Origin of the sequence: Chitinophaga pendula (assembly GCF_020386615.1) — a bacterium.
GTDB classification, from domain to species: Bacteria; Bacteroidota; Bacteroidia; order Chitinophagales; family Chitinophagaceae; genus Chitinophaga; species Chitinophaga pendula.
In genome coordinates this window covers 3,229,602-3,344,944 of the sequence record NZ_CP077769.1, presented here as the reverse complement: position 1 = coordinate 3,344,944, position 115,343 = coordinate 3,229,602, and the positions used below count along the sequence as shown (strand labels likewise).

Below are 115,343 nucleotides of genomic sequence, written 5' to 3'. Positions count from 1 at the left end.
AATCCTGCTTTACAGCCTCCAGATCCAGCGTCTTAAAAGCTGCCGCATAATTAAAGTCTTCATCCATGGGGTTTGATAAGGATGAATGCTGACGCAGAATGCCTATCTTTAACTGATTAGGCCACCAATCCTCGTTCCTGGTACCCCCTCCGCCAACGTTTTGTTTCATACTGCCATTGTGGAATGGACATTTACTGATGTCATTTGGATCTTTTCCCATTGGAATAATTTTTGGGTGTTGAATGAATACTTCCTTATATCAATATTATTAAGCAGTATTCTAAAAATAGACTAATTGAACGTATAATCAAAATCAATTAATTCTATAATTCTATAGTTTTCATCTATTCATATACGGTAGTAGGTTAACATACATTAAGCTGCTTTTAAGGTCGATTTAAGGTCCAGATAATATTATCCCCTTAAATTACGGCCATCAATTTTATCGGATATGATGAGTCTTATACTGCTGTCATGTGTTAATCTTCAGGCCTGGGTGGCTATCTATTTATTTAACCTGCTGAGACCCAGGGACCGTTTCGAAAAAGTACTCAATGTCTTCCTCGTCATTCTCCTCATTCACCTCGCCATCAAATTATCCCTCTGGGTCATCTGGAAAAGCGCCTTCCTATATAATAATAACGCAACAGGATTCGGCACCGTATACGGTCCCCTGCTTTACCTCACCACCCTGATCTATCTGGACCGCAAAGTATCCGTACGGACTATCATCCTGCATATGCTGCCCGCATCCTGCTTCCTGTCCGTATTTCTGATCGACAGCGCCGGATACCTGGGTGGTCAGATCAGCTCTCATTTAGTAAGCGTAAATGCGACTGTAAACCAGGTATTTACCATATTCTCCCTCATCATATATCCCTTGCTCGCCTGGCATGCCCTGCACAAAATCGCCACTCAACCCGGTGACATAAAAAGACGACTGCTGAATACCATCATCCGCATCCTGCTGCTTGGTATACTATTGGGATTGATCGCAATGGCCCTGTATGCAGCAAAAACCAACCGCTGGGACCTTAACCTCTGGATATTACCCTACCTCTGCTTCGCCTGGCTACTGGTACTAATACTGCGATATAAAATGAAAGCCGTCGCTTTCATACCTCTTCCCCAGGCCGCCGAAGAACCTGCCCCCGTTCAACAGTACAAAAAGTCAAAACTCGACGAAGAAATGATGGAGGGGTACGAACAAAACCTTCGCCAATTTATGGGCACAAGTCGCATTTACCTCGAAACAGAACTCTCCCTGGGAGACCTCTCCGAACGTTCCGGTATCCCCAAACACCATATTACCCAATTGTTAAGTGAACGGTTTAATAAAAACTTCTACGCTTTTATTAACGAATACCGTGTTGAAGAAGCCGTCAACAAACTAAAAGACCCCTCCCTCGATATCAACCTCCTGTCACTTGCACACGACTGTGGCTTCAATTCCAAATCTTCCTTTAACAGCCATTTTAAAAAGATCACCGGCCTCACACCGTCACTATACCGGAAAAATATCCAGCAAAACATTCCCTTAACAATTCCGTAAGAATTCCGTAACCTTAGTTAGATTGGCCATGGTGGCAGTTCTATATGTGCGCCCCACCTGGCTCGTACCTCCCAATGACCTCCCCACCGGGCGTAGTCGTATTAGTTCATCCCCTTTTCCACTTTTGTGATAGTACCTATTACAATACTATCAAAACCAAAATGGAAATGAGATTATTTATGCTACGCAGTACGCTTCTCTCTCTATGGCTGGCACTTTTGCTTATCGCAGGCAATGCCTTCGCACAGGAAAGGATCATTAAAGGGAAAGTCACCGGTGCAGATGGCGCCGGTATCCCTGGCGCCACCATCCGGGAGAAAGGAAGATCTGGTGGGGCACTCACCAATGCCAACGGAGAATTCTCCTTCAAGGCCAGCAACCCGGACGCTGTCCTCGTTTTTTCAACAGTAGGTTACCTGTCCCGGGAAATAAATGCATCCGCTGATAACTTCAATATTATACTACAGGAAGATCGCAAACGCCTCGATGAAATCGTAGTCACCGCCATGGGAATACGCAAAGAGGCAAAACGACTGGGCTACTCCGTACAGGAAGTAAAAGGAGCAGACCTTATAAAAGCCCGCGACCCTAACGCCATCAACTCCCTCGCTGGTAAAGTGGCAGGCCTTACCGTCGGCGCCAACCCCGAAATGCTCGGCCGCCCCGATATCGTACTACGGGGTAGTAAAGACCTCCTATTCGTAGTAGATGGAATACCCATCAACTCCGACACCTGGAATATCAACCCCGATGATATCGAATCCTATACCGTCCTCAAAGGCGCCAACGCCGCCGCACTATATGGGTTCAGAGGTATCAATGGCGCCATCGTCATCACCACCAAAAGAGGTACCAAAGATGGTAAAGGCTGGCAGATAGATGTCAACAGCAGCACCCTCTTCGAAAAAGGGTTCCTCGCACTGCCACAGATACAGGAAGAATACGGGCGCGGTACCAACTTTAAGTACAGCTATGGCGACCAGCTATACGACAACAGCCAGCGGCTGCCGGAATGGGGACCCCGCTTCGAAGGCCAGCCCGTCAAACAATATGATAGCCCCTGGGATCCCGCCACCCGCATCAGAACAGCTACCCCCTGGACAGCCCGTGGTAAAGATAACTTCAATCGCTTTATGGAGACAGGTATCATCAATTCCAACAATATCTCCCTGTCCACCGCTACCGACCGCGCTGATATCCGGATATCCATGTCCAATATGAATCAGAAAGGCATGAACCCCAATACCAAACTGCATACCTATGCACTGGCACTCAACGCCGGCTACAATATCACCGACAAATTCAGGATCGAAGCCAGCGCCAATATCAACAAACAATATTCTCCCAATATTCCCGATGTCAACTATGGTCCCAACTCATATGTCTACATGTTCCAGGTATACGGATCAGCAGACTATAACATCGACGACCTCAAAGATATCTATAAAGGCCCCCAGGGTGTACCGGGACTGATCCCATACGCACAGGAATATGGCCGTGAGAACAGCGCCTGGTTTATCGCTAAAAAATGGCTGCGATCCCACGACAAAACCGACATCAATGGATATGTCAAAGCCAGCTACAAATTCAATGATGCTTTCAACCTGAGCCTGCGCTCACAGATCACCACCTGGAACCAGGTACGTACCGAACAAGTACCTGCCGGGACTAACCTGAACACCTATACCCCCTGGTACTACTTCGGCTGGTACGGCGACTACCGCGAAGATCGTCGCAATCTCTTCGAAAATAATACCGACTTGACCTTAACTTATAATAAGAAAGTCAGCAAATTCAATATCTCCGGACTGGCAGGCGCCAGCATGCGCTCCTTCAGCTACAATTCCCTGTGGGGTACCACCAAAGCCCTGGCACTCCCTAACGTATATGTACTGGCCAACTCCAAAGATCCATATGCGTCCTATACCTGGGCCTCAAAAATGCAGGTATATAGCGGATTCTACTCCTTCGATATCACCTACGACCGGTTCCTCACCTTATCACACACCGGCCGCGTAGACCACGTATCTACACTGGCGCCCGGATACAATACCTTCTACTATCCTTCCGTATCCTTAAGCTCTGTGATCAGCGACTACGTAGACCTGCCGAAGTTCATCTCCTTATTGAAGATAAGGGGTTCCTACGCCAATGTAAAGGGCGCACTGACTGCACCTACCGTATCTTCCGCATATACGCAGATCACCGGCAAAAGCACCAACAGCCTGCTCGGATATGGTACCGATCTGTATTCCTCATATGATGGACCTACCTATGCCAACCAAATGGCGTATGGCTTCACGTCCTATTATAATAACACACCTTCCGTTTCCTATTCCAGCGTGATCAGCAACGCAACACTAAAACCGTTCTCCGTATCTTCTTACGAAGCAGGTGCTGACATCCGATTGTTCAAAAACAGATTGGGAATAGACTTTACCTACTTCACCAGCCTCAATGGCCCGCAGATCTTCCCATTAGGTGTAGCGCCTTCCACCGGATACGATGCACATAACGTAAATGCCATCACCACCCGGAAAAAAGGATTTGAGATCGCCCTGAACACTTCCCCCCTTAGAAACCCCAAAGGCCTGAACTGGGATATCAATATCAACTACGCTACCTACAAAGAAACCTTGCAACATATCTATGGCGACGAACAATCCGTACAGCTCAATAACCATGTGTACCACCAGGGCGATAGGATAGATGCGATCTACGACGCCGGATTCGTAAGAGATGGCTCCGGCAATATCATCTACTCCGGCGGCTTACCCCTGCGTGCCCCCTCCGACATCGGCAACAGGGTACTGCTGGGATACGCCAACCCCGATTTCACCTTCGGCATAGGCAACCGCTTCTCCTACAAAAGCTTCTCCTTCAGCTTCCAGATCGATGGCCGCATCGGGGGGAAGATCTACGATGAAGTATACCACGATGGTATGAACGGTGGTACCGCCCTGGCCAGCGCCAGCGGCGATTTCGGTACCGCCAGGTTCGCAGACTGGCAGTCTACCAACAATGGTACCGTAGCACCCACCGGACACTATGTAGCGCCGGGCGTAAAGATCATCTCCGGTACACCGCAATACGCAAATGGTAAGATCACTAACATGAAAGACCTCCAGTTCGCACCAAACGACGTCGCCACCACCGTACAAAATTTCATCTCCTCCGGTATCGGCAACGTACCCGAATATTGGATGGTAGACCGCTCCTTCGCCAAACTGAGAGAAGTGACCATCAGCTACAGCCTGCCGTCCAAATTGCTGGGCCATGGCCGCTTCATCAAAGCCGCCACCTTCTCCCTCGTAGGACGCAACTTACTCTACTGGGCCAAACGTAAAGACATAGATCTCGACCAGTTCGCCGCCGGATACAACGACACCGATCGATCCCTCAACAATGGTGGCATACTACAGAGCGCAACAGCCAGAAGATTCGGTTTTAACGTCAATCTAAGTCTCTAATATTACAACTCATTCATATGAAACTATCATTCAAATATATCCTACTGGCATGGCTGATAGCAACATCCGTGATCAGTGGATGCCAGAAAGGAGACCTGCTCTCCAATCCTAACGTCGCCTCAGACAACTCTACCGTACCGGTATCCCTGATCCTCAATCACCTCACGACCAACCTCATGAGGGAAGAAGAACCCGTGATCTCCACCGTATACCGGTACAATCAGAATATCGTCTCTAACTATTCTTATTACTTCGGCAGCAACGCCTACAACTGGTCCAATACCAACCATACCTACGACATGATCCGCTACTGCTCCCAGATGGAAGCACAGGCACAAAAACAATATGGTAACACCACCAACGTATACTTCGCACTCAGCAAGTTCTTCAGAGCCTACGCATTTATCTGGTTGTCCCAAAGAGTAGGCGATATCCCAATGTCACAGGCGGGCAACATTAACAACCTCACGCCGGCATACGATAACCAGCACGATGTGTACAAAAACAGCCTCGCCCTACTGGATACCGCCAATACCCTCCTGGGTACACTAATGGTAGCCCCCGGCATAGCTGATAGCAAAGTAGATGCAGGTGGAGATATCTTTGGCCTCACCTACATGCAATGGCGTAAACTGATCAACACCTACCGCCTGCGCGTACTCATTAGCATGAGCAAACGTGCCGATGACAACGCAGACCTGAATATCAAATCACAGTTTGCCGACATTATCAACAATGCAGATAAATACCCGGTAATGACGTCTGCCAGCGATAACATGGTATATCGCTACACCACCATCACATTATATCCGCCTAACCGCTCCGGTAACGCGCCGTACAATAACTGCGCTAACATCAGCCAGACCTTCTTTAACGTCACCGCTGCCTACCACGACCCGCGCGTGTTTGCACTGACAATACCTGCACCCGCTCAACTCACCGCTGGCAAACAGGTAAGCGACTTCACCGCATACATAGGAGAAGACAATGCTAAATCACAGGGACTCATGTCCAGCTTCTCCGCAGATGGTAAATACTCCTCCCTGAGCTACAACCGCTACATGTCATCCTCCTCCGGCGCCAACGCAGAACCCTACGTATTAATAGGGTACCCCGAACTGTGCTTCAACATAGCAGAGGCAGCCTACCGTGGCTGGATCACCGCCGATGCCGCCTCCTGGTATCTCAAAGGCATAAACGCCTCCATGAAATGGTATGGCCTATCACAGGGACAAACAGTAACCATCGGCAACGTAGATGGTAGCAAAACCAACCTGGGCTCCGCAGTGATCGATATCAATGCCTTCCTCGCAGATCCCAACGTAGCCTACGATCCCGCTAAAGGCCTCACCCAGATACTGACCCAGAAATATGTAGCCTTCTTCATGAACTCTGGCTTCGAATCATACTATAACTGGCGCCGGACCGGCATCCCCGCATTTAGCCAGGGTGGCGCAGGTATCGGTACTACCAACAACATGATACCGATGCGCTGGCAATATCCCCAGGATGAGATCACCTACAACAACAATAACTATAAAACTGCCATCGGCAACCAATATGGTGGCAACGATGACGTAAACGCCAAAATGTGGCTGATCAAATAATCCTACCGCTTGCTATCTATCTCCCGGCTCATTGCCGGGAGATAGATAGTATCGTTAATATACCTCGCATGAAAAGATTCTATCATATCTCTGATAACCCGAGGATCAAAATATTCGAACCCAGAGCCCCCATGGCCAGCCAATATCGCATGCTGCCCGATGTCGTATTCGCCATTACCGGCGAACTCCTGCATAACTACCTCCTGCCAAGAGACTGCCCCAGGGTCACCTACTACATAGGCCCCCAAACCTCCGCCGCCGATCGCCAATATTTCTTCGGCCACAGCACCGCCACTTACATCGTAGCCGTAGAAGCCGCCTGGCTTAAACGTATACAACAGGCCATCATCTATTGCTACGAATTTCCCCCCGACAACTTCTACCTGCTCGATAAATGCGCCGGCTACTACATCTCTGAAAAAACAGTCGCACCCCTCCAGGTTAAACCTATCTACAACGTCATGGACGAAATGCTGAAACGTAACGTCGAACTCCGATTTATGCCTTCCATCATCAGCCTGGCCAGCGCAGTCAAAGATTCCTCCCTCAACTTCTCCCTCATCAGAATGCTATACGCCAGGTAAGGAACACGTATGGTATGTAGCGATTAAGTGATTGTAATACAGTTTTTTGAGTAATATTTATACTACTTAGTATGTTGATAATGAATGTACTAAGTGCTCATGTCCACCTCTCGTATAACATTCGTATACCATTCCTGTATCATTCCTATACTCGCCGCTCGTCAACCTCTCTAATTACCTATAATATATATATGCCGGAAAATGTTTATGCATCGGGCGTCCAACCCGCCATCCCACAACAGGCAACTCTCATCCGTCCGCAACATAAATAGCCGCTCGGTAAAGTGAAAGAGAAGACAGTCATACCGAAATGCTCCTACTAATAAATAGAGATGTATAACGTTAATGGTTATACTTATTTAATACGGTAAGGAGAAATTACCGCAGTGTACCGCTGTGATCGGGTTGGCCGTCCACCATAATAGCAGCCCCATCAAAAAAAGAAAGCTACTTATTAGAATATATATTTATTATGCAATTGATTGCAAAGCAGGAGGTGCACTCTACATGTAATGCTGGTAGCAAGTTTAAGCGGTCACGGCATTTTAAAGAATGAGTGTACATTCAACAAGTATTATCGTAAATACATACAATAAGTGTGTAAGAAACGTGTTAGGCGATCCGGGAAATACGTAGAAATCCACCGGTGAATATCTAATTAATACCAGTAGTAAGTAGCGGTTATTTAGCCTTGTAAGTTGTCATATTCCCTTTTCATATACCGCGCAAAGTGCTTGACCACTCTGCTTTGCAAAACAAAATACCGCCGTTTGTATAAAGGTATTATTGCACTGGACAGCAGTTTTATTATTACTGGAAGATTAAATCTTTTTAATGTTGTTTGGTTTTTGCAAGAAGTGTTTATCTTCGATTCGCGTTACAAACAGGATTGAACAAACATTAGAGCAAGCTAAACAGTCTGTCCTCTCTTGATGAACCATTAAATAACTCAGTGTCTGAAACCCGTTTTATAATAACCATTATAGTTAAACTCAGCGTCTAAGAAACCCGTATTTAAAAACACCACACGTTATCGGTAAATTACTCAGCGTCTACAGGAAGCTCCCTTTTGTTGTCTCTTTGCGAATGTGCCGTTTCAATTGTGTTGAATACTTGATCAATATATCGTGTTTACCTACACACGTGGTTATTGTTAGTGCCTGGAGCATTAGTAATGATCCGTGAATTGCCTGTAATTAAATGCCTTGTGTTTATGACCACAACAGAAATTTTCAGATTGCTTGTGATTAATCTGAGCGAAATCATTCCATATGCTGGAGATAAAGAAATAGATCGCAGTGATATGTTATCACCATTAGGGGCGGATTCTATAGGACGAGCCATTTTAATTGAGAAAACTTTAGAAGATCTTCATCTGAATGTGCCTAGACCTGAATTTCACAGTGCCACAAATCTTGGTGAACTCGCTGACCTTTTCTACGAAAGGTACACAGCAACCCATACTATAACTGTTACTTGATTCATGTAACTAAACGCATTTGTGCAATTTCTGCTCTGCACAATGAATAAAGTCCCGTGGCGCTTGCATCATGCCATCCCGCTGACTTTAACCGGCTATTAGTATCATTTGTCAACAACAACTATTATATCCTGTCAGCATCCTGCACCGGCCGCTGATAAAGGATTTACCGCGATGTACAGCCAGTACTGCACATCGGGATGGCTATCTTTTGCCGTCAATTGCCACTACCTATAAACAACTGTATAAAGTTGAACAACACCACCTCGCATACCACTTGCGAAGCGGTGCTGTAATTGCAAACTATTGGCGTTAGCCTTAATGAATTATGATTATGGAGCCTAAATCGAACCACACATTAAGAGAAGAAATTGCCGTTATCGGCATCTCCTGCCGCTTTCCGGGAGCGGAAAACTATCATTCATTCTGGGACAATCTTATCAACAGTCGCTTCAGCGTTACTGAAATCCCCTCCGGCAGATGGGATGCACAACAGTACTACGGCGACCCACTGAAAGAAGCTAACAAAACCAATAGCAAATGGGGCGGATTTATTTCAGACATAGATATGTTCGATCCCTTGTTCTTCGGTATCTCCCCCAAAGAAGCAAAATATATCGATCCGCAACATCGCCTCTTCCTGCAAGCAGTATGGCATACCATAGAAGATGCAGGCTATAGCACAGAGAGCCTCTCCGGTAAAAAAATAGGCATATACGCAGGCGTATCTAAAAATGACTACGCCGAGATGTTACAGGCCACCCACCAGGAAATAAGCCCCTTCGTTTCCACAGGTACCGTACACTCCATCCTCACCAACAGAGTCTCCTTCCTCCTCAATCTCTCCGGCAAAAGCGAAGTAGTGGATACCGCCTGCTCCAGCTCATTGGTAGCCCTGCACAACGCTATACGCGATATAAGATGCGGTACCTGCGAAGCCGCCATAGTAGGTGGCGTCAACGCTTTGCTGACACCTACCATGTACCTCTCTCATGGTAAATCCGGCATGCTATCCGGAGATGGCAAATGCAAAACATTCGATGAAAGCGCCAATGGATACGTTCGCGCAGAAGGAGTGGGATGCCTCTTCATCAAACCACTGCGTAAAGCAATCGCCGACAACGATAATATAATAGGTATCATCAAAGGAACAGCTGTCAACCACAACGGCCGCTCCAACTCAATGACCTCCCCCAGCGCAGTAGCCCAGGCCGATGTCATCAACGCTGCTCTTGCAGATGCCGGATTAGAGGCCTCAGAGATCAGCTATATCGAAGCCCATGGCACCGCCACACCACTGGGAGACCCCATAGAGATCAGCGGACTCAAAAAAGTGTTTGCCCCTTTCGTACAACATACCGGCGTCCGCTGTGGCCTCGGATCCGTAAAGACCAACATCGGACACCTCGAAAGCGCCGCCGGCATGGCTGGTCTTATCAAAGTATTGATGTGCCTCAAACATAAAAAGTTACCGGCCGTCCTCCACTATAATAAACTCAATCCATACATTGACCTGAAAGACACGCCCTTCTATATCGTAGACACCGCCACCGACTGGAAAGCTAATGGCCTACTCACCGCAGGCGTCAGCTCCTTCGGAATGGGGGGCGTCAACGCACATGTCATCGTGCAGGAATACCAGCAGGAGAAAACCTCGCCGGCAAATACTGACACGCCTTATCAATTCCCCTTATCCGCCAGGTCCGCCACGCAGCTAAAACGTTACGCCGCCGACGTAGCGGCATTCCTGCATAGCGAAAAAAATACATTACATCCGGCAGATATCGCATATACCTTGCAAAAAGGAAGAGATCACCTCTCACAACGTATAGCCTTTGCTGATAATACCATAACAGGGCTTATCGCACAGCTGACAAAATTTGCAGATGGTCAGTCCGAAGATTGCACAGACATGTCCCTCCGCAAATGGATAGAGGGCGGAAACCATGATTGGCAACAAACCGGTCAAAGAGTAGCCTTGCCGGGATATCCGTTCGAAAAACGCCGTTGCTGGGCAGATGCACCGACCCTCACCGTCAAACCCGCTACACAAACAACCGGATTGATCACACAGTACCTCCCCACAAACGATCCACTGCAATTTACCTGCGACATTTATCCTTCCGACTACTTTGTCCGCGATCATATCGTACAAGATACCTGCCTGCTGCCAGGGGTCGCCTATCTGGAAATAGCAAGAGGACTCCTGGAAAAACATTTCGGCCTCCGCGCAATCGTTGTAAGCGATATATTATGGATGTATCCCGTTAAAGTATACGATACACCGGTACAATTACGGATCACCTTACAACAGACAACCGCCGGATATAATTTTGAAATTGCCTCCGAAGAGGGCATACATGCTACCGGCCAGATGCAGACAACAGCCGCTACGGCTATACCAGCATCCATCAACCTGGATGATGTTAAATTGCGCTGCAAGGAACGCCCTTCAGTAACGTCCTTATACCAGCAGTTCCGCAATACCGGCTTGCAATACAAAGCGTCCTTCCAGCCCATCCGCGAAGCATACTTCAGCACCACCGAAGCGTTGTGCTTACTCTCTCCCGAACAGCGCGCCGCTGGCAATACCTGGGAACCTTCCCTGCTGGATGGCGTCTTCCAGACCGTAGTGGGCCTCTGCATATATGGCGACGTACAGGCTACCGGACAACTGCTGCCCTTTCACCTCGATACCCTACAGTGTGATGGCCCCCTCAAAGATGCCTGCTATGCCTATGTCCGCAAAGCAGCTGCCTATCGGGAAGGCCACAACTACGCATTCGATATGTACCTCTGCGATCACAATGGCCGTGTAATCCTCAGCTTCAACATGTTTGTCAAACGTAACTACCACTCCGGTAGTAACAAACCCTCCACCGATATGTTATATTATACCTCCACCTGGGCAGAACGCACGCTGGGTGTATTGGCAGCAACACCTGCCGGCATCTTGCTATTTGACTATGACAACGCTGGCTACGATACCCTGACAAAAGCCTTCCCGTCTGCCGCCAACATATTGGTAACTCTTGGTCAACAGTACCAAAAGATCAGCACACACCACTTCTGCATAGACCCAACCGATCCGGAAGCATATACCAGGCTATTGAAAGAGCTGCAACAGGTGGGCGTCCGCATCGATAACATCGTATACAGGTGTAACCGGGATACCACCGCAGCCCCCGCAGAACAACTCCGCGATATATATGCATTGCTATACCTCTCCCAGGCCCTCATAAGAGCAGGTCACCTGGAAAAGATCAGGCTGCTCTATACATACAGTCACAGCGATTCCGTAAGCGCCGCTATCAAACAAATGATGGGTGGATTCGCCCGGACGTTATACTACGAAAATCCCCGACTGGCATTCACCACAATAGGTATAAGTGAAGAGATGAACGGCAACGGATTTGATCTCCTCGCACAAGAGCTAAAACGTTATACAAATACACCGCTGCGCGAAATATTATATCGCAATAACCGCCGGGAAGAACGGGTAGTGATAAAAACTGACATCTCCGCAGCAGCAGCGCCATTGATCAGGGAGAATGGCTGCTACCTCATCACCGGCGGCACCGGTGGCTTGGGAATGGTCTTCGCACGTTACCTGGTCTCCAAATATAAAGCTACCGTCATCCTCGTCGGCCGACGTGCCTTCAGCCCAGCCATCGACCAGAAACTACAGACCCTGAACGAACTGGGTGGCAAAGCGTGCTATTTCACCGCCGACGCCTCCAATGAAGCAGATGTCGCAGACCTCATCCGCACCATACATACCCAGGTCGGTGCCCTCAATGGCGTACTACATGCCGCAGGGCTGATAGAAGATGCCTTCATCATCAATAAGAATATCGCTTCCTTCGAAAGGGTAGTAGCCCCCAAAGTCCTGGGCACGGTCTGCCTCGACGAATACACGAAAAAAGATCCGCTGGACTTCTTTATCGTCTTTTCCTCCATCGCCTCCCTCATGCCCAACCAAGGCCAGTGCGATTACGCTGCTGCCAACAACTTCCTGGACCACTACATGCAGGCGCGTAAAGGCATCGGCCATCCCGGCGTCAGCCTCGCCATCAACTGGCCCCTCTGGGAAAATGGTGGCATCGACGTTGCAGACCACGAAAGAGAACACCTATGGGAAGTATTTGGCATGAAACCCATGAGCCACACGTCCGCTATTAAAAGTTTCGAACAACTCCTGTCAGCAGGACTATCCTACTCCCAGGCAGTTGTCATAGAAGGCATACAACAAAAGATTGAACAACACCTCAATGTAATAGATGCTCCCACGCCCACTACCGGCACTGACCTCGCCAGCCTGCTCCGGGAACTGATCCGCCCGCTGATAAATAAAAACACAGCCATAGACGATAATACCAGCTTCAATACCTTGGGTGTCGACTCCCGTGGGCTCGTGCAGCTCGCCGATGGCCTGCAAACCCAAATGGGCGTACAGGTCAACCCTATCACATTGATAGAACATAATACCATCAAACGGCTGAGCGCCTTCCTGGAAAACGAGCCGCTGACAATAACGGTATCCCATACACCCAAAGCATCACTGATAGATGTAAACAGGGCACAACCGGCTGCTTTAATGTTTAACAAACGTTTCTATAACGACGAATTCTACATGCAGGACCATGTAGTCGATGGCAAATACAACGTGCCGGGTGCCTGCTACATAGAAATGGCCCGGCAGGCAGCTGCCCTCGCTGGTATGCCCGCACTCCACCTGTATAACAACTACTGGCCCGAAGTCCTCTCTTCCCCGGGCGCTCCCATCGATGCACATATACGCCTTTTCGCAAAAGACAGCGTATACGATTACGAGATCACCAGCAGAGATACCGCTGGTAATAACACCGTCCACGCAATGGGATCTATTGGAACCAATAGCATCCCCGAACTGGGTTCCATCGATCTCAGTAAGATCAAAGGTCGCATCGCCAATCGCATCTCCCGCGAACAGGTATACACGCAGATCATCGCGGAAGGATTGCATGTAGGCCCGTCCTTTATGCCGATGGAAGAGTTGTGGGCAAACAAAGAAGAGGCGTTAGGCCACCTGAAGCTGCCACTACATGTGGCAGATACAGCAGTGGAATATGTCCTGCACCCAAGCTTGCTGACCGGCGTATTCCAGACCGCGATCATCAATAACAAACCAAAAGGAGTAGAGCCCACCCGCTTCATCCCCGTAGCCATCGATGAGATCCGCTTCATTGGTCCGCTACCTACTACCTGCTACGTACACACGATCGCACATGAAGCCAACAGCCGCACCGCTGGCATCAAAAAATTCGATGCCTGGGTCGCCGACGAAACAGGTCACGTAGTAGCCCGCCTCGTTGGTTTCGCCATCCGCGAAATATCTGGTAATACATCCTCCCAACAACAGCAGGATAACACCACAACCGCCGGCAGCGCTGAAGTGGAAAAACTGCTGATGGAGCTATTGTATGATGGAATAGGTGTAGCGCTTGAAGAACTGGATGCAGAGACTTCCTTCCAGGACTATGGTATCAACTCCCGCATGATCATCGACCTCAATCAACGCCTCGCAGGTGTATTTGGTAACCTGTCGAAGACCTTGTTCTTTGAATACCAGAATATCCGCGAGCTGTCCGCTTATTTCCAGCAAAAACACGCTGCCGTCCTGCAACAACAGGTGGTAGCCCCCGTAGAAGAAACGATAATAACGCCAGTTACGCCTCCGGCTAATAATAATGCTGGCGACATCGCCGTCGTCGGAATAGGAGGGAAGTATCCGCAGGCAGATAACATAGCCGACTTCTGGAAAATATTGAAAGAAGGCCGCGACTGCGTCGTCGAAATACCGGAAGATCGATTCGATTATAAACCATACTTCAATGAGGATAGAGAGAAGGAACTGCTCTATGCCAAATGGGGGGGCTTCATCAATGACGTAGACAAATTCGACCCCTTGTTCTTCAACATCTCCCCGCGCGAAGCAGAACAGATGGACCCACAGGAAAGATTGTTCCTCGAAGTAGTATGGGCCACCCTGGAAGATGCGGGCATCACCCGGGAAAAGATGACCGCCCGATCCCGTAAAGTAGGCGTTTTCGTAGGCGCACTCTGGCAACCTTACGTCAACCTCGGCGTAGAACAGACCTCGCTGGGCAACCCCCTTGCACCGAGTGGCCTCCTGTATAGTATACCCAACCGCGTCTCTTACTTTTTCAACTGGACTGGTCCCAGCGTAGCTATTGATACCGCTTGCTCCGCTTCCCTCACCGCCCTGCACTATGCCTGCGAAAGCATACGCAATGGCGAGTGCGATAGCTGCATCGCCGGTGGCGTCAACCTGTCACTCTCCTTGAGCAAATATCTCTTCCTGAGCCAACACAACTTCCTCGCTACAGATGGACGTTGCCGCAGCTTCGGCATAGGTGATGGCTACGTACCGGGAGAGGGGATAGGGGCCGTACTACTGAAACCACTGGACGCAGCCATCGCCGATGGAGACCAGATATATGGCGTCATCAAAGGCTCCGCTGTCAACCATGGGGGGCGCACCAACGGATATACCGTACCGAGTCCTAACCAGCAGGCTGCACTCATCGCAGATGTATTACACAAAACACAGATAGACCCCCGCACCATCTCCTACGTAGAAGCACATGGTACCGGTACCAGCCTCGGCGATCCCATAGAGATCACAGGCCTCTGCAAAGCATTCCAACCCTACACGTCTGACAAGCAATATTGCGCCATCGGCTCCGTCAAGTCCAATATAGGACACCTGGAAGCCGCCGCCGGCATAGCTGGGCTTACCAAAATACTGCTGCAGTTCAAACACCAGGAACTGGCGCCTTCCTTACATGCCGCCACCCTCAATCCTAATATCACATTCGAAAATACCCCCTTCTACGTACAGCGGGAACATACATCCTGGAAACAGGCTGCAGCCGCCCATCCACGCCGGGCCATGCTGAGTTCCTTCGGTGCGGGTGGTAGCAACGCCCACATCATCGTAGAAGATTTTCATCGGGAAGTAAAAACGCGGAAGTATAACTTCCCGGCCATCGTTACACTGTCTGCCACCAACATAGACCGCCTGCAAGACCAGATACGCATCCTGCAACAACACCTGCAGCAACAACCCGACCTGGACATCCATGCCATAGCACATTCCCTGCAGTCCGGAAGAGAAGCCATGGAAGAACGATACGCCTGGGTAGCAACAGATACCCGCGATTGGCTCCGCCAGCTCTCCAACACACCGTGCCGCAGCGGTAATAAAGTAACAACCCAGCAACAACGGAAAGGAGAAGAGGCGCGTACCGCCGTACAACAGTTCATCAACACCGCCAACTGGCAAGGCCTCGCACAACACTGGATGAAAGGCCACCACGTCGATTGGTCCCTGCTGTACAACGAGCAACAACCCCAGCGCATAAGCCTGCCAGCCTATCCCTTCGCAAGAGAACGCTACTGGCTACCACTAAAGGAAAAATGCCTCACACCGGCCACCAACTCACTACATCCGCTGTTGCATACCAACACCTCTACCCTCGATGAACAGCAATACACTTCCATATTCAGCGGAACAGAAAGTTTCCTCACACACCACCGCGTATGGAAGGATAAGATACTGCCAGGCGTAGCCAGCCTGGAATGGGTACGGGCAGCAGGCTCCCTCAGCACCGGTCAACTAGTCACACAGCTGAAAAATGTAAGCTGGCTAACACCTCTCTGGGTAAAAGAGGGAGACAAACAAGCCCACATCACCCTCTATCGCAATGCACAACAGATAGGATACGAAACATACAGCGACACCGGCATACACAATACCGGCCACTTAAGCACCGCCAGCGTAGAGACACCGGCGCCGCTGGATATCCGCCAGCTGCTGCATACAATGACCGCCGAAGTAGACCACGAACAGATATACACCGGCTTCGATGCCGCCGGCCTGAACCTGGGACCCGATTTTCAACGGGTAATGAACCTGTATAAAGGAAATAATGCCGCATTAACGCGTATACGGCCGCTTACAGGCTCGGGAATGGTATATCCACCTGCCATCCTCGATAGCCTGCTACATGCCATATATGGCCTCATGATGCCCTACAAATTGATGCTGCCCTATCACGTAGGAGAAGTCACCTTCTGCGGCGAACCGGAACATGCCAAAGAATTATGGGGATACGCGGTCAGAAAACCAGATCAGGACCCCACCGTAGTAACTGCCGACTTCTACCTCCTGAACGAATCAGGAAAAGTCCTGGTATTCCTCCGGGATTTCATCTTCCTCCCCACAGACAGAACAACAACACAAAAAAAACAACATACCTCCTTTTATCAACCCGAATGGATACACACAGCAGGTACCGAAGTCCCTTCACTGGAAGAAGCAGCGCCACTACTGCTGATAGCCGGTGGAACCGTCGGCCTCTGCGACAAATTACAAGACATACTCGGACAGGAAGTGATACCGGTCATACAAGACCAGATCGTCGCTTCCTTCGTCCAGGTACTGAATCTCGTAAAAGAAAAAATTTCCCTCAGATCACGTACGCATATCACCCTCGTTTGCCAACAGGCAGACTATACGGAATATGCTTTTATAACCGGTTTGTTCAGGACAATGCAGCTGGAAAATCCACTGCTCAGTGGCAAAGTATTAGTAGTCGACAGCCTCTCGCTGAAAGATATCAGCCAGATCGTTACACTGATAGAAGCCGAGCATAATAAAGATGGAGTAGAGGTGCGGCATATACAAGGAGCGAGAGAGGAAAAAACACTGCAGCCTCTCTCCTCCGGAACACCGGCCACAATAAGAGAAGGTGGCGTATACCTCGTAACCGGCGGCGCCGGCGTACTGGGCCAACTGGCCGCCGCCTACATCAGCCGCACCGAAGATACACAGATCATCCTGACAGGCAGATCACTACAGCCACCGCACATAGACATCCCCGGCGCCGTATACTATCCCTGCGATGTCAGCAAACTGGATGCTGTAAAAGATCTCATCAAACAGATCAAAGCCAAACATGGCGCTATCAATGGCGTAATACATGCCGCAGGAGTTATCCGCGATAGCTTCATTATCAACAAAACCAACTCACAGATACAGGAGGTCTTCGATGCCAAAGTATTAGGTGCGATCAACCTGGACATGGCCACCCGCGAAGAACCGCTGGACTTCATGATCTATTACACCTCCGTAACAGGTCAGAAAGGTAACATCGGCCAGTCCGACTACGCAGCCGCCAACGCCTTCCTGGACAACTACGCCGTATACAGGAACCAGGAACGCGCCAATGGTAAACGGAATGGCAAAACCTTGAGCATCAGCTGGCCCCTCTGGGAAGAGGGGGGCATGCGCGTAAATGAAGATACCGCTCGCTACCTCGAAAAACACTTCGGTATGCATCCGCTGCCGTCCGCCGAAGGAATGATAGCCCTCGACACCCTACTCACCACCGCAGAAGGAGTGGTCATGGTCAGCTACCTATCCGGCGCGCAGGAAACGATACAGGTTCTGCCCACCGCCGGCAGCATCGCAACACCGGCCGCCACCCCGGATGCACTACAGGAAGAAGCAGCCATCGGCATACTCCGTATAATGGCAGATATCCTCAAGATGAAAGGGGCCAACATCAAACGTAACAAAGCATTCGGCGACTATGGGTTCGACTCCGTCACCATGAGCCGCTTCGCCAATACCTTGAACGCCACCTACCACCTGGAACTCCTGCCCACCGTATTCTACAACCATCCCACAGTGGAAGAACTGGCCCTGCACCTCGCCACCACTTTCCCGGCGGCTGTACACAGAGCGCAAAATATACCGCAACAGGTCGCACTACCTGCTGCCGTCAGCCCGGTAACCGATAGGACAGTAGCTAGGCCGGTACGCAACGCAGTGACACCTCCGCGCGTGGTCAACGACGATGGCGTAGCCATAGTTGGGATCAGCGCTCGATTCCCAGGATCCCCCGATGTCAACGCCTTCTGGGAAAATATCCGCGATGAAAAAGACCTCATCACCGAAATTCCTGCCGACCGCTGGGACTGGACCCACTACTACGGCGATCCGCTAAAAGAAAAAAATAAAACCAAAGCCAAATGGGGCGGCTTTATCACTGACATCGATAAGTTCGACCCCCTGTTCTTCAACATCTCCCCTCGGGAAGCAGAACTCATGGACCCCCAACAGCGCATCGCATTAGAGGCCGTCTATCACGCCCTCGAAGATGCTGGCATCGTCGCCAGCCAGCTGAAAGGTTCCAACACCGCCGTATTCATCGGCGTATCCACCTCCGACTACTCACTGCTGGTCAACAACCAGACCGACCTCACCGGTCAGGCACACTACGCCACCGGCGCCGTCCACTCCGTATTGGTCAATCGCATCTCTTACCTGCTGGACCTCTGGGGTCCCAGCGAACCGGTCGATACCGCCTGCTCCAGCTCCCTCATCGCCATACTCCGCGCAGCAGAACAGATCCGCAGCGGCCGCTCCTCCATCGCCATCGCCGGCGGTGTCAACGCACTCCTCTCCCCGGAACTCACCTTGTCATTCAGCGAAGCAGGCATGCTCAGCGAAGATGGCAGATGTAAGACCTTCGACCAAAGCGCCAACGGCTACGTAAGAAGTGAAGGGGTAGGCATGGTCATACTGAAATCGCTAAAACAGGCACAGGCAGATGGAGACCATATCTATGGCGTGATAAGAGGTGCGGCCGAAAACCATGGCGGGAAAGCAAACACATTGACTTCCCCCAACCCCAAAGCACAACAGGAACTGATCGTTACCGCCTACAAAGAAGCAGACATAGACCCGCGCGACGTAAGCTACATGGAAGCCCATGGCACCGGCACCCCCCTCGGCGATCCTATCGAAATGGATGGCCTCAGACATGCATTCGCCTCCTTGTATAAAATAAAACAGGTACCGCAACCAACAACGCCGCATTGCACCGTTGGTAGCGTTAAAGCAAACATCGGCCACCTCGAAGCGGCCGCCGGCATCGCAGGGGTGATCAAAGTCCTGCTGGCACTGAAACATCGCACATTGCCGGGCAATCCCCACCTGTCAACACCCAACGAATTCCTTAAACTGGAGGGCGCACCGTTCACATTACAACAGCGTACCGCTCCTTGGCAAATCGCCGATAACAAGACCAGGATCGCAGGTGTCAGCAGCTTCGGCTTCGGTGGCGCCAACGCACATGTGATCATCGAAGAATACATACCGGCTACTGACAACAGCTATATGGATACCAACCCCGCTGTCATCATCTTATCCGCCAGAACATCAGATCGATTGCTGGAAAAAGTGTCGCAGCTCATCACATTTATCAACACAAACCCAGATAGCCGCCTTCACGATATGGCCTACACGTTGCAGACAGGTCGAGAACACATGGATGAACGTCTGGCCATTATCGCGCAAGACCCCAGACACCTGAAATCCCAACTGGAAGACTTCCTCATAGGAGATAGCGCCGATGTCTTCACCGGCAACATCACCACCTCCGATATCGACCTCCTCCTGGAAGGAGAAGCGGGCAAAGCATACCTGCATGCCGCCGTAGCCAATAACGAACTCCGCGCCCTCGCCAAACTATGGACCAAAGGAACAGAGATCGACTGGCGCCTCCTCTATAACCATACACAACCGGCCCGCATCAGCTTACCGGGTTATCCGTTTGCCCGCAACAGATACTGGCTGCCACAAACACTTACCTCCCCGCAGACAAGCAAACTGCACCCACTGGTACATAGCAATACCTCCGATCTCAACATCCAGCAATACACCAGCACCTACACCGGCAACGAAGTATTCCTGTCCGATCACCGCGTACGGGGCCAAAAGATATTGCCGGGTGTAGCCTACCTCGAGCTCGCTAGAGCCGCCGGTACACTGGCAGCAAAACAACAGGTGATACAACTCCGCCATGTCAGCTGGTTGAAACCGTTCTTCGTCGGTAACACGCCACAAGACATTCATATCTCCCTCCACCCGGCCACACAGGGCATCAGCTACGAAGTCACCGGCGATACCGGGATACATAGCACAGGTAACATCATAACCGGTGCCGCCGCCGCCACTCCTACAGTAGACCTCCATTGGCTTAAAGCACATTGCACCTCCACACAGTCAGGGATATACGATGTCTTCCTGGCAGAAGGCCTGCAACTGGGAGAAAGTTTCCGGGGCGTAAAACAACTGAATGTAGGAGCCAGCGAAGCATTATCCGTGATACAACTCCCGGGTCTCGCCGGCTGCATGTACACCCCTGGTATCCTGGATAGCTTGTTGCACACCATCTGCGGTTTGGTACAGCCGTATCGCCTGGCGCTTCCATACTTCGTAAAAGAGGTCAACTTCTATCAACCGGTAGAAGAAGGGAAAACACTCTATGGATATGCCAGGAAAACACCGGGCACAAATAATCACCAACAGGTGGCCACCTACGACCTGGACCTGCTCAACGAACAGGGACAGGTATTACTCAGCCTCCGGGAATTTTCTGCCTTATCGCCGGATGGTACCACCACCGACCCTAAAACCGAAGCCCTCGAAGAAGCACCGCTGACAACAACGCATCACGAACTGGAAGAGGCCGTCGCAACAAAACTCAGGGAAGTGATTGCCCAACTGGCCAAAGTAACCCCGGAAGAAATAGATGATAACAGAAAATTCGGCGACTATGGCTTCGACTCCGTACTACTCACCCGGTTCGCAAACGCACTGAATGAATACTACAACATCGAACTCGTACCCACCGTATTTTATAACTACCCCACCGTCAATCGCCTGAAGACATTCCTGGCCGAATCAAATAGCATAGTAATAACTGCAAAACATGCCAGACCTGCCGCACAGAGAGTGACCGCGCCAGTGCCGGCAAAAGTGAATGGACTTCGTTTTCGAAAACTGGCCGCCCAACCCACGCCAGGTACTAATAGCCCGGTAGCTATCGTTGGCATCAGCGGCCGCTTCCCGGGTGCCCCGGATCTGAAGACCTTCTGGGAACAGCTCCGCGACAATAAAGACCTGATCACAGAAATACCTGCAGATCGCTGGGATTGGAAAAAGTACGATGGCGATCCCCTGAAAGAAAAGAACAAGACCAAGGCCAGATGGGGTGGCTTCATCACCGACATCGATAAGTTCGACTCGCTGTTCTTCAACATATCACCGCGCGAAGCCGAACTGATGGACCCCCAGCAACGCATATTGCTGGAAAGTGTCTATCACGCACTCGAAGATGCCGCCATCGCTCCCGATCAGCTGAAAGGTACCAACACTGGCGTATTCATCGGCGTATCCGGCTCCGACTATGCCTCGCTGGTAAACAGCCAGACCGACCTCGCCGGACACATGCACTTCACCACCGGATACGTACACTCCATCCTGGTCAACCGCATCTCCTACCTCCTGGACCTCTATGGCCCCAGCGAACCGATAGATACCGCCTGCTCCAGCTCCCTCATCGCCATCCATCGCGCCGTAGAAAACATCCGCAATGGTACCTGTCATGTAGCCATCGCCGGTGGCGTTAATGCGCTCATCACCCCCGAGCTGACTTTATCCTTCAGCCACGCCGGCATGCTCAGCGAAGAGGGCCGCTGTAAGACCTTCGACAAAAGCGCCAATGGCTATGTCCGCGGCGAAGGAGTAGGGGTGGTCATACTGAAATCATTGGCACAGGCCATCGCTGATGGCGACCACATATATGGCGTAATAAAAGGCACCGCAGAAAACCATGGTGGCAAAGCCAATACACTCACCTCTCCCAATCCGCTGGCACAAAGAGACCTCCTCTTACAGGCCTACAGATCCGCAGGAGTAAACCCGGCTGATGTAACTTATATCGAAGCACATGGTACCGGCACCCCCCTGGGAGATCCGATCGAAACAGAGGGCCTCAAACTGGCTTTCACCTCCCTGCTGGCAGAACAGGGCCTCCCAATACCCGCACAGCCATATTGCAGCATCGGCAGCGTTAAAACCAACATCGGCCACCTGGAAGCTGCCGCCGGCATCGCCGGTGTCATGAAAGTACTCCTGGCCATGCAACATCGTCAACTGCCTGGCAACCCACATCTCAAATCACCTAATGAATATCTCCAGCTCGATGGCAGCCCTTTCCGCCTCCAGCAGCACACCTCCCCCTGGACAACACACGATAACCAGCCAATGATAGCGGGCGTAAGCAGCTTCGGATTCGGGGGCGCCAACGCACACCTCGTGATAGAAGAATATATCCCCACCGAAACAGCGCCTTTCCATACAACACTCCCGGCAGTTATCATCCTCTCCGCAAAAGACAAACAGGCCCTGCTGCAACAGGCAGAAAACCTGCATACCTTCCTGCTGGAAAATCAACAGACAGGCATATACGACATCGCCTACACGTTACAGTACGGACGGGATACCTTCGAAGAAAGACTGGCACTGGTAACGACAGGCAATCAACACCTGCTGCAACACCTGGCTGCCTATCGCTCCGGAGACATATCCGGATGGTATACCGGCAATACAAAACACAACAAACCGATAGCAGCCATCTCAGATGATCCCGCATCGCTGGCCAACGCCTGGACAACCGGCGCCGCCATCGACTGGGATATACTCTATCCCCAGACAAGGCCGGCTAAGATCAGCCTGCCCGCCTACCCGTTCACAAAGTATCGCTACTGGGTACCAGAGGGAGAAACGCCCACCCGCCAGCAGCCCTTGCAACAAATACATCCCCTGCTGCATATCAACGAATCAGACTTACTGGAACAGCGTTTCACTAACAACTACACCGGCAACGAATCATTCCTGTACGATCATAAAGTCAGAGAGGAGAAGATACTGCCGGGGGTTGCCTACCTGGAAATAGCCCGCGTAGCAGGCGCCATCAGCTTGCGCAAACCAGTCACTCAGCTCAGACAGGTCACCTGGACACACCCGATCCGGGTAAACACGCCGGTGAATATACAGGTGAACGTACGGCAGGAAGAAAACAACACCTACTACGAAGTACGATCCTGTACATCAGAAGAAATAGTGCATAGCAGCGGCGACCTGTATACTGATACACTAACCGCACCGGCAACAGTAGATATCGCGACACTAAAAGCAGCAGCAACCATGCAACTGCCAGGGCGCGACATGTACGAAGTATTCAAAACGGCCGGCCTGCAACTGGGAGATACCTACAGAGGCGTACAGACAATGTACGCCAGCCCCGGTGCCTGCCTCTCCGAGATCGCATTGCCAACATTACCGGGATGTACCTACACACCTGGCATATTAGATAGTATGTTGCACACCGTGTACGGCATGCTGAAAGCAAGAGGACAACGTTATACCCTGATGCTGCCCTACTTTATGGAAGAGGTCAGCTTCTGCCAGCCATTAGACAAAGCAGCCTCCTTGTTCGCTTACGCCCGCAGTAATGCGGACAGCAACGCCGGTGGATACGACATAGACCTGCTCAATGAAAAAGGAGAAGTCCTGCTCGCATTCCGCAACTTCATCGCATTGCCGCTCAACAGCCCGGACAATGATACAGATCGCATCCACCTGTATCAATACGAATGGACCGCCAGCTCGCCGGTAAAGACAACAACAGCCCAAAAACAACAAGTATGGCTAGCAGGCAGCATGAGCCTGATGCAAAAAGAACTGAAGAAAGGTGGATTTGACGTAACCGTATTACCGGCCACTAACGCCGTAGACTACTTCTCCGAAGTATTGGAAAAAGTACGGTCACTACCGGAATCCGCTAACACACAGGTGAATATTATCTACCTGGCAGAAGAAGCGGTAGACTTCGGATTCATCGCTGGCTTGCTGAAATCAGCCGTGCAGGAAATGCCTGGTTTCATCGGAAAGGTCATCCGCATAGACAACCCGGATCTATCGGCAGTAAAGGCACTGCTGGAAGAAGAACAATACAACCACGATCCGGAAGTGGCCTACGAAGGAACAAAGCGCTATATCCGAAGATTACAGCCGCTAAAAGGGAAACCTGCATCCACCCTAACCGCCATCCGCGAAAAGGGTGTATACCTGATCACCGGCGGCGCCGGCGGACTGGGAAAAGTATTCGCAGAATACATCAGCCAGATCAAAGGAACCCGCCTGATCCTCACCGGCAGGAATACAGCAGCTCCTGCCTGGCTGCCCGCAAATGCCGCCTACATACCTTGCGATATCAGCGATCCCAAGGCAGTAGCTGCATTGATCAAACAAATTAAGACAGAACATCCCGCCATACATGGGATCATCCATAGCGCAGGAGCAGTAAGAGATAGCCTGATCCGGCATAAAACACCGGAACAATGGCAACAGGTAATACTACCCAAAGTAGAAGGTACCCGTTACCTCGACGAAGCAACTCGCAACGAACCGCTGGACTTCATGGTCTTGTTCTCCTCCGTAGCCAGCGTAATGGGCAACGTAGGACAAGCAGACTATGCGGCCGCCAACGCCTTCCTCGATCACTATGCACACTATCGCAATAGTATACATGCAAATGGCAAAACACTGAGCATCAACTGGCCGCTTTGGAAAGAGGGTGGCATGCAGGTAAACGCCACCGTAGAGCAATACCTCGAACAACAGTTCGGTATGCTGCCCATGCCTACCAATATCGGACTGGATCTCTTCGAACAGTTGCTGAAAACAACGGCAGAACAATGTATGGTGATATATGGAAAAGATATCACGGCCATCCGCAATAGCGAAAAACAACAAGATGCACCTGTAGACGAGACCCTGCAGCAACAGGTAAAAGAAGGCATCATAGCAATCGTCTGCCAGCTGCTGAAACTGGAGGTCGACCGGCTCGACCTGCACCAGGAATTCGGTGAATATGGCTTCGACTCCGTACTGCTTACCGCATTCGCTCAGTCATTGAATAGTGTATATGCATTGGATACCACCCCCGCACTCTTCTACACACATTCAACCATAACAACACTGGCCACATTCCTCGCAAAAGAATATCCGGCTAACTTCGGCGCTCGTAAGACAGCAGATATCGCCTTACCGGTATTCGAACTGCCGGCAAAAGTACGCACACGCAAACGAACCTCCGCAGTAACACCGGCAACAGAAAAAGAAGGAGTAGCCATCGTCGGCATCAGTGGCCGCTTCCCCGGATCACCCGACCTGGACTCCTTCTGGAATAACCTCTACGATAATAAAGACCTCATCACAGAGATCCCTGCAGATCGCTGGGACTGGAAACAATACTACGGAGATCCCACCAGGGGGGCCAAACAAACGAAGGCTAAATGGGGTGGCTTCATCGAAGATATAGACAAGTTTGATCCCTTGTTCTTCAATATCTCCCCCAAAGAAGCGGCCCTCATGGACCCGCAGCAACGCATCACATTGGAAGCCGTATACCAGGCACTCGAAGATGCTGGCATAGCCTCCGCCTCCCTCAGAGGTACCGATGCAGGCATCTTCATCGGCGTCTCCAGCGGAGATTATGCCATTTTGCTGAATAATGGCTCAGATGCCGTAAGCCAGGCACAGTTCTCCACAGGCGCCGCCCACTCCGTACTGGTCAACAGGATCTCCTACCTGCTCGACATACATGGACCGAGCGAACCCATAGATACCGCCTGCTCCAGCTCATTGATCGCCATCCATCGCGGAACAGAACATATACGCAATGGGCATGGCAAAATGGCGATCGCCGGCGGCGTCAACGCAATCCTCTCCCCCGAACTGACCTTGTCCTTCAGCCAGGCCGGTATGTTGAGCGAAGATGGTCGCTGCAAAACCTTCGATCAGCGCGCCAATGGATATGTAAGAGGAGAAGGCGTCGGCATCGTCATACTGAAAGCACTCAGCGCCGCCAGGGCCGATGGAGACCATATCTATGGCATCATCCGTGGCACCGCAGAAAACCATGGTGGCCGCGCTAACTCATTGACATCCCCCAACCCCAAAGCCCAAAGAGACTTACTGCTGAAAGCATACCGGGCCGCTGGCACAGACCCCAGGGATATCACCTATATAGAAGCTCATGGCACCGGCACCGCATTAGGCGACCCCGTAGAAATAGAAGGACTGAAGCTGGCATTTAAAGACCTCTACAACGATTGGCAACTCCAGCTACCCGATGCGCCTTACTGCTACCTGGGTAGCGTAAAAACCAATATCGGTCACCTCGAATCCGCAGCTGGCATCGCCGGCGTAATCAAAGTGTTACAGTCCATGCAACATCGCTCCCTGCCGGGAAACCCTCATCTGCAAAACCCTAACGCCTTCCTGAAAACCGACAACAGCCCATTCCGGCTGCTGACCTCGTCTATCCCCTGGTCAGTCGAACCTGGTAAAAAACGGGTAGCAGGTATCAGCAGCTTCGGATTCGGGGGCGCCAACGCCCACATCGTAATTGAAGAATACCAACCACCGGCGCCAGCAATATTTACCGCAGACAACGTAGCGATCATACCGCTCTCCGCAAAGAATAAATCACGCCTGCTGCAACTGGTCAACAACCTGGCAGCGCACCTGGAAAAAAATACCACCGCCGGTTTGCACAATATCGCCAGAACCCTCCAGCATGGTAGAGATGCCTTGCAGGAAAGAGCGGTCTTTATCGCAATGGACAAAGAAGAACTATTAGACCTCTTACATAGTTATGCCACCGAACACAAACAACGCTTGTACTCTTCCAGCCAGGTGCCACTGGCGCAAAGGATGATGGCCGAAACCTGGCTGAACGGAGAAGAGGCCGACTGGGATCTTTGTTACCCCGGCAAGAAACCGGCAAAGACCAGCCTGCCGACATACCCGTTTGCCCGTGACCGGTATTGGGTACCACAGCCGGTTATCACACCACTCGCCACCGGTAGCACCACCACCACACCACTCGCTGCGAGCCACACCGCAGCCGCGCCACTCGCTGCCAGCCATACCTTGGCCACACCGCCTGTTCGCAAATTTGAATCAGACCACCTCTATACCTGCGACTGGTCCCGTATCACCACCACGCCATATGTGCCGTCCGTAGCCGGCAAACATTTCATCATAGCAACATCCCCGGCAACATCCCTGGCACTGGCCATGAAACAGCACCTGCAGGGAACCGTAGCAGAGGCGGATGGACAAATACCACAGGATATCACCGACATCTACCTGCTGCAGGGATTAACGACTGATACCTCCATCGATGGCCTCGGATCACAAGAGCTGGCCGTCTTCCGTACCATCAAACAATTGCTGGACACATCCTACGCAACACAACCGCTTAACATCACCGTCTTTACCCATAATACACAGAAAGTAGGACCGGCAGATCGGGTGTCCGCCGCCGGTAGCGGGATCGTCGGTCTTATCGGTTCCCTGGCCAAAGAACAGCCTCTCTGGAAATGCCGCGTAATAGATGTGGATGAAATAACCCCGGCCAATATCAACCACCTGCTCAGCTGCCCCTTTAACCACGACGACGTACTCATTGCCTATAGAAAGGGTACCGCTTACCAGCGAGACCTTTGTCAGCTGGAACTGCCCGCCTGCCAGCAGAGTAAATTCCGGATGCAGGGCACCTATGTACTCCTAGGTGGAGCAGGTGGTATCGGCAAAACAACATCCGCCTACCTGGTCGAAAACTACCAGGCACAGGTGATCTGGCTCGGCCGCCGCCCTCTCGACAAAACAATAGAACAGGCACAAGATGAAATAGGACAAAAAGGAAACAGACCCATTTACATTCAATGCGATGCCAATAACAGCGACGACATCCAGAAAGCCCGCGCAATCATCAAAGAGCAATACCAGTGCTCCGTCAATGGCCTCTTCCATAGCGCCATCGTATTGAATGATAAACTCATGAAAAACATGAGCGAAGACGACTTTATACAGTCCTTCGCAGTCAAAGCATCCGCTAGCCAGCATCTTATAGAAGCCTTTAAAGAAGAAACATTAGACTTCATCTGCTTCTATTCCTCCGTACAATCACAATGGAATGCCCCCGGACAAGCCAACTACTCAGCAGGCTGTACCTACAAAGACAGCTTCGCCCATAGCCTCACCACACGCCAACAGACCCCCGTACACATCATCAACTGGGGTTACTGGGGAGATGTAGGCGTAGTCGCTTCCGCTAACTATCAACAAAGGATGGAACGGTTGGGAATCGGCAGCATATCTCCCGACACCGGAATGGATATGCTGGAACTGATTCTCGCTAATAATGAATCACAGGTAGCCGCCGTAAAATTTATTTAATATGAAATTTGTCAACAGGAAAAAGAAATTCATAAAAGTAAGTACTGTTACTACACTGAAAGCTGGTACCAATGATACCCTTTCATCCTTGATAGCTACCGCTAAAGCGGCTCAGCTGGAAGTATTGGAGATATCCGCATCGCATACGATAACAGCAAAAGAGAATGTAAACACCGGCAGCCAGGATATAGTGATCTGCACAGGAATCATAACAGACCTGTCCTCCATAAAACGTGTATTGAAGAAGGAAGGATTGCTCTGCTGGCAACATCCCGCTGCCAGTACCGACAGATATCTCCAACTACAGGAAGAAGGATTTGAGATCATAACAGACAACGATAATACCCTCATAGCAAAAAGCGATGGTCGTATAGCTATCCGACTGGAAGAGACGACAACGGCCCCCGCAGCGCCTGTAGATAACATGCAGCAGCATACGCAGCAAGAAGACTGGCTGAAAGCACGGGTGATCTCGATAGCAGCAGCTACCATATCGCTGGCAGAAAAAGATTTCGATACCACTGCCCAGTTCAGCGACTATGGGTTCGACTCCATACTGGGGACAGAGCTGATCCGGCTGCTGAATGAAAAACTGGATATCTCCCTCAAAGCAACAGACCTCTATAGCTATGCCAATATCGACCTGCTCACCGACTACATCCGGAATAACTTTACGGTCGCAATACCAGTTCAGCAAACTACCGCTCACATACCAACGCCGTTACCGGATAACTATAAAAAGGAAGATATTGCCATCATTGGCATGAGCGCCCAGTTCGGCCGTACCAACAACGCACAGGAATTCTGGCAAATACTGAAGACCGGCCAAAGCCTCATCACCCGCATTCCCAAAGAGAAATGGAACACCGGCATAGACGCCTGGAGCAGCTGCATCACAGATGCCGACAAGTTCGATCCGCTGTTCTTTAAACTCTCCGGCAGCGAAGCCGAAATGATGGACCCTAAACAGCGGCTGTTCCTCGAACATTGCTGGAAAGCCATAGAAGATGCAGGCATCAATCCCGAAAGCCTGTCCGGCAGCAGATGTGGTGTATACGCCGGCGTAGGCCCGGGCGACTACGCTGCCAGGATGGAGGGCACATTGCCTGCGGCACTATGGGGCAATTCCGCAGCAATACTCGCCTCTCGTATCGCTTATTTTCTGAACCTAAAAGGCCCGGCAGTAGCCATAGATACCGCCTGCTCCAGCTCCCTGGTAGCTATGGAAATGGCCTGCTCCAGCCTCCAGCGTGGAGATACCGATCTGGTGATCACCGGCGGCGTTAACATCATCAACGATGCCCACGCCTACATGATGGCAGACCGCGCCGGCATGTTATCCCCCGATGGTCGCTGCTATACCTTCGATAGCAGAGCCAACGGATTCGTCATGGGAGAGGGCATTGGCGTACTCATGCTAAAAAGACTGTCAGATGCCGTCAGGGATAATGACCGCATTTATGGCGTCGTAAAAGGTATACTGACCAACCAGGATGGCACAACAAATGGTATCACTGCCCCCAGCATGCTCTCCCAACAGGAACTGGAAAAAACAGTCTACAATAAATTCGGTATTAACCCCGAAACCATCACCTACGTAGAAGCACATGGCACAGGTACCAGCCTCGGTGATCCCATAGAATTTGAAGCGCTTTGCACCTCATTCCGCACCTATACCGGCAAACAACAGTTCTGCGGCCTGGGAAGCGTAAAAACCAATATAGGCCACACCCTCGAAGCAGCCGGCGCGGCCAGCGTAATAAAGGTGCTCCTGTCGCTGCAACACCGGCAACTACCGCCCACAATAAATTATAAGGATAGCAATCCCCTGATCACATTACAGGGCAGCCCATTCCGTATACAAACACAATTGACAGATTGGGAGCATCCAGCAGATCAACCGCGCAGAGCAGCGATCAGCAGCTTTGGATTCAGCGGCACCAATGTACATATGGTCATCGAAGAATACATACCAGTAGCAAAACCAACCTTTGTGGCCAGCAAACCGGCGATCATTCCGCTGTCAGCAAAAACAACCATACAACTGCAACAACAGGTCGATAACCTCCTGCATTGGCTGCAGGATAACCCGGGCAAGGCACTGGCAGATATCGCCTACACCTTACAGACAGGCCGCGCAGCCATGGAAAAAAGAGCCGTGTTCCTCGCAGATACCATAACAGAACTGACAACACTACTGCAATCTTATCCGGATCAAAACACCGGCCGCAGCTTCAACGGTACCGCCCGTAAACGAAACAAAACAGCAGACGACAATACACGATGTGCGAGCATGATCGCTACGGGTACATGGCAACAACTGGCTGAACATTGGGTGAATGGAGGCACCATAGACTGGAAATTATTGTACAATAATACATGGCCGGACAAGATCAGCCTGCCGCCTTACCCCTTCGCAAGAGAAAGCTACTGGATAGCAGCTACCGGAAAACAACCGCTCGTAACAACCGTACCACAGGCACTACATCCCCTGCTGCATACTAACGATAGTACTTTCGGCCAACAATCCTACACCACCATGCTGAGTGGAGAAGAGTTTTTCCTCACAGATCACCTGGTGAAAAACGAAAAGATATTCCCGGCAGTAGCCTACCTCGAAATGGCAAGAGCAGCAGGAGAGATGGCAACAGCCGGTCTCATCACACAGCTGAAAGATGTAAGCTGGCTCATGCCGATAAACGTAAAACAGGAGGCTGTCAAAACAACCATACAACTGCAGCAAACCTCACAGGGAATTGCATATGAAATATATACCAACGACGCCACACGATTACATGGCCAGGGATATATGACGGCCATAATGCCGCCAGCCATCGCTCGCCAGGACATAGCCTCCTTGTTGGCCAGATGCACAGCAGTGAAAGAAGGTCCGGCATGTTATGAGGTCTTTCGCTCACTGGGCCTGCAGTATGGTCCCGCTTTCCAGGGCTTGAAAAAACTCTGTCATACCAGCGACGAAGCCTTGTCAAATATTGTATTGCCCACCAACGCCGGGTTTGTGCTATCCCCGGGTATATTAGATAGCGTACTACAGACCTGTATGGGCATCAACCTCGGAAGTGCTGCCTTACAGATGATGTTGCCGTTCAGCGCAAGAGAGATCAATATTTACAATGTCCTGCCCGAAGAGGTCTGGTGCTATGCACGCCGGAGTAATACAGGCAGGCAGGTGAGCAGCTATGATATCACTGTAATGGATGCCGGCGGCCAAGTACTGCTCACCATCACAGAATTGATCCTGCTGCCGGTAGAGCAGTCAGCAACGATGCCAGCCGCACAACAACTGCATTTGTATACCGCACAATGGCAACTACAACCCATCCGGCAGCATACACATACAGCTGCCGCCCTATTATTCCTCATTAATGCCCCAGCGCTGCTGGTAGACAAACTGCAGGAAACACTGGAATGTGAAGTTATAGGATGGAACGCCGGCACTCTGGAAGCCTGCTACCTCGAACTGCAGTCCATCATAAAAAACAGGTGGAAGAACAGGCTCGCCACACATCTGCAGGTAATCTGTACACACGAAGATTATACAGAATATGGCTGCATATCCGCAATGATAGATAGCGCCTCACAGGAAAGCCACCTGATATCAGGGAGCGTAATAACAGTAGAAAACCTGTCTACAGCAGGCATAGATACATTGTCTGCACTACTGACCTCAGAATACAATAGTAAAGACTCCCTGGTACGATATGAGAACGGTGATCGTTTCGTGAAAGGACTGCAACCACTCCACGAGGCCAACAATGGGATAACCATCCGTGAAGGAGGCGTATACCTGATCACCGGTGGCGCCGGTGGCCTCGGCCTGATATTTACAGACTATATCCGGCAATATACCGGCACAAAGGTAGTACTGACTGGCAGAAGTACTTCCCCAAAACAAACATTACCGGCAGGTACCCGCTATTATGCCTGTGATGTATCCGACGAACCAGCCGTACATGCCCTCATCGCACAGATCATCGCAGAATATGGCCGCCTCGATGGTATTATCCATAGCGCCGGCGTACTCCGCGACAGCTTCCTGATCAACAAGACTGCCGCTGAAGTAGCTGCCGTATGCAGTGGCAAAATAGCAGGTGCCAGAAACCTCGACATCGCAACAAAAGAACGTTCCCTCGATTTCATGTTGTATTGCTCCTCCCTCGCTGGTGTATTCGGCAACGCCGGACAGTCCGACTATGCCATGGCAAATGCCTGGTTGGATAACTACGCCGGCTACCGCGAGTCATTACGCTCACAGGGCAAAAGACAGGGCCGCACACTTAGCATCAACTGGCCGCTCTGGAAAGAGGGTGGCATGCAGATAGATGATGCCACCGCAAGCTATATGGAACAGCACTATGGACTGTCTCCCATGCCCGTTCCGGATGGACTGCTTGCATTGACGCGCTTACTAAATAGTACCGCCGTACAAGGTACCGTTATATTCGGCAATAATGGCAAACTGCCGGGTCTCGTCATAACGCCGGTAACGCCAACACCTGTCGTAAACACCATTACCACAAGCGACGTATCGATGGCTGCTGCCACACAATTCCTGGCCAACCTGATGTCAGGCGTATTAAAGATACCGGCAAACCGGCTGGAGACAGAGGCACCATTCGAACAATTTGGCATAGACTCCACGATCATCATAAAACTCACAAATGAACTCGAAGGCGTATTCGGTAAGATACCGCGTACCTTGTTCTTTGAATGCCAGAACCTGCAGGAACTGACCGCTTATTTCCTCTCCGCTCACCGCGAACAATTACAATCACTAACAGGCACAACCCCTCGTCCGGTGATCAATCAAGAAAGGCAGATGCCAATACCGGCAGTGACCAAATCGCCAGTTCGCCAACCGGCAGGTAATATGCCGATAGCAGATGTAGCCATCATCGGCATCAGCGGTCGATATCCGGGTGCCAACAACCTCGCCGCATTCTGGGACAATCTAAAAGCGGGCAAAGATAGTATCACAGAGATCCCTGCAACACGATGGAACCTCCATGCTTACTATGATAAAGAGAAAGGAAAAACCGGAAAGACCTATAGCAAATGGGGCGGCTTTATAGATCACGCAGATCAGTTTGATCCCATGTTCTTTAATATTTCCGCCCGCGAAGCTGAACTCATGGACCCACAGGAACGCATATTCCTGCAGACCGTATGGGAAACAATCGAAGATGCCGGGTATACCCGCTCCATGTTACAGGGAGATGATAAAGAGGGCAAAGTAGGCGTATACGTAGGCGTAATGTATGAAGAATATCAGTTGTTCGGCCCCGAGGAAACAGCAAAAGGTAACCCCATCGCCTTGTTGGGAAATCCCAGCGGCATCGCCAATCGCGTATCCTACTTCCTCAACTTGCATGGACCCAGCATGGCGGTAGATACCATGTGCTCTTCCTCCCTCACCGCCATTCATCTCGCCTGTAAAGACCTGCAGACAGGCGAAACAGAACTGGCCATCGCCGGTGGTGTCAACCTTAGCCTGCATCCTAATAAATACCTCATCCTCAGCGAAGGTGGATTCGCCTCCAGCAAAGGTCGCTGTGAAAGCTTCGGAGAAGGAGGAGAGGGGTACGTGCCAGGAGAAGGAGTAGGCGCCGTGCTGCTAAAACCGCTTGCCAGGGCTCTGGCAGATGGCGATCGCATATACGGCGTCATCAAAGGAACAGCGGTCAACCATGGCGGCAAAACAAATGGATACACCGTTCCTAACCCCAAAGCACAAACAGCAGTAATAAAAGCAGCCATGCATAAAGCAGGAATAACACCTGCCGATATCAGCTATATCGAGGCGCATGGCACCGGCACAAGCCTGGGAGATCCTATCGAGATCGCCGGCCTGCAAAAAGCATTTGACACAGATAGTAAGCAATACTGCAGCATCGGTTCCGTAAAATCAAATATCGGCCATTGTGAATCAGCGGCTGGCATCTCCGGCCTTACCAAAGTAGTGCTGCAACTACAGCATAAACAGCTGGTGCCCTCCCTGCATGCTACCGTGCTAAACCCGAATATCGATTTCAGTAATACACCGTTTAAGGTACAACAACAACTGGAAGACTGGCGGGCCGATAATGGCAAGCCCAGACTGGCGGGTATCAGCAGCTTCGGCGCAGGGGGCAGCAATGCACACCTGATCGTAGCAGAATACAACCCGCCTGCAGTTAAACCCTACCACGATAATACCCCTGCCATCATCGTATTGTCCGCCCAGAATAAGGAAAGACTTCGTAAAATGGTAATCAACCTGAAACAACATCTGCAGCACAATAGCGATATAAACCTGCACGATATCGCCTACACGTTACAAACAGGCCGGGAAGAAATGGAAGAACGGCTCGCATTCCTGGCGACCTCCGCAAAAGAAATGGTAACGGCCCTGAACCGATACCTCGAAAATGATGGACAAGACCTATTCACCGGCAATACCAGAAAAGATAACCCGGACTTCCTGCTCAACGGCAAAGCCGGACAGGCATATATACAAAGCGCCCTCCGGGAACGCGAAGGTAGCTCACTGGCACAGATATGGGTCAAAGGGGTACAGATCGACTGGAACCTGCTCTACACCGCCGGCCGCCCCGCCCGTATCAGCTTGCCCGCATATCCCTTCGCAGAAGAACGCTACTGGTATCCCAAAGCAGAAGTGATGCCAACAGTTAATATCCAACTGCACCCACTCTTACATGCATTAAAACACGAAAACTCTTTTTAACCGGCAACAACAACGATCATGAAAAAACAACAATTCAGCAGCATATATACAGGCGCGGAAACATTTTTGACAGATCATGTTATCAGAGGCGAAAAAGTATTGCCGGGCGTAACCTATCTGGAACTCGCCCGCGCCGCCGGCGAATACACCACCAACGAAACAGTCACTCAACTGAGAAATATAAACTGGCTGCAACCCATACGCGTAAACGGTACACCAGTACAGGTAAATATCTCCTTAACAGATGCAGGGGCATACACCGCCTTCGAAGTATATACCGGAGAGAACACCGCTCAAGTACATGTACAGGGAGAATTATATACCAGACAGCAACAGCTGCCCGGTACCCTGGAGATCACAGCCATCCGTAACCGCCTCTTCAGACAGGTAGACGGACCTGGCTGCTATACATTGTTCCGATCCTTGGGACTGGAATATGGAACCACCTTCCAAGGAATACAACAGCTGTATTGCAGTGAAGAAGAGTCGCTATCCCTGGTTGATTTGCCCCTACAGGCAGGATATCAACTGGTCCCAGGTATACTGGACTGCGCCTTACAAACCTGCATAGGCATGCATCTCGGCAAAGAAATAGCACACCTGATGCTGCCGTTCAGCGTAAGAGAAGTAAATATCTATCGCCCCCTGAATGGGAAAGTATGGTGTTATGCGCAGCGGGACAGCCAGGGAAAAAATGCATCCAGCTACGACATCTCCTTGCTGAATGACAACGGAGAAGTATTGATCACCTTTAAAGAACTCATGTTGTTGTCCCTGAATGGCACTACCCACTCGCCGGATAAAATGGTTACACAGGTATTTGATGCCGCCTGGGAACAAACGCCACTGCTGCATCATGAACCCGCCCCGCAGACAACCAATATTGTCCTGCTGGCAGGAGCGCCGGTGCTGCTGGCAGATAAACTCCGGGAACTACTCGAATGCGAAGTAAAGAACATCACCGAAGGTACAAGAGAACAACTCTTCTGCCAGGTGCAGGAAGAAATCAATAAACACCAGGCAGATAGGTCAGCAACACATATACAACTGGTGTTTCAAAATAACCTGGATGCAGAGTACGCATTCTTACATGGACTGCTACAGACTGCCAACCAGGAAAATCCTTGTATCAGCGGCAAAATACTGAGTGTAGAACAATTAGCACTAAATGAAGTAGAAGGACTGGCGGCACTATTACTTAAAGAGCAGGCTAGCAGGGAGGCAATGGTCAGATACCAGCAGGGACAGCGGATGGTGAAGAAATGGCGCCTCTCAAATACACCGGCATCTACCACTTCCCTTATTCGCGACAATGGTATCTACCTGATCACCGGCGGCGCAGGTGGGCTGGGACTGATCCTAGCAGCGCATATCCGGCAGACACCAGGTACCCACATCATATTGGTGGGCAGAAGTAAGATGCCGGCCAACCCCTTGCCCCAAAATACTTCCTATCGCTCCTGCGATGTGAGCGATGAAACAGCCGTATCCGCCCTCATCGAAGAAATACTAACGTCCTTTGGACAGCTGAATGGCATCATTCATAGCGCCGGCGTACTACGCGACAGTCTCCTGGTCAATAAGACCAGCGCAGAAGTAACAGCCGTATTTTCAGCCAAAGTAACAGGTGCGGAAAACCTGGACAAGGCTACAAAAAATATCCCCCTCGACTTTATGTTATACTGCTCATCCGTAGCAGGGGTATTCGGCAACGCCGGACAAGCAGACTATGCCGCAGCTAATGCCTGGTTGGATAGTTTCGCCACCAATCGGGAAGCCGAACGGCAAAAAGGAAAACGCCATGGCAAAACCCTGAGTATCAACTGGCCCTTGTGGAAAGAGGGGGGGATGCAGATCGGAGCCGAGGCCGAACAATACCTGGAGAGATCATTAGGCCTCAAACCAATGCCCTCCGGCGCAGGGCTGGCCGCACTGGATCAACTGTTATCATCAGATAGTAGCCAGAGTATCGTCCTCCATGGAAAAGCAGATCGCATAGCCGGACTGTTTTCAACGGCTTCCAGTCAGCAACGCATACCTGTACAGGTAACTACCATAAGTGACGAAGCACTGCATACAGCAGGCATACGTTATTTACGTGCCGTACTGGCAAAAGCATTACGTATGTCAGAGGCCAAACTGGAAGCAGACATGCCCTTCGAACGGCTGGGCATAGATTCCATCATGATCGTACGCTTGAATAATGCATTGGAAGAAGTGTTCTCAAAAATACCGCGTACCCTCTTCTTCGAATGCCATACTTTGGAAGAATTAGCGGCTTACTTTGTCGAAGCACAGGCGGAAAAACTTCGGTACCTCACAGGCCTGACAACAGCTGCACCGGCAGTCGAAGTGATAGCTGCTCCCCCGGCGCAGGAACATATCATGACCCGCCGGCAGCCAACTCCGCCTAATAATAACGAACCGGTAGCTATTATCGGTATCAGCGGAAAATATCCGGGTGCTGATAACCTGGCCGCATTCTGGGAAAATCTGAAAGCCGGAAAAGATAGCATCACCGAGATCCCCGCCGATCGTTGGGAAGTAGAAGGATTTTATAACGAAACCAAAGGGACGCCCGGAAAAAGTTATAGTAAATGGGGCGGATTCCTGGACAATATCAACCACTTTGACCCTTATTTCTTTAATATTTCCCCCAGGGAAGCTGCGCTAATGGACCCGCAGGTACGACTGTTCCTGCAAACTGTATGGGAGGCTATTGAAGATGCAGGATATACCCGTTCACAATTGCATGGCAAAACAGACAAACAACAGCTGGGAGGAAATGTAGGCGTATATGCCGGCGTCATGTACGAAGAATACCCGCTTTTCGGTGTTGAAGAACGGTTAAAAGGAAACTTCATTAACCCGGGCGGTAGCCCCGCTACCGTGGCAAATCGCGTCTCCTACTTCCTGAACCTTCATGGCCCCAGCATGACGATCGACACCATGTGCTCATCGTCCCTCACTGCCATACACCTGGCCTGCGAATGCTTGCGCAATGGCAATTGTAATATGGCCATAGCAGGGGGCGTAAATATAAGTGTACATCCCAATAAATACCTGATGCTGAGCGATGGCATGTTCGCTTCCAGCAAAGGTCGTTGCGAAAGCTTTGGAGAGGGCGGAGAAGGCTATGTACCGGGCGAAGGAGTAGGTGCCGTATTACTGAAACCACTGAATAAAGCCATCGCAGATGGCGACCATATCTACGGCCTCATCCGGGGTACCGCCATCAACCATGGTGGTAAAACAAATGGATTCACCGTACCCAATCCTAAAGCCCAAGCTGCAGTAATAAAAGCGGCTATGGAAAATGCAGGCATACAACCGGGAGACCTGAGCTATATCGAAGCGCATGGTACCGGTACCAGCCTGGGAGATCCTATCGAAATAGCGGGCCTTAGCAAAGCATTCGGAAGTGTAGAAAGACAATCCTGTCGCATAGGTTCCGTGAAATCAAACATCGGCCACTGTGAATCCGCTGCCGGCATCTCAGGCCTGACAAAAGTACTGCTGCAAATCAAACACAAACAGCTGGTACCGTCTTTACATGCCAATACCCTGAATCCCAACATCGATTTTACAAATAGCCCCTTCCGGGTACAACAGTCCCTGGAACCGTGGAACACCGCCGGCAATAAACCCCGGATGGCTGGCATCAGCGGATTTGGCGCCGGAGGAAGCAACGCACATATCATTGTAGAAGAATATATCGCAGCGCCCAAACAATACAGCACAAAAGCACCTGCCATCATCCTGCTGTCTGCACAGCAACGGCCCCGCCTGAAAGAAATGGCTGCCAACCTCCTTGCTCACCTGCGTGACAATCCGGCTACAGCCTTACACGATGTCGCTTATACGCTACAGGTAGGGCGGGAAGCCTTGGAGGAAAGAATCGCCTTGCTGGCAACAGATACCGCTTCCCTGCTGGAACAACTGGAAGACTACCTGGCAGACAAAGTAACAGATATTTTTACAGGCAACGCCAGTAAAGCAGAAACAAACTTCCTGCTGGAAGGAAATGCCGGCAAAGCATTCATCGCAACCGCAACAAAAGACAAAGAATGGCATTCCCTCATGCAGCTATGGGTAAAAGGAATCACCATCGACTGGCAGCTACTGTATACAAATGGGCATCCCTCCCGGATCAGCCTGCCGGCATATCCGTTTGCAAAAGAAGTTTGCTGGTATCCGAAAGCAAACAACCTCACATCGTCAGACACCAACAGGACATACCTGCATCCCTTGTTACATATCAACAGCTCCAGCCTCGATGTCCAACAATTCTCTAGCTCCTTTACAGGAGAAGAACCATTTTTCAAAGACCACCAGGTAAAAGATGTTCGGATACTACCGGGAGTAGCTGCCCTGGAAATGGCCAGAGAAGCAGGAGAACGTTCGCTGAAGAAAGAAATAGTTCAGCTAAAAGATATCGCCTGGTTTGCACCACTGACAGCCACCGGAAGTGAAGGAACCGTATATGTTAATCTATATCCCGCAGAGGATGCCGCCGAATTCGAAATAGTATCCGGCACCGGCTTACATTGCAGCGGAATATTAACACACACCGCCACACCGGCGCCAGCTGCCGTTGACCTATCCGCCATCCGGTCCACTATGCCAGAATCAATAACAGGAACCGCCTGTTATGCATTTTTTGAAACAGCAGGCCTCCACTATGGAAACACCTTCAGAGGAATAGAGACGCTATATTACAGCAAAAAGACCGCGCTGTCCAGGATAACACTGCCGGCAGCAACAGGATACAACTTGTCACCGGGTATGCTGGATAGCGCCTTGCAGACATGCATAGGCATTCAGCTGGATAAGGCTGCTCCACAGTTACTACTGCCCTTCAGCATACGCTCCTTACAGCTATATAAGGCATTGCCGGATACCATATGGTGCTATGTTAAATGCAACGACCATCTACAGCAAGATAGCACCATCTTGTCCTACGACATCGATCTGCTGGACGACAACGGAATAGTATTGCTACAGATCACGGAACTGATACTGCTGCCGCAGGAAAGAAGTAACACCACTTCCGAACCAGCGCCTACAGGATTGCAAATACTCACAGCCGATTGGCAGCCCGCTCCGGTAGCCGTCGAGAACAACCATACAGCTCACAATGCCACCTTGGTATTACTCGCTGGCGCCAGCCATGATACAGCCCTCAAGTTACAGGAACATTTGTCATTACAGGTAAAGACTGTAGACACAATAGCAGAGCAGGACTTCTTTAACCTGGTGTTCGGAATGGTTAAAACGATTATGCCCCAGAAAAAAGAAGTACGCATCATGATCCTCTGTGGCACAGACGAATACCTGCAATATGGTTTCATAACAGGATTATTAAAGACGATCACCCTCGAAAATCCACGTATTACCACACAACTGGTAAGTGTAGAAAGTGCTTTGATAACGCATCTGCCTACACTAATGACGATAATCGGCGCCGAACAAACCGCTACCGACATAGAAGTGCGTTATGTGGGCAAACAACGGTACATAAAAACATGGAAAGAAATACCGCTGACACGAACGCCCTCCAATAGGATCAAAGAAGGAGGGACCTACCTGATCACCGGTGGGGCTGGCGGACTAGGACTCATCTTTGCCAGACACATCAGCAAAACACCAGGCACCAACATCATCCTCGTAGGAAGAAGCCAGCATATCACACCATCACTTCCCCCTAACGCAACCTATTATTCTTGCGATATCAGTGACCCTACTGCCACGCAGACAATGATCAATGATATCTGCAAGCAATATGGCAGGTTGAATGGTATCATACATAGCGCGGGCGTACTACGGGATAGCCTGATCGTTAACAAGACCGTAAAAGAAGCAGAAGAGGTCCTCGCCGCCAAAATACAGGGGACAAAGAACCTGGAGATGGCTACACGCAATATGGAGATTGATTTTATGATGTTATGCTCTTCATTGGCGGGTGTATTCGGTAACACCGGACAGGCAGACTACGCAGCTGCAAACGCATGGTTGGATAATTTTGCCTCGCATCACAATACCACGGGTACCCGTAGGATACTCAGCATTAGCTGGCCCCTTTGGAAGGAGGGCGGAATGCAGCTAGACGCGGCGTCAGAAAGGTACATGGAACAACATATGGGCATGTCACCTATGCCAACAGCAGAAGGCCTGGCAGCATTCGAGCAGTTGCTGTCAGGTACAATGGCCCAGGGTATAGTAATGTATAAAAAAACGACAACAACCCAAGAAGCTGCGCAGCCGGCACACAATAACACGACTACCTCAGAAGAGGCCTTGCCGCTGATAATGGATAAAGTGTCGCACATACTGGCCGCCGAATTGAGTATGCTGCCAGAAAATATAGGCGCCGATACACCTTTCGAAAGATACGGAATGGATTCCGTAATGATCGTGAGACTCACCAATCGCTTGGAAGATATCTTCGGAAGATTGCCCAGAACGTTATTTTTCGAATGTCAGACGCTATCGGAACTGTCAACATATCTGTTGGCAAACGCAAGTATCCAGTTACCCGAGCCGGGCACACCGTCTGCAACAACGTCATCCGTCGCCGTAGCACCAGTCAAACCTCCACGCAGCCGTTTCGCAACAGCTCGCTCCGTTACACAACATCCGTTGCCCCCGGCAAAAGACGAGGTAGCCATTATCGGTATCAGCGGCCGCTATCCGGGCGCTGACAACCTCGACGAGTTCTGGAAGAACCTCCAGGCAGGTAAAGATTGTATCACAGAAGTACCGGCCAACAGATGGGACGCTGCGGCCCTTTACAGCACCGAAAAAGGCATGCCGGGCAAAAGCTATAGCCGCTGGGGCGGGTTTATCAACGATGTAGACAAATTCGATCCACTGTTCTTTAACATATCTCCGCGTGAAGCAGAACTGATGGACCCCCAGGAAAGACTATTCCTACAGACGGTGTGGGAAACCATCGAAGATGCAGGCTATACCCGGCAACAACTGGGACGGAAAGTTGGCGTATACGCAGGCGTGATGTATGAAGAATACCAACTGTTTGGCGCAGAAGAGACTCTGAAGGGTAATTTTGTAAACCCTGCCGGCATCGCCAGCGGCGTAGCCAACAGGATATCCTATTTCTTCAACTTCCAGGGGCCAAGCATGGCCATCGACACCATGTGTTCGTCCTCGCTGACTGCCATTCACGTCGCGTGTAATGACCTGTTGGCGGGCGAAACAGAAATGGCAATAGCGGGCGGCGTTAACGTAAGTATCCATCCCAACAAATACCTGATGCTGAGTCATGGACGATTCGTTTCCGGAAAAGGCCGCTGCGAAAGCTTTGGCGCCGGCGGAGATGGCTACGTACCTGGTGAAGGTGTCGGCGCCGTGCTCCTGAAAAAACTCAGCGACGCTATTAGAGATGGAGACCATATCTATGGCGTAGTAAAAAGTACAGCCGTCAACCACGGTGGCCGCACTAATGGATACACCGTTCCTAATCCCAAAGCACAGGCTGCCGTGATCACAGCTGCCATCAGTAAAGCAGGTATCCGGCCGGCAGATATCAGCTATATAGAAGCCCATGGTACCGGCACCAGCCTCGGAGACCCTATCGAAATAGGTGGCCTCAACAAAGCATTCGAAGGAGCCCGGCAGCAGGCATGCCGGATCGGCTCCGTTAAATCAAATATCGGACATTGCGAATCCGCAGCTGGTATATCAGGATTGACAAAAATACTCCTCCAGATGAAATACCAGCAACTGGTACCATCACTCCATTCGGCCGTATTAAATCCCGATATTGATTTCGAAAACACCCCCTTTAAAGTACAACAACGACTCGAACATTGGCAAACCGCCGGCGACAAACCCCGTATCGCAGGTCTCAGCAGCTTCGGCGCAGGAGGAAGTAATGCCCATATCATAATACAAGAATACAAACAGGAACCTATCCCTTGCGACAATCTACCAGACAAAGCTATCGTAGTCTTGTCAGCAAAGCAGGCCGGTACCCTCAAAGGACAAGTACGGCAGCTGCAACAATTCCTGCACGATCACCCGGATGCACAACTGCATGATATCGCATACACGTTGCAACAGGGCCGTGAGCCCATGGAAGAACGGATAGCGTTCGTTACAGATAGTATAGAACAATTACAGCAACAACTGCACACATTCCTGCAGGGAGATATAAAAGAAAATGCCAACATATGGACGGGAAATGTAAAAAAAGATACCTCGTCAGAGGCCACCTCCCGGCAGTTGCCATATAAAGAAGATAAACCGGCAGACGTCGCTCAGCAGTGGATACATGGCGTAATGGTGAACTGGCAGGCGCTGTACACATCCCGGACACCTGCCCGCATCAGCCTGCCTACCTATCCGTTTATCCGGGAGCGATACTGGATACCAGTCAAAACATTGGCTATTACAGAACAGATCACCGGCAAATTACATCCGTTGGTCCATACGAATGAATCAGATCTGGAAGAACAACGGTTTTCCAGCTTTTTCACAGGCAAAGAACCATTTTTTGATAGAGCAGGAATACTGGAAGCATGGGCCCTCCTTGAAATGGCCAGGGAAGCAGGTGCAAGAAGTTTACGCCAACCCGTCACTAGTATTACCGATATTCACTGGCAAAATTCACTGATAGTAAATGCAGCTCCCCGCCAGGTACATATCAGCGTCTTCTCCCTGGATATAGCTGCCGGGTTTGAAATATATACCGTAGAGGGAGAGGAAGAACGTACTATTTGTAGCGGAAGACTGTCTGTAACACCGGTAGCCACCTCACCGCATCAGACACTCGCGGCCCCTCGTAAGCTATTGACCCGGCCAGACAATACAAGTCCGGATGCCTATGTGTTACATCCTGCCTTACTCAGTGAAGTCATGCAATTGATAGGAGAGGAAAATACTGCGCTACTACCTCTTACGACAGCTGCCGTTAACATATATGCCCCCCTGGCAACGGCTGCCGCTTGTGCAATAGCAAAAGACAATAACGGATCTCATATAGAGATACTGGATGAAAATGGGAAAGTATTGTTGAGTATCCACCAGCTCCGCTTAGCAGTAGCGGCACAGGTACCTGATGCGGATAATATGACCTATGTACCCGTTTGGGAACGTATTGCCAACCTACCAGGGCCGGTAGCAGTAACAGCAGAACAATACCTCCTTGTTGGAAAAAATACCCGGGCACTACAACAACACCTCTCGGAAAAAGGAGCAAGAGTCTCTGTTACAGAAGTGATAAATACGATACCGGCTGGCATTACCACAGTTTGTTTGATGCAGGGGTTACAACCTGCGCTTCATATCGTCGCGGAAGATCACCGGCAGAAAGAACTGGAAATATTTGCCGCTTTACAATCTCTCCTGCAGTCTGCATATAAAGAGCTGTCCCTGCGCATTATCGTATGCACCCAGCAAACCCAACGGGTGTTATCCACAGATGTAGTAAGTGCATCCGGTGCTGGTATACATGGATTAGTAGGCGCACTCGTAAAGGAACAACCTAAATGGGAAATATACAGGCTTGACCTGCAACATGCAACCGACTGGGATCTGATAACCGCCGTGCCGGCGATGAAAGCGGGTGTATTGACTGCCTGTAGAAACGGATATGCCTATCAGCAACAACTGTTTCCCATGAGTACACCGCAACAACAGACAACCGCTTTCCGGCAGGGAGGAGTATATGTGTTGCTGGGTGGCGCCGGCGGGATCGGTAAGGTAACGACCGCTTACCTGGTACAGCGCTATCAGGCACAGGTAATATGGCTGGGCAGAAGAAAACAGGATGAAGTAATCAATGCCGCACTGGATGAAATAGCCACCTTAGGAGTGAAGCCTGTGTATTACAGTTGCGATGCTACCGACCCGATACAGGTGATAGAAATATATAAAGAAATAAAACGTCATTATAAGGTAGTAAATGGACTGTTTCATTCCGCCATCGTATTGCATGATATGTTATTGCGGAATATGACAACAGCCGACTTCAGCAAAGCATTCGATGCAAAAGCCTTGTCCGCACATTACCTGGTAGATGCTTTTCATGAGGAACCGCTGGACTTTATCTGTTGCTACTCGTCCGCACAGGGATTGACAGACGCTCCGGGACAGGCAAACTACGCAGCAGGGTGTACCTATAAAGATGCATTTGCCCGGTCAATTACCGGTATACCCACTTACACCATCAATTGGGGATACTGGGGAGAAGTAGGCGTGGTCGCCTCACAGACCTATCGCGATCGTATGGAAATGGTGGGTGTAGGAAGTATAAACGCCGAAGATGGTATGCGTGCACTGGAAACTATACTGTCAGGTACACCAAAGCAGGTAGCCGTGATCCGGTTGTCTTCCGCAGCCGCAAAGGGAATGGGTATAAGAGATAACCATTTGTTTGAAACAACATCGTCACATTCTTCCCTGCAATTGCAACATCCTCATCCGGTAGCTTATCCCCTGGCTGCAAAAGAAGAAGCTGCCTTCCTGGAACTTTGTTGCAAAGGCATACTACAGGTATTCTTGCAATTGGGATTCGAAGACGCGCAGCCGCTGCTCCAACAGCGTAAAAAGATGCAGGTGCTGGATAAATATGAGCCGTTGTTCACCATTCTTATCCGCTTATTGCAACACGAAGGTTACATCAGTGATGACCTCGTAGTGCCGCCACTACAGAAACGCCTGCTGGTTGGCTTCGATCTTGGCATAGCAGTACAACAATTAACTACCTTATATCCGCAATACCAGCCGCATGGTCGCTTGCTTTCCATCTGCTTACAGGCATTCGGCGCCGTAGTGTCTGGAAAAGAACAAGCTACCACAGTCATGTTCCCTGGTGGCAGCCTGGATTACGTAAGCGGCATATATAAGGGCAATGCACAGTCCGATTATTTTAATGGGCTGCTCGCCGGTATCATAAGAGAAACCGTTGCCGCCGGTGTCAGCCAATTACAACCGGGCCAACAGTTTCGCATCCTCGAAGTAGGCGCCGGTACCGGAGGAACCAGCCAGTTCATCTTTAAAGAACTACTGCCATTCAGAGAGCAGGTAGAATATACTTACACCGACCTCTCCCGTAGCTTCCTGCTGCATGCAGAACGAACGTTTAGTACGGTAGCTCCCAATCTGAAGACGGCCATACTGGATATCGAACAGCCTCCACACCAACAAGAGGTGTCCATCGGAGCGTACGACCTGGTAATAGGTGCAAACGTAGTACATGCCACCAAACACATGGCTTCAACAGTAAATAATCTGAAAGCATTGCTGAAAAAAGATGGGTGGCTGCTGATGAATGAAATCGCACGGACAGAATTGTTCACAACATTGACCTTCGGCTTACTCGATGGCTGGTGGCTATACGAAGATGCCTCACTACGCTTACCGGGTTGCCCGGGACTGTCAGCGGATGGCTGGCACACCGTATTGTCAGAGACCGGTTATCAGGATATACAGGTATTGCCTGCTATACCTGGCCTGGGGCAACAGATCATATGTGCGAAAAGTGATGGTATCAGCTACCGCACATGGACAGACCAGCCGGTTGACACCCCTTCTGTAACACCGCCTGCTCCGGCCTATAAAAAAGTAACCGTACGCAGGGATAATGATCTGTTGACCAAACTCTCGGCTACTGCCGCCGCCTTGATTAAACTGCCGCAAAGGGACTTCGATATAGATGGACAGTTTATGGACTATGGATTTGATTCTATCCTGGGCACCGAATTCGTCAAACATGTAAATGAAACATTCGATATCTCACTGAAACCGACAGACATTTACAATTACGCTAATGTACGGCAGCTGGCGGCTCATATCGGGTCGACCTACCCAGGTCTCTTCCAGCCAGTGACAGAAGAAATAGTAGAACAGGAAACAGCGCCGGTGATGCAGGTGTCAACACCGGTCAAAAGACGTCGTAGATCAGTAGAAAATACTGTCAGCCACACGATTGACGCAATCGCTATCATAGGGATGAGCGGCCAGTTCGGTAGCGCCGGCGACCTGGATGCTTATTGGGACGTACTCAAAGAGGGGCGCAACCTCATCACCGATGCGCCGGAAGAAAGAGGGGGTGGAGATGGCCGGAAAGGGAGCTTCCTGCACGACGTCGATAAGTTCGATCCGCTATTTTTTAAGATATCAGGGAAGGAAGCGGAAATGATGGACCCACAACAACGCCTTTTCCTCGAGCATTGCTGGAAAGCATTGGAAGATGCTGCCATCAATCCCCATACCCTCCGTGGCGCCCGTTGTGGCGTATACGCGGGTGTCGCCCCGGGAGATTATAGCGTAAGGCAAAGCCTGGAACCTGCCGCCATGTGGGGCAATTCAGCAGCCATACTTTCCTCCCGCATCTCCTACCTGCTGGATTTGAAAGGTCCCGCCATCTCCATAGATACCGCCTGCTCCAGCTCACTGGTCGCCATGGATATGGGATGCACCAGCCTGCACACCGGCGCCGCAGATCTCATCATCGCCGGCGGCGTCAACATCATGACAACAGCCGATTTCTTCGGCCTCGCAGGCCGGGCCGGCATGTTATCACCGCAACATCAGTGCTTCACCTTTGACAAACGGGCCGATGGCTTCGTGCCAGGAGAAGGAGTCGGCGTAGTCGTACTTAAAAGACTGGCAGATGCAGAACGCGATGGCGATCACATATACGGGGTCATAAAAGCCAGCATGACCAACCAAGATGGAGCCTCCAATGGTATCACCGCACCGAGCGTCTCCGCACAAACAGAACTGGAGAAAGCAGTGTACACTAAATTTAATATTGACCCGGCTACCATTACCTACGTAGAAGCACATGGTACAGGTACCAGCCTGGGCGACCCAATAGAATTGGAAGCACTGACCGCCGCCTTCGGAGCATTCACAGACAAAAAGCAATATTGCGGAATAGGAAGCGTAAAAACAAATATCGGCCATACACTCGTAGCGGCCGGCATAGCAGGAGTACTAAAAATACTCCTCGCTTTCAGACATGAACTGCTACCGCCTACCTTAAACTATAACGAGTGTAATCCCCTGATAGATCTGGAAAACAGCCCGTTCAGGATACAACAACAGCTGACGGCATGGAAAGGTACCGAACAGGCGCCGCGCAGAGCAGCCATCAGCAGCTTCGGATTCAGCGGTACAAACGCTCATATGATCCTTGAAGAATACCGTAATCCTGTCACACCAACGATCGAAGGTCCCGCAGTAGTAGTATTGTCGGCAAAAAACAGCGACCGGCTTAAAGAACAAGTCGCTAACCTGCTACGACACCTGACAGCCTATCCCGATACACAACTACATGATCTAGCTTATACGTTGCAGGTAGGCCGCGAACAAATGGACGAACGTATAGCCATTGTAGCAATAGACATCCCTTCCCTGGTGTCCGGGTTAAAAGGCATAGATGGCACATCGTTTAGTGGGAATGTTAAAAAGGATAAGACCGACTTCGTACTGGAAGGTGGCGCAGGACAGGCATATATCAATTATGCCATCGAACATAAAGAGATCAGGTCCCTCGCTCAGCTCTGGGTAAAGGGTATCAGCATCAACTGGGAACTCCTCTATCCTGTAGGCAAGCCCCGGCGCATCAGCCTGCCAGCCTACCCGTTTGCCAGACATCGCTATTGGATACCTGTAGATGAACAACCCCTTTCCTCGACGACACAACAGTTGCATCCGTTACTACATGAAAATACGTCCAACCTGCAGGGCATACAGTTCACAAGTAAATATACCGGCACAGAACCATTCCTCGTTGACCATCAGATCAACGACGAGAAAATATTGCCAGGTACAGCATACCTGGAACTGGCACGGGCCGCCGGGCAAAGGGTGACATCGGCAAAAATAACCGCGCTCAGAAATGTATCCTGGCTACAACCGATACGTGTCAAAGATCAGCCGGCACAAGTGAAAATTAGCCTCCGCCAGACAGGAGACGATATCAGCTTTGAAGTATTTACAGATAAAGGAGTACATAGCCAGGGCAAAATGCATACACAAACGGGGTTGACAGCACCGTCCATACGCCTGAATGATATCCGTAACAGGCTGCCAGGTACCATGGATCACCAGCAATGTTATGGCATATTCTCCCAAATGGGCCTCCGCTATGGTACCAGTTTCCGTGGAATTGAACAGTTGTTTTACAGCGACACAGAAGCATTGTCAAGAATAAATATAAGACCGGATAAATACCTCGAACTGTCTCCGGGTTTATTGGATAGTGCATTACAGACCTGCATGGGAATAGGATACGCAAAAAAAGAACCGGCCATGTTCCTGCCCTACAGCGTAAAAGAGGTAACGTTATATCACCCGCTTGCAGGCGCCTGTTGGGCATACACCCGGAAAAGTGCATTAGGTAAAGGCCAGGTAAACAGCTATGATGTCGACATCGTGAACGACCAGGGAGAAGTATTGGTCGCTTTCCGTGAATTCCTCACCTTGTCCCCTGAAGGGGGTACTAAGACGCCCGTCAGTAAAGAAGAACCAGCCTTGCACCTGTATGCGAACGAATGGCAGGTACAGCCGGTATCCGAGATCGTAGAAAGTTGGGAGGCCATGCCTGTGATACTGTTAGGCGGAAGCTCAGCGATCATGGCAGACAAAATGAAAGAAGAGCTGGGCATGGAAGTACAACTGATCAATGGCGATACACCGGAAGTTTCACTGGCTGCCGTACTGGCTATCGTAAAAGAAAAGATCCGTGAAAATGTCAAGGTGGATTTCATCCTGTTATTTGCAAAGCACGACGTTACCGACTACGGTTTTATTGCAGGTTTGTTGAAAACAGCAGCACTGGAACATAAAAATATATCCGGCAGAACCATTTGCGTTGATAGCCTGCAATTAAAGGATATAGCCATAGTGGCAGACGTTATTCAATCGGAACAATTTACAAAGGATGCAGAAGTAAGGTATGAAGGTGGCGTTAGAAAAGTACGTGCTTTTAAAACATTACCGGCCGTTAAAGCTGCAGAACCGTTTATCAGGAAAGGGGGCGTCTACCTGATCACCGGCGGAGCCGGAGGATTGGGAAGTATATTCGCTGCCTACATCAGCCAGGTAACAGATGTTAAGATCATCGTGTTATCCGGCAGGAGAGAAGCGAGTGATAATGTAATGGCGGCGACAGCTGCCTGTCCATCGAGTGACTACATCGCCTGCGATGTAAGCAACCGGGCAGAGGTAGAACAGCTGATCCGCTCCATAAAAACAAAATACCACCGCCTCGATGGTATCATCCATAGCGCAGGTGTGATACGCGATAAAATGCTGGTGAACAAAACAACACAGGACATACAAACCGTGCTGGCCGCAAAAGTATCCGGCGTAAGGAACCTCGATGAAGCAACCAGGGATGAATCACTGGATTTTATGGTGTTTTTCTCCGGCATAGCAGGTATCATGGGAAATGTCGGTCAGGCCGACTATGCCGCCGCCAATGCCTTCCTCGATAATTATGCTCACTACAGGGAGCTGGAACGGGCCAAAGGCAAAAGACAGGGCAAAACACTTAGCATCAACTGGCCCCTTTGGAAAGAGGGCGGCATGCGCGTAAATACCGATACACTCCGCTACCTGGAAGAACATATCGGCATGCTGCCACTGCCAACCGAAGAGGGTATCCGTGCATTCGAATCCCTGCTGAATACAGATTGCGAACAGGGTGTGGTAATGTATGGACGCGAAAGCAAATTCCGCCCAATGGCACAATTCATCGAGACTACCCAACCTGTAGCAACAGATAGTAGACCACCAGTAACAGTAACGGCATCAACCGCCGTCATGGAGGTAGAACAAACCGTATTGCAGCAAGAAGTGTCGGATAGGATTCAGTCCATTACCGCAACATTATTGAAACTGCAACCGGAAGATATAGAGCTGGATGAGAAATTGAGCGAATATGGCTTCGATTCTATCCTGCTCATAAAATATGCAAACGAGCTGAATGACTACTATGATGTTGATCTTACGCCGGCAGTATTTTATAACCATGTGACCATAAATGAACTTACCGCCTTCTTACTCAAAGAACACGCGGATAAACTACAGCAAATACATGGTGATCAACTGCCGCTGGTAACAACACCGGAGCAGGTGGTTGTCCTGCCACAAAGATATCCGCTTACGGAAGGACAGAAGGGACTTTGGTTCATTCAGCAACTGGAACCGGACAACAGTAATTATAATGTACCAGTCGCGTTTGTCATCCCTGGTTCGGTAGATACCAGCCAGCTGAAACAGGCACTCGCACTCATTATGGAAGAACACCCGGTACTTCGCTCGCGCTTCATAAAAGAAGACGAAACAGGAGAGGTATTTAATCACATTCACCCGGATACTACGCCTTTCTTTGAGGAAAAGACCCTAACCGCAGAACAAAATGTCGAACAGACCTGCTGGGAACTGGTAAGAACACCTTTCGACCTCGCAAAGGACAGCCCGGTTAGACTTTACATCCGGAAGAAAGAGAACCGTAACTATATACTGTTTGTATTCCATCATATCATTTTTGATGGCATGTCCAGCAGCGTATTCTTGTCTCTGTTCCTGGAAAGAACCCGGCAACTGGCAGCAGGATCGCCCATACCGCGTATCACGCCCAATGTGGCCTGCTTCACAAATGTGGAATGTGAACAATCCTATATCCGTAGCAGCCAGGGAAGAAAAAGCCTGCAGTACTGGGAAGAAAAACTGACAGGAGTACTACCCGTGCTGGCACTACCCTACGATATGCCGGCGCAGAAGACAATCCGTACCACACGTATCGGCAAGGAAAGCATGCATTTTAGTCAGCAGGAAATGCAGGAGCTGAAAACATTATGCCGGCAAATGGGTATTAACTTGTCCGTACTGTTTATGAGCGTTTACACATTGCTGCTGCATAAACTTACCGGACAGGAAGACTTCGTCATCATTATGCCGACAGCAGGTCGTACCAGGAAAGAATTCGAAAACAGCATAGGGTATTATATCAACATGATGATCACCCGCAATCAGGTATCCGAAAAAATGTGCTTTGATGAACTGGTGAAAATAGTAAAACACGAATTACTGACCGGCATGGAAAATGCCGCCTATCCATTCCCCAAATTACTGGCAGACCTTGATCTCGATCGTTCCGGTAGCAGGGAGACACCGTTTAAAGTATCTTTTATCTATCAGAACATCTTCGATGAGTTACTCGACAATCAAAACCTGTCCGGTCCGTTCGAAGTATATGATGCCGTTTATCAGGAAACCGCACATGTCTATTCAATGGAGGTGGAAGACCTGCGCAAAACACTGGTATTGAATATTAAGTATGACCTGGAGGTATTCAATGCGTCCACTATACGCCAGCACTTAAGTTATTGCAGACAATTACTGAAAGGAGTGTCGGAAAACAGTACCAGGCAGCTGAAGGCCTACAGTATATTGAGCCCGGAAGAGATACATCATCTCCTATATGAGCGTAATGCAACAACAGTAAACTATCCGCAGCATAAAACGTTGGCAGACCTGTTCGAAGAACAGGTAACCCGCACACCGGATAAAGTGGCCGTAGTTCACAACGGAAGAAGGATCACCTACCGGCAGCTTGATGAAATGGCCAATCGCTTAGCGAACCACATCGGAAACGCTGGATTACCATTACATGCACCCGTGTGCCTCGTAGCAGATAAAAGCCTGGAGCAGGTATGGGGCGTATTGGGCATTTTGAAAGCAGGTGGACACTATATTCCGGTAAAAGGAAGCCTGCCGGAAAACAGGCTGAATGAACTGATCTTGCAGACCGCTTCTCCCATGGTGCTGGCCTTACCAGCATACCTGGATAAGATCACCGCGCATGCAGACGTACAGGTGATACCAGTGACAGAAGAGCAATTCGCTTCCGATCCGGCATCACATGAGAAAAAGAATATCGCAGATACCGAATTGGCGTATATCATCTTTACATCGGGCTCTACCGGCAAACCCAAAGGGGTCATGATCGATCACCGCGGCGCCGTTAATACACTCTACGACATGAACGCCCGGTTTAATATCACAGCGGAGGATAAGATATTCGGCATTTCAGATCTGAACTTTGACCTTTCCGTATACGACATATTCGGCATTTTTGCCTGTGGTGCCACACTCGTGCTTCCCCTCGAAGAAGAAAGATACGATCCGCAGGTTTGGATCAGGTATGTGGAAGAAGAACAGATCACCGTTTGGAATTCCGTACCGCAGATAGTGAACCTGCTGGTAGACCGGCAGGAAGAAACAGGTAGCAACCAGATTACCAGCATCCATACCTATTTTATGAGCGGCGACTGGATACCCCTAGACTTACCGGATCGCATCAAACAACTGAATGCGAATGCGAATGTATTCAGCCTGGGCGGTGCCACAGAGGGTTCTATCTGGTCTATTTATTATCCTGTCCGCAAGACAGATCCGTCATGGAAGAGCATCCCTTATGGCTATCCGCTGGGCAACCAGGAAATGTATGTATTGGACAGCAACCTCCATCCCTGCCCGTTAAATGTACCGGGAGATATCTATATCGGCGGGGTCGGCGTGGCTAAAGGCTATCATAATGATCCCGAAAAGACCGCGGCTAGTTTTATCTATCATCCGGTCATGAAAAAACAACTGTACCGTACTGGAGACCTCGGTGCCCATCATCCGGAGGGTTACATGGTATTCCTGGGAAGAAAAGATGGTCAAGTAAAAATCAATGGCTTTCGCGTAGAATTGGGAGAGATAGAAACAACGCTGCAAAACTCCGATCTGGTAAGACAATGTGTGGTAACAGCCGTAGAAGACGCCCATCGTAACAAACGCCTGGTAGCATATGTAGTGCCAGCAGCGGCTTTTGATAAACAGGCGATACAGGCACATCTGCAGGCCTACCTGCCTGATTATATGGTACCTTCCTTATTCATTCAGATCGATAAAGTGCCCCTATCGGCAAATGGTAAAGTAGATCACAAAACCCTGCCACCGGTAGAAATGAGCAGCTTTGCCGGACGCGAACATGTTCCGCCACAGGATGAAATGGAGCGCCAGCTGGCCCTCATCTGGTCACAGCTGCTGGGTGTTACAGCACCGGGTATTCACGACGACTTCTTCGAAGCTGGTGGTAATTCGCTGATTATTATTCAGCTGTCGCATAAGATCAATAACAACTTCAACAAAGAACTCCCGCTGCTGGAAATCATGAAACATCCTACAATCAGTGGACTGAAAGAGTTGCTTACAGCAGAAGAAAAACAAGAAATACAGAAGATACTGACCTTGCGCGAAGGACCCGCCGAAGATGTGGCATTCATCGTCCCGGGAGCCTTAGGATCGACAGAGGGATACCTGGCATTGGCAGAATGCCTGCCAGTAGAAGGTGCCGTCTACGGTTTACAAATGAAAGGTGTTAGCGGCGAAGCCATACCCAACAATACCATTGAATCAATGGCTGCCTATAACCTGGACCTGATCCGGCAAAGTGGCGTGAACGTGAACAGCGGTGTCACCCTTGTCGGCCACAGCTATGCGGGTATCGTGCTTTATGAAATGCTCAGGCAGGCCCCCGACCTGCAGATCAATAATGTCATCATGTTGGATTGTTTCGTCAACCCCCTTAGCGAACAGTCCGAACTGGAACGCCTGGCCACCTATTTCAGATCACTGATCAGGTTCAGTCAGCCTTCACTGGCCGACAATGTGGTGGAAGCACTGGTGCGTCATATGAAAGAATTAGCCGAACAAAAAAGAATGTCCTTCATATTTGATACAGTAGACATGTTGCCGCCCAGGAAAGTAGCGCAGATGTGGACCGTCTTCAATGCATCATTGTCCGCCGTATACCAGCCGGCCGAAAAACTAGACTACCAGGTAGACTTTATACAGGCAAACAATACACTGCTGGGTGGAAACGACTGGGGCACTAATGGCTCCTCCTTCGGTTGGGATAAACATTTTAGTCAGGTGAAAGTCATCAGCTCCGATGCTAACCATTTCACAATAGTCAATACCCCTCATTGTCACAATTGGATCGCAACAATTAAACTTGAACAAACCACACCAATCTTATGAAAATAGTAATGTTTCCCGGACAAGGATCTCAGTTTAAAGGGATGGGAAAAGACCTTTTTGCTAAATATCAGGAAGAAACCCGTTTCGCATCCCAAATATTAGGATACGATATGGAAGAACTTTGTGTAAGAGATCCTCGTAAAGAATTGGGCAAAACTGCCTTTACACAGCCTGCATTGTACGTCGTGAATGCCTTCGCCTACTACGAATGGCAGAAGAGTAATCGCGCAGATTACCTCGTCGGGCACAGCCTGGGCGAATACAATGCCTTGCTGGCCGCCGGCGCCTTTGACTTCGAAACAGGACTGAAACTGGTGCAGAAGCGAGGAGCCCTCATGGCCGCTGCCTCCGGTGGTGGCATGGCCGCAGTACTGGGACATAAAGTAGAAGACGTACGGACACTACTCCTGCAGGGTGGATATACAAACATCGATATCGCCAACTTTAATACCCCCACCCAAATAGTCGTGGCCGGTCCGCAGGAAGCTATCGATAGCTTGGTGAAAGACTTTGATGCTAGGGGAATTAAGATCATCCCGCTATTTGTAAGTGCTCCCTTTCACTCACGATATATGCAGCCGGCCGCCGACGAATTTGCTTCTTTCCTGCACCAGTTCAGTTTCACACCGCTACAAATACCCGTTATCGCCAATGTTACAGCACAACCCTATGAAGACAACAACGTCCGGCAACTGCTGGCATCACAGGTTGCTAACTCCGTGCAATGGACAGATACCATACGGATGCTCATGGGAAAAGGAGCTGAAGTATACGAAGAAATAGGTGGCGCCATATTGACCAAAATGGTAAATGAGATCAAAGACAAATGTACCCCCATCGTAGAAGAAAAACCCGTACAACAGGCTACCCCACAAAAAGCAGCAGAACATGAATCTCCCGATACCCTGTCCGCCCGCCTGGGTAGCCAGGAGTTTAAAAAAGAATATGGTGTGAGCTACACTTACGTGGCAGGCGCAATGTATCGGGGCATCGCCTCCCGGCAGCTAGTCATCCGCATGGGAAAGGCTGGCATGTTGAGCTTCCTGGGTACCGGAGGTATGTCATTGACCGAAATGGAAGAGAATATCACCGCCATACAACGTGAGCTGACAAAGGGAGAACCCTATGGCCTGAACTTCCTGCACAATCTCAACAACCCTTCCTTCGAAATGAAAGTGGCAGATCTCTTCCTGAAATACGAGGTGAAAAACATCGAAGCGTCTGCCTTTATGCAAATGACACCTGCATTAGTATACTATCGCGCAAAAGGACTGAAGAAAGGAGCAGATGGACAAATAATTTGTCAGCACCGGATACTCGCGAAGATATCCCGGCCAGAGGTAGCCGAAATATTTATGCGCCCGGCCCCCGAAAAAATAATACGACTACTGCTGGAAGAAAACCTTATCACCGCAGAGCAGGCCGCCTTGTCAAAGGAAGTCCCCATGAGCTACGATATATGCGTAGAAGCCGATTCCGGAGGACATACAGATAGAGGCATCGCAACAGTCTTGTTGCCGGCAATTCAGAGCTTGCGCCAGGAAGTAACCACCGCTTTCGCTTATGGCAAAAAGATACGTATCGGATTAGGTGGGGGAATAGGTACTCCGCAGGCCGCCACCTGTGCATATGTCATGGGCGCCGATTTTATCCTCACAGGTTCTATCAACCAATGTACCGTAGAGGCGGGCACCAGCGATACCGTAAAAGATCTCCTGCAGGATATCAACGTACAGGATACAGACTACGCACCAGCCGGCGATATGTTCGAGATCGGCGCTAAAGTACAGGTACTGAAAAAAGGAGTACTCTTCGCCGCAAGAGCTAATAAACTATACGCATTATACAATCAATATAACGCCTTGGAAGAAATACCCGAGAAAACGATCGTTCAGCTGGAGAGAAATTATTTTAATAAGACAATAGCAGAAATATGGGAAGAGGTAAAGATATACTTCAGGTCCGTTGGCGCCGCAGCTGAGATAACCAAGGCAGAACAACTTCCAAAGAATAAAATGGCATTGGTATTTCGCTGGTATTTCGGCCATACCAATAGGCTGGCCTTCGAAGGAAATATCGAAAATAAAGTCAACTTCCAGATACACACCGGATCTGCATTGGGGGCTTTTAATCAATGGGTAAAAGGAACAGAACTGGAGAACTGGAGAAACAGGCACGTGGATAAAATAGGGATTAATATTATGGAAGGAGCAGCCCAATTACTGGAAAGGACCGCATTGATGGTAAACAGCTGATAGACTATGGATAAGCGTATCGTGATGTTATTTTCAGGGCAGGGCAGCCACTACCGCGGGATGGGACAGCAATTGTACGAACAGCATGCCATATTCCGCCGGAGCCTTGAGAAAAGCGAGCGGATCATACAAAGGATGTTACATCGATCTATCATCAGAGAGTTGTATTATCAACAACCCGATGCGCCTTTTGATGACTTGCTGATCACCCATCCGGCTATCGTAGCCGTAGAGATCGCATTATTCGATACCCTGAGGGCATTGGATATTGTTCCAGCTTGTGTATCCGGTAACAGCCTGGGAGAGTTTGCCGCAGGAGTAGCCGCCGGCATATGGAGCGCAGATGCCGCAATAGAAGCCGCATTGGAACAGGCAAAGTCCATCCTTCGCCATGATATAGAAGGTGGAATGCTCGTCGTACTCACAGAAAAGGAAAATGTCTGGCCATTATATGAACATTATCACCTGTTCCTGGCCGCAGATAACTTCCCGGGACATTTTACATTGGCGGGCACCGCAGTACAACTGGACCTGTTCCAGGTTGAATTATCTTTAAATGGTATATCCTTTGTCCGGCTGCCTGTCACTTGCCCTTTTCATTCCCCTCTTATCAATATTGCGCGTAATGACTATGCGTTGTATACCGCCGCAACAACACTGAATAAACCGGCAATAAGTTTCGTTTCTGGATATATGGGAAAAGAATTACCCGCGCTGACAACAAACTACTTCTGGGAAGCCGTCAGCCGGTTTAGCAGCTTCTCCCATACCGTCAGCACAACAGAAGCAAAGGGGCCTTGCTTTTATATTGATATGGGCCCCTCCGGTGCCAGCGCAACCATGTTGAAGTATAATCTGCCGGCAACATCCCAGGCCGGCATTTTCCAGATTATGAGCCCCTTTAAAAGGGAAATGGAACAATTAAAAAAATTACAGGCAATGATTCAATAATTACCGGCAAATGGAAGTTAAAATGTTTGAGGTGTCTGGTAGTAATATCAGGAACCAATGTTATCTGATCTATCAGCAACGTAAGGGCATACTCGTGGATCCCGCCTGGGATTACCACCTTATCAATGATTTCTTGCTCGATAACAGGATCATGGTAAAGGCAGTCCTGCTGACACATGCACATCCTGATCATATCGATCTCGCGGCAGACTTTGCCAGGAACAAAGGTATCCCCGCGTATATGTCTGCAGAAGAGATCGACAAATCAGGATTCAGCTGCCCCAACCTCGTATCGGTCAGACACCTCGATACATTTACCTTGGCAGACTTTAATATTACCCCCATCCTCACACCTGGACACACCAGTGGCAGCACCTGCTTCCTGCTCGGACCTCATTTGTTCACCGGCGATACGGTGTTTATAGAAGGAGTAGGTATCTGCGATCATCGCCATGCAGCACTACTGTTCGATTCCATTCAATTGCTGAAAGCATATCTGCCAGGCCGTACACTGATCTGGCCAGGACACTCCTTCGGAGACGATCCCGGACAAGAACTTCGCTTCCTGCTGAAAAATAATATCTACTTCCAGTTCGAGAAAAAAGAGGAATTTATTGATTTCAGAATGAGGAAAAACCGCCCCAATCCCTTTGCTTTCAGGTGAGAAAAATGTAGGGAAAAACAGCTTCCTGTAGCGAATGGTACTATTTTAGTTGCTGAACGAACCGACAAACAGCGTTCTTGAACGCCGCATTGTTTTCGTAATACAACAAATGCCCGCCATCAATAGGTACCACCTGTTGATGAGGAAACCGGAACCGCTTATAATGAGCTACCCCTATAGCGTAATCTTTTTTACCGGTAATCACCAGCACGGGCGCCTTAATAGCAGTAGTCTGCTCCGTATAATCCTTACGGTACTCAGGATACTTGGTTGGTTTGGAGGGATCAAAAATGGGTTCAAATAGCTTATTGGCAAAATCATTCGTCCGCGGATATCGCTCATCAAGACTATCCAGCTTTATGATCGTATTAATATCCTCAGTTAGAAACTTATATCCAATACGTTGCTTACTCATTTGAGACCGGACTGATAAAGACATACTGAACAAAGAATCAGGATTAGTCTCCTGGATAGTCGTATCCTTTCCTAACAGATGATAACCATATTCTATCTGTGCGGCCGTCGACGGACCGTTCAGAAAATGTAAGGTAGAATTGACCAGGATAAGGCCCGATACATGTTGCGGATACCGAAGCGCATATTCCATTAAAATAATACCACCAAAGGAATGACTCATTAACAAGATCTTATCAACTCCTAAACGCCTCCTGAGCTCCTCTATATCCTGTACCATACGCTGAAGACGGTAATCGGCAGCAACAGGCGCACTTCCGGAACCCCGCTGGTCGTAATATACCATCGTAAGACAGTCCTCCAGTTTATCACCGCCCATCTTTTCAAAGGATAAGTAGCCTCCGCCAGGGCCACCGTGAACAAATATACAGGGCATCCCTTTCCCAGAAACCTTATATCGCAGCGAAATACTGTCATTGGTAACAAGTGTTTGCTCCCCACGGGTAAGCTGCCGCGACTGACAACTCATAAACAATGCAGTAGAAAAGAGGATAATAATGGCGTAACGGGACATGACGTAGTGAAGCATAAGCATGGTCTTGATAGTAGTAAATCTAACAAAACTATCCTATAAAATCAAACCGCACAGACATGCTTGATGAACGAAAGATACCTATCTTTAACGCCTATTATACTCATTATGCCAGTTGAAAAAGCTACAATCAAAGACGTACCGGAACTGATACACCTGATTAATAACGCATACAGGGGCGAACATTCTCGGAAAGGATGGACCAGCGAAGCCGATATTTTTGATGGAGAACGGATTAGCCAGGAAATGTTGGAAGAGCTTTTCAAGCACACATCAGCAACCATATTAAAGTATACAAGTGAATCAAACACCATCACCGGCACTGTCTATCTTGAGATCAGAAAGAATGCGCTATACCTGGGAATGCTCACCGTATCCCCGGAACTGCAAGGCAAAGGTATTGGTAAGATATTGCTGGAAGAAGGAGAGGTATTTGCAAAACAAAATAACTGCCAAAAGATTACCATGTCCGTAATAAAAAACCGGAAAGAATTGATAGCCTGGTACGAACGTCACGGATACCAATTTACAGGAGAGATATTACCATTTTATGATGATGGCCGTTTTGGCAAACCAAAACAACCTATTACGCTAATGGTATTGGCCAAAGACATATAGATAGGCCATAACAGCTAATTGGTGCCGGAAAGATCCTTTCAAACAGATCCTTCCGGCATCTTTATTTTTATCAATCTTGTCTTGGACCTGGAAAGTAAGTCGGTAAGAAGTAAAATATTTTTTGAAACATAGTTGCATAATTGAGAAATTAAATAGAGATTTGCTGCTAATAGGGTAGGTATCTACCTCACCACACTAGGGGACAGTTATTATTTAACCGTGCGATCAGACATCGCATGCGAATCTTTATCTATACTTATTTATGTTGCCAACCAGTTTTTTAAACAGACTGGCATTCGGTGTAGGATGCCTGTGTCTGCTATTGGATCATGTAGCTGTTGCACAACAGCGTCCGGAGGGATCACTCGATTCCATACCTGTAAAAATGAAAAATGCCCATACCGCACTGGAAGAGGTAGTAGTGACTGCCGGAAGGAGCCGGCAGCGGCTGAAGGATGTACCGCAGAAAATAGAGCTGATCAGCAACAAGGATATTGCAGCAACCCCTGCCTTAGATGTGACCGATATTGTCAAAAAGACAACAAGTGTCAATGTTATTCAATACCCGGGCATACTCTCCGGAGTGGGTATCAGAGGATTCCGCCCACAATTTTCCGGTATAAACCAACGTACACTACTATTGATCAACGGTCGTCCAGCGGGTACGACAAACCTCGGTACGATTGACCTGAACAATATAGATCACATAGAAGTCCTGAAAGGACCGGCTTCCGCTTTGTATGGCTCACAAGCCATGGGTGGGGTCATTAATATCATTCCTTTACAGTCCTCCGGACAAATATCCGGTAACCTGTTCGCCGATTACGGTAGCTTCAGTACTTTCCAATTCGGGGGAAGAGCGGGAGGGAATATCACCAGACGACTGGATTTTGATATCTCAGGTACCTATTTCGATAGGGATGCAAACTTTAATATTGGTAAGGGAAATCTGTTCAGGGATTGGTTAGGCAGCAAGGATGCACGCAATATCTATGCGAATGGTAAAGACACCTTAGTGAATGACGCCCGGGGCGACGGCCAGAAAAGGCCCAACACCAGGTATGCCTATTACTCTACAGCAGCACGTATAGGATACCAGCTGGACTCCGTCTGGCGGGTAGATATCAGCGGCTCATTGTTCAATGCAAAAGATGTTGAATCTCCGGGAGATATATTCTCGGGAGAGGCAGGTGCCGGATTAAAGAACATCCTTCGTTATAATAGTGAAGCGGCACTAACGGGACGTATCCGCAACAACGAATTGTCGGCCCGCCTTTATTATGCAAAAGAACAATCGAAAACGTTTGCCATCCGTAATGCACGTGGCATAGTGATCGATACCCCTTACCAATCTGGCCTTAATACTTATCAATGGTATGGCATACAGCTCAGGGATATTATACACTTGCGTAAACAACGGTTGATCGTCGGATATGATTATAATCGTACTGTATCCCAGACGCTAAGTTATGCAGCGCCTGTCAATGCTACGCAAAAAGAAAGCACTACTGCCCCTAATGCCGCGTTGATAACCAATGGATGGTATGTACAGGGGCAATTCACCTGGCTCTCAGATAGGTTGAAAGTGAATCCGGGCATCCGGCTCGACGTCACTCGTTTTGCAGTGGAGTCCACCCCTGCATTCTCGCAGACATTAATAACTGGCGCCAAAACAAACCTTTTTGTAAGCCCCAGTATAAGCGCACAATACGACATTTTACCTTCCCTCACTATGCACGGTAGCATCGGACGGGCTTTCGTAACACCAGATGCATATAATGTGGCAGGTTACCAGGTATCCGGTAAAGGCACCGGAAAAGTAGTAATAGCAAGAGGCAACCCCTCTCTGAAAAATGAAAGCAGCTTATCCGGAGACCTGGGCTTGCGTTATGAACACGTACGCTCAGGGATAGCCGCAGATATTACCTTTTTTAATACCCGGGTAACAGACAGGATCGTTTCCAGATCAGCGCCTCCCGCAACCCCCGAAACCCTGGATGGGGATGTCGTTACCGCGGTAACCAATTATTTTAATGCCAATAGGAGCACGATCAGTGGCTTGGAGATCATGGCGAGTTATGACCTGGGCGCCCTGGTCAACTACAGGTATTCCTTACGCTTCTTTACGAACATTACACGGACATTTAAAGCCGATGATATTACCGTGGCTACCAACGGAACAACAACAAAAGCAGCAATACAGAATGTGGCTACTGCAAATATTAATTATGGCGTTGAATATAGCCGTGGTGGGAAATATGGCGTCCGCCTGACAGGCCGGTATGTAGGAAAGAGATGGGATACCGACTTTAACGACCCATTGAGACCTCTCGTACAATATCCTGCTTTTATGACAATGGACGCGGCAATCAATTATGCCGTTACCAGAAGGCACCAGATCAGCGTCGCCGTCGCCAATATTACAGATGAGAACTACTATGAAAAACGTGGTTATAATATGCCGGGACGGAATTACCGCATAAGGTATACCTACCAGTTTGGTAAAAACATACATCATTAATCATCTGCATAAACTTTCATAATGAAAATGCTCGATACAATCTTATATGGGCTGTCATCCTTGTTTTTTTTTCCGGTGATCGCCGTCTTATTATTCTTACTGGTGAAGATATTTTATAGCCTGGGACTTTTCTGTAAAGAATACTGGCGCCGCAGTCGCAATGAGGGATATTTTACTGCACCCTATATAGCCGCGCTGAAAACGGTGGAGGTGCCTGGCCGGGAAGAAGCTGAACTGGCACTGCAAAGGATACTACATCAGGCAGAACAGTCAGCAGAAAGATCCATAAGAGAAGCAAAGTATAGCATCAAAATGGGACCTACATTAGGATTAATAGGTACCCTGACACCTATGGCCAGAGCCCTCAGTGGGCTGTCGCAGGGAGATATGGCGGGTTTGTCCAACCAGATGATCACCGCCTTCTCTACCACTGTGTTAGGGTTGGTAATTGGTGGGATTGCTTTTACCATTATGCACGTACGGCTCAGATGGCAACGTAATGACCTGTTCACCCTTTCCGGTCAGGCCGAAAAGATATATAATAGTTACCACACCGCGCTTAAGCATAAAATTTAATAGGAATGCGATTTCTGAGAAGTAAGATAGGACACGCCGAAGAATCGATAGAAGATGATCCTATAGCGGGAGTAGCCCAGCTATTTGATGTCAGTATCGCCTTTATCGTAGCAGTCATTGGAGCACTATTCACATTGTTGTCCGGTAGCGACCTCTTGAAAAAAGATAGCGAATGGACACTCACCCGGAAGGACAAAAATGGAGAAATGGAAGTGCTGGAAAAAAAAGACAACCAAATCATCTCAAGTAAGCTGACAGGCAAACAACAATCCGGAAACGGGGTAAGACTGGGTACTGCCTATCAGTTGGAAAATGGACAGGTAATTTATGTCCCGGATGAACAGGTAAAATAATATATTATGGTAACACAACGACAGGCAATTTATCTATATCTTTTGTGTGTTCTTCTATGCGCATTTGCTTCCTGCCACCTTATCAGTAAAAAGCCTTCTATAGCGATCGTGTCGCCACATCTGCAACATGATCCATATGCATTTAAGGCTGCTGCAGCCCACTTTAAAGATAAGCTGCAAATAGACCTCTATGGAGTGGATGGAGGAGAACTGCCGCCTTATTCATTAGATGAACTGGCCCAACATGACCTGGTCATTTTTGAAAGCATGGGGGCACGCCTCTCACTAATGCTGCCCCAGGTCGACTCGCTCAAAGCAAAGACAAAAGTCTTGTTCCTGGAAACTCCGCTGGCAAAAGGTAATATATCCGTAGCGGATCATCCCGATATACCGCTATACTGGTCTAATGGCAACGAAGAGAATTACAGTGGTCTGTTGTCTTATATCGGAGCACGTATCTTCGGCCTAAAGATCAAAATAACACCCCCTCGTATATATCCTGCCGCCGGGTTTTACTATCCGGGTAGGGACAGCCTGTTTACATCAGCAGGCGCATATCTGCAGTGGTATGATAACGAGGTCGTACCGGGAGTCGCTGACCCCGTTACAGTGGGCTTGGCGTTTTACCAAAGCAATTACGTCAAACAAGATATGCGGCATATTGATGCCTTGATCAATAGCATAAAAGCGCATGGCGCCAGACCCATCACGTTAGTAGCCAAAGGGCCGTTCAGGATCGACTCCCTGTTTACGATAGCTGGCAAGCCAATAGTGGATGTCATGTTGTATGGTGGAATGTTCCTGGACTTTAATAAACCAGAAGCAGGACGACTGTCAGCACAGCGGCTTGATGTGCCACTGTTGGGAGCTGTCACGCATTATTATAAAAGCCGGGCAGAATGGATAAGTGATCCGGGCGGCTTTGCCCCTGATATGTCCGATCGATTTTTCTTTACAGAAAGAGATGGTGTCTTTGAACCGATCAATATAGGAGCAGAAGAAGTAGAACAGGGGCGCAGATATACCATGCCAATCCAGGACCAGGTAGACTGGAGAGTAGAAAGAGCGCTCGCCTGGGCAAAACTTAGACGTACACCTAATGCACAGAAAAAGATAGTAGTGACCTATTATAGCGAAGGGAGTGGAAAAGCTACCGTTGGAGCTGATATCGATGCTTACCTGGATGTTCCCGGCAGTTTGGAAAAACTGCTGAAAAGATGGCAGCAGGAGGGATATAACGTAGGTACACAACCGCTACCTGGCGCTACGGAGTTAGCCAGAGACATGTCTTTACATGCCTCGAACGTCGGTACATGGGCACCCGGAGAGTTACAAAAGAGAACACAAAATGGCCCCGTGATCCGTATACCGGAAGCCGAATACCTATCCTGGTTCCATAGTTATCCAAAAGAACAGCAGGAAGAGGTCATCCGTAAATGGGGACCTCCGCCGGGTAAATTAATGACGACAACTAATGCCGCCGGTCAGAAAGAATTCCTGATCCCGGTCCTGCAATATGGTAATATCATATTGGCGCCACACCCTAACTGGGGACTGCAGGATAACCCTTCACTGATATATGGTAAAGAGGCGATCCCCCCCAACCATGCCTATATCGCCTTCTATGAATGGATGAAACGATCCTGTCAGCCGCATGCATTCATCAGCTTATTCACGCAGCTATCACTGATGCCTGGCAAACAGGAAGGACCTGCCCGCAACGATTGGGTAGGAACCCTCATCGGTAATCTACCACATATCAGCGTAGTACCCCTTATTGCAGGATCAGGCCCGGGTAATAAAAGAAGAGCCAACGCATTGACAATCGGATATATTACGACAACCACCACTGCCGGCTTAGACGACTCCCTGCAGTTGCTGTATGATAAGATCGGAGATTGGCAAGACGCCGCAAACGCCGTATTAAAGGAACGCCTGGAAAAAAATATCCTGGCAAAGATAAAGGCGCAGGGACTTGACAAAGATATAGGCAAAGATACCCTCGCGCAACAGGCTCCGGCTACACTCATTCAGGAAGTACGTCGCTACTTGCTAAATATGTCGAAAGAGAGAATGCCGGCAGGAGGGCATATTCTAGGTAACGCACCGCAAGGCGAATTGCTCGTTGATATGGTCGCAGGTATGCTGGGTAAAGAGCTGGAACAATTGGCGCCGGGAAAAAACAAACGGGAGGTGGTCAAAACATGGTTGCGGCAGATACTGTTGCAAGGACAGCCGATCGATCTGGTGACGCGACAATCCCATACAGGCAAGGACACGTTATTACAACTACAATTAAAACAGGCCCTGGAATATCAGACATTATTACAGCAGACAGACAACGAGGTTACACAGATAATAAGGGCGCTGAATGGAAGGTACATCTCAACCGGTCCTTCAGATGATCCCGTCAGAAACCCCCTGTCACTACCTTCCGGTAGAAACCCGTACCCTGTTAATGTGAAAGCTGTCCCTTCCAAAGAAGCCTGGGAACTCGGACAAAGAATGGCCGACCAGCTGTTACTGCAATATGAAGAAAAACATGGAAAAGGTGCCTATCCCAAAAAGATCGCCTTTGTACTCTGGTCTTCGGAGATCACCCATACACAAGGAGTGACAGAGGCTGAGATATTATACCTGATGGGAGTGGAGCCGGTATGGAATTCCAAAGGGCAGGTGATGGACGTACGGCTTATACCGTCCGCAAATTGGAAAAGACCTCGTATTGACGTACTGATCACCACTTCAGGGACCTACAGAGACCATTTTGGCGATAAGATCAAATTATTGGATAAGGCGGTGAAGCTGGCAGCTGCCGTAAAAGAGAACGAAAATTGGGTCTGGAAAAATACAGAAAAGTATCGCCAGCAGCTGAAGCCGCAAAACCAGTCCGCAACAGCTCGCATCTTCTCCGGCAATACCGGCGCTTATTCCACCAACCTGGAATTCGCAACAGAACAAGGAGAGTCCTGGAAAAGCGATACTACCTTATCGAAACTTTACCTAGACCGAATGGCATACGCTTATGGAGAAGAGGCCTTCGCCGACTATCAACGCAGCTTGTTCGAACTGAATGTAAAAGATGTCGACGCCGCGGCCTTCAGCCGTTCTTCCAACGCTTATGGGATACTGGACCACCCTATGGTGGCTGCCTACTTTGGCGCCTATAACCTGGCAGTCAAAAACACCACAGGACGCCAGCCGGATATGTTCATCAATGACATGCAGCATCCGGAAGATGCTACCAGTACCCCACTGCATCTCTTCTTTCATAAGGAGCTCAGAAGTCGATACCTGAATCCCAAATGGATGAAAGCAATGATGGAGCACGGTTATGATGGAGCCAGGTACATGGAAGCATTTACCGAAAATATGATGCTCTGGGATGTTACAACACCGGATATGGTAAAAGATGAAGACTGGAATGAAGTATACGATGTATATGTAAAAGATCGGGAACAATTAGGACTGGATAAGTACTTTGAAAAACACAATCCCTTCGCACAACAAGCGCTGTTGGCTACCATGTTGGAAGCGACAGAAAAAGGATACTGGCAGGCTTCCGAAGAACAATTACGTACCATGGCCACCACACTTACCAACACGGTCAATGCAAAGGGGCCGGCGTGTAATAGTGCTGTCTGTAATGCACCGGGGCTAACCAGGTATATTAAAGGTATCCTCCAGCGAGTACCCGGAGGGGCTGCCTTAGCCGGGAAATACCAGGCCCAGCTGGATATGATGAAAACTAATGCGGGAGCAACCGCTGCCGGTAAAACGGTGTCTGGCAAACAATTGGTAGAACAAAAAAGATGGGAACTGAACGAACACACCGCCGGCAACAGACGTGACTGGTGGCTCATAGGTGGCCTCTTACTTGGACTGGCATTAATATTTCTACTGGGATGGTGGAGGCAAACACCCCCCCGGACCTGATTTTTCGAGTGTAATAGCCATAATGATGTTACATTTGATAGATATAATAACCTATTTCAAAGACCTAGAAATGAAAAAATATATTGTTTTATCAGTAACGTTATTTTTTATGGCAATAGGAACACAGGCACAAGAACACCATACCACAAAAGTATTGCGGCACATGGTTTTGTTGAAATTCAAAGAGGAAAAGGGTAAAGAGGAAGTACAAAAAGTAATAGATGCTTTTAAAGCATTGTCCACCAAAATCAAAGAGGTGAAAGCCTTGGAATCCGGTATCAATAATAGCCCGGAGCATCTCAACGACGGATTTACCCACTGTTTTTTTCTGAGTTTCGCCACAGAGGCCGACCGGGACAGTTACCTGGTCGCTCCGGATCATGTAGCTTTCGTTAAGATACTGAAGCCCGTACTGGATAAAGTATTGGCATTCGATTATTGGCAAGAGTAATAGACATTGTCTACTCTTTACGACCGATCCGGCCGACCGGATCGGTTTTTTTATAAATGCCGGATTCCTTTTTAAAATAGATGCATCGCAGGTAAATTAGAAAAGGATCAATGACTAATAGAGGAGTTGAAAAGTATGCAAACCGTCAGAAAAAGAATAGTTAATATTCCATCCATACCTGTTACTGATCTGTTTTACAATAGCTAATCCAAGCCCTGTGCCGGGAGATAAGGAGGACGCAGTGGCAAACCGCCTGAAAATTTGTTCCTGTCGTAGGGCAACAGGACCAGGATTCGAAATAGATAATAAGTGTGGCGTAAGTGAGATTTTAATAGAAGTATTTTCAGCCGTATGACGGATAGCATTGGTAAGTAAATTGTTGACCAATATTTCAATCAGTATCTTATTACCTTCTATAAATACTTGCGGTTGAATAGCGTCCTCAAGCAGCAGGTTCTTGTTGGTGATAAAGTTGTTAAACTGACTTATACTGTTTTCAATTAGGCCGGAAAAATCTAGTGTTTCCCGATCCATGAACTGGCTGTTTTCTATGTTTGTCAATAACAGCAGGTTTTTATTGATCCTGGTTACTCTTGCCAGGGCCCTGTGGGCATCTTCAATAATATGATATTGCTCGTCTGATAAGGGCTTGCTTTGTAGTAAAAGATCCAGTTTTGACTGTATAATAGAAAGCGGCGTCTGCAACTCATGAGAAGCATTATCTGCAAATTCCTTCTGCTGATCATAGGCAGTAATATTTCCGGCAATCAATTTGGCAAGACTTTGATTCAACTCAGAGAATTCTTCAATATCCGATGACTCAAAAGATAAGGTACGCTGATGATGAATGTGAAAATTCCTTATCTGACCCAGACTTTTATAGAAGGGTTGCCATAGCTGATGGGATATTTTTCTGTTGAGCAGTATAAAGCCGGCCATCAGTAACGCAAAGAAGATGACAGTGAGTAACGTGACAGCGCCGACGATCAAAAAGCGATCCTCCCGCAACGCTTCATCCGTAAGAATAATATTGTGTTCATCCATCTCGTACTGCCATAAAAAACTGATGGTAATATAATATACAGGTATACTGCATACCAATACCAGACCGGAGTATATGATAAACCTTTTTAGAGAACGATGTAGGAGTTTACTCATATTTCCCATTTATAACCAGTACCGTATAACGTTTTCAGGTAATTCTCACAACCTCCCTCCGAAAGCTTCTTCTTGAGATTTTTGACATGCACATAAATAAAATCATAATTGTCGAACATATCGGCCACCTCTCCCGATAAATGCTCCGCCAACGCACTTTTAGAGACTACTTTGTTTTTATTGCTGATAAAATAAAGAAGCAGGTCGAATTCTTTTTTTGTAAGCGGGATAGGATGCTCGTTTACAGTAACGACTTTACTGAGCAGGTTGATCTTTAATTCATTCTGCTCTATAACATTAACATTTTCAAACTGCTTGCGTCGGATAAGCGAATATATACGTGCAGCCAACTCAGATAAATGAAAGGGCTTTGTAAGATAATCATCCGCACCCGTTTGAAGTCCTTTAATCTTGTCCTCGAGAGAATTTTTTGCTGATATAATGATAACACCATCCCTCTTCCCCTGGGTTTTCAATTCCTCAAGTATCCTAAAACCATCACCTCCTGGTAACATCAGGTCAAGTAGGATGCAATCGTACTCATAAATGTCGATTTTTTCCATCGCCGCTGCAAATGAGACTGCATACTCACACAAATAATGTTCATCGGCGAGATAACTTCCAATACTTTGCGCCAGATCAACTTCATCTTCTATGATGAGAATTTTCATCTGTAAAATTATTGATAGAATCTGAAAGAAATCTGAATGTTGTCATGGTTTGTTTTTTGAATTCGTAATTTACTGACAAATAGTATATAGTGCAGGGTAGGGATCAAGTCAATACACCAGTGGCAAAAAAGGGGCAAAATAGGAGATATCAGGCCGCTTATCTATGTCTTTCAGTACATTATATCTTTGAATTAACTTAAAAACATATGCTTGGATCAAGAAATTTGCTATTTTTAGCATTATAAAGAGCACCTATGAGCGAAGGAAAAGAGAAAAATTCATTCGGTATCTTGAAAAGTTTAAAGAAGCTGATTTTTGAGGATAGCCCGGAACAGGAGCCTGCGGCACCTGCACCGCCTTCAGCCTCCTCGGCTAATGCTACCCCATCAAATACGCCGTTAACAACGGTACCCGGACCCGTGATTACTCCCTTGTCACAGGCTGCTGGCCTACCAGTAGGAGATGTGAAGCAAATGAAAGTAAAAGTGCTGGAGATGCTGGAGAAACTAAACCAACCAGGCATAGATTTTTTTGAGGTCTGGAATGCAGCGGCCGAAATGGGAAGTGTGGATGGTAATACCCTGAAAGCGGCTTTTACCTCCCTGAAGTACGTAGATAAAGGACTCAGTAAAGATAAACTGAAAACATCCGGTCAGTATTACTTGGAAGAATTACAGAATGTGATCAACCGCGAAACCGCACAGAAACAGCAACAAAAACAAACAATAGAACAGAACCAGGTAAAAGAAAAAGCTAACCTGGGAGAAGAGATTGTACAACTGGAGAAAAAACTGGAGGAACTGTCTCGTCAACTACAGTCCAAACAGAAAGAACTCAGAGAGATCAATAGCAAATATGAACCGCAGATCAGAGATATAGATAATAAAATATCGATCGGCAACACGGCAGTAGCAGAAGTAGTAGCAGACATCAGACACGCACTGAACTTAATAGACAACGTTATATAATCATCCAACCTATGGTAAATAAAAGTCAACAGGTTAACATTCCTGCAGAATTGAAGAGCCAACTTCCAATTTTCCAGGTTTTAGGCGATCATTTGCCTAATCAATTACAGACGCCCGAAGCGAAAAAGACGGTAGCAAACATTTTTTTCTGGGCATTGATACTTGGTGGAGCATTCGCATTCTTCAAATTCCTCCCGATCATGCTGGAGTATGCTGCCAAAAGTATCCTGCTAGTCATTTTCAGCATTATTCTGATAGTATTGCTGCTATTGGCGCCCAAAATTATCGCAGTATTACACAGGCTCGGAACAGTATTGCTATTTAAAGGAGAAAAAGCGATCGTGCGTAACAACCCGATCGAAACACTGCAGTTGTTATCCCGGGATGCAAAAGATACCCTGAAGAGAGTAAAAGACAAAATTGCAAATGTAGATGGGGTCCGTATTGATATGATCCAGAGTGGAGAAACCGCCCAGAAGACAGCGGAAGAAAAATACAACTATGCCAAACGTTTTACGGTAGAAGCCGCTGCACTCGAGGAAAAGAGTAAGCAGGAAAACACCAATAACAATTCCGAAAAGGCTAATGAATACGCCCGGGATGCTAAAGAAACCAGGACTAAAGCCTTCCTGTTGGGTAAAGAAGGAGAAGCCGAAGAACAAAACGCAAGAAGTTATGTCCAATACGCCAATCAGTTTGCTAAAGTGCTGGAAGTATTAAAAGATAATGAAAGCGCTGCGAGGATCTATGTGAGTACATTGGACAGCAGTATTTCAATTATCTCCAAAAAACTGGAAGCCACCCAAAAAATGAAAAATGCTACAGAAGGTCTGGCAGAAGTATTTAATATAAAAGATGGCTGGGTATTCCAGGAAGCAATGAACGCAGCAACAGGTGCCATCAGTCAGAATATTGCATCTATACGCTCTAACCTGGATTTTCTGGATCAGAACAATAACATCACAGTTGGAGGTACACCTTCCCAGAACGAACTCGAGGAATTTATCCGTAAAGTAGATGAGCGTAACCTCAAGATGCTCAATGTAAGCAAGATGGCCGATTCTTACTATGAATTAAAACCGGAAGAAAAGGTCGACAAAGGATTTTCATTATTAGACTAACCAAATAACTCAAATACAGTTTTTCATATGCAAGAGAAATCAACCTGGGCCAGGTTGCGTTGGCCAATCAAAGCGCTCATTATTGCTGTTCCTATCATAGGCATTGGTTATTGGGCATTCGACAGCGGTAAGCTGGATGCCTCGGCTAACAAGGAAACTCCTGTTAAAGAAGAAGCCGCAGCTACCTCCAAAGATGAACCCGCTACTACAGCAACAAAGAAGACGGCAGAAAGAAGGAGCTTCAACTATACCCCCGAAAAACCTGTAGATGGAGAAATGAAAGGTGTGGTAGAAGTAGGCGCGTCCGGCTTCAATTCATTTGTCGTAAAAATCGATAAAGAAAAACGTTGGGAAATCGTATCAAAAGATTTCGGAAAATCCTTCGTATATGAGGGTATGGCGACTACCGCCGATATCAGAACAGGACTGAAAGAATATATAGGCGCAATGTTTGACAAAGGTGTAAAATCAAAGAACGTACACTTTGTGATCAGCTCCGGCGCCCAGAAAGAACCCAAAACAGCTACAATCTCCAGCGAGCTGAAAAAAATGGGATATGTAGTTAACCTCGTAACAGCAGAGCAGGAAGGTAAACTCGCACTAAAGAGTGTGTTGCCTCCCTCTTATAATGATAACTCCTTCGTAGTAGATATTGGCTCCGGTAATACCAAAATTTCCTGGATGGAAGGCGATGCAATCAAGTCGCTGGAAGGCCCGGGTGCCAAATATTATGAGAAAGAATTGAAAGATGATGCCATATATGCGCAGATTAAATCACTGGCAGAAAAGATCCCCGCAGGTAAACGCGAAATATGTTTTATCATCGGTGGTGTACCTTTTGAACTGGCAAAAGAAATACGGGATGGAGAAGAACGCTTTACCGTTTTGAACGAACCCGGCCAGTATGCTTCCGATAAAATCAAAGTAAAAAGCGGCTTAAATATTTACAAGGCAATAAAGGACGCTACCAATTGTGATACCTTCGTATTCGACTGGGATGCAAACTTTACCATTGGTTTCCTGCTGTCTTTAAAATAAAACCAAAGAAATTAGGATCCATAATGAAATAGGCGCCGGTAAAGGCGCCTATTTCATTATGGATCCGCCCGGATACGAATACCAAACGTATCTTTTATATTTTTGCCGCATAAAGGCAATGCATATGAATATATATCAACAGGCAATAAGGTTACGACAAAGAAAACGTGGTTTCCACCTGATAACAAGCGAGATTATACACGCCATACCCCAGTTGCAACAGTTGGAAATAGGCATGTGCCAGGTCTTCATCAGGCATACCAGCGCATCCCTCACCATTAATGAGAATGCAGATCCAACAGTAAGAGCCGACTTCGAAATGTTCTTTAATAAAATGATACCGGAAAATGATCCGGATTACCAGCATGACTATGAAGGATCGGATGACATGCCCGCTCATCTCAAAAGTGCAGTGCTGGGATCTTCAGTATTGATACCAATACGAAAAGGAAAACTGGCACTCGGTACCTGGCAGGGAGTCTATCTTTGCGAACACAGAGATGCCGGCGGAGAAAGAGAACTCATGATAACTGCATGGGGCGTCTGATCGCGATAAAGCAGCAGCCTGGTCATTTAAATAGCAAGACTGCAATATGATGGCAACAGCGACATGAATGACGGGATATTTTTTTTTGCCTGAATTCATTTTTTACTATCTTCATGCCGGTTTTACAACTTGCAATCAATCTTGTGCATATTAACCCGTTGTAAAACAATTACGGAAACACTGCTATTACATTTAACCCGTTGGTCTTCCACCACCAACTATCGTTAAGTATCAGCAACGAAAATATCAGATCTTACGCTAGGTTGACAATAATTTAGTCACAATGAACTGTTCTAATAGAAAACTGTTAGAAGCACCGCCATGATCACAGCAGCTGTATACAAAAAAATTGAGGAAACCATTGCAGAAAAGAGCTATTGTTACATCTGCCTAAATATTTGAAATTAGCCAACGTTGGAAACCTGTCACAAATGTGACCGACAACAGTCATAAAGCTGAACTTGTCACGTTTACCCCTATTGAACTTATGAAAACGACCTTCTGCTCATTGTTTTAACATTTCACCTTGCTAAATATGATTGATTTAAAAACCATCTTGAACTAGTAATATGCGGACTTACCATGCTAATGTATTGTTTATGTTAACTTATTGAAGACCCATTTAGCAGCCGTGTAATACATATTGACGGAAATTTTATCATCAGGTAAATCCCTGGTGATAATACGCCCTTTTCATACCATGAGGATAGCTACCTCATGGCCACAGTAGGTACGCTTCCTACTGGTAGATCTCTATTCCCATAACTATACATACTGTCACCATGAATGCCAAACAGGACATAAATTCATTAATAGCCCTAATTGAACAGGTCAAAGACAGCAAAGAACAGGGTATCACCTTCATAACAGGTTCAGACAAATCCACCTTCTTATCCTACCACCAACTTTATCATAAAGCACTCAATTGGCTATACTACCTGCAGCAAAAAGGAATTAAAATAGGGGATGAACTGGTGTTTCAGCTTGACGACAATAAAACCTTCCTGGAGCTTTTCTGGGCCTGCATATTGGGCGGCATTATTCCTGTACCGGTCAGCATCACTTATCAGGGAGAGAACGCCTCTAAACTATCAAAGGTGATTGCTTTCCTAAAACATCCCTATCTGATTACAAAACGATCGAACTATGAAAAATTATCTATAACAACAGATGATAACAATACAGGGACTAATGGCCTGACCGACGTGTTATTTGTAGAAGATGGCGAACACCGGCAGGAGCAGGGTACTATACACCCCGCAGATGGTAACTCCATCGCATTTTTACAGTTTTCCTCCGGCTCCACCGGAAACCCCAAAGGAGTGGTGCTCACACACGAGAATTTATTAACCAATATTTTCGCAGCGATCAAAGCTCATAATACTGATAACGCAGATGCATATTTAAGCTGGATGCCGCTTACACATGATATGGGATTAATAGGATTCCATTTGTATCCACTGGGAGCAACGTGTAACCAATATCTGATGCCTACGGATCTGTTTATACGCAATCCCGTACTGTGGATGCAAAAAACCGCGGAGTATCGCGCAACAGTTACTTGCTCACCGAATTTCGGATATAAATATTTCCTCGGACAGTTTTCACCAGAGAGAGGCGCAGGATGGGATCTCTCTAATATCAAATGTATATTGAACGGTGCCGAACCTATATCCGCATCCTTATGTAGGCAGTTTATGAAGACCTTGGCACCATTCGGATTAGATCCGCTGTCCATGTGCACAGGATATGGCCTCGCAGAAGCCACATTACAGGTCACCTGGCCCGGAATACATGTACCTGTTAAAAGCGTTTTTGTAGACAGGAATGCACTGTCTGTAGGCTCTTTACTGACAGCAGAAAAAGTAACTACGCATACGATACCGGAACGCCTCGAAGTAGTCAATCTGGGTAAGACCATTGATGGCGTCAGTATTAAGATTGCAGACGAAAATGGCCTCGCGTTACAGGACCGCCACGTAGGTATCATATGGATCAAAGGTGCCGCTGTTACCAAGGGCTATTACAATAATGAAACCGCTACAGCCAATGCCATCGTAAATGAGTGGCTAAATACGGGAGATACTGGCTTTTTATTGGATAATTGTCTTTTTGTAGTCGGACGCGTAAAAGATATCATATTCGTAAATGGTGCCAATATCTATCCGCACGATATAGAACAGCTGCTGGAAGAAATACCCGGCATCGAAACCGGTAAAGTAGTAGCTTGTGGCATACCCGATGAACAAACAGGATCAGAAGCCATCGTAGTATTCATATTAAATAAGAACAGCAGAGAGAAATTTTACCCGATGATCCGGCAGGTAAAACGCCTGGTAGCAGCGCGTACCGGCCTGGAGGTAAAATATGTACTCCCCGTAAGGAAAATAACCAAGACCACCAGCGGTAAAGTCAAACGTTATGCATTCGCTGAAGATTTTCAAAATGGCATATATACCGAGACAATTAAAGAACTGGAAGCATTGGAGACAAGATCCAATGAAAAGCCGGCCTTATCTCCATCAGCCACACCGCTGGCAGTAAACAGATTGATCATCTGGTTGAGTGAATGGCTGAAAACAAAAATGCGGGTGACAGATGAAGAATTGGAAGAGCAATCCACTTTCGCTTCCTATGGCATGACATCTATACTGGCCGTAAATCTTGCGGCAGACTTGGAGGCCCACCTGCAGATACCGGTAGACAAAACAGTGATATACAATTACCCGCAGGTCAACTCACTGGCTAGCTACCTGGCACAACAACAACAAGAAACCAGGAATAATGATCGTCCGGAGCAGGTATCGCAGGTGTATAAAAAAGATACCCGCATCGCAGTAATAGGAATGGGATGCCGGCTCCCCGGTGGCGCTAATTCACCGGCTGCTTACTGGGAACTGTTAACAAAGGGAACAGACGCAGTAGTCGATACGCCGCCCACTCGCTGGAACGCACAGGAACACTACCATAAGGACCCGGAAACGTTAGGTAAGATGTATACCACCCAAGGTGGATTTATGGAAGAAGTAGCACATTTTGATCCGGCATTTTTTGGTATATCCAGACAGGAAGCTACCGGCATTGATCCCCAACAACGCCTGTTGCTGGAAGTCTGCTGGGAAGCATTGGAAAATGCAGGTATAGCACCGTCTACGCTAAGAGGCAGTAATAATGGCGTTTTCATCGGCATGTGTACAGACGATTATCAGCAACTAATATTGAAAGATGCCGATATTACCTACTTCAAAGATGCTTTTAGCACCTTGGGCACCGAACGTAACATCGCAGCCGGACGTATCGCATACTTTTTAGACTTCCATGGCCCGGTAATGCAATTGGATACAGCCTGCTCCTCTTCCCTGGTCGCAATACACCAGGCCTGCCTCAGTCTCTTACAGGGCGAAACGCCGTTGGCACTGGCAGGTGGCGTAAATCTCATGCTGACGCCGGATACCACCATAAAATTATGTCGTATCCGTTCTCTTTCGCCAACAGGTAAGGTAAAGGCTTTCGATAACAATGCCGATGGATACATTAGAGGAGAAGGATGCGGAATAGTCGTATTAAAGAGATATGAAGATGCATTAGCAGCTGGCGACGACATCCTCGCGGTCATCAAGGGCTCTGCTATTAATCACGATGGGCTCAGCAATGGGATCACCGCACCCAATGGCATCGCTCAGCAACAGGTCATAGAACGGGCGCTGTCCGTCGCAGACGTAGCTGCCGCAACAATAGAATATGTAGAAACACATGGCACCGGTACAAAGCTGGGAGATCCTATAGAAGTACAAGCCCTGGATGCTGTATACAGCAAGGATCGCCGGATAGATACGCCGCTGATATTAGGCGCCGTTAAGACCAATATCGGACACCTGGAGGCCGCCGCCGGCGTAGCCGGATTTATCAAAGCAGTACTGTGTCTACAACACCAATACATTCCATCCAACCTGAATTACCAGGAAGGAAACCACCTCATACCTTGGGACAGGCTGAAAACAAAGGTATCAGACAAAGGCAGGGAATGGCCGTCTGCGACCGGTATCCGCAGAGCTGGGGTGAGCAGCTTTGGATTAAGTGGCACCAACGCACATGTAATACTGGAAGCGATGGCAGGTGCTGCTGATCCTACATCTCCTGCGGCACCTGCATGGCCATCCTATCCGGTATTATTGCATGCAAAGAACGTAGCCGCCCTGTCAGATATGGCAGCCGCCTATGATAAATGGTTGGAAGGAAATAAAGCAGATATTGCCACTATCGCTTACAATACCATCTATACCCGCGATCATCAACCCTATAGATTAGCCCTTGCAGCGCGCAATACAGCAGATGCGCAGAGCCAGCTAAAAGCTTTCCTGGCAGCAGAGGAGACGCATCAGATACTATCGGGAACGATACTACGGAACGCAATAGCGCCTGTATGGCTGTTCACCGGCGGAGGATCTCAGTACCATGGCATGGGAAAGGAACTGTATGAACACCTGCCGGCATTCCGCCAGGTAATAGACCATTGTAACCAATACCTGATTACCCAATGGGAATATTCCCTGTTGGACCTGCTATATAACTGGGAAGAAAACGCCAGCAACCGGACCTTGCAACAGATGACTTATTTCCAGCCGGCGATCTACGCCATATCCTGTGGGCTGATAGCGGTCTGGAGATCCTGGGGCATCGAACCTTCTATGGTGGCAGGACATAGTGTCGGAGAATATGCTGCAGCATATGCAGCAGGCGTATTCAGCCTGGATGATGGATTGAGATTAGTTGCCGCAAGAGCTAGGTTAATGCAATCCATCAAAGAACCGGGTGCAATGGCAACTATTTTTGCCGCGGAACAACAGGTGACGGAGATTATCGCGCCTTATGGAAGATCACTGGCAGTAGCCGCTGTAAATGGCCCTGAATTAACCGTAATATCGGGAAAAAGTGAGGCTGTTAATGCGGTGTTGGAATCCCTGGAACCATTGGGAATAAGCGGGCGCACATTGCTCATCGCCCAGGCTTCTCATTCCCCACTCATGGAACCTATACTAGACGAATTCCTGGACATTGCCCGCACAGTAAAATATCATCTTCCGCAACTTCCCCTCGTATCTAATATCACCGGCCAGTTTGCAAAGGAAGAGATCACCCAACCAGAGTACTGGTGCCAACATATCGTATTACCGGTATTGTTCTCTCGCAGCATGGTCACCATAAAAGAGTCAGGTGCACAGATACTCATGGAACTCGGCCCCCAGCCTAACCTGTTGTCTATGGTGCAACTGACCGCAGCCTACGAAGAAGATAACCTGCTGGCCAGTATGAAAATGGGACATTCTTCCTGGGATACAATGATGCAACGCCTACTCTCCCTGCACATAAAAGGTGTTCCCATTAAATGGGAACAGTTTGTCGGAAAGGACCGGCCAGTACGCATCTCCTTGCCGACCTATCCATTCCAACGACAGCGTTATTGGATCGAAGCGTCAGCACCTGTTGTAAACAGCGCATCACCTTCTCTTTCATCCGCCTTATCATCACCTACCGTGGAGCATACTAAAGTTATGAACAAAGCACTGACTGCCGGGACCCCGGCCTTCGCCAATCCCAACCATCGCAACGAAGTATTGTCTTATCTGACAGCTACTTTCGGCAATCTGCTAAAGACACCTCCTGCGGAGATCAATATATACACCCGGTTCCTCGAATTAGGAGCAGATTCATTGATATTGTCAAGCGCAATAAGACGTATAGAAAAGAAGTACGATGTCAACTTCTCCATCCGGCAGCTTTTCGAAGAGTTAAATACACTGGATCTGATGGCGACCTACATAGCTGACCGTATACCGGTAGAAATCCCAGCCTTACCCGTTACGGAGACCGTGGCACCAGTTACACAGCCTGCTATCGCAGAGATCAGCACCGCTCCGGAAGTAACACCTTTACCACCATCCACACACCCGGTTGCTATCGCAGGACATACCGACCTGTTGCAAAAGCAACTTGAACTGATGTCTTCACAACTGGAAGTACAGAAAGAGATCATGAGCCAACAGCTCAGATTGTTATCAGCACAGGCGCCGGCGCCTGTACCAGCAACAGGAACGCCGCTCAATACTCCCCAACAACCATTGGCCGGCACCGTTAATGAAAACAAAGGGCTGAAAGCAGACCCTTTGTTAGCCGGGAAAGCAGCAACAGCTGTTGTCAATAGCTTGTCTAATGGCAACGCGCATCCCAAGCTTTCGGCAACGCCTAAACCCCGCGCATCCATTTTTCCCAAAATGGAAACAAAACCGGGTGCCGCTAACTTGTCGGATAAACAACAAAACTATCTGGACACTTTTATCGAACGATATATCAATAAAACAAAGGCGTCAAAAGCGCTGACACAACAATACAGGTCCGTATTGGCAGACAATCGTACATCAGCAGGATTCCGCTTTTCAACAAAAGAAATACTGTATCCGATCGTCGCCACCGCCGCATATGGATCTAAGATCAGGGATATAGATGGCAACGAATATGTAGATCTGGCAATGGGTTTCGGCGTTAATCTGTTAGGTCATCAACCTGCGGTTATTTCCAATTCGCTTGCCAGCCAATTACAACAAGGATACCCACTCGGCCCGCAAACACCTATGGCAGGTAAAGTGGCAACACTTGTTGCCGCACTGACAGGAATGGAGCGTGTAAGTTTCCACAACTCCGGTACCGAGGCCGTCATGACAGCAACACGTTTAGCACGGACAGTAACAGGTAAATCCAAGATCGCCGTTTTCGCCGGATCTTACCATGGCCACTTTGATGGTACACTGGCTGCTCCCGTCGATATCGAAACGTCTCCAGAAAGTGTACCAATGGCTCCGGGTGTCATGGATAGCATGGTGTCGGACGTGTTGGTGTTTGATTATACCAACCCAAATGTAGTAGACCAGGTTCGCAGGCATGCACACGAGTTAGCTGCCTTGCTCGTAGAACCAGTACAAAGCCGTAAACCCGGATACCAACCGGCCCAACTACTGGCCGCATTACGTAAAATGACTGCTGAAGAAGGGATCGTGCTCATATTTGATGAGATGATCACCGGCTTCAGGATACATCCCGGTGGCGCACAAGCCCATTTTGGCGTTACCGCAGATCTGGCCACATATGGTAAGATTGCCGGTGGTGGGCTGCCTATTGGTATCATCGGAGGTAGAAAACAATTCATGAATGCCCTGGATGGTGGCTATTGGGAATATGGAGATCAGTCATTCCCCGAAGCAGATACCACCTTCTTCGCAGGCACTTTCTGCAAGCATCCGCTGAGCATGGCTGCCACCCTGGCACTGCTGGAAGAACTGCAACGAAGAGGGCCGGCCTTACAGGAAAAACTGAACCTCCGCACCTCCCGCCTGGTGAATGATATCAACGCATTCTTCAAAAAGAATGCAGTACCAATGGAGGTCAATAATTTTGGCTCGCTGTTCTACTTTAATATCAACAGCAATATGGACCTCTTCTTCTACCACCTGGTAGAGAAAGGAGTATACGTATGGGAAGGACGCACCTGCTTCTTATCCGATGCACATACAGATGAGGACATCGATTTTATCGCACGTGCAGTAAAAGATAGTATCAGGGAACTACAGGAAGGTGGCTTTTTACCCAAGCCCCCGCATGCACCTGTCGCAGATGGACGGCAGGCAGCCTTGCTGAACAGCACATTGCCAGAAGTAGAAGCGTTTATACGCCCCCGCAAGATACCTCTGTCTTATAACCAGGAGCGGATGTGGTTCATAGATCAGCTGGAAGGCAGCATACAATATCATGTACCCGTGGTATTTAAATTAACTGGATCATTACAGGTGCCGGCATTGCAACAAAGCCTGCAGCAGATCGTGAACCGGCATGAAACATTACGGACCGTCATCGCCAGGGAAGGAGATGCTTTATATCAGGTAATAGGAGAAAAAGACAGATGGACATTGGAACAATTAAATGTGGCAGAAGAGGATGACATAGATACCGTTATAACCGCTTTGATCAACAAACCTTTCGACCTGACCGCAGACCATATGCTGCGTGCGCATTTGCTACAGTTGCATAGCAAGGAGCAATGGCTCCTCATCACCATGCATCATATCGTCTGTGACGACATCTCTGCTCTAGTATTTTTTAACGAACTGCCAGACTTATACACAGCTTACAGCAGGGGAGAAGAGCACAACCTGTCTCCTCTTTCTATTCAGTATGCAGATTATGCCGTTTGGCAACGTAAATATGTAGCCGGCCATTTCCTCGATACCCAGCTCTCATATTGGAAAGATCATCTAAACGGCGTACTGCCTTTGGAAATACCTGCCGATTATGCCAGACCAGCCGTAAGAACCGTTAATGGTCATGTCGCCACCTTCCACCTCGGCAACACACTGGTACAGGAACTGAAAAAACTGAGTAGACAGCAGGGTGTCACTTTGTACATGACATTACTGGCAGCATTCAAAGTGCTATTGTATCGCTACAGCGGACAAGAGGATATCTGTGTAGGAACACCAGTAGCCGGTAGGGCTAAAGAAGAAATGGAAGCACTGATAGGTTTCTTCGTCAACACCCTGGCATTGCGCACACAGCTTTCACCGGTACAGAACTTTACAGAACTGCTGCAGGTCGTACGGCAAGAGGTACTGACCGCATTTGAACATGCAGAGGTACCTTTTGAGAAGGTAGTGGCAGCAGTCGTAAAAGAACGCGACTTAAGCCGTAATCCACTCTTCCAGGTACTCTTTTCTTTGGAAGATGCTCCCGAAGCATCCCATTTGAAGCTGGATGGTATCATACTGGAATTACAGCCATTTAAACAGACCACTACACAATTCGATCTGGCATTTGCATTGTCTGTCGACGAAAAAGGCCTTAACGGCAAGATTGAATATAGCACCGATCTGTTTGATATCACAACAATCGGGAGAATGGCGGTACATTATGAACAGCTGTTGCATGCTATCATTCAGCATCCTGATCACAGAATAAGAACATTGCAGATAACCGATAGCGAAGAATATAACCGCATAGCTACATTCAGTGTCGCCTCCGGAAACGTAGTTAAAGATTCCTCCGATACGCTCGTGTCCTTATTTAAAAAACAGGTGGCTCGTACGCCTGATCAACCAGCACTCGAATTACAAGGCCAACAGCTAAGCTACCGGCAGCTGGATCAACGCTCGGACAGCGTAGCTACATTATTGATAAAAGCAGGGCTCAACGGGAACGATCCCGTCCCGATCATCATGAGCAGATCCCGGGAGATGGTGATCGCTATCTTGGGAATACTGAAAGCGGGTGGTGCATATGTACCCATAGATCCCAAATATCCGGCTGGCCGCATTAAATATATACTAGATGACATAAGCGCCGGTATCACGCTGGCAGACCGGGCCGCTGCCGAGATGCTGCAATCATTAACAGAAAACATACTGGTAATTGATGAACGTTCAATGGGAATCGAACAGGTGAGTAAACCGCTCGATTTACCCGTAGCGACGGATATGGCCTATATCATCTATACCTCCGGATCTACCGGCAGACCTAAAGGTGTAATGGTAGAGCACCACGCTGTAGTAAACCTTATACATGCACAACACAGACAGTTCAATATAACCGAAGAAGAACGTATCCTGCAGTTTTCAAACTATACATTCGATGCATCGGTAGAACAACTTTTTCTGGCATTGCTCAACGGAGCGACACTAGTACTCTTACCGGAAGAGATACTGCAGGATAACAGGCAATTTGAGCAGTTTATCAATGAAGCGCGTATCACACACCTGCACGCCACCCCTGGTTTCCTCGAACATATACATCCGATGTATGGCACTGCCTTAAAAAGGGTCATCGCCGGGGGGGATCTTTGCAAAAGAGAATTGGCAATACGTTGGAAAGGAGTGGCAGACTTCTATAACGAATATGGCCCGACAGAAACCACCGTCACCGCAATAGAGTTCTTAAGCGCTGCTACAGTACCACTCTTAGATGGCGCCTTACCAATTGGGCGTCCCTTAGCTGACGTCAGTGCTTATATACTGGATGATGAAGGCAACCAGTCACCTGTCGGTATATCGGGAGAACTATATCTGGGAGGTGATCAGGTCGCCAGAGGATACTGGAAACAACCGCAGCTCACAGCAGAACGGTTCATAACAGACAAGTTCAGCCAATCCGCCAATGCAAGATTGTATAAGACCGGAGATATCGCCCGTTGGCTACCCGATGGGAACATCGTCTATCTCGGCAGAAAAGATGATCAGGTAAAGATTCGTGGATATCGTATTGAACTGGGAGAGATCGCAAGTGTGCTCGAAGAAATGAATACCGTACAGGAAGCAATTGTATTAGCCAAGACCGATAGCACGGGCGACAAACAATTGGTAGCCTATCTGGTAACCAATAAAGGTTTTGAAAAAGATGCCGCAATATCCTGGCTAGCGGCAAAACTGCCCGAATATATGCTACCTCGGGTTTTTGTCCAGCTAGAGCAGATCCCGCTGACCGCCAACGGAAAGATAGACAAAACACAGTTGCTTTCACTGGATATCAGCAAACTCCGTATGACGGAATATACCCCACCACGGAATGAACTGGAAAAAGCATTGGTCGCTATCTGGACTACGCTCCTTGAAACAGAACGGATAGGAATTCATAATAACTTCTTCGAATCTGGTGGCCACTCCCTGCTGGCGATGAGGATGAGAGCTCTCTTACAAGACCAGCTACAGATAGACGTGCCCGTTCGCACCCTCTTCACCTATCCCACTATTGCAGGCCTTGCGGATTATCTGGCTGATTCATCTGCCCATTTTTCATTACCACCGATCCCCCCTGCCACCCGCCCGGAAAGGATACCATTATCTTATAACCAGGAACGCCTTTGGTTCATAGACCAGGTAGATGGTAGCCTGGCTTATCATATGCCGGCGGCGGTCTCCCTGGAAGGAGCACTGGATATTACCGCCTTGGAAAATGCATTTCGTACGATCATAACACGCCATGAGGTATTACGGACCGTCTTCAAAACCGAGGCTGGAGCGCCCTGCCAGCATATATTATCTGCCGAAAACTGGCAGTTGCATCGGCTGGATATCTCCGCGTTTACACAAGATACGGTCGCTATACAACAACAGATCGATCAGCTGGCCAGCCAGCCTTTCGATCTGTCAAATGATTACACCCTCCGGGCGCACCTGCTGCAACAGACAACAGATAAATACCTGCTGGTACTCACATTACATCACATAGCAGCTGATGGCTGGTCTACGCCGATCCTGTTCCGGGAACTGCAGGCGCTATACCAGGAGTATACCACCGCTCAGCCGGCCAACCTGCCGGCTCCTCCCATCCAATATGCCGACTATGCCATTTGGCAACATCAACATATCAATGGCGAATGGATGGAACATGGCCTCGCATTCTGGACAAAAAACCTTACAGGGACGGAGATATTACAATTGCCAATAGATTATCCAAGACCGGATGTTCAGAGCTTGCGTGGCAGCACTCATCGTTTCCTGTTAAATAATAGCCTGTATGGAGCGTTGAAGGCCTTATCTGTGCAAGAAGGAACAACCTTGTTCGTTACCTTGCTGACAGCCTTTAAAACATTATTACACCGCTATACCGGCCAGGAAGATATCATTGTCGGCACACCGGTGGCAGGACGCTCGCAGGAAGAATTGAATAATGTCATCGGCTTTTTTGCCAATACCGTCGCTTTACGCAGTGACCTGCGCCAAGATCCATCTTTCTTAAACCTGCTGCAGCAGGTAAAGGAAAATACCTTGTCAGCACTGGAGTACCAGGATATCCCTTTTAAGAAAGTGGTGGATGCCGTGAGTATCGACAGAGACCCAGCCTACAGCCCGCTATTCCAGGTAATGTTCACTTTGCAGCATGCTGCCGATCTCCCGGAAGGAACATCACTTGGGAGCGTTAAAGTAATACCTCGCAGGGTAACACAAGAGACCAGCAACTTCGATATTACTTTGTTGATAACAGAAGCCGATGATGTATTGTCCTGTACGATAGAATACAGTACCGCTCTTTTCCATCCGGATACGATCCGTCGTATGCAATCCCATTGGGAGTTGTTGCTGCAAGGTATCACTCAATCCCCCGGGGCTCGTATAAGCACTTACCCGATAGTAGGCAAAGCAGAGATGGCAGTCCTTCATCGGCAACATTTGTCGTCAATACCCATTCCTGCTGATGATCAGACACTGGCGACATTATTTGAAGCTCAGGTACTGCGTACAGGAGCGGCAGTAGCTGCCGTATATGGTGATCACAGTATTACCTATGCCGCACTGAATACTGCGGCGGATGATCTTGCCCACTATTTACAGACATCCGGTATTGGCGTTGGGTCCCTTGTACCCGTATGTATGGAGAGAAGCATTGGCCTGCTGACGGGCATACTCGCTATTGTGAAAACAGGAGCCGCCTATGTGCCTATCGATCCTGAATATCCGGCAGAACGCATCCGCTACATGTTAGAGACATGTAAAGCCCCCTTGTTAATAACCCATAGCAATCATCAGAAGCTATTCAGTAACATAGCTGCAAGCGAACTGCTCCTCATAGACAGGTTTGAATCCAATGTAACAAAGCAACCAATAGTAGCTGTTAAAAGAGCTATAACCGATTTGGCATATGTGATCTTTACCTCCGGCTCTACTGGCCTGCCAAAAGGCGTAATGGTGCCGCATAAGGGGGTGATCAATCTGGTCAACTGGCACCAACAGGCATTTTCCGTTGATACAGCAAGTAAAGCAACCGTTGTCGCCGGTGAAGGATTCGACGCGATGGGGTGGGAGATATGGCCTTATCTTCTCGCCGGCGCTACCTTATACTTCATTCCCGACCAGCTCAGATTATCCATGTCCCACCTGGCAGCAACGATCGCCAATATGGGTATCACTCATAGTTTTCTACCTACCGCCCTGGTACATGAGTTTATCGGTAGCATGCAAGGACGTACCGCTGCACTGAAGTACTTGCTGACCGGTGGCGACAAGCTCTCAGCAACCGCCGTTAACGGGCTCGACTATAAAGTTGTTAATAACTATGGCCCAACAGAAAACAGCGTAGTGGCCACCAGTTATGTGCTGACAGATAGAGATGCACGGCATGCCCCTCCTATCGGTACCCCCATCAATAATGTGCAGGTATATGTACTGAACAACGCTCAACAATATTGCCCCGCCGGCGTCGCAGGAGAATTGTATATAGGAGGTATACAGCTGGCGGATGGCTATCTGGAGCAACCTGCCCTGACAGCCGCGGCGTTTATTCCGGATAAATTCACAGGCCATCCGGGTGCTAAACTCTATAGAACAGGAGACATAGTAAAATGGAATACACAGGGTCAACTGGAATATGTAGGTCGTAAAGATACGCAAGTCAAGATACGGGGATATCGCATAGAGCTGGGAGAGATCACTTCCGTACTCCTGCAATACCAGCCCGTAAAACAGGCCATTGTAATAGACCGTACGGATAACAGGAATGTAAAACGGCTGGCTGCCTACATAGTAACAGAAGAAACATTGGATATCGCTGCGGTGACCACATTTTTGAGATCACGCTTACCGGATTATATGCTGCCGGCATGGTTCATCTCACTCGACGAATTACCGCTGACGGCTAATGGAAAGATTGACGTGGCAGCCTTGCCAAATCCTGGACCACTAAAAGATAACACAAAACAATTTGTACCGCCTGCCAATGAAACAGAACAGATGCTGGTAAACATTTGGCAGGAACTATTGGGCTTGGAACAAATAGGCGTATATGATAATTTCTTTGAATTAGGTGGAGATTCTATTATCACTATACAAGTAGTCAGCAGAGCTAAAAGAGCCGGATACGATCTGCATCCCAGAGATCTCTTCATAAGACAGCATATCAAAGGACTGGCATCTCTGCTGGATACAAGAGGTAGTGAAAGCAATAGGGGAGAACAGGGCTTGCTGACAGGCGTTAGCGGCCTGTTACCTATACAACAATGGTATCTCGGTCAGCTAACAGATACCCCCCGGCATTTTAACCAAAGTGTAGTGCTTAATCTGGATAAGCGAGTGCCTGCAGGAATAGTAGAGAACGCGATAAGTACCCTCGTGTCTCGGCATGACGCACTGAGATTTAGCTACAAACCAACCGAAACAGGGTGGCAACAGACATATGGTAACGACAACCACGGCTGGGAGCTGGTAGACCTCTCCCATATTGCACCCGCTCTGCTAGGCGACGCGATCGTTAAACATGGTAATTACTATCAAAGACAAGTAGACATCAGCGACGGAAGCATGATGATAGCGGTAATGATAAATACACCCGCCGCGGAAAAATATAACCGGCTGATGCTTATTATTCATCACCTTGCAGTAGATGGCGTCTCCTGGAGAATATTATTGGAAGAGCTGAATATAATACTCAATAACACGGGTCAGGAAAATAACGGACTGCTGGATAAAGGGTATTCCTATCGCCAATGGCATAACGCACTAACAAACTATAGCCAGCTGCAGCGGCTAAAAGATCAACTGCCCTATTGGCAACAACTGGTACTGACATATCAGCCGCTGACAACAGATAAAACATCACCGGCGACCTTGACCTATGCAGACTATGGCACCATAGAGGCAATACTCGATGCACAACTTACTACCGATCTCTTACTGCATACATCGAAAGCCTACCGTACAGATGTAAATGACTTGCTACTCACTGCACTAAGCCTCGCCTTAAGTACATGGAGTGGAAGGGAGAAAGTCTATATCGGCCTGGAAGGTCATGGCAGGGAAGAGATAGGAGTAGACGTAGATAGCAGCAGAACAGTAGGATGGTTCACTACCTTGTACCCGGTTGCATTGACGATGGATGCCAATCAAACACCAGGCAACCAAATAAAGTCAGTGAAAGAACAACTGAGAAAGGTGGCAGATAAAGGCATCGGTTTTGGTGTGTTGAAGCACCTGCTTCATAGTCCGTCTTTACAAGGACAAGATCCATGGGACGTGGTATTTAACTACCTCGGCCAGTCAGATCATATCCTGGGACAAGGAGAACTGCTTAGCCTGGCACCCGAGACCGCAGGAGAAGATGTGGACCCGTTACATAGCACTACCACCCGTCTCGCGCTGGATAGCGTGGTGACCCGTGGACAATTAATGCTCACCTGGCGCTATAGTAAGCACCATTACGATCAGACAACAATAAACAATATCGCCAATGCATTCACTCATTGGCTGAATATACTGGTAGATCATTGCCGTTCGGTTAAATATAATGCACCGACACCAGCCGATTTCGACCTGGGCGCATATATGACTTATGACGAATTGGATGCTTTCCTGGATGAAATAGACAACGGCACTCCCAGGCGAACACAGGTGTCTGCAGTCTACCGGCTTAGTGCATTACAGGAGGGGATGCTCTTTCACAGTCTGTACGACAGTGAGAGCGGCACCTATGTCGAGCAATTTAATGCCAGGTTAGAAAAGCTGGATGTACCGGTATTTGAGGAAAGCTGGCGCCTGTTATTACAACGGCATACCATTTTACGTACAGGATTCTCATATGACAGGTTCAGTATCCCCGTGCAATACGTGTATCGGGAGATACCACTGTTGATGCACGTACATGACCTCCGTCAGCAGCCAGCAACAGCTTGCGAAGCATTTAAACAAAAAGATCGCCGGGAACCGTTCAACCTGAACAGCGCTCCGCTGATGAGATTTAATCTGTTACAAACGGGCGACACCACTTATGAATGCTTGTGGACCTTCCATCACCTGCTGATCGATGGCTGGTCTATTCCCGTGTTGATAGAAGAGCTGTTGTCAATATACGAGGCATTGATACATGGCAAACTACCTGCTGCCATAGAAGAAGACAAATACGAAGACTATATCCGCTATCAGCAGCAACAGGACAAAGAAAAGGAAACTTCTTACTGGCGTACTTATATGCAGGGAATAGAAGGTGGCACCTTATTGCCTTTTATCGATGCAACAGCCAACAGGAACACAGGAGAAGGGATATACGAGGACTTGCAATTACCCCTGACGTTGGCAGAAAGCGAAATAATCCTTCAATACTCCCAACAACATCATATCACGTTGAACACCCTGATGCAGGGGGTATGGGCTTACCTGCTGTACCGGTATACAGGTAAAACACATGCCTGCTATGGCGTGACCGTCGCAGGTAGACCCGCCGATCTGCCACAGGTAGAACAACGGGTAGGCCTTTATATTAATACATTACCCCTACATGGCCATATACAACGGACAGATAAAATCACAGCATGGCTCTTACAACTACAGGATGAACAGCTGAAAAGCCGGGAATACCAATATGCGGCTTTGAACGAGATAAAAAAATGGACAGCGATAAGCGGTGACCTGTTTGATACGCTGCTCGTGTTCGAAAACTATCCCGTTAGCAAGGTGATCACCGCCCAGCCGTGGGCCCTGGAAATAGTAGCGCCTGCTTTGCAGGAGCATACAAACTATCCCTTACAGGTAACAGTGGAACAAGCACAGCATATCCATGTCTCTTTCCGGTATAATCAGGATCTGCTGAAGCACCATTATGTACAGGCGATCTCCGGACATTTCAGAAATACCTTGTTACAGGTAGCCAATGGCGCAGATACATGGGGAGATATTGATATGCTTACACCGGAAGAAAATACACAGTTACTGCAGCATTTTAATGATGTAACAACGCCATACCCTGCGGATCAGACATTGGTACAACTGTTCGAACAGCAGGTACAACTACGCCCTGATGCTATAGCAATTTCCTTCGGTGATACATCGCTTACATATCTAGCCGTCGATCAACAGGCAGATAGATTGGCGGCCTGGCTCCGCAGCCAGGGTGTCGGAAAGGATGTACTGGTACCGCTTTGTATCGAACGCTCACCTGAAATGATCATAGCCATTCTGGGCATTGTGAAGGCTGGTGGGGCATACGTACCTATCGATGTCACCTATCCGGCCGAACGTATCGCCTACCTGATAGAAGATACCGCCGCTAAAGTGATCGTGAGCAGCAGAAAGTCCAGGCATTGTATACCGCACGATCCACAACTGCAGATCATCACATTGGAAGATGAAATATTGTTGACAACTGCCACCGGCATAAAAGTACCCGTGCCCGCCCCGGACGATCTTGCATATGTGATTTTTACATCTGGATCTACTGGCAAACCCAAGGGAGTGATGGTAGAACATAAAGGCATGCTCAATCACTTGTTTGCCAAGATCAATGACTTACAGCTGGACCATACCAGCGTGATCGCCTACACCGCTTCCTATACATTTGACATATCAGTATGGCAAATGTTTGCAGCATTGCTGTGTGGGGGTCGCACCGTGATATATACTACAGACGATATCCTACGCCCGGTAGCCCTGACTGCTTCGGTCGATGCAGAAGGCGTCACTATCCTGGAACTGGTGCCGTCTTATCTTGCCTCCTTGTTGCACGAGGAACAGACAGCAGTGATGCAGCAGCTGAAATACCTGCTGGTCACAGGTGAAGCAGTAAGCCAGCCGTTATTGGCACAGTGGTTTGGTCATCCTCACTACAGGCATATCCCGGTAGTAAATGCATATGGCCCTACAGAGGCTTCCGATGATATCTGCCACCACATCATGTATCAGGCGCCGGATACGCAGCTGGTACCGTTGGGTAAGCCCATCCAGAATATGCGCATATACATACTGGACGAAGCGGGCGCATTATGCCCCCTAGGAGTGGCAGGAGAGATATGTGTAGCAGGAGTAGGAGTATCCAGAGGATACCTGAACAGGCCCGAACTGACAGCAGAGAAGTTCATCAAAGATCCGTTCAGCAATGACCAGCATTCACGTCTATATCGCACCGGTGATCTGGGTACCTGGCTACCGGATGGCACCGTCGCCTATTTTGGCCGCATAGACGAACAGGTGAAAGTAAGAGGATATCGCATCGAATTGGGCGAGATAGAAAGCATCCTCCTTCAACACGAAGCCGTCCGTGAAACAGTAGTAGTGGCAAAAGCCGATGAAAACGGCAATAAACGGTTGATCGCCTATGTGGTAGCTGCTGATACCCTAGATACCGTAGCAGTAATGACTTATCTGAAAGGAAAGATGCCGGAATATATGATCCCGTCCTGGCTGATACAGCTGGAGAAACTACCGCTGACAACCAACGGCAAGGTGGATAAGAAGGCATTGCCGGTACCTGATATGAAAAACCTGGCAGACAGCTATGTAGCTCCCAGGAACGACATAGAACGTACCCTCTGCCGGATATGGGAAGAACTGTTGCATGTCAGCCCCGTCGGTATATCCGATAACTTCTTTGAACTGGGAGGAGACTCCATCATAACAATACAACTCGTCAGCCGAGCCAAACGCGCGGGCTATAACCTGCATCCGCGTGATATATTCCGTCATCAGCAGATCAGTAGCCTCTCCTCGTTACTGCTCACTGGCAATAAAGCAATCATCACCACCGAACAAGGCCTGTTGGAAGGAGATAGCAGACTACTGCCGGTACAACAACACTTCTTCGAAACAGTTGGCGTAAATGCAGACCACTACATCCAGGACGTACTCCTGAACGTACAAAAAGAAATAACAGCAGAACAGCTGTCCACCGCCATACACGAACTGCTGCGCTTCCATGACGCGCTTCGGTTTAAATACACTTTCGCAGCAGACAACTGGCACCAGGAATATGGACAGTATACCGGAAGTGTCGAAGTGGTAAATCTGGGCACTGCTACTCCTGCCAATTACAGAGAGCAACTGCTGCATCAGGTACATAAATATCAGCTTAGCCTCGATATAACAGCGGGCATAGTATGCCGGTTCGTACTCTTCCGGACGCCTGCCGCCGAACAATACAACCGGTTGCTGATCGTCGTGCATCACCTGGCAGTAGATGGCGTATCCTGGCGCATATTGACGGAAGATCTTAACAACTTGCTGAAAGGCCAAGAAACCCTCGCCACACAGCTAAAAGGAACCTCTTATCGCCAATGGAGAACAGCACTCGAACAGTATGGACAACGCAAGTCTACATGGGCTCAATTACCCTTCTGGAAAAAAGTAACCAGCGCCTATCAGCCACTACGGACAGATAACAGGTACGATATGCCGGTAACAACCAGCGATATTATCCTGCACGAGACGACCATCGCAGAAACATATACCACCCGCTTACTCTATGATGCCGGCAAAGCATATAATACCGGCGTAGAGGAACTGTTGCTGACAGCCTTGGCGCTTACCTTGTCCGCCTGGAACAGTCGCGCAGTGGTGAACCTGGGACTAGAGGCACATGGTAGAGAAGATATTGCACCCGATGTAGATAGCAGCCGTACCATTGGATGGTTCACCTCCCTATACCCAGTAATGCTGACTGTCAAACAAGACCTTACCGCAGCAGATGCTATCAAATCCGTTAAAGAACAGCTGGGTAAGATCACAGATAAAGGGATCGGATATGGTGTGTTGAAATATATCAACCAGGAAGAAACACTACAGGGACATCAACCTTGGGATGTGACCTTCAACTACCTGGGACAGATCGATAACATGCTGCAACAGGATACCATATTGAGCCTTGCAGAAGAAACCACTGGCATGTCATCCGAAGCCCGGATAAACGTACCAGACAAACTCATGATCGACGCCAGCGTAAGCAATGGAAAACTGATCATCCAATGGCGATACAGCAAACATCATTTCAGCGTCGCGGGCATAACAGATCTGAGTGAACATTTCAACAACCACCTCATACAGTTGTTGGACCATTGCGCCAGCCAGCAACAACCAGTCCCGACACCTATGGATTTCAGACTGGGTGATGTGATCAGTTACGAAGACCTGGATAAGTTCCTTGATACACCTTTCAATGGTGCACCCCGACGCAACCAGGTAAATGGATTGTTCCGCCTCAGCAACTTGCAGGAAGGCATGCTGTTCCATACATTGTACAACCCGGATAGCATTACCTACCGCGAACAATTATCTGCTGAACTAAGCCTGCTGGATACCGGCATCTTTATACGCAGCTGGGAATTGTTACTGGATCGCTTCAGTATCCTGCGCAGCGGCTTCTATGTAGAAGATTTTAGCATACTGGTACAGTGCGAATATAAAAAGGTTCCGCTGCCGGTTACCATACTTGATTACAGCGCGATGGAGGAACAACAGCAGCAGGAGGCGGTACGTGCATATGAACAAATGGACCTGCAACGGGGCTTCGACCTCGAAAACCCACCGCTGATGCGTATCAGCTTGATCAAAACGGCAACAGCAAAATACCGGTTGCTCTGGACCTATCATCATATCCTGCTGGATGGCTGGTCGATGCCTGTTCTAATGGAGGATCTCCTGGATACCTACGAAGCGCTGGCCGCTGGTAAACAGGTAGAGGTGGGGCCGGTAGACAGGTACGGCGACTATATACATTATCTCGGAAACCTCGATGGCGAAGCCACCAAAACCTACTGGCAACAATACTTGTCGACACTAACCGCTCCCACTTTATTGCCGTTCATAGGTAACGCAATAGATAGGACACGTGCCGCAGGAAAACAGGAAGTAGCAACCTTGACACTCGACAACCAACTCACTACCGCCGTCAACAGCTTCGCCCAAAAAGCGCATATCACACAGAATACCCTGATGCAAGGCATCTGGACTATACTACTATCTAAATACAGCGGTCGCCAGGATGTAACATTTGGCGTTACCGTATCCGGCCGGCCGGAAGATATGCCAGGCGTAGAACAACGGGTAGGACTATACATTAACACGTTGCCATTACATCAATACCTGGATGAACAACAGCATATAAATGACTGGCTGCTGCAACTGCAGGAGGCCCAGCTGCAAAGTAGAGAACATCAATACACTGCACTTAAAGATATACAGGGATGGATAGGCATCACCGGCGACCTGTTCGATACCTTAATGGTATATGAAAATTATCCGGTCAACGAGGTATTCAATGCACGCCACTGGCAGGTGAAGATCAATGATCTGCGTTTCCACGAACAAACCAATTACCCTCTCAGCATCATCATCGCTGCCGCAGATAAGATCGATATCGGATTCCATTATAATAGCGACTTGCTGCAGGCTTACTACGTGGAGCAAATGCTGGCGCATTTCAAAGAGATATTGACACAGATCATATCCGGTACGGCCAGGCAACTCAGAGACATACAAGTACTGACCACTGCACAGCAACACCAGTTACTGCATACCTTCAATAATACCGATGCCGCCTATCCTGAACAAGAGACAATTCTTAGCCTTTTCGAAAGACAGGTGAAGGCATGCCAGGATAACATCGCCCTGACGTTCGAAGACCGTACTATTACCTACGCTGAACTGAATAGGCAGGCCTCCAGCCTCGGTAGCTACCTGATCAGCAAAGGAGTACAACCGGAACAACTGATACCGATCTGCGTAGACCGGTCGCCTGAAATGATAATAGGTATTTTAGGCATCCTCAAAGCAGGCGCCGCCTATGTACCTATCGATCCTGCTTACCCTGAAGATCGCATCGCATTTATTCTAAACGATCTTGCAGCAAATATTTTGTTAACAACACAGGCATACAAAACATCCTTCGACCAATGGTTCCCTGCAGTAGAAAAAATATTACTGGATGACCACTGGCAACAGATACAGGCCGCTGACCCGTCTATCACCGCCAATATATTACCGCACCACCTGGCATATATTATCTATACGTCCGGCTCTACCGGGCAGCCGAAAGGGGTAATGATAGAACATCGTAACATCGTCAGGCTGTTTGAAACAGACAGACCCTTGTATGATTTTAATGAAAAAGATGTCTGGTCACTATTCCATTCTTTCTGCTTTGACTTCTCCGTGTGGGAGATGTATGGCGCATTGTTCTACGGTGGTAAAGTCGTGATCGTACCAGGCAACATTACCCGGGATACGGCTGCATTCAGCGAATTGTTACATAGGGAAGGGGTGACCGTCCTGAACCAGACGCCTACCGCTTTTTATGTGCTGCAGGATGCTTTGATAGCCAATACACGATCCCTGCAGGTGAGGTATGTGATCTTCGGCGGTGAAGCACTCGACCCGGCTAAATTAAAACCCTGGTCGCAGCTATACCCCCACTGCCGCCTGGTAAACATGTATGGTATCACAGAAACCACCGTACACGTCACCTACCAGGAGCTGGGTGATGACCAGCTGAACAGCCGCAGCCTGATCGGCAAACCCATACCAACACTCCGGGTACATATCCTGGATAACAACGGACAGCTGGTACCGGTAGGCGTTGCAGGAGAAATGTATATTGCAGGTGCTGGTCTGGCCAGGGGATATCTCAATCGTCCTGAACTAACCGCACTCCGCTTCGTACCGGCCATATATGGCACCGATCACACCGCCCGCTGGTATCGGTCCGGAGACCTCGGTCGCTGGCTTCCTGATGGTACAATAGAATACCTGGGCCGTATCGATGACCAGGTAAAGATACGTGGCTATCGTATAGAACTGGGCGAAATAGAAAGCAAACTGGCACAATGCCCATCGATATCACAGGCCGTCGTGCTTGCCAAAACCGATGGTGCAGGCAATAAGCAACTGGTAGCTTATGTCGTTCCTAAAGCAACCTTCGATAAAATAACCGTTCAATCCTGGCTGCTGGAAAGACTGCCTGAATACATGGTGCCAGCATTATGGATCGCACTGGAAAGTATTCCGCTCACGGTAAATGGGAAAGTAGATAAAAAAGCACTTCCCGAACTGGATGCACAGATACTGGCTACCAAAGCCTATGTTGCGCCAGCAACACCAGCAGAACACACACTGGTACATATCTGGCAGGAACTCCTGGGCATCGCTAATATCGGTGTCCATGATAATTTCTTTGAACTGGGTGGACACTCCCTGTTGGCTACCCGCGTAGTTGCGGCTATCAGACGGGAACTCGAAACGGACATCGCCATCCGTGACCTGTTCACCTACAACACCGTCGCAACACTGGCGGCTCGTATTACAGAACAGGAGAGAACAGTAGCACTGCCACCAGTAACATCCAGGGCAGAAAACGCCCCTGCGCCGTTATCCTTCAGCCAGGAAAGACTATGGTTCATCGACCAGCTCGAAGGTACTGTACAATATCACATTCCCATTGTCGCCAGGCTCAAAGGTAAACTGGATAAAAAAGTGCTTTCCCGCGCATTGCAACAGCTGCTGCAACGCCATGAAGCACTGCGTACAGTGATCGTTACACAGGGCGATACCTTACTACAACAGGTGAAAGACAATGCCGGTTGGGAAGTACAATTAATCAACGTACCGGAGTATAAAAAAGACGAAGCCGCACTCCGGCAATACATACAAAACCTGATAAGCCAACCTTTCGACCTGCAGACCGATTTCCTCTTCCGCGCACACCTCATCGCCTCCGGTAGAAGTGAACACATATTGGTACTGACCATGCACCACATCGTCTCCGATGGCTGGTCGATCGGTATCCTGGTAGAAGAATTGGCCGCATTGTACAACGGCCTGCTCAATGGACAAACAGATATACTACCGGCATTATCCGTACAATATGCAGACTATGCAGCCTGGCAACGCCGGCACCTCGGTAGTGTTATCGATCAACAATTGTCCTATTGGCGGCAGCAACTGGCCGGCGTCACCGCCTTGCAGCTTCCACTCGACTTCCCTCGCCCCGCTATACAAAGTATCCGCGGAGCCATGCTCACCACCCAACTGGATCATACGCTGACCGCCCGCCTGAAACAACTGGCAGACAAAGAGGGCGTATCACTGTATATGACCTTGCTGGCAGCTTTCAAAGTACTGTTGTATCGTTATAGCGGACAGGAAGATGTCGCAGTAGGAAGTCCCATATCCGGTCGCACCCGGCATGAAGTAGAACACCTGGTCGGTTTTTTTGTCAATACCATCACCTTACGCAGCCACCTGAAACAGGAAATGACCTTCACCAGCCTGCTGCAGCAGATGAAAGAAACCACCTTACAAGCCTATGAACACCAGGATGTGCCGTTCGAACGTATCGTAGAAGCAGTGGTCAAAGAAAGGGATACCAGCAGGAACCCGCTGTTCCAGGTAGCTTTCGCACTACACAATACACCGGAAATACCAGCTTTGCAATTGGGCGATGTACAGCTTACCTCTTATGACGCCGAACACAACACCGCAAAGTTCGATCTCACCTTCTCGATGGTAGAATCCGACAAAGGCCTCGATCTCGATATAGAATACTGCATAGACCTCTTCCGGGAAGATACCATCCGGCGTATGGCAGCACATTTCTACCAACTGCTACTGTCCATCACCGCCGCACCGGCAACCACAATAGCTCAACTGAACATCCTTGGCAAAGAAGAACAACAACTGCTGGCAGCAACATTCAACAATACTGCCGTAGACTATCCGCGTGATAAAAATATCGTAGACCTTTTCAGCGAACAGGTACAAGCCTCCCCCGATGCCGTCGCAGTGATCTTTGAAGGATCATCGCTTACCTACGGCGAACTGGATAAACGCGCAGACCAGCTGGCACATTACCTCGTACAAAAAGGGGTTACACCAGAAACATTGATACCCGTTTGCCTGGAACGGTCTTTGGAACTGATGGTCGCCATCCTGGGTATCCTGAAGGCGGGTGCAGCATATGTGCCGGTAGATCCGGACTATCCATTGTCCCGCATCCGGTATATGTTGGACGACACCGCTGCCAATATCATCATCACCGCCGATAACTATCGGCAGCAACTCACAGACATCGGCAGCACAGTGGAATGGATCTACCTCGATCGCCTCGCAGCAACCCTGGAACAGTGGGAAACAAAACAACCGCTGCCTGCTGCGGATCCCGGTCACCTGGCTTATATCATGTATACGTCCGGCTCTACCGGCCAACCTAAAGGAGTGATGGTCACCCATCGCAATGTCACCAGCCTGGTAAAACAGCCAAATTACACCACACTCACAGCATCCGATACGATCCTCTCCGCAGGATCCCTGTCATTCGATGCAACTACCTACGAATACTGGGGCATGCTCCTCAATGGTGGCAAACTCCTCATGATGGCAGAAGATACCTTGCTGGATACCGCACTACTCAAAAAAGTGCTCCATGAAAAAGAGGTGACGAGAATGTTCTTCACGACCGGATGGTTCAATCAACTGGTAGAAACAGATATCACCGTATTCGAAAAGTTATCAGCTGTACTCACAGGTGGAGAGAAAATGTCGGAAAAGCACGTCGCCGTGTTCCGCCATACATACCCGCATATTGAGATCAGTAACATATACGGGCCTACCGAAAATACTACCTTCTCCCTGAGCTATAATATCAATGCCAGAGGACACAAAGAAAGTACACCTATTGGTATCCCGCTTAACAATCGCCAGGCTTATGTGCTCGATGCCTTACAGCAATTGGTGCCCGTTGGCATACCGGGCGAGATTTATGTAAGCGGGGAGGGGATCGCCAGAGGATACCTGAATAGAGCAGCCCTGACAGCAGAGAAATTCCTGCCTAACCCGTTTGTCAATACACCGGATGCCCGCATGTATCGCACCGGCGATCTGGGGCGATGGCTCCCAGATGGTAGCATCGAATACCTCGGTAGAGTAGACGACCAGATCAAGATACGCGGCTTCCGCATTGAACTGGGCGAAATAGAAAGCACTGTGGAGAAAAGTGACATGGTCACAAGGGCCTTCGTCATCGTCAGGAAAAATAAAAGCGATCAACCTGAACTCATCGCATATGTACTACCCGCAGAACATTTCGATAAAGGCGCACTTCTGGCATTCCTGCGTAGCAACCTCCCCCAGTATATGGTGCCCGCATTGCTGGTACCTGTCTCATACTTCCCGCTCAATGCCAATGGTAAAATCGATAAAAGCGCTTTACCTGAGGTTAAGGAAGATGACCTGGTACAACAACAATACATAGCGCCATCCACCCCGGCAGAGAAAACCCTGACTGCCATCTGGCAGGAGCTATTGGGTGTATCATCCATCGGTATAATGGACAACTTCTTCGAACTGGGCGGCCATTCTCTCCTTGTCACCAGGGTGATAGCAGCCATACGTAACGCCTTCGGAATAGAAGTGCCGGTACGGATCATATTCCAGCTCGCCACCATAGAAACACTGGCCAGGTACATCGAAGTAAGCCAGGAAGAACTGAGCCCCGTAGATGAAGACTCCCAAACTTTCAGAATCTAAAATCCCGGTAATATGTCACAGCCTAATATAACAGAAGCAATAGATATACTGAAGAAAGCAAAAGATAACGGAATACGCATATCCTATGATGCCGGCGACCTGGTCGTTCAGATGCAACAAGACCGGGTAATAGACAAGTCGTTCCTCCAGGAACTGCGAGAGAACAAACAAAACCTGATCGCCTATTTCAAACAATACCGGCAACCCACCCAGGCAAAAGGTGCCAGGCAACGCATAACACCGCGCACCACAGCAGCGCAACTACCGCTCTCATTTAGCCAGGAACGCCTGTGGATAGTAGATCGGCTGGAAGGCAGCCGTCAGTATCATATACCAGTAGTGCTCCAATTGTCGGGCACGATCCGCATCGAAATATTGGAAAAGGTACTTAGAGGATTGATCCACCGGCATGAAGTACTGAGAACAGTGATCCGCGAAGAGGGCGACAACGTATACCAACAAATAAAGGCGGCAGATCAGTGGCAGCTCCGGCATATCCACGCCAACACACAACAGCTGGATAGTATCACAGAGGAAGTGATCGCCCATCCGTTCGACCTCGCAGCAGATTACCTGCTACGAGCCGAACTGATAACTTTATCCGAAACACAACATGAACTGGTAGTAGTACTGCACCACATCGCCGCAGATGGATGGTCGCTGGGTATCATCGTCGATGAGCTGATGCAGGACTACGAAACGATCAGCAGGGGTAACATATCAACGCTCCCGGCGCCTCCCATCCAATATGCAGACTATGCGCTTTGGCAGCGTACACATATCGCCGGACAATTACTGCAAACACAACTGCAATACTGGAAACAACAACTGAAAGATACCCCGGCACTACAACTGCCCACAGACCACCCCCGGCCATCCCTGCCTGGCAAACAGGGCGCCGAATACCATTTCAGCATCGATGCCGCGCTGACAGATACACTTAGGTCATGGTCACAGGAACAGGGCGCTACCTTGTTCATGACCCTACTATCAGCATTTAAAGTACTGCTATCCCGCTATAGCCGCCAGACGGATATCTGCGTAGGATCCCCCGTGTCAGGAAGAACACAGCAGGAAATCGAAGGACTGGTAGGTTTCTTTATCAATACCATCGCACTGCGTAGCCAACTCGATGGCAACCCGGCTTTTATCACCTTGCTGCAACAGGTGAAAGAAACCACCTTGGCCGCCTACGAACACCAGGACACTCCCTTCGAAAAAGTAGTGGAGACCGTCGTCAAAGAACGCGACCTGAGCCGCAGCCCCCTGTTCCAGGTGATGTTCGTATTACAGAACACACCGCCCGCACAAGAGCTATCCCTGGGCGATCTGCAGGTGAGCAGGAAAGACATCCCCCACCACACAGCCGTATTCGACCTGACCCTTTCCATGGTAGAAACACCGGGTGGCATGAAAGGTGCTATCGAATATTCCAGCTTGCTGTTCCGCGAAGAGACCATAGCACGGCTAAGCGGACATTTTAAACAACTACTGCTCGCTATAGCACAGGACCCGTATCAGAAGATCCATGCCTTGCCAATATTAACGGCCGGAGAAGAAGAACAATTACTATACACCTTCAACAACACCGACCGCGATTATCCCCTGGATAGTAACCTGGTAACGCAATTCCTGCAACAGGTACAATCAGCCCCCGATGCTCCCGCATTATCTTTTAATGGAGAAACGATCAGCTATCGCGAACTGGATCATCGTTCCACGCAACTGGCACTACACCTGCAACAACAGGGTATTGAAGAGGGCGCATTGGTGCCCGTATGCCTGCAACGTTCCTTCGGCATGATCACAGCAATATGGGCTGTCCTGAAAGCCGGCGCGGCCTATGTTCCCATCGATCCCGAATACCCGGAAGAACGTATCCAGTACATTCTCGATGATACCAGGGCCTCCATCATATTAACCGATAAAGCAACGGTAGACAGACTAAAAACAAACTACCGGCAGCAAATGATGCTGGTCGATGAGATCGAAAATATATCTACTACGCCTATACTGCATCCTGCCATCACGCCGGATCATATCGCCTATGTGATATACACTTCCGGCTCCACCGGCAAGCCCAAAGGCGTTTTGGTACCCCACAAAGGTGTGGTGAACCTCGCCCTCGGCCAGCGCGAAGCGCTCCGCCTCACCCCTGGCATCCGCTACCTGCAGTTTGCCTCCCTGGGCTTCGACGCTTCCGCCTACGAAATATTCAACACCTTACTGAGTGGCGGTATACTGGTACTGGCTACCAAAGAGCGTTTACAGACTGCCGAAGGTTTCGCGTCCTTGGTAGAAGAAGAACAGGTCCGTGTAGTCACCTTACCTCCTTCCTACCTGCACCTGGTAAAAGACGTATTAGGTCCCGTACATACCGTCGTCTCTGCAGGAGAAGCCCTCTACAGAGACGATAGCGCACAACTCATCGCGGGCGGTGTCCGGCTTATTAACGCTTATGGCCCAACGGAAAACTCCGTATGTACCACCCTCACCGATAAACCCCTCCGCGAACACCAGATCGTGATCGGTACCCCCGTTCCCAATATACAGGTATACATACTGGATGCATGGGACAACCTTTGCCCCGTTGGCGTACCAGGACAAATATGCGCAGCAGGTGCCGGCATAGCAAGCGGATATCTCCATCAACCGCAACTGACCGCAGACAAATTCATCGCTCATCCATTCTCTGATGACAAAGGGGGTAAACTCTATCGCACCGGCGACCTGGGCCGCTGGCTCCCCGATGGTAATATAGAATACCTCGGCCGCTTAGATGACCAGGTCAAAGTAAGAGGATACCGCATAGAACTGGGCGAAATAGAACATGCCCTCACACAATCCGAATCAATAGACCAGGCAGTCGTACTACTGAATACCGATCCTTTAGGCAATAAACGACTGGTAGCCTATGTCGTACCTAATGGATTGTTCGATCGCGAAAAGAACATTACCGCACTCCGGCAACAACTGCCGGAATATATGATCCCCGCTATATGGATATCCTTGCCGCAACTACCTGTCACCGCCAATGGTAAAATAGATAAAAAGGCACTGCCGGCGCCGGAAACAGACAACCAATGCCTTGCGGGATATGTTGCTCCCACAACACCGGAAGAAACACTCCTCACAACAATATGGCAGGAATTACTGGGCATAGAAAAGATAAGCACGCAGGACAACTTCTTCGAACGGGGCGGCGACTCCATCATCTCCATCCAGGTCGTAAGCCGCCTCAAACAGGCGGGATATTCCCTGCATCCCCGTCAGCTTTTTCAACAACAGACCATCAAAGGATTGGCGCCCTTGCTGAAAACAATAGGAGAAGGAACAGCGGTCGGCGAACAAGGAACCCTTACCGGCGCCGCCGGACTACTACCCATACAACAATGGTTCTTCGAAGTAGCCGGCCATCAGGTAAATCATTTTAACCAGTCCGTATTACTGGAACTGGATAAAGCGGTCACCCACGAACGCTTATCCAATGCACTGGACACCCTGACTTCCCGCCATGATGCCCTGCGTTTCCATTACGAACAGGTAAATGGAGCATGGAGCCAGTACTATGGTACTGCACAACATATCCTCACCACCGCCGATCTAAGCGCAGCAGCAACACATGAAGAGCTGTCTGCCGGCATTACGGCACTGGCCGATGATACACATCGCCGCCTCAATATCACTACCGGTCATATCATACAGGCAGTTTGGATACAAACGCCGGCTGCACAATCGGCCAACAGGCTACTGCTGGTCATTCACCACCTCGCAGTAGATGGCGTTTCCTGGCGTATACTGCTCCAGGACCTGGCACACCTGCTGCAAGGTCCCGACATCACCAACGCAGGTAAAACAGCCGCCAAAACCACTTCCTACCGCCAGTGGCAACAACAGCTCTCACAATATGCCGGCCATCACAGCCTGCTCACACAGCTCCCTTATTGGGAACACGTACAGGCCGCATACATGCCACTGCCGAAGGAATTACCGGGAGATAAAACAGGCACGATGACAGATACCTGGCAGCATATCGTGAGCCTGAATGAAAACACAACCCGCCAGCTATTACAAGATACCGCCACAGCCTATCGCACCGATGTCAACGAACTCCTGCTCACCGCCCTGGCCCGCACACTCATAGGCTGGCTGGGTACAGCAAGTGTCAACATCGGCATGGAAGGCCATGGGAGAGAAGAGGGTAAATGGTCCTCAGACCTGAGCCAGACAGTCGGCTGGTTTACCAGCCTGTTCCCGCTGCATCTGTCACTGGATAAACAGCAGCCACCGGGAGAACAGATACGGACTATAAAAGAACAACTGCGGAACATCCCCGACAAAGGACTGGGATATGGCATCCTGAAATATATCAGCAAAGTACCGTCACTGACAGCTGCAACTCCCTGGGATATCACTTTCAACTACCTGGGCCAGTCCGATAATATCACTGCCACTGGTAGCGTGATCGCCATGGCCGGTGAAAGCGCCGGCCAACCGGTAGCCGCCGGCTTCCCCTTGCTGGCGCCCCTGTCCGTCAATGCCATCATCACCGATGGCCGCCTGCTGATACATTGGACAGCAGGGGATCAATATTTCAAACAGGAAACCATCACACACCTCGCGGATACCTATCTGGCCCACCTGCAGGAGCTGATCAACCATTGCGCCGCACAACCGTACACAAAACTAGCTCCGGTAGACTATCAACTTAGCAACGTAGCAGGTATCGCAGAACTTGATCGCTTCCTCGAAGATACCTGGCAGGGACAACCACGCCGTGAACAGGTAGAGGCCATCTACCGCCTCACCGGCGTACAGGAAGGAATGCTGTTCCACAGTCTCTACGATGGAGAAAGCAGCACCTACACCGAACAGCTCAGCTGCCCCGTATACAACGTACAGGTGCCCGCACTGCGCCAAAGCTGGGAACAGCTGGTGAAAAAACATACCATACTACGCTCCGCATTCCACTACGATGCATTCGCCATCCCGGTACAATGTGTCTATAAAACAGCCGCACTGCCATTCACCGTAATGGATTATATGCATATACCCAAGTCCGGACAGCAGGCAGCACTCAAAGCTTTCGAACAGCAGGATGCACAACAACGGTTCGACTTCACCGCCGCCCCGCTCATGCGCATCACCCTCATCCGCCTGGATGACACCACCTGGCACATGGTATGGACTTCCCACCATATCCTGTTCGATGGCTGGTCACTACCCATTCTGGTGGAAGGCCTGCTGGCTGCCTACGAACAACTGTCCGATGGCCACCAACCGGCCTTGGGAGAAATCGATCCCTTCGAAGACTATATCCGCTATCTCGATCAGCAAAACAAAGAACAGATCACCCAATACTGGCGTAAATACCTGGCAGACCTCGAAGAGGGTACATTACTACCTTTCATTAGCGCTACCGCCGACCGCACAAAAGGGATAGGACACTATCAGGCCGCAAAACTGCTGCTCGATGAATCCTTCACCACACAAATGAACAACTGCGTACAACAACATCGTATCACGACCAATACCCTGATGCAAGGCGTATGGGCCTGCCTGTTAGCTACCTATACCGGCCGCAGCAACGTAGCATATGGTGTCACCGTCTCCGGCAGACCGGAAGACCTCATAGGTGTAGAACAAAGAGTAGGTCTCTATATCAATACCATCCCGCTGCATGCCGCAGTAACGCCAGGCAGCAACATCGTCCATTGGCTGCAAGACCTGCAGACCGCACAGCAACACTCACGCGAATACCAGTACGCTGGACTCAGCGATATTACCCGCTGGACAGGTTTAGCTGGCGAACTATTCGATACCTCCATCACTTTCCAAAACTATCCCGTCAGCGAAGTAGTAGGCGCACGCCAATGGAAACTACAGGTAGGAGAGGTGGAAGCACACCCGCATACCAACTATCCGCTGACCATCATCATCAGTATAGGTGCTACAACCAACCTGCTGTTCAGCTATAATAGCGACCTCCTGCCGGAACAACAGGTACGGTCCATCATACAACATTTCGAACAGGTACTGCGCCAGATCGTATCCGGCAAAGCCACATCCCTGCAAGAGATATCCTTGCTCACACCACAGCAGGAACAACAACTGCTGGCAGCTGGTACCTCCGCAGTAAGCCTTCCGGCTACACATACCTTCCCGGACATGTTCAGCACACAGGCTGCACAACAACCGGAAGCTATCGCCCTGGCATTCGAAGGAGCATCCCTCTCTTACGGCCAGCTGGAAGAACGGGCCAACCGCCTCGCTAACTACCTTCGCAGCAAAGGCGTGAAACCCGGCACCTTCGTACCACTCTGTATCGACCGCTCCCTCGATATGATCGTCGGAATACTGGCCATTCTCAAAACAGGTGCTGCCTATGTACCAGTCGATCCCGACTACCTCCCCCTCGTAGATCGCATCGGATTCATGCTCACAGATACCGCCGCTACCGTCATTGTCACCAACGATCGTTGCGCAGACAAACTGCCCGTCACCGACCAGGAAGTGATCGCCATAGATGGTGACTGGGACCTGATCTGCATGTTCCCGGCTACGTCGCTGGATATACGCCCTTCCGCCGCACAGCTGGCCTACCTGATCTATACATCCGGTAGCACCGGCAATCCCAAAGGCGTAATGGTCACCCATCATAACCTGGCAGACTACCTCTCCGGCCTGCGCCAGCAGCTGCCGATACATGCATGCCGTTCTTTTGGCCTGCTGTCCAGCATCGCCACCGATCTCGGAAATACCGTGTTGTTCGGCGCACTGGCAACAGGTGCCTCCTTACACCTGTTCACACGCAACACCGCCAGCAACCCGCCTGCCCTACATCAGTATTTTAACGACCACCAGGTAGATGCCATCAAGATCGTACCTTCTCACTGGAAAGCATTGTCAGATAACGATATGCCGCTATTACCACGGCAACTTATCATATTCGGTGGCGAAGCGCTCGACCACACCGTCATCGATACCATCCGCCAAACTGCTCCCCATTGTATGGTGGTGAACCACTACGGCCCTACGGAAACAACCATCGGAAAACTCCTGCATATCGCATCTCCGGATGATGATTATCAAGATGGAGTACCGGTAGGCAAACCGTTCTCCGATACACAGGTCAGGGTAGTAACACCCGCCGGGAAAATATGCCCTGTCGGCGTACCGGGCGAACTATGGATAGGGGGCGCCGGCGTCGCAGCAGGTTATCTCAACAACCCCACACTGACCGCAGAGAAATTCATCATCGACCCGTTACATCCCGACAGCCACATTAGATTTTATCGCACCGGCGATAGAGCCAGCTACCTGCCGGATGGCAATATCCGCTTCCTGGGTCGTATAGATGACCAGGTTAAGATTCGTGGATACCGCGTAGAGATCAAAGAGGTAGAAAATAAACTGAATGCCTGCCCGCTCGTAAGCCAGGGTATCATCATCGCCGGCACCGATGCCGCTGGCGGAAAGAACCTCTTAGCATATGTAATACCGGCGCCGGGCTTCAATAGGGAACAGGTCATTGCCGATCTGAAAGCTGCTTTGCCCGATTATATGGTGCCCGCTTTCCTGGTCGAAATGGAACGCTTCCCATTGCTGCCTAACGGAAAGATTAATCGCAGGGCTTTACCCGATCCAGTCACTACCACGCAGGCAGCAGACCATCATACCGCCCCGCAGACACACTTGCAGCAACAATTGTCAGACATATGGGCCAACCTGCTGGAAGTCGATCAGGTAGGACTACACGACGACTTCTTCGAACTGGGTGGCCACTCCCTGCTGGCAGTAAGGCTGATCTCCCTGGTGAAAAAAGAACTGGCAATAGAAATGAGCATCAACGATGTCTTCGACTATCCGACCGTCGCCTCCCTATCCGCTAAATTAGGTGGCGTACTACCAGCTGTAGAAAAGGAGACCTTCTCCCACGTTCGACGCATGCACCTGGGACCTCAGCCGCAACCGCTGTTCTTACTACCTGGCTCGCAGGGCATCACAACAGGATACGAAAGCCTCGCAGCAGCACTCTCACCGTTCACCGTCTATGGCCTCCAGATGACCGGAGCAGGAGAGGGGGAGATGCCGTTAAAAGACCTCCGAGACATCGCCCGCGAACACATCACCCGTATAAGATCCGTACAGCCGGCAGGCCCATACCGCTTCATCGCCCATTCCTTCGGCGCTTTCGTCGCCTACGAAATATGCCGCCAGCTCGAAGCTGCCGGAGATACCGTCAACGGCCTCCTGGTGCTGGATGCCAGAACCTCACAACAAACACCGGACAAACAGAACCAACGGATCATCCCCGTACTCGTTCAAGTACTACGAGAAGCATTCGATCAATATAAAGTAGCCTATAAAATGCCGCCCGACTGGGCCGACAGGGTCACCGCACAGCTTCACAACCTGCCCGATGAAGAAAAACTGGCCTTCGTCGTACAAATGGTAAAAACACAGGTCAAAAGCGAACAGATAGAAATAGACTGGGTCGCCCAACTACTCGACCTGCAACTGACAAATATCAATATCCCATACCAGGTGGAAGGTCGCCTGCAAAGCCCCATCCTCCTGGTAAAAGCAGCCATACCGTCCTGGCCAGAAGCTCCTGAAGACCTGGGCTGGTCCGCCCATAGCGACCGCTTCACCGCCATCACCTCACCTGGAGATCACTTCTCCATGCTGAAAGAACAACAGGCGGATAAGTTGGCTAAAGTGCTGACCGACTGGCTGAACAACTGACCTGGATAGACGGGATCAGAAAAATTCATCCCCGGGCAATAAAGAGCTTTGTATCTTGCGGGTGCTAACCAATATCTTTAATCACAAGGCACCCCTTTCGTATGAAAAAGCTAATCATTGCCGCGATGGTCTGTTCCTTTGTAAACAGCGCCCACGCGCAATTATTCGATCGCATTAAAAACAAAGTAAAAGACAAAGTCAATGAAAAAGTAGATCAGGCTGTTGATAAAACGATCGAAAAGGCCACCGAGCCTAAAAAGAAAACAACACCTGTTGGCACCGACCAGACAGGTGTTGGCATTAATACACCTGATGCCTCCGTCAATACATCCACTACCATCAACACATCTGTCCCGGTCACTAACAAACCGGCGGTCAGCACCAACATCACCTCCTACTCCCGTTTCGATTTCGTACCGGGAGATAAGATCATCATGGAAGAAAATTTTAACCAGGATGTGATCGGCGAATTCCCGGCCAAATGGGATACCCACTCCGGCGCAGAACTGGTAACCGTAAACAACCGGCCGGGTAAATGGCTCGCCATCAAACAAGCAGGCGTGTTCTTCCCCGAATACCTCACCGGCAACCTACCGGACAATTTCACCTTGCAGGCCGATATCATGGCCAACAACGAAATACCGACCATCGCCTCCATCACCGTCGGCTTCATGCAGATCGGCAAAACAGATGATAAATACTACGCCGCCGGACATGGCGACGCAGGCAGCACCCCCGGCTTCAGAGTAGAACTGACGCCGGTATCCTCCGGTGAAGGTGTCCTCCGCTATTCGACAAATGTTATCGGCGGCAACTCCATCAATGGTACACCGGCCTTTAATGTACCGAAGAAAAATAGTGTAAAACTCTCCATCTGGCGCCAGAAACAACGCATCCGATTGTATCTGGACGATACCAAAATATTCGACCTGCCAAGAGCTCTGGATGCCGCAACCGTATTAAATACCTTGTTCTTCAATGCCTACGCACCGGAATACGGACAAGCCGGTGGTACCTTCTATATCGGCAATATCCGCCTCGCAGTAGGTGCCCCCGATATCCGCAACAAACTGATCACCGAAGGCAAGTTCACCACCCATGGCATCCTCTTCGCCTCCAATAGCGACGAGATACAGCCCGAATCATATGGCGCACTCAAAGAGATCGCCGCCGTATTAAAAGAAAATGCCGGCATCCGCGTCAACATCATCGGCCATACCGATGCCGATGGCAACGACCAGCTCAACCTCGAACTGTCAAAAAAGAGAGCCGCCGCCGTTAAAACTGCCCTCATCACTAACTTCAGTATCGAAACAGGCAGAATGGAAACCTCCGGCAAAGGCAAAACACAACCCATCGCCGACAACACGACCGAAATCGGTAAAGCCAATAACCGCCGCGTAGAATTCATCAAACTATAATAACACCTCCGCATAAAAAGACCTTACCCTTGACACCATCATCGGTAAGGTCTCTTTTTTACCCGTATTACCGCATAGTATGTACACATAATTCCTTGATAATGATATTATGTATGAAAAATAATACTGTTTAATTCACAGGAAATGATCTATTTAGGTACTCACCTCCACCTTTCCTATAGCTCTCCTGTATCATTCCTGTATCATTTGTATAACCAGGCTATAAGCGACCCCTAACTATAATCTGTTTACCATTAACTAATACACTACATTTATATCTAATAAATGACAGAATCCATGGAACTGCATTTCAGACGTGCTACAAAAAATGACCTACCCGCCATCATCAGCATGCTGGCCGATGATAAATTGGGCGCCGCCCGGGAAAAATTTCAGGAACCACTTCCTCATAGCTACTACGACGCTTTCGAACAGATCAACAGCGACAAGAACCAGGAACTGATCGTCGTAGAAGATGCCGAAAAGCAAGTGATCGGTACCCTGCAGCTTACCTTCATCCCTTCTCTCTCTAACCAGGGTAGTACACGGGCACAGATAGAAGCCGTCAGGGTAAGAGCAGATCGCCGAGGCGCCGGTATCGGCCACAAACTATTCGAATGGACCTTCCACCGCGCCAGAGAAAGAGGTGCACATACCGTCCAACTCACCAGCGACAAACGCCGCGCAGAAGCAATTAAATTTTATGAAAACCTCGGATTCATCGCCAGCCACGAAGGCATGAAACGACACCTCTAACCGCCGGTAACACATATCCCACATTCCGCAAGTTTCGGGTTTTATGCCAATACGACTTTCCCAAACTTTGTAGCTCACATTAACAGATAAACAAGTGGAAAGATTTAACAATAAAGTCGCCCTCATCACCGGTGGCACAAATGGAATGGGATTCGCTACCGCAATGGCATTTATTAAGGAAGGAGCAAAAGTGATCATCACCGGCAGAAACCAGGAGCGTGTAGACAATGCCGTACGTCAGTTAGGCCTCAACGCAACAGGCTTCGCTTCCAATGCTGGTAATATGAAAGATATGCTGGCCTTACAAGACGCAGTCAGACAACATACAGATAGCATTGATGTGCTCTTCGCCAACGCAGGATATGGCAGGTTCGCTCCCATAGAAGCCGTTGACGAAGCCTTCTTCGACGAACTGTTCAACATGCACGTAAAAGGTACCTTCTTCACCGTACAACAAATACTCCCGCTCATGAAAGAAGGGGGCGCAATCATACTCAATACCTCCTTCGTGACCGCCTTCGGCATGGAAAACTTTTCTGTATATTCCGCCGCCAAAGCTGCCGTAAGTTCATTCATCAAAACCTTCTCGGCAGAATGCACCGCCAAAGGCATCCGCGTCAATGGCATCAGCCCCGGACATATCAAAACAAATATCTTTAACAACACCGGCCTCTCTCCCGAACAGATCAACGATGCCGTCGCCGGTATCGTAACCACCTTGCCGTTCAAACGCCTCGGCACACCGGAAGAAATAGCTGCCACCGCACTGTTCCTCGCCTCCACAGCCGCTACCTACATCCATGGCGCAGAAATCATAGTAGATGGCGGCCTGTCCGTTGCCAAATAAAAAAGAAGTATTACACTGTCACCAACAGGGCAGCGGCCAACTCCGATGCAAAAGCATCGATCTGCGCACGGGTAACATTAGGCATACAAATAAGATGCGATTGCCCCTGCTCAGCGGCCAGCTGCCACTTCCTGCGGATCATCGCCGGCGGATCAGGAAACAACACCGTAATTGCCGCCGGATTACGCCAGGCAGCAATCCCCATCTCCTGCAACCGCTGCTCCGCATAAGCCGCCGTTGCCAAACTATGCATCGCCCGCTCCCGTAACCCCTCCACACCCAACACCTTCAACGCATACCACAGGAACAACGGACTATGCCCGTTCCGCGAACCCGTGATCGTCGTATCCATACTGCCAATATAGGCCACCGACCGCGCAATACGGTCCCGATGCCCCTTACGGACCACCACCACACCACAGGGAATAGGAGAACCAATGAACTTATGCCCGCTGATAGCAATACTATCCACACCGTCCTCAAAATCAAAAGCAGGACGAGGATCAAGAAATGCACTGTAACTACCCGACAATGCACCGTCCGCATGAATATAATGATGATGAATAGCCAGCCGCTTCAAAATACCCTTGATCCGCTGCACATCATCCCGCGCCTCCGTCATCGTCGTCCCGATATTCGCCAGGATAATCACCGGCAAATGACGGTTCAACCGTATCGTATGCTCCAGGTCCTCATAATCGATCTCCCCATTCTTCAACGTCCGGATAATAATACCGGGCATATTCAGCAAATGCAGGTTCTTCTGCACACTGTAATGTGTAGCCTCAGAATAATATACCATCCCCTTCGGAAACAACTCCCGCGCCAGGTACAACCCATACAGGTTGCCTTCAGAACCCCCGTTGGTAACATACCCCCACCAGTCATCCTCCGGCGCCCGGAACAGATCCGCAAAGAACGACACCACATATTGCTCCATATCCCGCGACCCCACCGCATATGTCGAGGGCACAAAGGGATCACCCAAATTGTTCAAGGGATATTGCAGAAATGGCAATAACGCATCATAGTTGAAATCTTTCGATACCGGATATCCCAGGAAATCCCGGGTACAGGTTTGTACACGCGTATGCATAGCATCCAGCGTCGCCTGATCGGCGGCTGACAATGACTGATCTCGCTTTCTCATAATGAATTACAGGTGGCTTACGAAATAATATACTGCGAATGTAATAATTGTAGTTATTGAGAACTGTATAGATGAGTAAATAAGAAAATATAGACTATTTTTGGAAAGATCGCAGCTTATTTTTACTGAATTTACGGTAAAGTAACTGGCTAAATAGTAAATAAAAACTATGACAATCACATTGGATAAAACAGATCGGAAAATATTAGACGTCCTGCAAAAAGATGCCCGCCTCAATACCAAAGAGATCGCACATCGTATAGGACTCTCCGTAACACCCACCTATGAACGACTCAAAAAGATCGAAAAAAGCGGCGTCATCAAAAGTTACGTCACCCTCCTCCATGGCGATAAAGTAGGCAAAGGCCTGATGGCATACTGTAACGTATCCCTTCAGCTACACGCACAAACATTGATCAGGAAATTTGAAGCGGCTATCGCCCGCATGGAAGAAGTAATGGAATGTTACCACGTAGCAGGTAACTACGACTATCTGCTCAAAGTTGTTATAGATGACATGCAAAGCTATCAGCACTTCCTCACCAACAAACTGGCAGCGATCGAAAACATAGGTCAGGTACATAGCGCCTTTGTACTCACCGAAGTAAAACATACCACCGTATTCGCATTAACTTCAACGGCAGTATAATCACCCGCTCAGTTGTTCCGGTTCAGCGATGCCATAAATGCCGCCCGGTGGCGCTCACCGATCGGTAGGTAATCAGCGCCGATCACAATACGGTTCTTCTCCACCGCATCCACCTTGTCAATCGCAACCACATATGACTTGTGTATACGCGTAAATAAATGTTTAGGCAACAACTCCTCCAAATTACGCAGACTGTCCAGCGTGATCAACTTATCCTTCGTCGTATGGATCAACACATAATCCCGCGCACCCTCCAGGTACAATATCTCATCATATCGCACCTTCACCAGCTTGTTATCCGTTTTGATAAAAATATGTGGTAAGGGTGGGGTAGGGGCCACAGCAGCAGTCGTCGCAGGGGCCAATAATGAACTGGCCTTCTGCACCGCCTTGTAAAATCGCTCGAAAGCTATCGGCTTCACCAGGTAATCCACCACATTATGCTCATATCCATGGATCGCATACTCCGTATACGCAGAGGTAATGACCACCTTACACTGATGGTCGATCGCCTGCATAAACTGCAAACCGTCCAACTCAGGCATCTGGATATCCAGAAAGATCAGGTCCGTATGCTCCGGCGTAGCAAAACGTAACGCTTCCAGTGGCAGGTCACAGGCCGCCACCAATGTCAACCCGGGTACCTTCTGCAGGTAACTCGCCAGTAACTCCAGCGCCCAGGGTTCATCGTCTACCAGCAAACATCTTATCATAACCCAATATCATATCGCCAGTTGCAGGCGTATCGTAAATGTATTTTCTTTCTCCTGTATATCCAATGCATACCGGTCCGCATACTGCAATGCCAGCCGGCTCTTCACATTTTTTAATCCGATGCCCGATGTCACATCCTTATTACTTCGGTTGATCTTATTCCGCACAGAAAATACC

The 115,343-nt window shown here is 49.0% G+C and carries 34 protein-coding genes (2 of these 34 cut by a window edge); 27 read left to right on the top strand and 7 right to left on the bottom strand.

The window, feature by feature from the left end:
• A protein-coding gene (gene katG, locus KTO58_RS11575) for a catalase/peroxidase HPI (protein ID WP_095839208.1) crosses the window boundary here: on the bottom strand, nt 1-220 show its beginning. 2,057 nt of this gene lie to the left of the window's left edge; the window shows 220 of its 2,277 coding nt (coding positions 1-220); it begins with the start codon at nt 218-220; its stop codon lies beyond the left edge, outside the window.
• Between the two features lie 231 nt (nt 221-451).
• Here katG and KTO58_RS11570 point away from each other — a divergent pair, with 231 nt between their 5' ends.
• The 11 genes from KTO58_RS11570 to KTO58_RS11520 all read left to right on the top strand — a co-directional run bounded on the left by KTO58_RS11570 (nt 452) and on the right by KTO58_RS11520 (nt 59,611).
• Nucleotides 452-1,552, top strand: coding sequence for a helix-turn-helix domain-containing protein (locus KTO58_RS11570; RefSeq protein ID WP_095839209.1), 1,101 nt, complete (start codon nt 452-454; stop codon nt 1,550-1,552).
• Between the two features lie 167 nt (nt 1,553-1,719).
• The gene (locus KTO58_RS11565; RefSeq protein WP_225860207.1) at nt 1,720-5,022 is read left to right on the top strand and encodes a SusC/RagA family TonB-linked outer membrane protein; all 3,303 of its coding nucleotides are present in this window, start codon (nt 1,720-1,722) and stop codon (nt 5,020-5,022) included.
• A 17-nt stretch (nt 5,023-5,039) separates the two neighbouring features.
• Nucleotides 5,040-6,629, top strand: coding sequence for a SusD/RagB family nutrient-binding outer membrane lipoprotein (locus tag KTO58_RS11560; RefSeq protein ID WP_095839211.1), 1,590 nt, complete (start codon nt 5,040-5,042; stop codon nt 6,627-6,629).
• 68 nt (nt 6,630-6,697) lie between these two features.
• Nucleotides 6,698-7,213: a DUF6886 family protein gene (locus tag KTO58_RS11555; RefSeq protein WP_225860206.1), complete on the top strand. Its 516-nt coding sequence runs from the start codon at nt 6,698-6,700 to the stop codon at nt 7,211-7,213.
• Between the two features lie 1,213 nt (nt 7,214-8,426).
• The gene (locus KTO58_RS11550) at nt 8,427-8,693 is read left to right on the top strand and encodes an acyl carrier protein (RefSeq protein WP_157753021.1); all 267 of its coding nucleotides are present in this window, start codon (nt 8,427-8,429) and stop codon (nt 8,691-8,693) included.
• A 334-nt stretch (nt 8,694-9,027) separates the two neighbouring features.
• Nucleotides 9,028-28,926 carry an SDR family NAD(P)-dependent oxidoreductase gene (locus KTO58_RS11545; protein ID WP_198314934.1) on the top strand — a complete coding sequence of 6,633 codons (19,899 nt, stop codon included), beginning with the start codon at nt 9,028-9,030 and terminating at the stop codon, nt 28,924-28,926.
• A gap of 1 nt (nt 28,927) precedes the next feature.
• Complete coding sequence (locus KTO58_RS11540) at nt 28,928-35,671, top strand: SDR family NAD(P)-dependent oxidoreductase (RefSeq protein ID WP_225860205.1); 6,744 nt, start codon at nt 28,928-28,930, stop codon at nt 35,669-35,671.
• A gap of 18 nt (nt 35,672-35,689) precedes the next feature.
• On the top strand, nt 35,690-55,741 hold the full coding sequence (locus KTO58_RS11535) for a non-ribosomal peptide synthetase (RefSeq protein ID WP_225860204.1): 20,052 nt from the start codon (nt 35,690-35,692) through the stop codon (nt 55,739-55,741).
• Complete coding sequence (gene fabD, locus KTO58_RS11530; protein ID WP_095839217.1) at nt 55,738-57,996, top strand: ACP S-malonyltransferase; 2,259 nt, start codon at nt 55,738-55,740, stop codon at nt 57,994-57,996. The genes KTO58_RS11535 and fabD overlap by 4 nt, the downstream gene beginning before the upstream one ends.
• Before the next feature lie 6 nt (nt 57,997-58,002).
• Complete coding sequence (locus KTO58_RS11525) at nt 58,003-58,947, top strand: acyltransferase domain-containing protein (protein WP_095839218.1); 945 nt, start codon at nt 58,003-58,005, stop codon at nt 58,945-58,947.
• A gap of 10 nt (nt 58,948-58,957) precedes the next feature.
• Nucleotides 58,958-59,611: an MBL fold metallo-hydrolase gene (locus KTO58_RS11520; RefSeq protein ID WP_095839219.1), complete on the top strand. Its 654-nt coding sequence runs from the start codon at nt 58,958-58,960 to the stop codon at nt 59,609-59,611.
• A 40-nt stretch (nt 59,612-59,651) separates the two neighbouring features.
• Here KTO58_RS11520 and KTO58_RS11515 read toward each other — a convergent pair whose 3' ends face one another.
• Nucleotides 59,652-60,614, bottom strand: coding sequence for an alpha/beta fold hydrolase (locus KTO58_RS11515; protein ID WP_157753022.1), 963 nt, complete (start codon nt 60,612-60,614; stop codon nt 59,652-59,654).
• A gap of 111 nt (nt 60,615-60,725) precedes the next feature.
• Between KTO58_RS11515 and KTO58_RS11510 the strand changes: the two genes are divergently transcribed.
• The 6 genes from KTO58_RS11510 to KTO58_RS11485 all read left to right on the top strand — a co-directional run bounded on the left by KTO58_RS11510 (nt 60,726) and on the right by KTO58_RS11485 (nt 69,072).
• Nucleotides 60,726-61,235, top strand: coding sequence for a GNAT family N-acetyltransferase (locus tag KTO58_RS11510; protein WP_095839221.1), 510 nt, complete (start codon nt 60,726-60,728; stop codon nt 61,233-61,235).
• A gap of 262 nt (nt 61,236-61,497) precedes the next feature.
• Nucleotides 61,498-63,756, top strand: coding sequence for a TonB-dependent receptor (locus tag KTO58_RS11505; protein ID WP_095839222.1), 2,259 nt, complete (start codon nt 61,498-61,500; stop codon nt 63,754-63,756).
• Nucleotides 63,757-63,783: 27 nt separating this feature from the next.
• Nucleotides 63,784-64,332, top strand: a complete 549-nt coding sequence (locus KTO58_RS11500; protein ID WP_157753023.1) for a MotA/TolQ/ExbB proton channel family protein — start codon at nt 63,784-63,786, stop codon at nt 64,330-64,332.
• A 5-nt stretch (nt 64,333-64,337) separates the two neighbouring features.
• A complete protein-coding gene (locus KTO58_RS11495) occupies nt 64,338-64,685 on the top strand; it encodes a DUF2149 domain-containing protein (RefSeq protein WP_095839224.1) in 348 nt (115 codons plus the stop codon).
• Nucleotides 64,686-64,691: 6 nt separating this feature from the next.
• Entirely contained in the window at nt 64,692-68,621 is a 3,930-nt protein-coding gene (locus tag KTO58_RS11490) for a cobaltochelatase subunit CobN (RefSeq protein WP_225860203.1), read from the top strand.
• Between the two features lie 109 nt (nt 68,622-68,730).
• Entirely contained in the window at nt 68,731-69,072 is a 342-nt protein-coding gene (locus KTO58_RS11485; RefSeq protein WP_225860202.1) for a Dabb family protein, read from the top strand.
• A 114-nt stretch (nt 69,073-69,186) separates the two neighbouring features.
• On the opposite strand, the gene KTO58_RS11480 is transcribed toward KTO58_RS11485, so the two are convergent.
• Nucleotides 69,187-70,230, bottom strand: coding sequence for a sensor histidine kinase (locus tag KTO58_RS11480; protein WP_095841600.1), 1,044 nt, complete (start codon nt 70,228-70,230; stop codon nt 69,187-69,189).
• Nucleotides 70,227-70,901: a response regulator transcription factor gene (locus tag KTO58_RS11475; protein WP_095839226.1), complete on the bottom strand. Its 675-nt coding sequence runs from the start codon at nt 70,899-70,901 to the stop codon at nt 70,227-70,229. Before KTO58_RS11475 ends, KTO58_RS11480 begins: the two co-directional genes overlap by 4 nt.
• A 254-nt stretch (nt 70,902-71,155) precedes the next feature.
• On the opposite strand from KTO58_RS11475, the gene KTO58_RS11470 reads away from it, so the two are divergent.
• From KTO58_RS11470 to KTO58_RS11430, 9 genes are all read left to right on the top strand, one after another.
• The gene (locus KTO58_RS11470; RefSeq protein ID WP_095839227.1) at nt 71,156-71,869 is read left to right on the top strand and encodes a hypothetical protein; all 714 of its coding nucleotides are present in this window, start codon (nt 71,156-71,158) and stop codon (nt 71,867-71,869) included.
• Nucleotides 71,870-71,880: 11 nt separating this feature from the next.
• Nucleotides 71,881-72,990, top strand: coding sequence for a hypothetical protein (locus KTO58_RS11465; protein WP_095839228.1), 1,110 nt, complete (start codon nt 71,881-71,883; stop codon nt 72,988-72,990).
• Nucleotides 72,991-73,017: 27 nt separating this feature from the next.
• A complete protein-coding gene (locus KTO58_RS11460) occupies nt 73,018-74,028 on the top strand; it encodes a hypothetical protein (protein ID WP_095839229.1) in 1,011 nt (336 codons plus the stop codon).
• 124 nt (nt 74,029-74,152) lie between these two features.
• Complete coding sequence (locus KTO58_RS11455; RefSeq protein ID WP_095841601.1) at nt 74,153-74,575, top strand: secondary thiamine-phosphate synthase enzyme YjbQ; 423 nt, start codon at nt 74,153-74,155, stop codon at nt 74,573-74,575.
• Between the two features lie 782 nt (nt 74,576-75,357).
• A complete protein-coding gene (locus tag KTO58_RS11450) occupies nt 75,358-100,881 on the top strand; it encodes a non-ribosomal peptide synthase/polyketide synthase (RefSeq protein ID WP_225860201.1) in 25,524 nt (8,507 codons plus the stop codon).
• Between the two features lie 12 nt (nt 100,882-100,893).
• Nucleotides 100,894-109,629 carry a non-ribosomal peptide synthetase gene (locus KTO58_RS11445; RefSeq protein WP_095839231.1) on the top strand — a complete coding sequence of 2,912 codons (8,736 nt, stop codon included), beginning with the start codon at nt 100,894-100,896 and terminating at the stop codon, nt 109,627-109,629.
• 101 nt (nt 109,630-109,730) lie between these two features.
• Nucleotides 109,731-111,050 (top strand): OmpA family protein, encoded by a 1,320-nt coding sequence (locus KTO58_RS11440; RefSeq protein ID WP_095839232.1) that lies wholly within the window; start codon nt 109,731-109,733, stop codon nt 111,048-111,050.
• Between the two features lie 297 nt (nt 111,051-111,347).
• Nucleotides 111,348-111,806, top strand: a complete 459-nt coding sequence (locus KTO58_RS11435; RefSeq protein WP_225860200.1) for a GNAT family N-acetyltransferase — start codon at nt 111,348-111,350, stop codon at nt 111,804-111,806.
• 94 nt (nt 111,807-111,900) lie between these two features.
• Nucleotides 111,901-112,653: an SDR family oxidoreductase gene (locus tag KTO58_RS11430; RefSeq protein ID WP_095839233.1), complete on the top strand. Its 753-nt coding sequence runs from the start codon at nt 111,901-111,903 to the stop codon at nt 112,651-112,653.
• Between the two features lie 10 nt (nt 112,654-112,663).
• On the opposite strand, the gene KTO58_RS11425 is transcribed toward KTO58_RS11430, so the two are convergent.
• The gene (locus tag KTO58_RS11425; RefSeq protein WP_095839234.1) at nt 112,664-113,803 is read right to left on the bottom strand and encodes a histidine decarboxylase; all 1,140 of its coding nucleotides are present in this window, start codon (nt 113,801-113,803) and stop codon (nt 112,664-112,666) included.
• Nucleotides 113,804-113,972: 169 nt separating this feature from the next.
• On the opposite strand from KTO58_RS11425, the gene KTO58_RS11420 reads away from it, so the two are divergent.
• Nucleotides 113,973-114,452 carry an Lrp/AsnC family transcriptional regulator gene (locus KTO58_RS11420; protein ID WP_095839235.1) on the top strand — a complete coding sequence of 160 codons (480 nt, stop codon included), beginning with the start codon at nt 113,973-113,975 and terminating at the stop codon, nt 114,450-114,452.
• An 8-nt stretch (nt 114,453-114,460) separates the two neighbouring features.
• Here KTO58_RS11420 and KTO58_RS11415 read toward each other — a convergent pair whose 3' ends face one another.
• Both KTO58_RS11415 and KTO58_RS11410 read right to left on the bottom strand, forming a co-directional pair.
• A complete protein-coding gene (locus KTO58_RS11415; protein ID WP_095839236.1) occupies nt 114,461-115,165 on the bottom strand; it encodes a LytR/AlgR family response regulator transcription factor in 705 nt (234 codons plus the stop codon).
• Nucleotides 115,166-115,174: 9 nt separating this feature from the next.
• A protein-coding gene (locus tag KTO58_RS11410) for a sensor histidine kinase (protein WP_095839237.1) crosses the window boundary here: on the bottom strand, nt 115,175-115,343 show its 3' portion. It continues 869 nt past the right edge of the window; 169 of the gene's 1,038 nt are visible here — the last part of the coding sequence; the start codon falls outside the window, past its right edge; the stop codon is at nt 115,175-115,177.

Bases quoted from the DNA above. Each gene is read 5' to 3' on its own strand.
- KTO58_RS11545 (WP_198314934.1), top strand. From the start codon at position 9,028: ATGGAGCCTAAATCGAACCACACATTAAGAGAAGAAATTGCCGTTATC.
- KTO58_RS11480 (WP_095841600.1), bottom strand. From the start codon at position 70,230: ATGAGTAAACTCCTACATCGTTCTCTAAAAAGGTTTATCATATACTCC.
- KTO58_RS11460 (WP_095839229.1), top strand. From the start codon at position 73,018: ATGCAAGAGAAATCAACCTGGGCCAGGTTGCGTTGGCCAATCAAAGCG.
- fabD (WP_095839217.1), top strand. From the start codon at position 55,738: ATGAAAATAGTAATGTTTCCCGGACAAGGATCTCAGTTTAAAGGGATG.
- KTO58_RS11500 (WP_157753023.1), top strand. From the start codon at position 63,784: ATGCTCGATACAATCTTATATGGGCTGTCATCCTTGTTTTTTTTTCCG.
- KTO58_RS11510 (WP_095839221.1), top strand. From the start codon at position 60,726: ATGCCAGTTGAAAAAGCTACAATCAAAGACGTACCGGAACTGATACAC.
- KTO58_RS11420 (WP_095839235.1), top strand. From the start codon at position 113,973: ATGACAATCACATTGGATAAAACAGATCGGAAAATATTAGACGTCCTG.
- KTO58_RS11435 (WP_225860200.1), top strand. From the start codon at position 111,348: ATGGAACTGCATTTCAGACGTGCTACAAAAAATGACCTACCCGCCATC.
- KTO58_RS11475 (WP_095839226.1), bottom strand. From the start codon at position 70,901: ATGAAAATTCTCATCATAGAAGATGAAGTTGATCTGGCGCAAAGTATT.
- KTO58_RS11565 (WP_225860207.1), top strand. From the start codon at position 1,720: ATGAGATTATTTATGCTACGCAGTACGCTTCTCTCTCTATGGCTGGCA.
- KTO58_RS11425 (WP_095839234.1), bottom strand. From the start codon at position 113,803: ATGAGAAAGCGAGATCAGTCATTGTCAGCCGCCGATCAGGCGACGCTG.
- KTO58_RS11495 (WP_095839224.1), top strand. From the start codon at position 64,338: ATGCGATTTCTGAGAAGTAAGATAGGACACGCCGAAGAATCGATAGAA.
- KTO58_RS11445 (WP_095839231.1), top strand. From the start codon at position 100,894: ATGTCACAGCCTAATATAACAGAAGCAATAGATATACTGAAGAAAGCA.
- KTO58_RS11525 (WP_095839218.1), top strand. From the start codon at position 58,003: ATGGATAAGCGTATCGTGATGTTATTTTCAGGGCAGGGCAGCCACTAC.
- KTO58_RS11450 (WP_225860201.1), top strand. From the start codon at position 75,358: ATGAATGCCAAACAGGACATAAATTCATTAATAGCCCTAATTGAACAG.
- KTO58_RS11555 (WP_225860206.1), top strand. From the start codon at position 6,698: ATGAAAAGATTCTATCATATCTCTGATAACCCGAGGATCAAAATATTC.
- KTO58_RS11470 (WP_095839227.1), top strand. From the start codon at position 71,156: ATGAGCGAAGGAAAAGAGAAAAATTCATTCGGTATCTTGAAAAGTTTA.
- KTO58_RS11505 (WP_095839222.1), top strand. From the start codon at position 61,498: ATGTTGCCAACCAGTTTTTTAAACAGACTGGCATTCGGTGTAGGATGC.
- KTO58_RS11540 (WP_225860205.1), top strand. From the start codon at position 28,928: ATGAAATTTGTCAACAGGAAAAAGAAATTCATAAAAGTAAGTACTGTT.
- KTO58_RS11570 (WP_095839209.1), top strand. From the start codon at position 452: ATGATGAGTCTTATACTGCTGTCATGTGTTAATCTTCAGGCCTGGGTG.
- KTO58_RS11550 (WP_157753021.1), top strand. From the start codon at position 8,427: ATGACCACAACAGAAATTTTCAGATTGCTTGTGATTAATCTGAGCGAA.
- KTO58_RS11560 (WP_095839211.1), top strand. From the start codon at position 5,040: ATGAAACTATCATTCAAATATATCCTACTGGCATGGCTGATAGCAACA.
- KTO58_RS11515 (WP_157753022.1), bottom strand. From the start codon at position 60,614: ATGCTTCACTACGTCATGTCCCGTTACGCCATTATTATCCTCTTTTCT.
- KTO58_RS11535 (WP_225860204.1), top strand. From the start codon at position 35,690: ATGAAAAAACAACAATTCAGCAGCATATATACAGGCGCGGAAACATTT.
- KTO58_RS11490 (WP_225860203.1), top strand. From the start codon at position 64,692: ATGGTAACACAACGACAGGCAATTTATCTATATCTTTTGTGTGTTCTT.
- KTO58_RS11465 (WP_095839228.1), top strand. From the start codon at position 71,881: ATGGTAAATAAAAGTCAACAGGTTAACATTCCTGCAGAATTGAAGAGC.
- KTO58_RS11485 (WP_225860202.1), top strand. From the start codon at position 68,731: ATGGCAATAGGAACACAGGCACAAGAACACCATACCACAAAAGTATTG.
- KTO58_RS11455 (WP_095841601.1), top strand. From the start codon at position 74,153: ATGAATATATATCAACAGGCAATAAGGTTACGACAAAGAAAACGTGGT.
- KTO58_RS11440 (WP_095839232.1), top strand. From the start codon at position 109,731: ATGAAAAAGCTAATCATTGCCGCGATGGTCTGTTCCTTTGTAAACAGC.
- KTO58_RS11520 (WP_095839219.1), top strand. From the start codon at position 58,958: ATGGAAGTTAAAATGTTTGAGGTGTCTGGTAGTAATATCAGGAACCAA.
- KTO58_RS11415 (WP_095839236.1), bottom strand. From the start codon at position 115,165: ATGATAAGATGTTTGCTGGTAGACGATGAACCCTGGGCGCTGGAGTTA.